The organism is Neobacillus cucumis (assembly GCF_016908975.1).
GTDB classification, from domain to species: domain Bacteria; phylum Bacillota; class Bacilli; order Bacillales; family Cytobacillaceae; genus Neobacillus; species Neobacillus cucumis.
The window spans coordinates 57,672-173,014 of the sequence record NZ_JAFBEX010000013.1 but is presented as its reverse complement, the minus strand read 5'-3'; the positions used below and the strand labels follow the sequence as shown (position 1 = coordinate 173,014).

Genomic DNA, 115,343 nt, shown 5'->3' with positions numbered 1-115,343 from the left:
CTCGTTGTGACCGCACCGTTTACAAGCGGATTTGTAAATGTACCGGAAATGCCGTCACTAATTTTCGTGAAACCAGGCAGTGCCGCAATGATTCCGCCAAATCCATACTCCGCACCTGTATTCATCGTTGCCAGTAAGGATCCGCCGATTGCTGTATTTAATCCTTCCTTCAAGTTTTTCGTCACACGTTTCCCATCATAGAGAAGCGATGAAATAATTCCGACAACTAATGCCATAATAATGGCCCAAATGGCGGCCATACCTGCTACATCCACTGTATACGTTTTCAAACCAATGGCTGCAAAGTCAAATCCATTCGGATACCATTTCGGAATTAATGTTATAAATACTTTATTCGTCACGCCCACAAGAATGAGTGGCACAAAGGCAGAAATTTGTCTGAGTACAGATTGCTGCGAGGTTAAATCCGGTAAAGTTTCTTCTTTTTCTGCTATCTTTTCAGCCGCTGCCGCATTTTCAGTACCAAACCCGTAATAACCCTCGCCGGCTTTTTCAGCCTTTCTTCTTCTAGATTCAAGATATAAGAGTCCTAGAACTAATACAAAAATAGCTCCGATAATCCCCAGGGTTGGAGCTGCATAAATATCTGTTTTGAAAAAGTTAATAGGGATAACGTTTTGAATTTGCGGTGTACCTGGCAGTGCATCCATTGTAAACGTAAAGGCACCAAGTGCAATCGTACCTGGGATAAGCCTTTTTGGGATGTCTGCTTGTTTAAACATCTGAGCGGCAAATGGATAAATGGCAAAAACCGCTACAAATAAACTCACACCGCTATACGTTAAAATTGCCCCTAGTAAAACAATGGTCAGCATCGCACGTTTTGCTCCAAGTAAACGAACAATGGTTTTAGCAATAGATTCTGCAATTCCTGACATTTCGACCACTTTTCCAAAAATGGCCCCTAATAAAAAGACAGCAAAATAAGATTTAATGAATCCGACCATTTTTTCCATGAATACCCCAGAAAAGAATGGTAAAACATGACTTGGGTCAACTAGTAATACAGCAAGAAGTGCACATAATGGCGCGAATAAAATTACAGAAAATCCGCGGTAGGCCACAAAAATCAACAGACCAAGTGCAAGTAAAATAACAAATAATTCCATGCAAATCCCCCTAAAATGTATTGGTAAGCTCCTTCCCTTTCCATCCCCCAACAGTAAGCGTTTCCATATTGAAGCTTACGTTTATATCTATGCAAGAATTATGCCAAATTCGTCTTTTGGTATTTTCTCTCTAAAGCCTTTCTTTTGCATCCCACAAAACTGGAATAATTCCGCTTTTCCGGAAAAAAGCTGTGCGTGTTTCCGGAAAAGCGGAATTTTCCGTTTTTTCGGAATTTAAACTGTGCTAAATTATGACTCTCTTAAAGAAAGATTTCTTTCAGCATTTGACCTCTAACCCAATCTTGTTATTAACAAGATATACGCAAAAAAAGACTTCTCCGCTATATTAGCGAAAAAGTCTTTTGTTAAAATGCACCTCAGTTTATTGTGGAGCTACTTTTGAATTGAATACTTGCTTACCGTCTTTATATTCTAAAACAGTTGCTGATTTGATTGGATTGTGGTTTTTATCGATTGTCACAGTACCAGTTACAAGAGAAAGATCTTTTGTTTTTTCTAGAGCTTCTTTGATTTTAGTAGTATCTGTGCTGCCGGCACGTTTGATCGCATCTGCTAATAGATAGACAGAATCATAACCAAGAGCGTTGAAAGCGTTCGGAGCAGTTCCACTGTTCTTAGCTTTAAATGCAGTTACAAATGTTTGAACCTTTTTGTCCTGGTCATCAGAAGAATAATGGTTTGTGATATATGTGTTATTCAATGCATCCTTACCTGCTAAGTCAACTAACTTTGGTGAATCCCAACCATCTGCACCCATTAGTGGAGCAGTAATACCTAATTCACGAGCCTGTTTAACAATTAAACCAACTTCTTCATAGTATCCAGGAATAAAGATAAATTCTGGATTTGCAGCTTTAATACGTGTTAACGTTGCACGGAAATCTGTATCTTTGGCAACATATGCTTCCTCAGAAACAACCTTACCGCCTGCTTTTTCAAATGTTTTCTTAAATGATGCTGCTAAACCTTTAGCATAGTCACTCGCACTGTCAGCAAAGATGGCAACTTTTTTAACCTTTAAATTATTAGCTGCAAAGTTCGCCGCTACTGTTCCTTGGAACGGGTCGATAAAAGAAGTACGGAATACAAATTCGTTTAATTTTCCTTTATCAGTAACAGTTACATTTGGAGCTGTTCCAGATGGAGTTAAAAGAATGGTTTTATTGCTGTCTGCAATTTCTGCTTGGGCAACTGTGTCACCACTTGTTGCAGCACCGATGATAGCTGTTACCTTATCTTGGCTTGTTAATTTGATGGCACCATTTGTCGCTTCGGCTGCATCTGATTTATTATCAACTTTAACAACTTCAAGCTTCTTGCCATCTACTCCGCCCTTTTTATTAATTTCATCAACCGCAAGATTGACACCTGAAGCGATGGATTCACCGTAGGAAGCAACGCCGCCTGAAAGTTCTAAGTTAACACCTAGTTTAATGGTGTCTCCACTGCTTGCATTATCCTTTGCTCCTGAACATCCGGCTAAAACACCAGCCAATAATGTTGAAGCCATAAACATCTTTGCAAAATTCTTCTTCATCATGATGATCCCCTTTTCTATTTATCTGATTTTTCTGACATAGACATCCATACATTTGTAGTTTGGTAGAATGGCATGTTCAATGGTTTGTCTAACTGATATTTAGTATTGTAATACAATTAATTTCATTCGTCTAGTATATTATTTATTAATTTTAATATTTCTGAAATATATTATTTTTCAAACTAGCCTTTCATTGGTAGATTCATTCCATACAACGATTTTTACTATTTAACTACTAAAATCCACTTTCTAAAAAGTATTCTATAATATTGATTAAGCCATTATTCAAATAACAACAATAGTTCCACTTTCAAACAAAATCAAAGAAAAGGCGGTTCTCCAAAATGATGGAGACCGCCTTTTCTTTGATTTTTATTTTTTCTTTGCATGTTTACGCATGTCGAAGGCTACTGCGACGATGATGATTAAGCCTTTTACAATGAACTGGATGTATGGGCTCACACCTAGGAAGGCTAATCCATAGTTGATAACTTGGAAGATAAGAACCCCGGTTACGATACCTGGTACAGTACCAATCCCACCAGTCAAAGACACCCCGCCGACGACGCAGGCTGCAATGGCGTCCATCTCATACATATTACCTGTATTGTTTGTTGCACTACCAACACGACCTGCTTCAAGAACACCAGTAAATCCATAAAGTAGACCTGCAATCATATAAATAATAATGATATTTTTTGCAACGTTTACGCCAGAAACTTTAGCAGCTTCGGGATTTCCGCCGATCGCATACATATTTTTACCAAGCTGTGTTTTATTCCAAATAATCCAAATAATAATGGAGACAATAATCGCGTAAAAGATTAGATATGGAAACTCATATTGACCTAGTTTGATACCACGTTGAGCAAAGGTTGTAAACTTCTCACTTAAACCACCGATTGGCTGTGCACCATATGGAGGACGGTCAAAGTAGATGGAAGACGTACCGTACACGACAATCATCATACCTAGTGTGGCTATGAAAGGTGGTACATGGAACTTCGCCACAATTACACCACTGATAGCAGAAATGAAACCAGTTGCCAGCATCGCAATGATAATAGGAACAAATAACGGTAATTCATGTAAATGTGGATACATTTTATAAGCATAGTCACTAGCTTGAAGCATGGAAGCTGATACTACCGCTGCTAATCCGACCATACGTCCCGCCGAAAGGTCCGTACCGGCTAGAATCAGAATACCCGCTACCCCAAGGGCAATGATTACACGAGATGACGCCTGACTCAGAATATTAATTAAGTTTGTCATGGATAAGAAGTCTGGAGATGCTACCACAATCCCAACGACTAATAGAATTAAAACTAAATAAATAACATTATCGACAATCCATTTTGAAAAATTCGATTTTTTGATTTCCTTAGAACCTGATTTTTTTAATGCTTCTGTACTCATTTTTTTCGCCTCCTAATACAATGCTGCTAATCGCATGATTTCTTCTTGAGAAGTCGTCTTCGTATCAACGATCCCAGCTGCTTTTCCATTACTCATCACGAGAATTCGGTCTGTCGTACCCAATAGCTCTGGCATTTCAGAAGAGATCATGATAATCCCTTTTCCTTCTGCGGCTAATTGGTTAATTAATTGATAAATCTCGAATTTGGCCCCAACATCAATTCCTCGAGTTGGCTCATCCAGTAATAAAATATTGGGCTTAGTTAAGAGCCAGCGCCCAATGATAACCTTCTGCTGATTACCACCTGATAGACTCCCAATGGCTGTTTTTTGAGTCGGTGTTTTTACCTTCATCGAATCGATTACCCATTGGGTATCGTCAGCCACCTTGCGGTTAGATAAAAAACCGCTCCTTGTTTTATACTGCTTCATGTTTGAGATAATGGAGTTAAAGCTTATGCTCAAATCCGCAAATATACCGGTTGAACGTCTTTCCTCGGTTACAAGTGCAAAGCCGTTTTTAATGGCATGCTGCGGCGAATGATTATTTACCTCCTTGCCGTTCAGCTCAATTTTTCCAGTCTTTAATGCGCGAATTCCAAAGATCGCTTCCACTACTTCCGTCCTCTTGGAACCGACTAAGCCGGCGATGCCTAAGATTTCACCTTTTTTCAGCTCAAAACTTACATTAGAAAAGGATGGCTGTGTTTCTGCTGTTAAGTCAGAGACCTTTAAAATCACATCTCCCGGCTGGTTTTCTTTAGCTGGAAAGCGCTGTGATAAGTCACGACCAACCATCAATTTGATGATTTCGTCTGTCGTTAAGTCTTTTGCACTTCTTGTGGCGATGTACTGGCCATCGCGCATGATGGTTACTTCATCTGAAATTTTTAGAATCTCTTCCATTTTGTGCGAGATATAGATGATTGCGACATTTTCACTTTGTAGTCTTTTAATGATTCTAAATAAATGATTGACTTCCGTCTCTGTTAGCGAGGATGTTGGCTCATCCATGACGATAATTTTTGAATGATAAGAAACAGCTTTGGCAATTTCAACCATTTGCATTTCAGAAACGGATAAGGAACTAACCTTGCTCCGCGGGTCAATATTTATATCTAAGTTTTTGAAAATAGCTGCCGTATCCTCGTACATTTTCTTTTCATCTACGAAAATACCTTTCTTTGGATAACGACCCAGCCATAAATTATCCATGACATTTTGCTGGCGAACCTGGTTCAATTCCTGGTGCACCATGGAAACACCATTTTCTAAGGCCTGCTTTGAGTTTGCAAATGAAACTTCATTTCCATTAAAAATGATTTTCCCCTCGTCCATTGAATAAATTCCAAATAGGCATTTCATCAAGGTGGATTTCCCAGCACCGTTTTCCCCCATTAAGGCATGAACCGAACCCGGCTTCACTTTTAAAGTAACCTTGTCTAAAGCAAGTACCCCAGGGAATCTTTTGGTAATGTTCTGCATTTCTAGTAGATAGGTAGTACTAGATCCTGACATAAGTGAACCTCCTAACTTAACCATTTAAAAATATGAGTGAACCTTCTTCTTCCAGCTCATATCTGTTTTAATGAAAAATTTTAATTTACTATTTTTACGGTGTCAGCTTTAATTATTTGGCTGTGTTAAACATGGATATTGATTTCCGCTCCAGGAGCTCACTTTCCGCGGGCGTGCCGGGGAGCCTCCTCGGCGTAGACAGCGCCTGTGGGGTCTCCCCAGCCCCGTACTCCCGCAGGATATTGAAATTCTCCCTCGAATCCGCCCACGCACGAAGAAAATGCGATAGCATTTTCAAGGAGTCGAGCGCCTTCCGCTTCAATCAACATCGTTCCAAAATCAACAATAACCTTCAACACAGCCAATTATTTAAAGCGTGATTCTCCGAACGAAGGAAAAGATCATCTTTTCCTTCGTTCGAAGAGCGCCAAGGGGCTGGCTACAGCCCCTAACACAGGTACTGGCGCAAATCGTGTTTTCGTATTTAAATCTTAATTGTTTAGCTCCAGCGTCTAAGGGCTCGGGTCATAAGCCAATCCGTCTAGAAGGCTAAAGAGCAGCCCTCTCGCCAGCTCGTCATATGCCGGTCGCCCCTGGGCAAGGCGCTTCCGCTTTTCTATTTATAAGCGTCTTTACCAACTTGGATGTTGTCTTTTGTGATTTCGATGTAAGGAACGCGAACGGCTTTCTTGTCATCAAGTTTCCAATCTGTTCCTGCTAATACGTCCTTACCATTTGCTGCATTTGCGGCTAGGTCAACTGTCGCTTTACCTTGGTTCTTCGCGTCATTCAAGACAGTACCAACCATTTTACCTTTTTCAATCATTTCAAGTGCTTCTGGAATCGCGTCAACACCTACAACTGGTACAAACTTGTCGCCAGTGAAGTAACCTGCTTTTTCAAGTGAGGCAATCGCACCTAGCGCCATTCCATCATTATTAGCGATAACAAACTCAATCTTATCGTTGTATTTGGAAACCCATGCATCCATTTTTTCAGTTGCCTTTGTTGCATCCCACATAGCGGTATCCATTGCTAATTGTTCCACTTGAATTCCTTTAGATTTCAAAGTGTCAATCACATATTTGGTACGGGCTTCGGCATCTGGGTGTCCTGGCTCGCCTTTTAAAAGGACGTATTGAATCTTGCCATCGTGATTTTTGTCCCATTTATCTTTGTTCGCTTCCCAAGCCTTAGCAATTAATTCACCTTGCAGAACACCTGATTCGGAAGAAGTTGTTCCAACATAATAAGCTTTATCGTAGCCTTTTAATACGGCTTCATCTGGCTCTTTGTTAAAGAAGATAACAGGTATATCTTTCGCTTTCGCTTTATCAACAATCGTTTGAGCTGCTTTTGGATCTACTAGGTTGATAGCTAGCGATTTTGCACCTTTAGCGATTAATGTATCCACTTGCTCAATTTGTTTGGCTTGGTCATTTTGTGAGTCATTCAGCATCAAGTTAACCTTTCCTTTAGCTGAATCTTCCATTGAACGACGCACATAAGACATGAAGTTATCATCAAATTTGTAAATCGTTGCTCCAACAGCTGGCAACTTGGCGTCGTTGCTACCGGAAGCTCCACCGCTTGTTGCACTGCTGCTGCAGCCTGTTGCTAAAAGAATACTAGATGCAACTGCTAATGATAGAACTAAACCTTTTTTCTTCAAACTCATCATTCCCCTTTTTTTAATTTTATAGAGACTTGGGTTAAGCTGTTTTTAAAGAGCTTAACGAAGTCTTGGTGTAAGCCCTTACACCTATAGTAGCATGGTGACAGCGGTTCCAATAGGGTCTACCTATAGCACATATTTGCGATTATCTAGACTTTTTTGCAATCTTTGAAACAACAATGTAATAAAACTATTTATATATGAGAAAAAGGACCCTTTTCAAAAAAGGTCCTCTGCGAACGAATCCTATTTAACTGTTGCCTTCCGAAATTCACTTGGTGACAATCCTGTTAACTTTTTAAACACCCTGCTGAAATAGTTGGGATCCCGGTAGCCGACTGAATAACAAATTTCTTTCATGCTCTTCCCCGGGTCGAGCATTTCCGCTTTCGCTTTCTTGATCCTAATTTCTGTCAAGTAATCAATGAATGTCAGCCCAAATCGATCCTTAAATAATTTGCTAAAATAAAACGGACTTAGTTCTACGTATTCGGCTGCAGATTCCAAGGTAATCGCTTCTGCGTAATGGGTTTCAATATAATCTTTTGCTTTTTGCAGCATACCCTTTGCATGATTATTCCGCCAGACCTGCACATGCTGCACAACAGCAAGTAAATGCGTTTTTCCCGATTCTAGAAGCGTCCGAATATCCCCTGAATCTTCAAGGTTAGGAATCCGTTCAGAGTTTATTCCCAAATCGTGGAGCATTCGCGAAATTAGAATAAACAACTCATCAAACGATTTTTTTATAAAAGACGTTTTGGCATCAAGGGTACCATGCTTGGAGACAAAGGAATCAAAGATCAGCATCACTTGATTGACATCACCTTGTCTGACACTGTCCAACAGCTTTTTCTCCACCTTCATAATCTCAGAATCGGAAGGCATCTCATAAGCAGTTCCCTGTTTACTGGAAAATAAAAATTTCCGATTCGGTGTCTTTAATAGTTCCTCTAGTGCCAATACCGCCTCATGATAGGATTTCGTTAACTCATGGGCATAGGTATACGGAAGCCCAATCCCAATTCTCATATCAGCCTTCATGTTTTCTTTTTTAAAAAGAAGATAGAGGTTTTCGATAATCGTTTCAGCATTTGTCCTGAATTGATTTTTCTCTGCTGATATTTTACATAAGAACAATACCGGTACTTGGGTGTCCATTATCGCTCCTACCATAATTTCATGCTTTACCACAATCGATTTAAGCGTCTTTTTAAGCCAGTTATACCATTTTTCTTTTTCGAACGATGTTAGTTCAGTCTCAGAAGTTGGCTTTAAAGTGAATAACATCATGTATCCAGACGTTATTTCTACGCCTAACAGCTGGCTCCATTCGTCAAAGGTCATATCTTGAACCTGGTTCATCAATAAGGACGAGACCCATTCTTTTTGAGCAATCGACACGGCCCGGTTCAGGTTTTTTCTTAAGTTTTGCTGTTCTTCTTGCTGCTTCCTTTCAGAGATAATTTCTTCTGCAACCCGCTGTAAACTGTCGAGAAGGTCCCTTTTACTGCTCGGCTTTAAGATATATTCCTTCACACCCTGTTGCATAACTTCCTTCGCGTATTCAAACGTGTTAAAAGCTGAAACCATGATAAAACGAATGCCCGGGTCAAACTTTTTTATCGCCTTTACTGCTTGAACACCGTCGGTACCCGGCATTTTAATATCCATAAAAATAATATCCGGTTTGAATTTCTCCGCCATTTCTATGGCGATTCTCCCGTTTGGAGCTTCTCCGATAACTGTCACGTCCAATTTAGAGCCTTTTATAATTTTAGCTACTGCTTTTCGTTCAAGTATCTCATCATCTGCTATAAGAATTTTCAACAAGTTTGTTTCCCCCTCTAGCCTTGACAGGAATCGTCAGCCGGAAAATGGTTCCTTTCTTTAATTCTGATTCAATTTCAACAATATTCTTTTGTTGGTAGAAGAGCTGAAGTCTTCGAATGACATTTTTCACTGCAATGCCATTGGAACGATCTTTTCTTTTCTCTAGCTCATTTTCTTCAGAGTCCAATCCATCGGCATACTGAATCAGCTTCCGCCTTGTTGGCTCATCCATTCCTGCCCCATTATCGATTACTTCCACATTGATTTGATCACTCTTCCTATAGATATGTAGTTGAATAACACCATTATCCTCATATTCTTCCACTCCATGGGTGAAGGCGTTTTCAACCAATGGTTGAAGAATGAGACTAGGAATTTCAATATCTAGACATTCGTCCTGAATATCCGAAATAAATTGGATGCGATCGCCGAATCTTGTTTTTTGAATAAAGAAGTACTCTTTCACAATACTGACTTCGTCTCTTAAGGTAGAAACTTTATCGAAATCACTTAGGTTGTAGCGTAATAATGCCGCAACAGCTTCAATTAACCTTGAAGTCTCCTCCGCCTCTTCTAAATAGGCCATCTTTGAAACCGTGTTCAAAGTATTAAATAGAAAATGAGGATTCATTTGGTTTTGCAAACTTCTTAATTCTAACTCTTTTAAAAGCTTATCAAGTTCTCCCTGCTGTTTGATTTCAGTGACTAGCACTTTAAGGTTGCTGCGCATTTGATTAAACGTTTCGGTTAGCAGTTTAAGTTCATCCTTAGTAGTTATTTTAATATCCTCACCCGCCAGATTCCCTTTTGAAATCTCTTTGGCTGCTCTTGATAGGTAACTAATTGGCCTGGTAATTCCGCCTGAGATCCATAAAGCCAGCAAGGTGCTTAGGAAAAAAGCAGCCGCAAACAAAAAAATCGACAAAAGCTTATAATAATGGTTTTGCTGTTCCATTTGGTCATAAAACTTTTGATAGTCTGTTAATTTATTATTTAACAAGGCAAGCGTACTTTCCTGAATATAAGAATTAATTTTCAAAACTTCATTAAAGTGATTGGAATATTCGTTAATCTGGTCCTGATGGAACGCCCCAATCGTGGCATCCCCCTCATCTAAAAAGCTATCAATCATATTTTTGTAATTTGTCAGTGTTACATCGTTGGTGGTAATCACATTGAAGAGACTCTTTTGATCCTTAATTAACTTTCGTTTTTCACTTCGGTAATCTTGTAAATATGATTTATCTTTATCTAAAATATACCCATGCAGCTTTTCTGTGAGAAAATTACTTTTTTGTGAAATATCATTTAGCAAGAGGAATTGTTCAAAACTTTGATCGTATTCTGATACGAGTTTTTCACTACAGTCATAAAAAAACATTCCGACAGAGGTTAATAATACAACCAAGACTATAAAATAAAGTAACAATTTCGATCTGATCCGAAATAGCATTAGTTGCCCTCCGCCTTTCCGGACTGTGTACTAACAGGTAAGTCCGCTTTTCTTAAAATTCGAGTCTCGGTATGGACAATAGGAGGCACTTTTTTCCCTTGAATATGATCAACCATCATTTTAACAGCCTCATATCCCATTTGATATGGTTCCTGAACAACAGTGGCCGTGATGGTCCCCTCTCGAATAAAGTTAAGCGTTTCTGGAAGTGTATCAAAGCCAATGATATAGATTTGATGTTGTTTATGAAATTTTTTAACCACATGGGCGATCTCAATTCCATCAAGAGCACTTGTCCCAAAAAATGCGTTAACCTCTGGGTGATCCTGCAAAATTTGATTAGCCTTCTCAGCTGCTTTTACTCTGCTGATCTCAGATTCTTGAACAGTAATAATGTTGATTCTTTTTTCTGATTTAACCGCATTTTCAAATCCCTTGACCCGCTGCTGCATATGATTTGCATAAAAGCTTCCCGTAATAATGGCGACATTTATTTCCCCAAATGTATCCGCTATCAAAGCTTTGCCTGCCAAATAACCCGAATAATAATTATCGGTTCCAATATAGGTGAGTCTTCTGCTATTCGCTGCATCCGTATCAACCGTGACAACAGGAATCCCACTGGCCACAATCCGGTTAATGAGCGGCGTAAATTGCTCTTCACTTAATCCTTGGGTCATGATGCCATCTACTTTAGAGGCTGCAGACATTTCAATCGTCTTGACGTGATCATCAATGTTAGCTTGCTTTGGACCTGTATATTCAAGGAGCACACCATATTTCTTCGCTGCATCTTGTGCCCCTTTTTCTACGAGTTTCCAATATTCATTGTCTAACTCTTCGGGAACAAGCACAAAATGGTAATTATATGTTTCTGCTGCTTTTTTCTCTTTTGGTAAATCATGAGTAATGACCTTGTATCCATAGAATAGGGAAAATGCCAAGCTAACAGAAAAAAACAAACCGCACACGGAATACGCTATAATCGATAACCTGCTCATCTTCAAATCTCCGATCCCTAAGCACATGATAACCCTATTATACGGAACTTTCCAAAAAGCAACAATCATAATATAAACTGGAAACTTGATACAAATCTTTTCAAAAAAGAGAGGAACAAAAAAACAACCAGCCTGCATTCTCTTACAATGTAGACTGGTTGTTTAGTACTAATTGTCTTTTATTTAGTAAGTCTCTCAAATTCAACCTTTGGAGCCAATGCTTCGTTTACTTTTTCAACGATCATATCTTGATCGACTGTAAAGGTGGCCGTATCTCGAATATCTTCTGAGGATGCCCCAACTTTTACCGTATAGGTGCCTTTCTCAAGAATCCATGCATTTTGCTTTTCATCGAAAGAGGCAAGGTCTTTGGCATTCAGTTCGAATTGAAGCAGCTGACGCTGATTTGGCTTAAGTTCTTTGGTCTTATCAAAGGCTTTGAGTTCAACAGCTGGTTTTTCAAGTTTTCCATCCGGTGCGGAAACATAGACTTGTACAACTTCTTTACCCGGTAATTTACCTGTATTCTCTACCATCGCCGATACTTTTAGCGTGTCTTTAAATTTCTTGCCCTCACTAATATTTAAATGGCTAATATCAAAGTCAGTATAGGACAATCCATAACCAAATTCATAGGCAGGCTTGACATTAAACGTCGTATTGTAACGGTATCCAACATAAATGTCTTCGTTATAAATCACTTGTGTTGGGTTATTAGCAGGTGTACCAGGGAAGCTATTGGCCGATGCCACATCCTCATATTTAACAGGGAAGGTAGTGGCTAATTTTCCGGAAGGATTGACTTTTCCGGAAATAACATCAGCAACCGCATAACCAGCTTCTTGTCCTGGCTGCCATGCTAAAAGGATTGAGTCAACCTTATCTCTCCAGCTTGCAACTTCGATTGGTCCGCCAATATTCAAAATAACCGCTACTTTTTTGCCCTGATTGTGGTATTCTGCTGATACTTTTGAAATCATGTCTTGTTCTGTATCGCTTAATAAATAATCCCCTTTTACCACTTTACGGTCTGCACCTTCACCGGAATTTCGACCAATGACAATAATTCCTATATCTGAATCCGTAGAAGCATTAGATATTTCAGTATCTGTTAAAGGCTTTTCAGGAATAGCAGGGATTGACTTGCCAAAATCTTCACCCCATGGGCTTGGTTTAATCTTATATTGATCCTGCGAGCGAAGGTTATCAATATATGATTTGTAATCACCGAATTCAGTTTGGTTTAGCTGGTATCCAGCACTCTTTAAACCATCTGCAATCGAAACCGTGTAAGCCGCATTCACATCTCCGCTTCCGGTTCCGCCTTTAACCGTTTCGATTTGGGTATTACCAAATAACGTGATCTTCTGATCCTTGCTGATTGGTAAAGGCATTTTGTCGTTCTTTAAAAGAACCATCCCTTCAGCCGCCGCTTTACGAGCTGTTACCGCGTGAGCAGCTAAATCAGGCTTGTTTGTATTTTGGTACTTTTTAAACTCAGGGGTTTGGATAAGAATCTGAAGGATGTTTTTAATATTGCGGTCTAAAACTTTTCCCTCTAATTTCCCACTACTAACGGCCGCTTTAATTAGATCGGATTGAGCTGTCGAACCTGGCATAATCATGTCATTTTGTGCTTTCATTTGTTCAACTGGATCATTCCCGCCAAACCAGTCCGTCATTACAAATCCGTTGTAGCCCCAATCTTTACGTAAAACCGTTGTTAAAAGGTCGGCACTTTGGGATGTGTAGGTTCCGTTTATTTTGTTATAAGAACTCATCACTGACCATGGATGTGATTCCTTGACAGCGATTTCAAAACCTTTTAGATAAATTTCCCTCAATGCGCGTTCTGAAACGACAGTATCAACGCTCATTCTATTCGTTTCCTGATTATTCGCCGCAAAGTGCTTGATCGTTGCGCCAATACCATTTGATTGAAGTCCATTTACCATCGCCGCAGCCATTTTTCCTGCAATTAATGGATCCTCTGAATAGTATTCAAAGTTACGGCCGTTTAATGGATTGCGTTGGATATTCAGTGCAGGTGCTAATAACATATCGACACCATATTCTTTCACTTCATTTCCTTGGGCCTTTCCAATCGCTTCTACAGTTGCTGGGTCCCAAGTAGATGCAAGTGATGTGGCGATAGGGAAAGCTGTTGCATAATAGGTTTGAGTTTCTCCTGTTCTAGTCGCTCTGATTCTAAGACCTGCCGGGCCATCGGCAAAACGCAGTTCAGGGATTCCTAACCGAGGAATTCCATATGTACCACCTACTGCTCCAACTACATCGCTAAATGGAGGTGTTCCTCCAAATCCAGGCATTCCTACCCCGACAACAAATTTTGATTTTTCCTCAAGGGTCATGGCTTGAATCACATTGTCAATCGATGAAGCATCTGTTAGATAAGGCGTGGATGTCTGAACGGCAGATGTTTGTGCATGAGTCACAGTTGTTGGATTTTGACTCTGAGCGGATGCAATATCAAAGGTAAGTCCTGAGAGAAGTAAGGTAGATGTAAGAGTAACGGCGAGTAAGTTTGCTCTTTTCTTTTTCTTTAGTTTTTTCAGCATAAGTATCCCCTTATTTTTTTGAATATTCACACTTAAAACGCTTCCATTGACAAGTTTAACTCAATTAGTGAATCAAAATTGGATTTATTTTCTGGATTATATTGCGAAAATCTTCACTATTTTGTTTTTTGATAGATAAAAGTTAATGGGCCTTTTTTAGTGCTAGAACCACCACTTTATTCGACCTATATCCTTAGTCTCATCAGAAAATGTTTAAGGTGCATGACTATATACTCTTGATTTTTTTATTGAATACTGAATTTTCCGACTTCAGCAAATTAATCTAGTAAATCACAATTTAATGCTAGAACTTGTAACTTATCGAATGACATTTTACATGCTAATCTTCCAATTGTAAGTGTTTCCATATATATAAAGGGGTTGTTAGGTGTGAAGAGTTATTACAAAGTTCTAAGTACATCAATGTTTAGTCTGATGCTGCTTTCTTCAAATTATTCAGGCGTACTTGCTGCGGAACAGCCAACTTCAGCAGCAAATTCAGCAGTTGTTTCTGGAGACAGCGGCAGCGTGCAAACTGGTACGGTCGAGGAACAAACACCAATGTTAGTTGACCAAGCTTCGATTCCAGCCGTTATTAAGGCGATGACGCTGGATGAAAAGGTAAATTTAATTGGCGGTGCAGGCGCGGCCGTCACAGGAGCGGCCGGCGGTACATATGCCATTCCACGGCTTGGCATTCCGAAACTTACATTTGCAGATGGTCCAGCCGGGCTTCGTTTTGGATCCACAGCAAATAAATCTACAACCGGTTTCCCAATTCCATCTGCTCTTTCTTCCAGCTTCAATAAAGATCTCATGTATAATGTGGCTTCGGCGATGGGAAAAGAAACCCTTGATTATGGAGTAGATGTTATTTTAGGACCTGCCTTAAATATTCATCGAGATCCTCGAGGCGGACGAAACTTTGAATATTACTCAGAAGACCCTCTGCTAAGCGGTGAAATGGCCGCTCAATTTACAAAAGGTGTTCAAGACCAAGGTGTTGGCGTCAGCATGAAGCATTTTGCCGCTAATAACCAAGAAACCAATAGACAGTCCGTAAATGAAATCATTTCAGAACGTGCCTTAAGAGAAATTTATTTAGCCGGCTTCGAACGCGTCGTTAAAGAAGCACAGCCATGGACAGTGATGAGCTCCTATAATTCGATTAACGGTCCTTTCTCTGCCCACAATTCCTGGCTGTTAAATGATGTCTTAAGAAGTGATTGGGGCTTTAATGGCATGGTTATGACTGACTGGGGCGGCTCTAAACAAAATGGCAAAGCGATGTTAAATGGCGGAAATGACTTGTCGATGCCAAGTTTAAATGACGCCGGAAAGGCAGCGGTAAAAGCAGCCATTATAGACGGTTCGCTTCCTGAGGAAAAACTCGACACAGCCATCGAAAATATCCTTACTTTAGTGGTTAAGTCACCTACCTTTAAAAAATTAAGTACGGTTGACAATACCAAACTAAGTGTTAATGCGGACCTAGCTGCTGCCGATGCACAGCTTTCACGAGAAGCAGCACCAGAAGGAATGGTTTTATTAAAAAATGAAAAGAAAGCGTTACCTTTCAATCAGAAGGTGAAAAAGGTCGGTCTTGTTGGGAACTCCTACACCATGCCTAGCTGCGGATTTGGTACTCCTACATCTGCCTGTACAACCGATAACGCCGCTTCAAAAATGTTCTTAATGGGAACTGGAAGTGCCTATGTTACCCCAACACATACCGTCCAGCTACCAGAAGGACTTAATAATGCTGGATACACCCCTGTTACGACCAATGCTAGTGGTGCAGAACTTAATCAAAATCTTAGCGTGGAAGATGCTGCTTATATGGCGAAGAACTCAGATATTGGTGTAGTCGTGATTGCTAGAGGTTCTGGCGAAGGAGCAGATGGAAATTCAACCACCTTTGAACCAACCTCAACAGAATTAGATCTTATTAATAAGGTTTCTGATGCTTTTCACGCCGTTAATAAAAAGATGGTCGTGGTCTTAAATGTGGGTGCTCCATTTAACACAGTAAGTTGGAGAGATAAGGCAGACTCTATTTTATTATCCTGGCAGCCAGGGATGGAAGCAGGGAACGCTCTTACAGATGTTCTTTCAGGAAAAGCGTATCCATCAGGAAAACTTCCAGAGACCTTCCCGGTTAAATTAGAGGATGCGCCAAGTTATGCGAACTTCCCAAGCTCGGACGGTAATGCAAACTTAGTAAAGTATAAAGAAGATATTTATGTAGGTTACCGCTACTATTCTACCTTTAAGGTAAAACCAGCTTACGAGTTTGGGTACGGACTCTCCTATACAACGTTTGATTATAGCGATTTTAAATTAAACAAAGATACGTTATCAAATAACATTAAAGTCTCGTTTAAAGTAACTAATACCGGTACCAATGTTGGTAAAGAGGCACCACAATTATATGTAAGTGCACCTGACGGCAAGTTAGAAAAACCAGCGATTGAGCTAAAAGCGTTCGGAAAAACGCGTGAGCTGAAGCCAGGACAAAAAGAAACATTCAACTTCTTTATTGATCCAAAGGATATTGCTTCCTTTGATGAATCTACTTCCTCTTGGATTGTTGAAAAAGGAACCTATCAATTCAAGATTGGGGCTTCCTCTGCCGATATTAGAGGGAAGCTGGATTTTAAAGTGGACAACGATATTGTTGCCGAAGTAGATAATGACAATGCACCAGATGTGGAATTAGATCGGTTATCAAAGTTCAATCAGCAGTAAAATGTTTACATTTTTATCATAATGGAGGTAAAGGAAATGCTTAAAAAAATGAAGAAAAAGGCCATGTTGGCCACAATGGCTGCAGCTATGACTTTATCACTCAATACAAATGTTTTTGCGAAGCAAATCAATACACAGTCAACATCCTATCAAACTGTGACAGAGATTGAAGATTGGGGTGCAGCAACAACGAAAGTAATTGTTAATGTTGGGAAACCAATACCAAAGAATTCTGTAACAACCGATACCTTCAAAGTCCATGTGGCTAGAAGCGATAAACGGTTAAGCAAACCTTTCCTAGAGGAAGGAGACCGCACCATCACTAAAGCATACGTAGCCGACAAAGACGGCAATCCTGCTGTCCAAACAGGTAAATATGTTGTCTTAGAAATGAAAATTGGTCCTGATGTATCCCTAGGTTCACCACTCAACTATGATTGGGCGACTACTGGCTTTAATGATTGGGTTGATATGAACTATACCATCACACAGCAAAAAGATATTGAAACTAGTGCAGGAACAATTTCAGGATTAGTTGTTGATCAATTTGCTGGAGAAACTAGAGAGCTAGTAGATGATTTTTCCACAGGAAAAGGAACTTATGACAATGTTAGCTTAACGTACGCCGATTTCAGTCCAAAAACGGACAATCATAAAAACCCATTAATTATCTGGCTCCATGGCGCCGGTGAAGGCGGCACAGATCCAACGATTCCAATCTCAGCCAACAAAGCTGCCAATTTTGCTTCAAAGGATATTCAATCAAAATTTGACGGAGCCTACGTTCTCGCACCTCAGACTCCAACTTTCTGGATGGACGGTTTGAAAGGATTCGGAGATGGAACCTCCAAGTATGAGAATGCTTTAATGTCTTTAATTAAGGAATATGTTGCTAATCACAAGGACGTGGATACCAGCAGAATTTACATTGGCGGTGACTCTAACGGGGGATATATGACCATGCTGATGGCACGCGATTATACTAATTACTTTGCCGCTGCCTTCCCAACATGTGAAGCCTTAAAGGATTCGTTAATTACAAATGAGCAAATTCAAAAAATGAAGGATCTCCCAATGTGGTTCATTGCCGCTAAAACAGACCCAGTTGTTAAGACAACTGATTATATTGAACCTACGTATCAACGCTTAGTCGATGCTGGAGCAAAAAATGTCCATAAATCATTATTTGATAAAGTGGTCGATACATCCGGTTTATATAAGAACGCGGATGGCACACCATATGAATATAATGGACACTGGTCATGGATTTACGTATACAATAATGCGCCAACAAACACCATCAACGGAAAAACAACTCACATCATGGAATGGCTAGCAGCTCAAACCAACCCAAATACTAAGTAAATAGTAAAAATGGTGATAGGCACCATTCAAAGACAAAAAGGCGGGATTGTCCATCGCAGATGGACAATCCCGCCTTTTATGCATTTCTCTACATTTAGATTAAAAGCTGCTGTTGCGAACGATGAGTTTGGTGGCGATGACGATTTTTTTGGCGGTCTTTCGACCTTCGATTCGTTCCATTAGGGTATCAACCGCCGTTTCACCCATCAACTCGGTATAAACTTTAACCGTGCTCAAGGTTGGGAAAACATATTTCGAGATGCTGATATCATTGACGCCAATGATGTTAACCCTCTCCGGCACGGCGATTCCTTCTTCGAGTAACGCCCTTAAGGCCCCGACAGCGATAGAGTCATTCCCCGCAAAAAAAGCCGTCGGTAAGTTTTCACCATGCTCTTGAATCGCCTGTTTCATCAAAACATGACCATCATCCGCAGAAAACTTGCCATTATACATAAAACGCTTCTCATAAATTCCCTTTTCCGTTAAATAACGTTTAACGGTTTCTTCTCTTGCATCCGCAATTGCGGATGTTTTATCTTTATATTCCTCTTTGCCGCCGATATAGCCAATCTGTTCATGCCCCTTAGCTATCAGATGATCTAATACCTTTTTCGTGGCCTTTTCGAAATCAATCACAACCGAATCAAATTGCTCTTCATCCGGAGAGGTATCAACAAATACAATATTCTTTGTAAAGGTCCGCAGTTCCTTTACTTGCTTACCGCTAAACTTGCCAACGGCAATTAAGCCTTGGATCTCATCATTTTCTCTCAACTCTTCATAGTTGTCATGAAAATACTTCACAAGCTGAAGGCCCTTATTACGGCAGCGATTCTCCACACCAAGCCGAATCGACATATAGTATAAATCTTCAAGTTCTTCCTTTTCCGTATACCACTGAAGAACGGCAATGCTTCCGGAATCCTGTTTCCGAGCTGGTTTCTTCTTATAAGAAAGCTCCTCTGCCGCCTCAAAAATTTTTTTCTTCGTTTCATCACTAACAGAAAGCGTGGTATCATAATTTAGCACCCTTGATACAGTCGCGATCGAAACACCTGCTAATTGTGCAATATCTTTGATAGTAGCCATTATCAATCCCCTATTATATTAGAAAAAAAACGGTAAATCGTCTTTGAATAGTATACTTCCTCCGGATTTAAAATAACAGATGGAAAGTTAGGCTGATTTACAGCATCAGGGTACCCTTGAGTTTCAAGACAGACACCTAAATAATTTCTAGCCTTAACTCCTGATATAGAATACGGTCCTTCTAATTGATTAGATGTATAGAGTACCACGCATGGTTGATCTGTCGTAACCAATAATGTCCGACCGCTTTCTTCATCACTTAGAAAAATCTTATGTTCATCACCCTCGGTAAAAATGAGTGGATGATCATAACCATTCCCCACCAGTACATTTTGTGGATGTTCCGATTTGATTCCTGTTAATAACCTTCGTCCATGTTGAAAATCAAATGTGGTGTTTTTAGCAGAAAGAATTTGACCTGTTGGGATTAAATCATGACCTAATTCTAAAAAACGATCATTATTTAACTGAAGGATATGGTTCGAAACGTCCCTTTTTATATTCCCGCTTAGATTAAAATAAGAATGATTCGTTAAATTGATAATGGTTGGTTGGTCCGTGTCTCCCTCATAAGTAATAGACAGTTCATTTTTGTTATTCAAGAGGTAGGTCACATGGATGTCTAAATTACCTGGATAGCCTTCATCACCATCTGGGCTAAGATAGGAAAACTTCACCCCAACTGCCTCGTTTCCCTCTATTACCTCTGATTTCCAAATAACTGAATTAAAGCCCTTTCCCCCTCCATGCAAATGGTTAGGATCTTCATTGGCAGCAAGCAGATATTCCTTCCCTCCAATTTCAAACCGGGCATCTTTTATTCTTCCGGCGACTCTTCCTACTACTGCACCGAAGTACGGAGACAAATCAAGGTAATCTTCAAACTGATTAAAACCCAGTACGACATTTTCAACCTTTCCATGCCGATCAGGGACATTGATTTCCGTAATGACGCAGCCGTAATTAAGGCAAGAAACGCTCATTCCTGTATGGTTGATAAGAGAATACTCTAACACCGTTGCCCCCTCATAACTCCCGAACACTTTACTAACTATCTTCAACAAACTCACATCCTCTTAAATAGTTCATCTTATAGAACATCAACAAATCTAGAAAATCCTGTTAACCCCTCTTCATTCCGGTTAAATACACCAGCATCCTCTAGTACACGTAAAAACTTTTTACCTACTTCTTCTCGTACCAGCATTTCTACATTAGATTCGTTAGCAATAGCTCCATAACGGGCTTTCAACTTATTAGCCCAATCGGTATGATAGTCTGCAACAGCATTCGTTTTACCAAGCAGGAATTTTTCCACCTCTTCAAGTTCTCCTTTTAGTCGCGCAGGCAGTACCGCTAATCCCATTACTTCAATAAGACCAATGTTCTCCTTCTTAATATGATGGACATCCGAATGTGGATGGAAAATACCCAGTGGATGTTCATTATTCGTCCGATTATTGCGGAGAACCAAGTCTAGTTCGAACAAATCACCATTTCGACGGGCAATCGGGGTAACCGTGTTATGAGGAGTCTCCCCTGTCCAAGCCAAAATATCAAGTTTATCATCACTGTAAGTTTTCCACTTTTCAAAAATATGTGCCCCAGCGTCCACCAATAAACTAGCCTCTCTAGAGCGTAAGCGAATTACTGACATTGGCCATTTAACAATCGAGCATTCCACATTTGGAAAGCTATTCATGGTAAAAGTCCAGTCCGCCCCAGCCTTTGCCATGGCAAATTGATAATTCCCGCCTTGATAATGCTCATGGGATAAGATTGAGCCGCCAACAATCGGAATATCTGCATTAGAACCTAAGAAATAGTGCGGAAATTGCTCAACAAATGCCAAGAGTCTTTTAAACGTCATTGGACTGATCTTCATGTCCGTATGTGATTCCGATAACACAATGCAGTGCTCGTTATAATAAACATACGGAGAATATTGTAAATACCAATTCTCATTTGTTAAATTCATTCTAATCATTCGATGATTTGAACGGGCAGGGTGACCAATACGACCGGCATATCCCTCATTCTCTACACAAAGTAGACATTTAGGGTAACTTGACTTTTTAGCAAGCTTCTCAAGTTCAATACTCTTTGGATCTTTTTCCGGCTTCGATAAATTAATCGTAATATCTAATTCCCCGAACTCGGTAGCTGCTTTGAACTCAATATTTTGCCGAATCCGTTTCATTTGGATATAGTTGCTGTTTTTACTTAAATCATAAAAGTACTCAGTTGCCTGTTCAGGACTTTGTTGATATTTTTCGTAAAATTGATTGTTCACACTAGAAGGTCGTGAGATAAAGCAATCCATAATTTTACTAGAAAAAATATCTTTTACATCAAAAATATCTTCGATGATACCTTGCTCAACTGCATAATCTACAATCTGCTCGAGGAGATCAGGGATTTCCTGGATTTCCCCCTCGATTTCAACATCCTTAAACTCATCTAATTGTAACAGTGCGAGCACTTGATTCCTTGAATATACTTCATCTTCCCGCTCCATTAACTGAGTGGCAAGCGCTTGTTGAACTAATTGTTGGACAAGTTGAAAGATCATATTTAATCGCCACCTATTTTTAAATACCATTTGGTTCATACATACACTAGTCCTGTACTAGTGATTACTATAATTCCTTTGCCCCTTCACCAATACTTGCTACATAAAAATCAGCTTCATATCCAATTTTCGCTGCATATTCCGCTCCTACATTGCTAATGAAACTTTCAACCTTATCATTTTCAACAATCGCAATTGCACACCCGCCAAATCCTGCTCCTGTCATCCGTGCTCCAAGAACACCTGGCTGTTTCCATGCTGCTTCTACTAAACTGTCAAGCTCAATCCCTGTTACTTCATAATCGTCTCGTAAAGAAATGTGTGATTGGTTAACTAATTGCCCAAAGGTTTCTAAATTTCCAGCCTTGAGCTCCTCGAGTGCCCGTAATGTTCGAATATTTTCATACACTGCATGTTTTGCCCGTTTCCGTACCGTTTCATTTGTAATGAGATGCTGATTTTCATCAAATTCAACTTCTGAAAGCTGTCCTAGTGCTTCGATTGGTAGTTTTTGCTGCAGCTGTGATAATGCTTCTTCACATTCACCTCTGCGCTCATTGTATTTAGAGTCTGCTAACTCGCGGCGCTTGTTAGTATTCATAATGATAATCTTATGATTTTCTAACTGAATAGGAGCATACTCATATTTCAATGTCTGGCAATCTAGTAATATACCTGCATCCTTCTTACCCATCCCAATTGCAAATTGGTCCATAATTCCGCTATTAACCCCGATAAACTGATTTTCAACCTGCTTACCTATTTTAATTAGATCAATACGCGGAATTTCTAAAGCAAACAGCCCTTCTATTAAAACCCCTGTTAATAATTCAATTGAAGCGGAAGAGGATAGTCCTGCACCGTTTGGGATATTCCCTTCAATGACACACTCAAATCCACTTGGGATTTGATATCCAGCCTCCATAATGTAGCGAATCATCCCTTTTGGATAATTGGCCCAATTGTGTTCTTTGTTGTAATCTAGTTGATCTAGGCTAAACTCAATAACTCCTTTTTCCGGAAAGTTAACTGAATACAAACGAACGAGTCTGTCTTCACGCTTCTTGGCAACCGCATAAGTACCGTACGTAATTGCACAAGGAAAAACATGTCCGCCGTTATAGTCGGTATGTTCCCCAATTAAATTAATCCGCCCTGGAGCAAAGAAAGATTTATCAGCTGCTGTTTTAAAAATTTCTACAAATATGTTACTAAGTGCTGTAACGGTCATTTTATCGTTCCTCCATCCATGAAATCCTTTTCATCAATCTTTAGCATTAATCTGATTCTTTACCTCTATTTTACTTTCCAAAGTAAAAATAATCAATATTTTTACTAAAATATTACTAAAAATTAAGATCAAAAAAAAGACGCATGAACTAATTCTTTCATGCGACTTTTATTTTTGTCATAGCAGCATATCCTGTACTTCCACCATTGTAAGTACTGCTACTTAAGAGTAGGAGCATTACTCCCACACTATCATTCAATTCCTTGTTTTTTCAAGGATGCTAACCTCATATTTTTCTAATGTTAAATCGCCTGTAAGCTGTTTACCAGTAACTAAATTTTTCACCTGTTCTTCAATAACAATTGGCTGCTTTTCTTCAGTAAAATTCATAACAAAAATATAATCATGTTCAGGGGCTTGTCTAACCTGTACAGATACACCCTTATTATGTTTTACTAAAGCAGCTGGCTGCAGCGATAAGTCATTGATTAATTCTTGGTAAAATTCCCGATGGAAAGAATCCTCCAAGCGGCCGCCAATATAATAGGTTTTTCCTTTTCCATAGTGATGGCTTGTTACCGCAGGAGTATTTGCATAATAGTCTTCCTCGTATTCTCCTTCTGCTTTAGCGGTATCTAGTTCAAGGACCGTTGCATAATCTTTCAGCTCGAAGGATTGATTACGATAACTAACAAAATTTCGATCCTTTGGATAGTAAGTGTCTGTTTCTACTGGTTTCATTCCGAAAATTTCTTGCAAATCTTTGTGCCATCCGCCCAAATAAGTTAAATCGTTTTCATTTACCAGTCCGCTAATATAAGTCATCACTAACGTTCCGCCGTTTGCAACAAATGATTTCAAACGCGCAATCGTTTCTTCGCTTACTAAATAAAGCATCGGAACAATTAATAGTTTATAAGAATTAAAATCTTGTTCTTTTGTAATGACATCAACAGAAATATCTTCTTCCCAGAAGGTGCGGTAATGGTCAACGAGTGTCTGTGGATAACGCTTGGTCTCCAGTCCAAACCCTTGAGCATCATTTAATGCCCAGTTGCTTTCCCAATCATAAAGAATAGCGACATCTGATGGACGATTTGTTCCAACAATATCATTCAGCTTTTCTAATGTTTGACCAACCTTCGCAACCTCTTTAAACACACGGTTTTCTGAACTATTATCATGATCAACAACTGCCCCATGGAATTTTTCAGAAGAGCCGCGTGATTTCCGCCATTGGAAATACATTACGCTATCAGATCCGTGGGCAACCATTTGCATGGAAGCAAGTAGGTGCATTCCTGGACGTTTAGCTTTATTGACATTATGCCAGTTGACAGCACTTGGAGTTGATTCCATTAATAAAAATGGCTGTTGTTTGAGACTGCGGTATAAGTCATCAATAAAACCAACCCTCATGGCTAAATCAGCGTTACTTTCCCAGTCATTATGCCATGCCGGGTAAGCATCCCAGCTAATGACATCGAGATGTTTAGCAAACTTACTATAATCAAGTGCCTGGAATGGAATAAGCTCATGCGTGTCTGCCATAAAGTTAGTCGTAATCGGAATATTTGGGGTCAATTCCCTAATAGGAACAACCTCATTTTCGAAGAATGAGATGGTTTGATCGGTAACAAACCTTCTCCAATCTAGATTTAATCCGTGAACCATACTTTCTCCGATTGGCGATGGCGATTCAATCTGTGACAAGTCAGTGAAGGTGTGGCTCCAAAACGGTCCCCACCATGCATCATTTAACGATTTTAGATCATTATTGTATTTTTCTTTCAGCCAGTTTCTAAAGGCATGCTGACATTTTTCACAGTGACATTCGCCGCCATATTCATTGGAAATATGCCACATTAACAACGCAGGGTGATTACCGTAGCGTTCTGCTAACAATCGATTAATCTTCTGCGTTTTTTCACGGTAAACTTCTGAAGTAAAACAATGATTATGTCTTCCACCATGCAGCTGTTTTACTCGAGCTCCATTCACGCGCAATACTTCTGGATATTTTTGTGACATCCAAGCAGGGCGCGCCCCGCTCGGAGTAGCTAAAATAACACGTCCGCCAATCCCATAAATATTGTTAAAAATCTCATCTAACCATTCGAAGTTGTAAACTCCTTCTTCCGGCTCCAATGCTGCCCAAGCAAAGATTCCAACTGAAAAGGTATTCGTATGTGCAAGCTTCATTAATTTAATATCATCTGCTAATATATCCGGTCGATCCAGCCATTGGTCCGGATTATAATCTCCCCCGTGAAGCATGAAGTTGGCTTTAGTAGTATATATCTTTTCATGTTTAGTCATTTTAATCTCCTTCTACCATTAGTTCATACTAACTATTCAATCAATCTTTGTTCCACCAGCTGTTAAACTTTAAGCAAGGTGCTTCTGCAATAGTAGGAAGGCAATGGCAATTGGTATACATGACTGCGTGGTCAGCCTCTTTCTTACAATTAGATCCTCTCAATCTTAAATTCAAATTCCATGTCTTGATCAGCCGGAACTAAGTGTTCTTTATGAACTGGTGCTCCCCAGCTGTCATCACCGCCAACCCCCATCTGCTTCCCTGCTACGGTTACAACAGAATAATGAACTTTTGGCAGCTCATAAACATGGTTTGCATGCTCAAGTTCAAAGGCTGTATACGGAGAAACATTACATTCAACCGGGGCGGAAACAGACGAAATCCTGATTCCCTGACCATTATCGTTAGTAACATCCAATCGGCGGATACCAGTCCGGTTTCCTGATTCTTGCGGCATTACATAGCCCGATACATTATCAGCCACTGTATTCTTAAAAGTTCCAAGCCTTGCCCCCTTAGCACGGTCTACGTAATTTTCTTCAGGTCCCATTGCATACCATTCCAATTGCTGATAATCGGCTGGCACCTTAAAGGATAGGGCAAAAATCGGAATTTGCGGCAAATTCGCTGCACCTTTGTATACTGACTTCACACGGACACTTCCATCTGGACTAACCGTATAAGTCGTTTTTACCTCAATCTGGTCATGAATCGAGAATTTATAAGTAAAAGCAACGCTAACCTGTCTCTTGTTCTCTTCCACTTCCATATGGACACATTTCCTTGCTAGGCTCGCCGCATACCATATTCCCGAATCAAAACTTTGCGAAAAGCCTCGGTCATTGTCTGTCGTCGCTCTCCAGAATAAAGGTGCTGGTGGAAGGGCTATCATTTCTTTCCCTGCAAAATTTAGGGATACCAGACTTCCTTGAGCCTTAGAGAACATGACCGTAAAATCTCTCCCATGTACGCCAATATTAACATCACCGTGTGCCACTCGCAGCTCACCATTTACTGGGGGCAACACTTTCCTGCCCTTTGCATACACATATTGTCCAAACGCAATCTCAAATCCAGCTTCTGCCCAAAGCGTACTTTTCTTCAGCTTTAATGAGGTTTGAATCGAATACTCACCAGGTGTAGAATCAATATCCAGAGGCCCAGTAAATTCAAAACGTTTCACGCTCTGTGGTTCAACTGCAGCAATGAGAGTGGTCTGGTACAATTCTTTCCCTTCAAAGGAAATGGAATATTCCAACACATAGTCTTCTGTATTAGTGAACAAGCTCTCATTCTTAACCAATACTCCATTTTGGTCCGGTTCTAACTTGAAGTTTTGATATAAAAATTTTACTTCCTGCATCTTTGGCGAAAGTTCTCGGTTAGCATAGACGATTCCGTTTGTACAGAAGCCGTAATCCGTTGGACGGTCATCAAAATCACCGCCGTAGGCAAGGTATTCGTTCCCGTAACGATCTTTCTTATAAATAGATTGATCAATATAATCCCATATAAATCCGCCTTGATACATTGGATACTTTTGCTCTAAGTCCGTATATTTGTACATGCCGCCAAGTGAATTTCCCATCGCGTGTATGTATTCACAGCTGATGTATGGTTTTTCAGGGTTTTCGGTTAAATATTTTTCAATTTCATCAGGCTTGGCGTACATGCGGCTTTCCATATCACTCGTATCATTATAGGTACGATTACGGGTAACCCCCTCATAATGCACAAGCCGGCTTGGATCTGCCTTGCGGAAATAGTTGCTGACATTGAGGATTACTTCACCCGCATATGATTCATTCCCGCAGGACCAAATCAAGATGGACGGGTGATTCTTATCCCGTTCGACCATTGAGATTGCCCGGTCCATAACAATATCCTGCCATTCTAGCTTATTGCCCGGAATGTTCCAGGACGGCTCGACTTCGCCCAGCTTTTGCCATGATCCATGAGTTTCCAGATTCATTTCATCGATCACATAGATTCCATATTCATCGCATAGTTCGTACCAATAGGTCTGGTTGGGATAATGGGACGTCCTTATCGCGTTAATGTTATGGCACTTTAGGGTTTTAATATCCCAAAGCATGTCCTCTTTTGTTATTGCACGACCGCTGCGTGGATTAAACTCATGACGGTTTACGCCTTTAAATACCACTCTCTTCCCGTTGAGGCGCATAATTTTATTGACAAGCTCAAATCTTCTAAAGCCAACTTTCTGAGGAACAACCTCTACCAAACTATCAGACTCGTTATAAACTTGAATCATGAGTTTGTACAAGTACGGGGTCTCCGCGCTCCATAACTCAGGGTTTTCAACCGGCAAAGTAATTGACCACTTATCTTCGATTTGTGTCCCATTAGCCGCTGCCACAAGATTACCATGGGTATCGAGTAATTCTGCTGTAATTTTTGCAGAAATATGACCTTGAAGTTTAAGATTGGCATGGAGGTTGCCTTTTGTAAAAGTTGCATCGAGTTCCGGCTGGACATGTAAATCGGAAACATGAATTTCCGGGACCGTATAGAGGTAAACATCACGGAAAATCCCTGAAAACCTCCAAAAATCCTGGTCTTCCAGCCAGCTTCCCGTACTTCGCTGGTAAACCTCAACCGCAAGCTTATTCTCTCCCTCAACTAAATACGGGGTAAGCTCAAACTCTGCAGGTGTAAAGGAATCTTCACTGTAGCCGACAAATTCTCCGTTCAGCCACACATAAAAAGCAGACTCCACACCTTAAAAAGAAATATAGACCGGCTTGTTATGCATATTGTCTGGCAGATTAAAATATTTTACATAGCTTCCCACTGGATTGTGATCGGTCGGGAGCTCTGGCGGTCGAATTTCATTGTGACCGTCCCATGGGTACATTGTATTAACATATTGTGGTTTCCCATAACCCTGGAGCTGAATATGCCCAGGTACGGAGATATCTCCCCAGCCAGTACAATTGAAATCTAATTTATAAAATTCTGCAGGTCGGTTTTGCGGATTTACATTGTAGCTAAACTTCCAGCTTCCATTTAAGTCATGGCGCATTTTTCTTGGAGCAAAGCGCTGTGCCTCCGCCACTGTTTCATAGTAATAGTGGTCCGAATGTGCTGGAATACGATTAACAGCAAATACATTTACATCGGATAGCCAGTCCAAGGTTGGGACAGCCTTTGTTACGTTTGAAATCGTTGTCATTTTTTATTTCACCTTCCTATTTACTATTTTCTCCTCCACTATTTCATAAACTTTCCTTAACTTCAATCAGATTTTTTCAGAATGGAAGAATCATTGGAATTTTTCTACCAAAATAGCTCCTTATATCCATTTAATCTTGCAAGACCTTCAACAAAATAGTAATCTCCGTATATCAATGGGTTATCCATGTATTTTCTTTCAGGAAAGTGACTTGTTCCATGTAGGACTAATCCTTCCTCATTTCCTGTCCAATCACCATAATTTTTATATAATGATTCAAGGATTTTTTCACCAGCTCTTTGATAAACAGGTGATTCCTCGGCTATTACTTTATCAGCCAAGAGCAGAAGACCACATGCCGCAATAGCACCAGCAGAAGAATCCTTTGGAGCATCGATATCAGCAGGCAAACGGAAATCCCAATCTGGCACAAAATCCTTCGAAAGATGAGAAATAAAGAAATGAGCCACCTTTTTGGCTGCTTCCAAATATTTTGCTTCGCCTGTATAATGAAAGCTTAATGTCAGACCATAAATCGCCCAAGCTGTTCCTCTAGACCATGCTGAATTCGGGCTATGGCCTTGCCCTCCCAACGCTTCTATTCTACTCCCGCTTTCAGGATCAAAACGGACAATATGATGAACACTACCATCACTCCGAATAAAATTTTCTAGTACCATATCGGCATGTCTTCTAGCTGTACCTTTGAATCTTGGATCACCTGTTTCTTCAGAAGCCCAATAAAGAAGCGGCAGATTCATCATGCAATCAATTATGGCTATGCCGCTATTGTCTTCACCCGCAGTCCAAGGATTCCAAGCTCTAATATAGTTTCCATTTACATTAAATCGTCCCATTAGGAGATTTGCTGCTAGAAGTGCACGACGTTTGGATTCCTGATTGCCCAAGAGCTTATAATGGGCAACACTCGTTAAGGTCCACATAAAACCCATATCATGATCTAGCCGGTAGTATTGGTGTTGGACAGCGTCCAGCTTTTCTTCACACTCTACAGCCAATTCTTTTAATGTTTCATCTTTCGTATCCCGATATACCTGCCACAGTAAACCTGGCCAAAAACCAGCAGTCCACCATTGCGGTTCCTCGAGAATATACTCCCCGTTCTCACTTGCATGAGGGAAATTCGCCCCGATTCTTTTGCTCGTTCGATTGATTTTTTGAGTAACTTGCTTCCATGCGTCATTTACCCAGTTCAGTTGTTCTGTCATCTTCTTCACCCTTCTATTCAAATTTGAAAACTAGTTTCACCCTACAAACCTTTTCTGGGTTTATTACATTAAAATCGAGGGCGATGTTATTTTCTTTTTCTCCGAAATGATTTTCAAATTCTATGGTTCTAACTTTCAGTAAAAGCTTGGTTTTGTCATATACGATTCTCATTCTTCCATGTCCTTCAAGAATGACACCTTGATCATCCTTTGTTAACGAAAGTGTGGGAATGATGAACCTTTCAATAACAGAAAAAGGTTGTTCTTTAAAAGAATAGCAATCTTCCAAAATAAGCTTCGGATGTTTCTGTTTCATCCAGGTAAACTTTCTTGAAAGTTTTTGAAGACTCTCGACTTCATACGAATTTTCAATATCGAGTTCAAAGGTTTCTACCTCTTCTCTTATTGCAATATCAAGGATCTTGGCAAACCTTAAAGGACCTTCTTTTTGAAATTGTTCATTAATAATAGGTACAGAATGTCCCTGTGAACCATTACATAAATACGAATAGCGTTTATCATTGAAGTAATCCTTAGTGTATAAACCAGATCCTAAATCCTTTAAAAATACTTCATTGTTTCCCTGCAAGATAAAATGACCGATATCGTTATGATTATGAGGCTCATCGTTATGACCTCCCTTTGCTGCGAAGGAAAAATTTCCGGCTCCCGATTGATGTCTTGAAATGAACCAAGCGGATTCTTCCGAGTAATAGGTTCCACTTTTCCATGGTTTCGGAGAAGCATTTTCATCAAACCACAGTAAATTACGGATTGCCGGAGCCCATCTGTTGCAATGATCATCTGAATACTTCGCCCGAAGCCCCTGTTCCGGTACTTCAAAATCACTGTAAATACCGCTTAAATAATGACTCAAACCTAAAAATACGGTCGCTGTAGGAAGGGCATCCGAAAAGTTTACAACCAAGCTCTGATTCAAAAAACATCTTTGTTGAAAGAGTGCAATTTGATGAACTTTTTCAAAATCAAATAGATTCAACTTTCCTGTTGTCCGTTTTTTTAGTAAATCGGCAAAATAGACAAAATAGCCAAATCCATATTGCCAGTAACCATACCCCTCAAGACAAATGCCATCCTTATTAAACCCTTTTAAATAAGAATCCATCGCTGGAAGTACCCGCTCAATTATTATGGCCAGTTCACTGGCATCTTTTATTAAGTGCAGCGCGGCTGCTCCAATCGACCCTGCACAAACAGCTGCCCAGTTATGGGTTTGGGTTTCCCACCCAAATTGTTTTTCTTGGAATGGATGGAATATCCGCCTGTATACTTCCTCGTAAATACGCTTACAAATTAGTGGACTTAAATAATCCTCAGTCAATTTTAAAATTTCGGCTAAAGTAAATGCCGTTTCTGCTGCAAACAAGTCAATTGTGTAACCTTGTGTAAATGGCTGTCTCAGAGAGTAACCTAGTTGGGCTGATGTTTCTGGGCTATTGATTAAATGTGCAGGAAGACACCAAGTATATTCATTACAAACTGACCATATTGTATTTTCCAATGCATTTAGGTACTCGATTTTTTCAGGTTCAAGAAGCACCATCATAGCAAAAGTATTTAACCTTCTTCTCTTTTGAAAATAAATCTTTTCATATTCAAGACGTGAACCAGTCTCAGCAAAAATCCTAAATAGTGAATAGGATTGGATTGGATCCCTTTCTGGCAGAAGATTGTTAGCTTCATCTCTTATTTCTTCAATAAACGTTTGATATGCAGGATTTTGAGCTGTGTTTCTCCACCATTTATTTTTTTCCTCCCCGGTTGAAAATAAAAGAGATGTTTCTGATCCTAGCAAACTCTTATAATCCGCACTAATCAAGGATTTACCCCTCCCTTACTAGGTGTAATTATTTCTTGCATTAGTTAAATTATAGAGTTTAAAAATAATCGATTAGTAGCGATTTTTTGATAACTCTTAATAAAATTTTGACTTGTTTATATTAAAAAGATCTTCTTTTTTAAAAAAAATAGTCCAGCTTTTAACTGGACTCAAATCTTAACTTACTGACTTTTTTCCGCCTCGGAACTCAATAGGAGTGACTCCAACATGGTTTTTAAATAGTTTAATAAAATAACTTTGATTATCATAGCCAAGACGTTCACAAATTTTCCCTACGGAGTCTGCTGTTTGCTCAAGCAATTCCTTAGCCCTAGAGATTTTCATCTTTGTTACGTATTCAACAAAAGTTTCACCCATCTCTTTTTTAAACAAACGGCTAAAGTAGCTTTGATTTAAAAACAGATGGCTGGCAACCTCTTCTAGGCTAATTCTCTTTTCTAGATTCTTAGAAACATAGCTGATGGCATCCAAGATTTCCTTGCGTTTTGTCTGATTATAAACTTCATTGGAGAGGTACAACATAGATTTAAAGTAATTGATTAGTAAAACTTTTAATTCACCTAGAAAATGACTCAATATAATTTCTTGGTGCAGACATTCTACATCGTGTTCTTGGCGGAATAACTGCAGAGCATGCAATTTAACCTTTAGATCTAATAATAGTTTTAATATCCACTCTTTTACCAATTCAGGAGGATACTTTGCTTCTTCAATGTGTGTAAACCAATTGCTAACAACCGGAATAATCATTCCTTCATCTTTCCTTAACAATAGATCTCTAAAGTCTGATGATGCTTCATCATATCTTGAAAAAAGATCTTTAGTGACTGGTTGAACTATCTGCCTCTTAATAATGCTTCCTGGCAGCATATAAAAACTCTGGTGTTTTGCATTGAGCAGAAGTGACAACTCCTTCCTGATGTCTGAAAGGCTTGAACAGTCACTCCCTACCATAAAGGATAATTGTATATTTAAGTAATTTTTTATAACCCTTTGAATTTTTTTCATATTTTCATTTATATCATCAAAGGCACCTGTATTGATGGATTCAGAACATGGAAAAAATACAAAGATTTCATTTGCTTCTAGAAAAAAGTGGGCTGCTTCTAATTTTGAGTCTTTAAGAAGCTCATTCATTACATTGTTAATAGAAAAAATTAAGTTATCCTCCGAGAGATAATACTCCTTAGCTAAATGAAAATCGTGAACAAATGCTAGTGTAGCTGTGTATCCTCTTTTATCTAACTGTAATCCGAGAGCACCAGCATCAATAAACCATTCTTTTTCAGAGATTTCTGATTGATAGATTGTTTGTCTGATAAATCGGCTCTTTACATTTTCTCTATTTTTATCGAGCATATGCTGTACCTGCATTTGCTCCATGGATTTCCTTTTTTGAGAATCAAGATTTTCTTTTACTTTTTTTACCACTACACATAAATCCTCGGGGTCGAACATGTCTTTGACGATATAATCCTGAACCTGGAGTTTTAAGGCTTGTTTGGCAAATTCAAATTCGGAATGGCACGACAAAATGACAACCTGTAATGCAGGATTTAACTCTTTTAAGCGTTTTGTTAATTCAATTCCATTCATTTTGGGCATACCGATATCCGTAATCAAAATATCGGGCATTTCATCCTGTGCATCTTCAAAGGCGCTTGCTCCATTTTCATATATACCTTGAAGCTTTACTCCTAATTGTTCCCACTCAATAGTTTGAGATAACAATTCTAATACTGGATAATCATCGTCAACTAGCATTACTTTGTACATTAGACCTGCCCCCCCCTTTAGGAATGGATAAAATGACTTGAGTTCCCTTGCCTATTTCACTTTTTATTTCCATTTTAAATTCCTGTCCAAAAGTCATATACATTCGTTCATACACATTTGATAATCCCAGTGATGAGAAGCCTTTTTTACTTTTGTTAATAGAATAGTCAGCGTCATTAGCTAGAGTTATCTTTCTTCGTAAATGCTTCAACGCCTCTTCATCCATACCATGACCATCATCCTCAATAACAATGATGGTCTCATTTCCTTTTACTTTCGTATTTACTTTTATTGTCCCAGCACTCTGGCTCAAGCCATGGATGATACTATTTTCTATAATTGGCTGAAGAATAAACCTTGGAATCATTACTGTATTTGCCTCTTCACTAATCGAGATTTCAACAATGACTTTTTCCTTTTGCCTCATATTCATAATATTTATAAAGTCTAGGACAATTTGAATTTCCTCATCCAAAGTAATGATTTTCTTTTCTTTGGATATGGTCATTCGCAGTAACTTTGACAAAGAACTGATCATATTGGCACTTTCTTTATCCCCTTTTACCAATACTTTCATTCTGATGGAATTAAGGACATTGAACAGAAAATGAGGATTGATTTGCGCCTGAAGCATATCAAGTTCTGCCTTTCTTTTTCTTTCCTCTGTTGCTTTAATCTCATGAATCTTTTCATTAATACGATCAAGCATTAAATCAAAAGACTTAGACAATCTTCCAACTTCATCTTTACTTCTGATATGGGAGCGAATGTTTAAATTTCCTTGTTGGACAATATCTGCAACATTGCCAAGACGGGAAATCGGCTTTGTTATCGTTCTCAAAAAATAGGTCATAAGGACAAGGAATATGGAGAAAAATATAACCTGAACGAAAATGACCTTATTAAAAATAGAGTTTACTTTATTGGTAGCTTGTTTATAAGGGACAACTGAAACTAGTTTCCAGCCTGTAAACGAAATTTTATGTTCCGCAATTAAATAGTTCTTTTTAGAAATTTGAAAAATATTGGAATAATTTTTTTCTCGAAGTTGATCTCTGTATTGAAACGATTTACCAATTTCAGAGTCATCTCTGGTTGAAATAACATGATTTGAGGAATCTAAGAGCACCATTTCTTCATGCCCCGACATATTTTTGAATATTTGGCTGACTTCATTTTCCATTGTAGTGACAATTACATAACCATAAATATGAGAATTTTCATCCCTTAATGTACGGGCAACTGAAATTTGATAGGGATTCTTGCTTTTCTCTGAACTGAACATAGTCGGCTGACTACCAATCCAGACTGACTCATATCCCTTTGTTTTATTCAATTGCTTAAACCAATCTTCATGGAATAAATCAGTTGGGTTATATTCACTACTCGAATAGTTTGTATAAGACTTACCATTTTTCAAAAGAATCGTAACGTAGGAATTACCTCCAAGTAAGGTAATATTATCAATTGTTTTGTTAATTTTACTATCATCTAAAAACATTTGATAATTCTGGTCTGGCGTTTGATCTTTAAGATTCTTTGCTTTTCTTTTTAAAAGGGTATTCATTTCAGCATCAACTTGGATAAAGTTTGTAATATACATCATATCCTCGAATTGCTTTTGAACATATTCATTTGCAATTGTCAGCTCTCTATTTGCATTCGACAACGCCTGTTCCCTGATGGTATTTTTCGTTAAATAATTATAGATAAATAGCGTCATAGTAGCAGGTATGAGCAGACAAATGAAGGATATAAAAATGACTTTAAAACGAAATGAACGAGGTGATAGTATATTATGAATCTTTTTCCTCATAATGCTCAGTCCTTTTAATCGAATTTCCTTATTATTGATTGTTATCAATAATTTCATGTATCCTTTCTTGTGATGCTTCAATCATCTGGTCAATGGTTTGTTCACCAAAGATTAATTTTTCATATTCCTCGTTAATTACCTTATAGATTTCCGCTTGATACGGAACTGGTGGAGTAAACTTCGATGATTTTGCATTCGTTAAGACATTAATAAGTGATTCTTTATCAACCAACTCGGGATTTTGGGTACCGCTAAGAATATGATCGATAATTTTTTTTAAGTCCTGATTCTTAACTTTATTCCAGGATGGAATGTTTTTCCCTTGGACAATTTGTCCTTCCGTTGTGTACCACCGAATAAAGGTGTATGCTTCTTTTTTGTGCTTGGAATTAGCAGCAACTGACATATAGTCCGTAGTTACTGGAGCATAACCGCCCTTATCAGATTTATTGTTTTTTGGGAAAGGGGCTACAGCAACATGGAAATTTAATGGAGATTGCTTTGTCCCTCCAAGCGATGTATTCATCCAGCTTCCAATAAGGATCGAACTTGCATTTTGATTTAAAAATTCATCACGGTAATTTAGCTTTTGTGAAATGACATCTGCATATGGGACAGCAGATTTATCCTCTTCCATTTTCAATCTAATTTCCAGAGACTTCTTAAATAGAGGATTATCTAAATTGGACTTCCCATCCTCTTTCAGGAATTCTGAATTATCAGACTCACTTGCAAGTGCAAGCCTCATATATTCCATCCAGCTTCCATCTTGCGGGCCATGGAAATATGTACCGTAATGACCGTCCTTTGTTAGCGCTTTCGCATACTCCATGAATTCATCCCATGTCCAGTCCTTAGGAACCTTTAGTCCAGCTGCATCCAAGTGGTCCTTATTTAATAGGACGTACCATGAATTAAATTTACCTGGGAGTGCATAATATTTACCGTTTATTTGGGTGTCTACCTTATATTCTTCCGTAACCTTATATCCATCTTCTTTGATAAATTCATCTAATGGTGCTACCATTCCCATACTTACATGCTGGGAATAACTTGCTGAATCACTGAACATGAGAACATCCATTGGTTCTCCTGAAGCAGCTGCAAGATCCAACTTCTTAATAGATTCCTGTGTGTCCCCCTTTTCACTAAGAACAACTAAGTCTATATGAATATTTGGATATTTCCTTTCAAAGGCATTGATTGTTTTCTTCCAGTTGTAGTTTGCCTCGGTTCCATGGGAATAGAATTTTAAAGTAATTTTTTTCTCCTTTATTGGTTCTGACGAAACCTTACTTCCACTACCTGAACAGCCTGTTATTAGAACCGAAAATAGTACGGTACCTATTAATAAAGACCATATATTTTTCTTCATCCTTTTCCCTCCAGGAGTTAGGCCGCCCCTAAAGAAAGCCTTTTCAAAAATACTTATCAAAATTTCCTCAACTTATAAATAATTATACTAGTTTCACAGAAAATTTGACATATTTTTTATCCTCCTAAAAAAAGGAAAAATTCAGTTCCTCGACATCCTTATAGGGCATTGTATCATTCTGCTTTTTCTATTATAAGATAAACATGAATCTTCATAATAACGTTTTTTTGATGTATCAGCTCAAATTTTTGACTTTCTTAATTACAAGACAAATAAAAAAGACGACTCATTCATTTTCTAAATATATGAGTCGCTTTCTAGTAACACAGTACTATCTCGTATTCTATTATTTATTAATCAGATCATTTGCATCGGCATTCAAAACTTTCTTAGCTTTGTCACTGCTATATTCACTTAATGCCTTATTGTTAAGTCGGTCAACAAAGTCTTGAATATGTTTAACCGCATTTTCTGGCATTTCAATATCAAGCTGGTGCTGTGCTTGATTTAGGTCATTCGTTAGCTGTGGTATCATTGGTCCGCTAATCTCTCCTTGAGAAGAAAAGCGTTCTACTAGTTGCTTCATTGAGCTGATACTAGTTGTTACAGTAAAGGTAAATGGGACCTCCGATACGATATTGCCTGCAAGATCTTCTACCGTAATCGTTGCGGTGAAGCTTCCTGGTCTCCCCGCCAAGTCTATTTCCTCGCTCTCGGTGTTAGGATCTAAAGAATAGGTTTTGCCATCGAGGTTGATTGTTGCAGTAGCAATTCCAGATAGATCATCCTGTACTTTAAAGGTAAGCGGCAAATAGTCGTCAAAGCTTTCTCCATCCTTAAGATCCTTACCATTAACGGATACTTCAAATTGTGGCTTTGATTTATCAATTATAATCGTCTGCTGCTTTACCTCTTCGATATTTCCTGCTTTGTCGATGGAACGATACTGAAGTGTAATGGTACCATCCTGATTGAGAGTAATCGGATTCCTATAAGGTGTCCAGTCCCCACTTTCACCAATTCTGTACTCAGTTCGATCGATTCCGGTCACTTTATCTTCTCCGTTCAGCGTCACAGTAACATCAGAATTGTACCAATTATTTTTTTCTTTTCCATTCACCTCTGCAGAAGTAACGGGTGCCGTATGATCTACTAATTGATCCAGCACTTCAATAGCATCAATCGTATACGAACCGCTGACTGTCTGAACCTGAATAGTATGCTTGCCATAGTCCAAACCTTCTACAAAATAAGAAGTTGCACGGTCGCCCGTTGCGGAAATACTATAATTTTTTTCCACTTCTTTTCCGTCAATAGAAACATTAATCTTAGCTGCTCCAGTGTTACCTACAAGATTGATTCCTGTTCCAGTAAATGAATAGTTCATGATGCTGCCAGCAGAACTTACGGAATTTGTTCTATTAAAGTTGCCATAGCCAGTAGAAGCATTATGACTCCAGGTTCCCTGATAATGGACACTAGAATCTAAATCATCCAGTCTGCTGACATATGATGAATATCCCTCAATTGGAACAACCTTCAGGTTATCAAATTGAGTATGGTAGTAGCCGCTAGTAATACCAACTTTCCCAGACATATACTGACTTGATGTATCGGTAAATTCGGTAATCTGTTTGCCATCAACATATGCTGTTATAGTATTATCCACAACCTTAAGTGCTTCATTATGCCATTTGGTATTATCAAAACCGGCAATGGTTCCAGCTACCTTCACCGTACCGCCTTTAAGCAATTGGTAGGAGCCATCAGTAAACACCTTGAAAATATATCCTGGATTTTCTCCACCACTAGTAATTAGGTTCCGTGCAGCTACACCTGCATAGTTAGCACTTGTACCTGCAGTGTCAGTATCCAATTTGAAATCAATACTTACCTGGTAATTTGACCAGCGATCATCACCGAGCACCGTATCATTACCTGGTTTAGGATTCCACTCTCCAGTTGCGTGAGTATCTGAGTCAATTACTGCTTTTAAGGTATTATTATCCGGATTCTGCGCAACTTCAAAAGCACCGCCAATATCCGTAGTGTAACGTGGTGTATTTCCCCGGCTGGCAAGGTATCCTTGCTCGCTTTCATTTAATACAGCGGCATCTTTATAGGATGTATATTTTTCATCTTTATACTCAAAATCATCCGTATAAGGCAATGGTAATACCTTATCATTCTTGTCTGCTTGATCATCATCACGTTGATACTCTTTCTGCCCGATGGTAGTCGTAAGAGTAAGAATAGAATAAGGCTTTACGACGTAAGTAAACGAATAGCTGCCATCACCATTTGCCGTAGGTGTAATGTCATCTACATGTTTCATCCAGTTTGCATCGTATGCTTGTCCATAATCCGGACCTTTTGTTTCCCATACTTTAAGACCGCTTCCTGCTTTGTCCAAATTTTTCACCGTTACGCTATATTTACGCGGTACTGCACTGTCATTGGTGAAAATCATGGAATAATCACCGGTGTTTGGATCGGCAAGCGTCAGGTAATTATTAGTCGTATTGCTAATTGAATTGGCACCCGTTCCATCTCCAAAAGATGCACCGAGAATATATTTCCATCCAACTTGAGCAAAGTTCATAAAGTGGCGGACCATCTGAACTCCAGAATCAGAATAAGAATAACCAGACCAAGGACTGTCTGCATGAATAAGCTCCTTAGAAGAATACTGTCCACCGTCATAGAAAGAGCCTACAGCTGGCTGAAATTCATAACGGGTCATATAGGCGCTTTGAGTACTGGTTGAATAAAACATGTTTATCAAATGGTTTGCCGTATCAAGGATACCGTTTGTCCCACCCAAGCCACCTGCAGGGTTCGAGGCATTAACCCGATATTCAGAGAATGTCATCGGACCTGTTCCCTCGCTATACCACACCTCTTTATGATAGGTCTGGTTCATTAGAATACTATCAGCCGTGCCATAAGCATTATAATGCATGCTGATAACATCCACGGCATCGCGCAAAGCTTGATCATTTTTCATTAATGTAGCGATTTTAATGGTACCATTTTCGTCGGAGGCAACAATTTTAATTTTGCTATAATCATAGCGTTCATCCGTTTCACTCTTTAGGCGCTGTGAAAAATATTTTATCCAGGCCGTATCAGGTGAACCAGTTTCATTTTTATCAGGATCAATATAGTCCATTTTTATTCCATAGGTATCATACACGGCATCGATGGTGTTTTTATACCATTTGTAACGGGCTTCGTACCCAGCAGCTGTGCTCGTTTTAAATGCATCACTAACCCATTTAGGATCCGCCCAACGAAGTGCGTCTACAGTGATGTTTGGGTTAATCTTTTTTGCATCTGCAACAAGATGCCAATCTGCTCCACGGAGTACATTGGCCTTTTCATCGGCAGTACGCATTGTAGCTGGTGTTGTTTCAGTCGAAGTATTTAAATCCGCCCCCAACTCAACTTTTATATGGTTGAGCCCTGCCCCAGTAGTTGGATTAAACAGCTCATTTAAGATTTTTTCATATTTCTTAGGGTTTTCAGCCTTGTAATCAAGAAGTAAACGCGAAGTCCCATTAGCCGATACCATCCCAAACCCCTTAAAGGTATTAGCTGGATTCTGGTCTGCTTTGCTACCGTCCACAGTGATTGGGGTAGCATTAAGAGTCGCTGTGGTTACTTTAATCGATGAAGACTTATCTGATTCCCCTGCACCATTCTTTGCAGATACTTTATAGTAGTAAGTGGTATCAGGTAATACGCTGCCATCTGTAACAGTATTTGTAGTTACTTCATTAATAAGCTTATAATTACCGTTATCACTATCAGCCCTATACACATCATAAGTATCGGCTCCCGGTACTTCATTCCAGTTAAGAACTGCTGACCCGGAGCTAGCTGTACCCACTACAAGACCAGTAGGAATAGCTGGCTTTACAAGCTTAGTTGTGATCTTTGTTTCTGAGCTTTTCGCAGATTCATCTTCATTTCCATTTACAAATGACATAGCATAATAATAAGTCTTACCTGTAACTAATGATGTATCTGTAAATGTATGATCTTTCCCTGAATATACAAGAGAATAGCCACTTCCCGATGTATTCGATCTGTACAGATTATACCCTGTCGCTCCGTTAACGGCCTCCCAGCCCAGAGTCGCAGCAGTGTCTGTTATATCGGAGGCTGAAAGTACTGCTGAATTACTTATCGCCTCTGTTGTTGTACTTTTAATTGGATCAGACAAATCAGATTGTCCACCTTGTCCACCTTGTCCAACCGCTGTTATTTTGTAGTAATACGCTGTGGATGGGGCCAATCCTTTATCTATAACAGATGTGCCCGTAACATTAGATTGTACAAGATCATATGGACCTGCTGCATTTGCTGCTCTATAGACATTATACCCAGTTGCTCCAGCTGCCTCATTCCAGCTTAAATGTGTGGTAGTAGATGAGGCTGCAGCAGTAAGACCAGAAGGGGTAGTCATTCCAGATGCTGTGATTGCTGTGACCTGAATGTCATCCACATAAACAGGCTGCCATTTATCTCTTATCCCTATTTTGCCATTTTTAAAAGTACTATCCTTTGCATCGATGACAAGTGTATCCACTCCATTATTAACGGTATAACACTTGATGGAGTCGCCTGCTAAAACCATTTTAAAAGTATACCAAGTGTTAGCATTGGTGGTAAAATTGGTGCTTTGAAGTGTAGTACTTGTCCCGTTAACCACTTTGGTAAGGACCAAACTTTTATTTTGCATTTGTAAATAGTAATAATTGCTTTTATCCTGAAAGCGTGCCAAAATTCCCGGCCAAACATTTGCCGTACTAGGCGCCCTCAAGCGCATTGATACAGAATAGTCTGTCCAATTTGGACTTCCTGCACTAATAATTCCCTCGTTTGTATCCGTTTGGTTCAATACTTTATTAGTTGAGTCAGCTGGGTCAGCAGAAATCTGCCATGCACCAGAATCCACTGTCCATGTAGGATTAGTGGTATAATCACCATCCCCAAAATCATCCTGTAGAAGAGCATTGGTGATACCTGCAGTTGTCCCCGTATCTGCATATGCTGAAATGCCAGGCGGTAGAATTAAATTGGAACTAATCATAAGCGTTGCTAGAGCCGAGTAAACTTTCTTTTTTCGCTTCATCATGAACCTCCTTTTAATTAGGCACCCTTAGGAATTAAATCATATAATCGTTAAAACTAATCACTTGGTCATCTATTAACCTTGTAGCTTTTTTCTGTGAAAAATCATAATTTAATTGCAAACTTTCACCTTGAGTCGTTATGTAAGATATGACCATCTCATCACCTCCTTTTAACGCAAAACCCGCTTTAAAACTTCCCATATAGGTTTTAAAATCAACTAAGTTTTGAATATTCAGTGATTTTGATTCATTGGTGGTCAATACTTCAATGACTACCCCATTTTTATTTCCTTTACTTTTTACTAGTAAATTTCGTTCTTGTTCAATCAGTGAAATAGGATTATATAAGTGAACGGCAAAATACACGTCACCAACCTTACCATAAAGATCTTTTTCATCCATAATCCATTCGCCTTTAGGGAGATATCCGACGATAAATGGATGACTCTCCATCGGTAAATTATAAAATAGAGCACACACTACATTTTTACGGTAAAGTACTTCACTATATGGGCTTTGATGGCGACCGTCTTCCATACTTAAATCAAATCCTTCACCTGGATGAAAGAAATAAACTTGATTAATAGTGTCGTTATTTTCCACCGGCAGCGAAATATCCCACCGGTGCTGCTCATTCAAATATTCATCTGTCCGTTCCCACATTCCCCCCATAGCATATGAAGAAGTGATATAGGCATAATGATGAAGAACCTCCCATTCTTTTTTATCCTCTTCAGTAAATAAATGGATTTGCTTTTTCACCTCAACCGGTTGTTGGTGATTTAATGCTAATTCACGTATAAAAAAGGGTACTTGATAGGATAAAAACCCTGCTCCTTCCAAACGGGATATGGAGGTTGGCAGAGGAAAATCACCGAATTGGATATAGTCAATAAGGTTATTTTCATCTTTAGGGATGTCATGTGGCAAACCCCTGGAATGCGCCCCCACCCAAGCGCCTTTTAAATAAAAAGTCGACCGTTCTTGCCAAAATAAGTTCAATAAAGCGGTTAGGGTTTGCTTAATCGGTTCATCAAGAATATATTCCTGCGCAAAAGTGATCGATTGGATTCTATGCCAAACCCAAGGCAATGCACCATATTCTCTGAGACCGTACTCAGTGAGATGGTAATATAACGCTTTCAAATGATTATAACCATTAGTTTTCATCTGATTGTCGTGAAAGAATTGCCCAAACATTAGTTGAATCACAAATATTTTTGTTTCATGATGATTAAATAATTCTGGGACTCTATCTTTTAAACTACTATGGTAAATAGTAGTGAGAGCATTATTGATTTCTACGTGCAATTCTCCGGAAAACGTCCCTTTATATTTTTCGTAAAAATATAAAAGTAAACTGCCAAAGAACTCTACTGGCAACGTGTTTTTCTCTGCCTCTAAGGGTTCCGGGTAAAGATTTAAGGGCCAATGGCCAAACATAGGACTTTGAGGATTTTGATCTTGAAGTTTGATACTGTGGAGTAGCACCTTTTCTGCTAGACTTTTTGCTGCTTCCCTATCCACAGATAATGGAATACGCTCATCTTGGCTTGCCGCAAATAGATGCATAGCATAATAAAAATTATCCCGTATATCCTCAAAAAACCAGTAATGTTGCTTTAGTAATGGTAATGATAATGCCTTTTCCGCTGCCATTGAGATTACTTCAAGTTTTCTTGTTTCAAAACTCATCTGAATCTCCCTTTTTTTAGTTTTAATATTTCAATAGATATATTAGTTAAAAAACCTTTTACAAAGAATAGATTCCGCCCTCTTTGTAAAAGGCAATATTCTTTTAATCTATCTAGCCAACCAGCCGCCATCAACCGCTAAAATATGACCATTCATATAATCAGATGCTTTACTTGCAAGGAAGACAACCACACCTTGTAAGTCTGCTGGGGTTGCCCAGCGTCCGGCAGGAATACGGGAAGTAATTTCTGCCCTGCGTCTTTCATCTTCACGGATTGGTGCTGTATTAGCCGTTTCAACATATCCCGGTGCGATCGCATTAATTTGAATATTGTATTCAGCTAACTCATTGGCAAATGCCCTTGTTAAACCTGCGACTGCATGCTTACTTGCAGTATATGGCGGGACAAACTTTCCGCCTTGGAAGGATAACATGGATGCAACATTAATAATCTTCCCGCTCTTTTGTTCGACCATCACTTTTGCTGCTTCTTGGCTTAAAAAGTAAAGAGAGTTTAAGTTAAGTTCCATTACAGCATCCCAATCCTCTTGTTTATACTCAAGAAGAGGCGCACGGCGAATGGTACCTGCATTGTTTACTAAAATATCAATTCTTCCGTAAGCTTTTAAACAAGCTGAGACAATCTCTGTAATTGAATCTCGATTTGTTAGATCGGCTTGAAAAAACTCTACACTATGGCCTTCTTTTTCTATTAACTCTCTTGTTTCCTCCCAATTACGTCCATGTGTCGTAATAAAGAGGTCAGCACCAGCTTTGGCAAGAGCAACAGCATATCCTTGACCTAGTCCTGTATTACCGCCAGTTACAATTGCAACCTTACCTGCTAGTGAAAAATAGTCTAATGAAAACTGCTGCAAATCATTTTCCATGGGTATAAACCTCCCGAAATTTATCGTAATTCTTCCATTTTAATATGGTCCATATCATCATAGGTGATGTTTTCTCCACACATACCCCAAATAAAGGTGTAGTTACTAGTTGCTGTACCTGTATGGATCGACCAGCTCGGAGAAATAGCGGCTTGCTCATTTTTCATGACTAGGTGTCTAGTTTCATCAGGTTTACCCATGAAGTGGAAGACACGTGTATCTGGTTCCATATCAAAATATAGATACACTTCCATCCGCCGTTCATGAGTATGGCAAGGCATTGTATTCCAAACACTTCTAGTCGATAACATTGTTAATCCCATTTGAAGCTGACAAGATTCACAGACATTTGGATGTACATATTGATAGATTTTTCTTTCATTTAAAGTACCAGGTTCTCCAGCTTCAAGCGGTTTAATATTTTTTATATCAATTTTTACCGTTGGATATGTATGATGGGCTGGAGTGGAGTTAATATAAAACTTGGCTGGATCTTTGGGATCTTTAGACCTGAACAATACTTGTTCTGTTCCCTTACCTACATATAGGCCATCACGACGCTCCATGTCATATTCAACACCATCAAGGACAACCTCACCTGCACCACCAATATTAATGATTCCTAGTTCACGACGTTCAAGGAAGTAATTTACCCCTAGTTCTTTATCTAATTTAATCGTTAATTCTTTTTCAGCGGGTGTTACTCCACCGAAGATCATACGGTCTACATGAGTGTAGGTTAAATGAACTTTTCCTGGTTCAAAAATAGTTTCAACTAGGAAATGGTTCCTTAATTCTTCTGTTGTATATCTTTTAATTTCTTCCGGATGATTGGCATAACGTGTTTCCATTCCATTAATCTCCTTTGTCTTTTATTATTTAGTCGGTTAAATTTGATTGTTGATTTCCGCTCCAGGCGCTCAGCAAACCCGCGAGCGTGCCGGGGAGCCTCCTCGGCGCTAAAGCGTCTGTGGGGTCTCCCCAGCCCCGTACTCCCGCAGGACATTGAAATTACTTCTTTGAATCCGCCCACGCACGAAGAAAATGCGATAGCATTTTCGAGGAGTCGAGCGCCTTCCGCTCCAATCAACAGGGTATAAAAACACAATGTCGCTTAACAATGCAATATTAATAGAGCAATTGATTTACTCTAGCGAACAATTTTACCCGATTCATTTTCAGCCATGGCGATAATCTCCTCTAATGAAAAAGCATTACAGTCCCCATGAATGGTATGCTTAAGCGCGGCAGCAGCTGTTGCAAAGGAAACTATTTGTTGTGGGGCTGCTTTTTCTAGGATTCCATGCAGTATTCCCGAGGCAAAAGCATCGCCTGCACCCACACGATCCACAATGTGATTAATGTCATAGACTTTTGATTGATATAAATCTCCATCTCTATAAAAAATACCTTGTAATCGATTAGAAGAAGCTGATAGAACTTCTCGAATGGTAGAACTGAAGCATTGGATATTCGGATATTTTTCTTGTATGTTTTTATAATAATAGTGTAATCTTTCCAATTTGTTGGTTGAATCACTCGGTTCTTCCATCCCTAGTAAATAAACCGCATCTAGTTCACCGCATGAACAAATATCAACATAGGGCAGCAATTCTTGAATCGTTTCTGAAGCCTCTTTATGGGACCATAATTTGGCCCGATAATTAAAATCAAAGCTTGTCATGACACCATGTTCACGAGTCTTTTTTAGAGCATATAGTGTCATTTCCTTTAATCTTTCTGATAACGCAGGGGTAATTCCACTAATATGAAAAAGATCTGCATTAGAGAAAACCTCATCAAAATCTAACTCTAACTCTTCGAGTGTAAGCTTAGAGAAACTTGAATACTTCCGATCATAGGTTACTTGGGCACTTCTTCCCCCGACACCCGTTTCTAAATAATAGGTACCCAGGCGCTCTCCACCTTTTAATAAATAGTCAGTATGAACATTAAAGGATCGCAAATGTCTTTCCACTGCCAATCCAAGTGGATTATCCGGAACCTTACTCATGAAATAAACATCATGTCCAAAGTTGGAAAGGGCGACTGCTACATTGGATTCCGCACCGCCATAATGCATATTTAAATGATTTGTTTGGGAAAGCCTTTCTCCTAAACTAGTTGAAAACCGAAGCATTATTTCTCCAAGAGTCACAATTTTTTTCATAGACATGCCTCTCTCGCTTCTTGCACTTTTTGTACATATTGCCTAGCGTACACTGTAATCTTTTCATAATCACCCGTCTTGGCAGGAGCCGTTAAGTTACCTCCAACTCCTACAGCAATACAGCCATTTTTAATCCATCGGTGTACATTCTCGAGGTTAACTCCGCCTGTAGGCATAATATTTACTTGTGGAAGAGGTGCTTTAATCGCACAAATAATGTCTGGACCAAAGGCATTCCCTGGGAACAACTTAATAATATCGACACCAAATGTAAGTGCATGTTTCATTTCTGTAATGGTCATACATCCAGGCAAATAAGGAACCTGATATAAATTGCATAGTCTTGCCGTTTCCACATCAAAGGATGGGCTTACAATAAACTCGGCACCAGCAAGAATGGCAATCCTAGCCGTTACTGCATCAAGAACCGTTCCCGCACCAATTACGACTTTGTCATCATTACTGTATTCAGCAGCCAACTCTCGAATTACATCATCCGCACCCTGTACAGTGAATGTAACTTCTATTCCATATAATCCGCCTTTTACGCAAGCTTCTGATATATTAATCGCTTCTTCCTTTGAATCAGCTCGAACTACAGCGACTACGCCACAATCGGAAATTTTTGTTAATACAGTTACCCGATTCATCAATTCCACTCCTTTCTAACAAACATTCTTATCGACGAAAGCGTCAGTTGTTTAAATCTAATAAACTCTTAGGAATGGACACTTCATCTTGGCCAACTGATAAGATAATTTTATTTTCATCTATCGTACAGTTTGGTTCTGGAATCGTATCATCAATAAGCGTTCCATAAAATCCGTGGATTAATAAATGCTTACCTTTTTCCACTTTATCCTTTGCCGTTGGGATATACGTTTGGTCCTTCATGATATTAGAGTTTGGCTCACCGAATACAAATTCCAATTCAGATTGATGACTAAAATCAATCAAACCAACCTGATGTTCATCGTTCATCACCTTAATTTGATTGGATTCAGTCATCATTTTTTTCTGCATATGAACACCATCAATATCAAAACCAAGGGCAAAACTTCCATCTGCAAGATAAATCGTCTTATCTGATTCAATCATATGAATCCGGAAGTGGAAGGGAGTAAATGGAACAATAATACTTCTAATCCTCACGCCTTCGTATGGATTCCAATTTGTGAGTAAATACTCTTCTGTCACTTGATAGTTCGATTTTTCATAGCGCATTTTGTAGTATCTTTCCGGCTCCAAGCTGACCGCAAGAGTATTATCAAACGCACCCTGTCTTAAATTCAATTGGCCTTTTGAAACACTAAAGCCAAACACACTTGAATAAACAAACTTTTCATATTTTGCATCACAATGGGTATGTGGCTCACAATGTAACCCAGCGGTATACAATTGGACTTGTGTGTTCTTCTGATCACGTGTCACTAGAAATCTTGCCTGAGCAATTAGTTTTTTGCTAGGAAGCTCTGGTGCTTTTTCTGGAATCAACCAAAATGGATGCTCTTCAGGTAATCCTAGCAACAAAAATGACTTCAATGCCCAATATGGTGAACCGAAAGCATTGTATCCTTCAGCAAACACCTGGTTCCGATAGTAGTAACCAACCGTAAGTAAACCATCATGACTAAAAATGGATTGCTTCAGCCAATGGTTTAAGTGTTTAAGAACCAGCCATTTCATTTCGGAATACGGCAGGACTTCAATTTCGGCAAATATAGCTGCACTAAAAAACGCTACCTGTGCAAAACGATAAGTCATACTCCTACCAAATGGGACTGCTGCCCCATTGCCATCAAAGAAGCAAGCAAAGGATTGAGCAAACTCTTTTGATCGTTCCACAAAAATTCTTGCATGCTGATCCTCTTCATCCGCTGTTTTGGCGTAAACTAACCCATAAAAATGAAGGGCGAAAGGAACATAATAGTCGATTTGATCAAGATATCCGTCTACATACCATCCTTCAGAACGATAATAGGAGTGAACCAACTCCAAATCCTTCTTTAACTGTACCTCATTATAGGTAAAGCCATTTAGACGAAAACCATGATTGACCAAGATGCGGAAGAAAATCCAGTTATTCTCTGGAACCTCCCGATCATTAATTTGATTTAACCAAGCATGCAGTTGGTTTTGTTCCTTTTCATTAAAGTAACTTAGCCATTTTTCTCCACAAATGCATAAAGCTAAACCAATAACAGCCATTTCAACAAGTCGTTGATCATAATCATGGGTTTCCCCAAAATAATGTGGATGATCAGGATTGATACCTTCTTTAAGTCTTGCAATATATCTCTCAAGACCTTTATATTCTGTTCCCCCGGCAAGCAATGGAACTATCCCCCAGAGCGGACGCAACAATGCCTCAATTTGACGAGTCTTTTGGCTGTAATGCGTACCACCAGTATCAAACTTCAGACCTGGTCCCTCACCATCAAATTGGCTAATAAGTGGATCCACTAATTTTTCCAACATATCAACAAGGTCTTTTCTGCTTGTTACCTTTACTGCTTCAACATTATTCATGTTTTTCACCATCCAATAGTTACCTAAGGAAACTTCTTTTATACAACTGATTCATTGCGAATAAACAATGAACTATTACGCACAATCAAGAAAAAAATTAAACTTGGTAATACCATAAAAGCAAACACGGGCTTAACTAATAAAATAAAGATAAAAAAGCAAGCTAAAACCATATTTAAAAAGGTAAGATAGAATTTTTTTATTGAATAATAGAATGACAGGATGATAAGTGTTTTTAATTTATGCTTTGTCTTTGTCAAAATAACCAGGCCACATATCGCGATATTTAATAGTAAAATGGATAAGATGATAAAGAAGGGAGAAACAATCGCAAATAAAGATTTATCCATGAACACCACAATATCCATCATCAAAATAAATAACAGTGCTAAGGTGATTGTCCATAAAAGGATGGATGTCGGGAAACTCCCTTTATAAAACTTCCAAAAATCTTTTGTTACGCTAATATCTTTTTCTACCACTATTTTATTTAGGGATGCGATTAATGCCGCCAATGCAGGTCCCATTGGTATAAGAGTGATAAAATAATAGATCATATTTGATGGTACAAATTGTAAGGTAGACAGTGCCAAAATAAAGGGTATATTAGCAATGGAAAAATACAAATTTAGTATCAAAAACCAATAACCATAATTAAAAATGGCAGCATATTGAAAATGTGACAGGTTCATTCGAAACATAAGAATCAGCCTTTCATACCAGTCGTTGCTATTCCTTCAATAATATATTTCTGTGCAAAAATGAAAATAATCGTAATTGGGATAATCGATATTAAGGATGCCGCCATGATCAATGCATATTGTGCATCATACAATGTGACAAACATACGTAATCCTAACTGAATTGTTTTTACTTCTGTTGAATTTAAGTAAATAAACGGTCCCATATAATCGTTCCAAGTATTGACGAAAGTTAAAACAATCAGGGTTGTAAGTGCTGGTTTGGATAATGGCAAAATGATTTTAAAGTAGATTCCATATTCATTTAATCCATCTACGCGGGCTGCTTCACTTAATTCTTCAGGGATACTCATATAAAATTGTCTCATCAAAAAGACACCAAATGCACTAAATGCTTGTAATAGTACTAATGACCACAATGTATCGGTTAAATGTACATCTCTCATCATAATAAATTGTGGAATCATATATGCTTGCCATGGAACCGCAATCGTACCAATATAAGCTAAGAAAAGGGTATCTCTCCCCTTAAATCTCATTTTTGAAAATCCATAGGCAGCAAAACTACTAGTCAGAACTTGAATAAAGGTAACGACAACACTTAAGAAAATAGTATTTTTAAAGAATGTTAATAGCGGGATTTGATGCCATATGGTCACAAAGTTATTCCATTGTGGTTTATCAGGTATCCATTGGATTGGTATACTAAATACTTGGTTATCTTGTTTCAATGCGGAAGAAATCATCCAGAAAAAGGGAATTAAGACTAAAAAAGATAAACCAACTAAAAAGATATACGTAATTGTATTTCCGATTATTTTCTTTTTCTTTTGTGACTTGAAAGAGCTTTTGACAGTTGCATCTAATGTTTTTGTTGCTGCTTCCAATGGTTTCACCTCCTAAAAGTCTGTATTCTTTTCTTGGACTTTGAATTGAAGAATCGTGATTCCCAAGACAACGATGAATAATACTAATGAGATCGCAGAAGCATAGCCAAAATTATAATTGACAAACGCTTCATTATAAATGAGGTAAACCAATACATTGGTAGCACGTCCTGGTCCACCCTGGGTCATGACTTGAATCAAGTCAAATACTTTAAAACTGGATATTGTCAATAAAATTAAAACTAAAAAAGTGGTAGGAGCAAGCATTGGTAAGGTAACATGTCTAAATTCATGCCAAGTATTCGCACCGTCCATTTTAGCCGCTTCATATAATTCTTTCGGTATACTTTGCAAACCTGCTAAATAGAGAACCATATAATAGCCCATCCCACGCCAAACACTTACAATAATAATGGCCGGCATAGCCCATTTTGAAGAAGACGTCCATCCTGGAGGATTGTCTATTCCAATCCATCGTAAAAATTCATTAATAAGTCCCATATCTGGATGAAATAACATATTCCATACCACTGCTATAGCTACTAATGAAGTGACATACGGGAAAAAGATTGCCGCACGAAAGGTACTGATTCCGGGGATTTTTTTATTCAGTAAAATCGCCAAAAGCAAGGCACAGACTAGCGTTAATGGCACAGTACCAACTGTATAATAGACCGTATTCCAAAGGGATATCCAAAACGTTTGATCATTAATCATCGATTTAAAGTTTTCTAGTCCAACAAATTCGGGAGATGAAAAGGCATCCCACTTCATAAAAGCAATAACAAAGGAAGCTATTACAGGGATTAAGGTAAAAATAGCGAAGCCAAGGAAATTTGGGGTAATAAAGGACCATGCAATTAAGTTATTTCTTCTTCTTCGTTTCTTTTCTGTTACAATTTTAGGAGTATTAAGCATCAAATTTGTATTACTCATATTGTCCCACCCTATTGATTTGGCGGTTCTCTCCTTTCAGTAAAGGGGTTAAATGGGGACAATAGCTAGACAGTTAAATCTATCCGCTTTTGTCCCAATGATTTTACTTCTTCAGAACTTCCGATTTAACACGTTGATCCATTTCTTTGATTCCTTTATCAATACTGTTTTCGCCAATCATGATTAAGTCATGTTCTTCACCTAAAATTTTGTCAATAGCAGCAGAGTTTTTATCCATTGGCATTTCAATATTTACAGAATCAGGGCTAAATGCTTTCTTAGAAAGTTCATCGTTTGGCATTCCAGCAACATTAAAGTAAATATTATTAATGTCAGCTGTACGATAAGCTGGTACTACACCCACTCCAGCAACCACTTTTGCACCTTCTTCACCAGAAGCCCACTTAACAAATTTCTCAGCTTCTTTGCTATGTGCAGCATTCTTATTTACTGCGAATGCGGTTGGAGAGCCCCATGATTTAACTTTGCCTTTTTCTGTTTGAGGTAGTGGAGCAATCCCCCAATCTACATTTGTTTTACCTGCATTTTTCGAACTAAGTACACCGGCCATATACCAAGTACCCATTGGAAGCATAGCAGCTTTTTCTGTTTCAAATTGTGATGCATATGTTGTATTAGTTGATTTGGCAGTTCCATAATCTAGTACACTCTTATCTGCCTGCATACCTAGGAATACTTTATACATGTTGCTTAGGAAACTGTAGTCTCCTTTGATAATTGCATTTGGTGTTCCTACTTCTTGAGCTGCAGCAGTCGCATTGGTAATTGATCTCCATACATGGTTATAAGCACCATATACTTTAGAATCGCCTGAGCCGGAAGTTAATTTTTTCGCAGTTTCGCGATACTCTTCCCAAGTTAGGTTTTCAGGATATTTAACGCCTGCTTTATCGAATAACTTCTTATTGTAGTAAAGCACCCAGAAATCGTTACGATATGGTAAGGCATAAATTTTCCCTTTATCATCTTTCATATAATCTAATGTACCCATATATTTATCTGCATCTAAAGTGTTTGCATATGAAGTTAGATCCTTTAATTGACCGCGGTATGCATAGTTTGAATAGCCAATCAGGTTTTTCATTGTTAAAACATCGGAATCATCGTTACCGGCCAGCATTGTGGTTAATTTTTGATCATACTGTGCTGCTTCAATATCAACTGGTTCAATTTTTACATTTGGATTTTGTTTCTCATAGGCGTCAAATAAAGCTTTAAATTCAGGGGTTGTATCATAGTTCCATACAGTTACTTTCAAGGTAACTTTTCCATCTTTATCTGTTGCGGTTGAAGCTGTATCTTTAGAACTGCAACCCGTCATTACACTACCTATAATTAGTAGAAGCACAAATATTAACGCGAAATGCTTTTTCATAGTTTTCCCCCATTTTTCATAATTTCTTTTAACAAACTACTGTCTTAAATGATAGATTCCTTGTTTTGACATACGTCCGATGTTCCATCTCCCCTCAGCTTGATTACTAAATATTGAAAGCCTTTACAAGTAAAAGATTATCAAATTTCTATTTCCAACCAATAAGAATAATTTTACTTAGTAAGTGAAAATTTTGACTTTTATATACTGGTCCAAAAAAACATCAAAAAAGGAACATTGTTAATCCTTTAGGGAAAACAATGTTCCTATATTCATGTTATTATCCCACTTCTAAAGACTGATGCTGTGATTGATGCAGCTTCCAATAGTAACTCTTTTGGTTTAATAATTCATTATGCGATCCTTCTTCTATGATTCTGCCTTTATCGATGACAAAGATACGATTGGCATTTTGAATCGTAGAAAGGCGATGGGCAATGATAAAAGAGGTTCTTCCCGCAAGTAACGTTTCAAGCCCCTTTTGCAAAGCCAGCTCGGTTTCCGTATCAATCGATGATGTAGCCTCGTCTAAAATTAAAATTTTAGGATCAGCTAAGAGTGCACGGGCAAAAGAAATCAACTGTCTTTGCCCTGTGGAAAGCCTTGTGCCTCTTTCGTTGACCTCCGTATGATACCCATCAGCGAGCCCGCTAATAAACGAATGTGCCTGCACGGCTTTCGCCGCCGCAATTACTTCTTCATCTGAGGCATCAAGCCGGCCATAACGGATATTATCCAAAATCGTTCCTGAAAAGATAAATGGATCTTGAAGCATGACGCCCATTTGCTTTCGTAGGGATGGGATAGTAACCGAACTAATATCCACACCGTCCATTTCAATTTTTCCACTGCTAACATCATAGAAACGGCTAAGCAGACTGACAATGGTTGTTTTTCCCGATCCGGTGGCCCCGACAAGGGCAATGGTTTCACCGGGATTTACGCAAAAATGTATATTCTTGAGAATTCTTTCCCCTTCTTCATATTGAAATTCCACATCTTTAAATTCCACCTTCCCCTTGATCGTCGTAAGCTCTACGGCATTCGGGGGATCCTGTACGGTTGGGCGTTCATCGATCATTTCAAAAATTCTTTCCAAATAGGCCGTTGCGTTTATAATTGCATTGTAGAAGTTTCCGATATTGGCAATAGGAGTCCAAAACATCCCTATATATCCAACAAAAGCAACTAATGCACCGACCGATACACCCTCACCCATTTGAGATATACCAAATACATAGATTACTGAGGTAGTGAGAATCGATATATTTTCAATCGATGGCCATAGCAGGAACTGGATTTTAACCGCTTTCATCCAGGAACTCCGATAGCTTTCCGATACTTCTCTAAAAATCCGTTTATTTTCTTCTTCCCTTGTAAAAGCTTGAGTGACCTTAATTCCGTTGATACTTTCATGAATGTAAGCATTCATATTGGACTGCTTATTACTTAATACCTGCCATGCTTTGCGCTGTGCATTTTTAATTAGGAGAACTACTACCGCAAGGATTGGAAATCCAAGCATTGCCATAAGCGTTAGCTTTACATCAATTGCTAACATAAATCCTACTATTACAAAAAGACTAAACAGGTCCGTTATCAAATTAATTAAGCCATTTGATAATAAATCGCTTAAGGAGTTAACATAGTTAACCACTCTCACTAATATCTTCCCGTGCGGCCTGCTGTCATAAAAAGAAAAGGATAATTTTTGTAAATGGGTAAATAAATCCTTTCTGATATTCAAGATGACGCTCTGCCCGATCTCGGACATCATTCGTATTCTATATTTCATACAGATGCCGGTAATCACAAGAGCACCAAGATAAATACAAGAAAGGACCACTAAATTTCCGACATCCTTGTTCGGAATACTCTCATCAATAGCTTTTTTAATTAAATAAGGTCCAATTAAATTGGCTCCGCTGGCAATCAGCATGATCAATACGGTCAAAATTATCTTTTTTTTGTAAGGTTTTAAATACGTAAACAATCTTTTCAGATGAACAAAGCTGAATGGTGAATCCAATTCCTCATCTACATCAAATTTATTGCGCGCCATTAAGATAGATCACTTCCTTACCATTGTAATGACCATCAAAATTGCCATTTTGATTCATGAACACTTTGTAGTAATACCCTTTTTTCGCAAGCAGCTCTTTATGTCTTCCTCTTTCAATAATAGTGCCATTGTCCATGACAAGAATGAGATCTGCCTCTTTCACGGAGGAAATTCGATGAGCAATTATAAAACAGGTCTTCCCATTTAAATATGTCTTTAATGTTCGTTGGATTCGGAGTTCTGTTTCCATATCGACAGCTGATGTGGTGTCATCGAGAATTAGGACGGATGGGTTTTTTAGAATCGCGCGAGCTAACGCAATCCTTTGCCTTTGTCCTCCTGAGAGTCCTACGCCCCGTTCCCCAATAATGGTATCGTAACCTTCTGGAAGGTTGGTAATGAAACCATGTGCCTCTGCCATTTTTGCAGCAGATTGAACCATTTCTAACGAGGCATCCGGATTCCCATACGCAATATTGCCCTCAATGGTATCAGAAAAAAGAAATATATCCTGCATCACCATTGCCATACGATCTCTCAATCTAGAAATATCCCAATCTTTCACGTTCATCCCATCCACTTTAACTTCTCCACCAGTTGTATCATAAAAACGACTGAGGAGGTTCACCAGTGTCGATTTACCAGACCCTGTTGGACCGATGATTCCAACTGTTTGCCCAGGCTGTGCTTTAAAGCTGATATCGTTCAAAACCTGTTCGTCCCCATAACTAAAGGACACATGGTTGAATTCTACTCCCCCATTAATAGGTTTGATAATAGCTCTTTTTGCCTCGTTTGTAATCTCTGGGTGGGTATTTAACAGGTCTTCTATTTTTTCTGCAGAAGCTATAAACCTTTGAACATCATTGATTAACCACCCTGCCATCCGCATTGGATTATTTAATGCCCATATCAAAGAATTAAAGGTTACTAATTCACCAAAAGTCAGCGAACCGTTAATGACCATAAATCCTCCAACTAAAATCATCACAACGGTTAATACACCGGCAAGTGAATCAAGAACAGGCAAATACTTTTCCCAAACTTTTGCCGAGTCAAGACTTCTTGCCTTGAAGGCTTCATTTTCGACTGAGAACTTTTCAATTTCATAGTCTTCCTTCGCAAATGCCTTTATTACCCGATTGCCGCTGATGTTTTCCTGTACCACAGAATTTAACCTGGCAAACTGTCCTCGAATCGCTGAAAAGGTAGGTTTGACCGTAAAGGATAATCGAGTAGCAAAGAAACCAATGATGGGTGTAACAGCTATCATGGCTATCGCCAAAAGCGGGTTAATATAGAACATAAACACAATGGCCATGATTAAGATGGTTAGATTTTCAAAGATCATATAAATCCCCCAGGCGGTAAAATGCCTGACTGCTTCTAAATCTCCTGTCATTCGCGCCATAATATCTCCTGTTTTAGTCCGATCGAAGAAGCTAAAATCTAATTGTTGAAGCCGGTCATACAACTGTTCTCTGATTGTGAATATGACATTTTGCGAAACCCTTTCGAACATTAATTGGTAATTATAACGAACAACTGTTTTAAGCAAAGTAACCCCTATCATGGTCCCTAAAAAGGACCATAGTAAACCATTCTGGTGACCATAAATAACCTTATCGACTATTTTTCCTGCAAAATATGGATTTAGCATATTTAACATAGAAACGGTTAATGTCAGAAAAAGTCCGCTGAATAATCGAATCCGGAAGTTCCTTATATATCCCCACACCCAGCGTATGCTCTGCATGCTTCACATCCCCCTTCCACCGAATCTCTAACATATATACATGAAAATAAAAACTTTTATGAACCTATTATAGTGTTATAATCAGAGAATAAAATGTAAAATCATAACAAAAAATTGCACAATCCTAACATTAGAGGAGAAATCAAATGCTTCAATTATTTGCCCCTCCTTTACCCACACTTCTTGCAGCGGGCAAGGGAACTTTTAATATCGGTCAATCCCATATAAACCGAAACAAGATTGGTGTTTTTGATTTATTAGTTGTCACAAAGGGTCAATTGTTCATGGGTGAAGACAATCATAAATTTAAGGTTGGAAGAGGAAATACGCTTATCCTCTATCCAGATCGGTACCACTTTTCTGTTTCACCCTGTGATCAAGTGACCAAATTTTTTTGGTTTCATTTCATTGCCTCAAAAGGCTGGCAGGATCTTACTACTTCTAAGCCTTTTCATTCCGAAGAGAGAGCTAGTGAAGATGGTGGGAATTTTTTTTCAGAGAATCCATTTGGGATTACACTGCCCAAATACTGCAATCTATCAAATCCTGAGGCTGTTGAACTCCTATGTTCAAAAATAACTTCATCTGAGACCGAGTCCATTTACTCTAGGGAATGGCAGCGTCAAATCCTATTTCAACAATTACTCCAAGAACTTTCGAATCATATGCACTTAGCCAATTCTCTGCCTGCATTTGCGGTTGCAGAAAAAGCAGCCATTTTTTTACGAAAAAATTATGCCAAGAAAGTAACCTACGAAGACCTTGGCCGAGCTCTTAGGTTCCATCCAAATCATATTGCCAGATGTATGATCCAGTCATTTGGCTGTACACCAATTGAATATGTAAATAAAATTCGGATTGACCAAGCCAAAATTTTACTCATTTCAACAGATTGGAGTATTGATCGCATTTCAGAAAGCAGCGGCTTTACACAATCCGCCTATTTCAGCAGACTCTTCAAAAAGTTGGAACATCTTACGCCACACCAATTTCGTAAACAATATGTGGGAAAGATACCCATTAACAAATTAGATAGTCTGGAGACACCTTAGTATGGAATGAAATCTTCTCAAAATTGGCGATTTTGTATAAATTCCTTATGAAAATCAGATACTATTCTTTTAGAAGGGGTGTGTGATAGTGAATTTAAATTCATTATGCTATCTCGGACTAGGATTCATTAGTATCATTCTTCTGATTTATGTATGTATAAAAACGGGTGCCAAACATGCCTTATTAACATTTATGGCCATGGTCGGATTGGGATATATGATTGAGGGAGTTATCTATAACTTCTTAAGCAGCTATCAATATTATCCTAACTTCATTAAACATGATCCTATATATGACAGTGCATTTGGTGCGATTGCCTCAAATGCCTTAACATTACCTGTATCAGCCGTTTTTCTAGCAGCGTTCCGTAAAAGTTGGCTTTGGATTTTCATGATGATCGGTTTGTTTGCAGTTATTGAATGGTTGTTTTTAGAACTACATATCTATAAGCATAATTGGTGGAAGATAGGCTATACATCGTTTGGTCTTTTCTTTTATTTTCTATTTGTCAAATTTCTTTATCGCAAATTGAGTTTCCCATTAAAAGGATTTTTGCATACTTTTTGTTTATATTTAATTATTAGCCCATTCGCAGGTACCCTTCATATTGTTCCAATTACGCTTTTTAATAACCGATATTATGAGTTTGGTTTATTTGCTAACCAATCCAAAGATACAATCGCATTTGCCACTCTTTGTTATTTGTGTGCGAGCCTCGTTTATGTGTTTATGGGAAAACTCCGAATTCTACCAAGATGGGTGAAATATCTCGCTACTGGATTAAGTATGTACAGCGCAAACCTTATACTAAAAGGAGCCGGCATCCTGCATAGTTTGGTTTGGTGGGACTCTTGGTATTACATTGTACTATCGTTACTCTCACTCCTTTTTACAGAATACATTAGCAAATGTCTTTATAAAGGCACTGTACAAGCCAAAACTTAAATTAAAAAAGCGGCTCAACCCAAAGGGTTGAACCGTTTTTTTCAAGAGATAACTTTGAGAATGGTCCAGCTTCAGCGCCCAACGGCTAGTGTCCTTCGCGCTTCTTCCTACGATAAGTCAACACGAAAAAGCTTCGCTCTTCGTGTTGACTTTATCTCAGTCGAAGCACTCCAGGCCATACGCCGCTAAACGGGCGCTTACGCTTTTCTTTCAGGCACCAATATGCTTGAATTGTCCTTTGGATAAGACAGTTTTTTGGAGTCTGTGGGCCATGATACCAGCTAGGACGGATAAGATAAGGTCCTTTGGCAGTGGAGCCACCATCCATAACCATGCCATTTTGTATGAGAAACCTTCGGGAGCTCCTGCCCAGAGTTTGTAAGCAAAATACATCCAGTTGGTTCCGAAAAGATAGTTAACCGCCATTCCAATGAACGAAGCAATGATAAATACTGGTAGACTTTTATTCTTTTCAACCAATTTACCGATGATATACGCTGCTAAAATATACGAAACAATAAAGCCAAATGTCGGTTTAATGACGGTGGTAAGCCCGCCAGTAAAATCTGCAAATACCGGAACCCCTACTAAGCCTACTAACATATAAACAACCATGGCAATTGATCCTACTCGACTTCCTAAAATTGCGCCTGCTAAAATAGCAAAAAAAGTTTGTAAAGTAATCGGTACTCCGCCCACATGTAAGAACGGTGCAATCGTTGATATGTTTGCTCCGATAGCCATTAAAGCCACAAACATTGCCGCTAATGTTAAATCCAATGTCCTTAACTTTCTCATCATAAACTCCCACCCTTATCATTTATCTTATCTTTAAAATAAACGGTAAGGATATTTATTGTCAACTAAAATTCGCAATTAGTTAACATTATAAAAACAGTAATCTCTCTTATTTTTTCCGGCAGTTTTTGCAAACATTAATGGTTTGGCCGGATTCTGTTTTATGCGAATATAGCAATTTTATCCCTGTTCTTCCGCATAAAGGGCAAGTCCCCCTTCCATTTGAAGGCAGGTTTTGAATTGTCTTTCCTCTGTTTCTTTTCGCCATTTCCATCACTCTTTTCAATTAATCTCGTTTCTTTATCTAATGATGGACTGGCATAAATATTGTTAGGCAAATAATGGTTTTTGGACAAAATTTAAACCTCATAAATTCCCCTTCAGATGACAGAAGGACTAACATCCAATAATCAACTCCTACTCGTCTTTCTTTCTAATTTGCAACAACTCCACATACATATTAATTAATCTGATTGTTTTCTTTGTCCGCACGTCAATGATTCTCCAGCCATAAGATAGAAGTAAGAGTTAGTCTAAATTCTATAATTGAAGGGAAAGATGTGGTGTTTTAATATGAAAAATAATTCAGATTACTACCATTCATTTAAAAATCTTCAGGAGAATGGACTCTCCTTCGAGCAGGTTTTCGAACGGATTGTTACATTCATGACATCAAATCCAAAAGCAAACTATCGCCTGATGGTGGGAACAGATTCACAGGTACACAAATCTCAAACTGTTTTTATTACAGGAATTGTGATTCAAAATGAAGGAAATGGTGTGTGGGCCTGTATAAGAAAGTACATTGTTCCAAGGAAAATGACACAGCTGCATGAAAGGATTTCACTCGAACTCTCGTTAACCGAGGAAATTGTTTCCATGTTTACAGAAGAAAGAAAAAATCAATTAATCGCAATTGTCCTCCCTTATCTTTACGAAGGTGCTACCTTCACGATGGAGGGGCATATCGACATTGGCGCTGGCAAACGAAATAAGACAAGGGAATTTGTGACAGAAATGGTGACACGAATGGAGTCAATGGGTGTAGAACCTAAAATCAAACCAGATGCTTTTGTTGCCTCCAGTTATGCAAATCGATATACGAAATAAGCGTCAGGCACTGAAAAACATGTGTCTGACGCTTTTTTATACTTCCGTAAATTTTTCCGTTCCCATTGTGGTGCCAGGCACCCCAAACACATAGCTCGTCTTGTGACCACCCGTCCTTTTTTCCAGCGTAAAACATAATGGACTTCCAGCACTTCATAAATTGGTGATAGGGGGTGATTGTATGAAAAAAGGACTTTTAGCGATTGTTTTTCCGTTCATACTTCTATTGTCAGGCTGCTTTAGCGACCCTGTACAAGATGATCTGCTCAATTATGTGAATAAGGAAATGAAACAGCCAGGGAAATTAGAAGCTGCAGCTATAACTGCTTATGAGAGTGAGACAGGGGCAAACTATCAGGACGACCAAAAACTGTATGATGTGTTAACGAAAAAAGTGATTCCAACCTATAATGAATTTATCCAAGAATTGAATTCTGTCAAAATAGAAACCGATGAGTTAAAGGAGATTCACAAGATTTATGTTGAGGGGGCCAACATACAATATAAAGCATTTGTGAAAATCAAACAGGCCTTAGAGGCACAAGACCCTGCAATGATTCAGGAAGCCAATAATATGCTTGCAGATGCGAAAGCGCATATCCTAGAATATAAGACTAAATTAAACCAACTAGCTAAGGAACATAAGGTGAAATTCAATTGATCATAAATAATTTGAAAATAACAAAGTGCCAGTCCCATTCTAATTAAATGGAACTGGCACTGCACTTTTAACCTTAGTGGACCTTTACTAGAGCGGTATTTCTTTTTTTCTTTTTTGCATTGGCGGTAACTCCCCATAGGTCAATGCCCGCCAAATCCACTCAAATGGACCATATCGGAAATAATGTAACCAAATGGTACTAAATAGTAATTGAATAACATATATAGCCAAGCAGACATATAGGGTTTGAAGGTAAAAAATATGATTTTTAAGCTGCAGCAATGTTCCAGCTATTAAAATGAAAACCGTTTGCATTAAATAATTGGTAAAGGCCATTCTGCCATAGCTTTTTATGGGTGCTAGAACTTTTCGACAAATGGGCGATTGTAACACCCCTATCATTGCCCCTATATAAAAAGCAGATATGACTGGACCAATCGTAATGCCCATGTTGAGAAAGTGTTGCGTTTGAACAGTGTTGGCGGATTCAGTGCCACCAGGTATCATATGCAATTGTAAGATGATCCCCGTTATACTTAGAACAAACATAATCACGGTGAACCCGGTAACCGTCTTTTTGTAAAGCGAGATTTTTTCAAATACATGATATTGACCAGCAGCAATCCCCAACAACATCAATGGAACCACCATTAAGATTTTGAACGCAAACAGGCTTAATACAATTAGCATCATGATGCCAAATATAAGATTAATCCTTCTATTTACACTGTAAAACGGCAAGAGGATTAGTCCGGCGATTGAATAAATCGTTAAGGCTTCTCCAGGATGGAACTGCATGTGCACTAACCCAAAGATAAATAGCACCACCAATCGCCTAACAAACAATACCCTTCCATTTTTGCCTCTTATCTTGGCCCGGGTGATAAAGAGATGCATACCAACACCAAACAAAAAGGTAAAAATCGGATAAAAACGGCCTTCTATAAATAAATACAAAAAACGCCAATAGGCATAATCTACGGTATCAGCTTCCGGAGGATATGCAGATAACAGCGACCCGCTATTAACCAAAACAATCCCAAGCATTGCAACCCCCCGCAAATAATCCAACAAATCAATCCTGGTGCCTGTCACCCTTTCCACTATTACCACCATCGATTCCTATTATTTCAGTCGTTGTCCTAGTCGTCTTCTTCGCCTAGGAGATTTTGTGATTCTTTGTAGACCTTTTTGGCTTGGTGTCTGTCTGTGACTTGCAGTTTGTTGAGGATATTGGATATATGATTGGCGACCGTCTTTGTGCTTAGCTGTAGTTTGGCCCCAATTTGTGTATTCGTGTATCCCTCTGCAATCAGTTCTAACACCTCCAGCTCACGGCTTGTAAGCTCTCTGAGAGCCAGGTTTACGAGATCCTTTTTCTGCGGTATTGTAAAGTAATTCACCATCCGGACGGCAATATCAGAGCTAAATACAGCACCACCGTTACCCACCATTCGAATTGAATGAAGCAATTCCATTTCTCCCGCATCCTTTAGGACATAACCCCTTGCCCCCATTTGCATGGCTGTAAACACCGACTTATCATTCTTTAACATTGTAACAATCAAGATTTTCATTTCCGGGAGCTTCTCACGAATAACCCGAGTAGCTTCAATCCCGTTTAACCCAGGCATACGAATATCCATCACGATCACGTCTGGCTGAAGCTGAAGGGCCAGCTCAACCGCCTCTTCACCTGAAGCCCCCTCACCTATCACTTCTAGATCTTCCGTTGTCTGAATCAAATTACGGACCCCGCTCCGAAATAATGGATGATCATCAATTAATACTATTTTCATAGCCCTCTTCTCCCCCTGCAAAAGGCAAAACCGCTCTTACCTTTGTTCCCCCTGCATCCGATTTCTCAAAAAAACAGTGCCCTCCAAGTTCTACCGTCCGCTCTCGAATCGACTTCATGCCGATGCCTCCCATTTTGGATGGTTTTATAACTAACGGCAGACCCTTTCCATCATCATTCACTTCAATTTCTAATCTGGATCCAGACCTTACAGCAATCCTTACCGTACACTCAGTTGCCTCAGCATGTTTGACGACATTGACGAGTGCCTCTGTAATGATTCGATAGGCTGCCACCTCCACAGCTGCTGGTAATTCTGGAAGCTGGGGAGGGGCAGACAAGCAAATCTTTAAAGGGGCAGTAACAGATACAGCTCCCCCTTGCTCCTTCTTTTCTCCTGCTGTTTTCCTAATTTCATTTATCCTCGCATCAATCGCACCTAGCAGTCCAAATTCATCCAATGTCGGAGGCCGTAAATCATGCACCATCGTACGGATTTCATTTACAGTTGTCCGAATAACACCGCGCAGTTCACCAAGCAGCTCGACGGCTTTATCAGGCTGTTTATTAACATACTGTTCCGCCGCTGCCACATTAAAGGCTAATGATAACAACTTAGGTGCCAGGTCGTCGTGGAGATTCCTCCGAATTTGCAATCGTTCTTCTTCACGGGCATAAATGATCCTTTCTCTTGACTCTTGCAAATCTTGGGCTAAGAGTTGCATGCCCCACGTCATTTTTACATTCTGTAGAATGACTCCAGTCTGCCTTAAGCAAACATCCATCAACCGTAAATCTTCTTGGGAAAAAACTTCATCGTATGAGCGACTTGAAACCATCATTGTTCCAAGTTCCTCCCCGCCATGAATAATCGGAAAGGAATGAACATCAAAGCCTTTTGCTGAATCCCCCGCTATTGCTGCCATTTTTTCTTCATCATTTACCCTTATAAATATCTCGACAAATGGAAGCCGCAGTGCACTTTTTATCGTTCTAGCTACCTCCTGCAGGGCCTCTTCAGGTGACAATGGTTGGACCAAATGATCACCAAGTTCTCTTAATACCGAATATGGATCATCATGCCTCCCTTTCATCAGACGATTCAATAACCTCTGCAGTCTTTCTTTTAACGGTGAAAAAAGCACTGCAACTACCCCCGTGGAGAAAAGCGAGATCATAAAATTATCTTTTGTCTTAAATATACTTCCAAGATACAACACAATTCCTATATATAGTAAAATAATCGCTAACGACAAAGCCCCATATAGTATGGTCCTGTTTACGAGCGGGTCGATATCCCATAGCCTGCGTCTTAAAATCGCTAAAACTAAGGTTAAGGGGATAATCGCCACAACCGCATACAGCAAGGCACTTAAATAAAGATAGGAAACAGGATTATTAGCAAATACCGGATACACAAAAAAGCCGCTTATCATCACTGAACCGAGGAGAGAAATGATCGCCCCATAGACCACCCATTTCGTTTGCTGTTTCTCAAGCGAACTTGATACTTTCTTATAACGGAACACCTGGGATAAAATTGTTACCCCAATCATCGTTAAATAATAGAAAAGCCTGGACGTGTTTGACCAATTCAGCAAATCAAAGGATGTTCCAGGCAACATAAAGCTAACAAATTGGATCATACAAAAAGGGATATACACAAACATCGTCCATTTCGGTACTAATTGCCCTTTAGGAAAAAGCAGCAAAAATAAAAAGAATGCCATCCTTCCTAGACCAGCTATCGCCTCAGGAAAACGAGCAAGTGTTGAATGGTTCTCCGATCCGAGATAGACAAGCGAAGTAAACGTCGTTCCGTAAGCTACGAGGGCAACCATCGCCAAAAGTCCTAGCAAATCCCGTTTACTTTTTATAAAAATAATAAAAGCCGCCAGATAAAAAAGAAAAGAAAAAGTACATTCCATGATGACAAACCAAAGTGAGTAAATATCCGGGGTTAAAGAATATACACTTAAAGCCTCTATTGTCGTAGGAGGAGCTGGTGCTAAGGTGCTGCACGGATTAAGGGTACAATCGGTTCGAAGTATTTCATAATAACTTGAAATATTATTGATATAAAAACCAATCATGAGGGCGCAAACTGCCACGACTACTATTTGTAGAATCAACACGTTCTTTCTCACTAGCATCATCCTCTCGCCCCTATTTATAGGAAAATTATAACAACGAAAATATCACTATGTATACCTTCATTTATTCAACAAATTATCCTTAAGTTATCCCGAATATCCCCATAAAAGTTCCCGATTTCATTAGGTATGGGGTTCTCTCGTAAATAGGAATAATCGTTTGTTACGATTAGTTTGTAAATAACAACAATTCTTAAGGGAGATGGATAGAATGACAGTAGAAAGAACGATTAAATGGCTTGGGGTGGTTTGTATTTTGGCCGGTATTGCTCGAATGGGGATGACTCCAGCGGGACTCATTTTTGGATCTGATAGCAAACAGGAACTAGCTTTTGCTTTAACAGCCAGTATCTTAATGGGATTAAGTTCAATCAACCTCTTTTTAGCACAGGCAAAGAAAGCTGGATTCTTTGGATTTTTAGCAACCTTGCTCCTTTCAGTTGGTAATATCATTTTGGCTGGAGGGTTTTATGGATTTTTTGCCTTTGGCGAATTGCCAAAGCCAGGCACCTTTGTCAATATCACGGAATCATTAGCGTATCCGGGGTTACTGCTAGGAACACTTCTCTTAATGATTGTCACATATCGCGCCAACCTTTTTCCACGCTGGTATATCGGCATCTTTGCACTCATGCTGCTTTCATTAGGAATTCCTTTCCTCGGTGACTATTTCGCCTTTTTCTGGGGGTTAACTTATGTGGTGATGGGTTATACCATCTTTACCGAAAAATATGTCAGCGCTTCTGAAAAAATGAATCGTAAAAAATCAAATGCAGCTCTTAAATTATAGAAGAAAAGCCCCTTTCTGATGGATTGGGGCTTCCTAATATCTCAAAATGCTTTTACGTTGCAGTTATCAGCACTTTTCTACATTTTATCGGCACTTAATAATGATTTATCAGCACTTTTAGCATTTTATCGGCACTTCCTGAGTCAACATCGACATAAAGTACTTTCTTAAAAACTTACAGCGCCAAATCGATAAATTAAAAAGCGTTCATTCGGGTTATTTTCATAGACATACGGTAAGGTGACTTCCATCTTCCGTTCAAAGGCCGTGTCCTGCTCTAAAAAATAAATATAATCCTCAGAAGGATAATATAACACCAGCTCCACTTCCCGTGGCGCCTCCTCCAAAGAGCGCAGGATATTGTTCACCACTTTACGGAACACTTGAATCGAGAACGGATTAAAAAAATAAAAACGATTATCTAAGCTGGTGATTTCATACGCTTCTGCTAAACAGCAAATAAATCGGATTTTGTCCTTTCCATTCTTTTTCACATAACGCTTTTGATTTAACAGCGCCTCTTGATAAAGTTCTTCGTTCATTTCTACCCCTACAACCGTTACATCATAAAAATAATGAAGGAAAAAATTTAACCGCCCCTTCCCCGAGCCAAAGTCCACTATATGGTCATCTCTGTTAATGTCATAATAACGGAAAAGTTCCTCTAGTCCGCTGTATGGTGTAGGCTCATAACGGTGATAATGCAAACTCTTGTTAAATCCCTGCTGGTCGCCTCGGGTTTTAATATTCAATAATTTATCAAAATAATATTCTCTCATCGGAAACTCCTATAAACACTTTTTCCCCTTTATTTTAACAAAGTGAACCTAAAAAAGCCGCTTAGGTTATGAATCTAAGCGGCACTTCTTTATATCTTCAGCATCTTTACACTAAATGACTGTCTAATTTTACCAGTATTTCCTCACAGATTTTATGCGTCTCTAGGGAGTCTGCTCCTGAAATAGCAGGCTTTGAATTGGTTGTAACCGCGTGTACGAAATCTGCAACCATTTGCTCGAAACCACGTTTTTTAAGAGTCGGCTCCCAGTCACTGCCTCGTACTTCAATGGTTTCCATTCCCTTTGAAACCACTAATTTTGAGATATTATGTACACTACGCTTCTCCAAAGGTCCCATTACCTCAGCGATTTCTTCATTTGTACCATTGTCCCTATTCATGATGCCAATCGCGGTTGCTCCATTTGAAATAAACTGAACGACAACATGGTAAAGAGTCCCGTCAACGATTCTGCCATTAACCACTAAATCTTCAACTGGGTTCGGAAATAGGTATCTCATCGTATCGACCACATGAATGAAATCATCATAGATAAAATTTCTTGGTTCACCTGGCAATGCCTTCCGATGCTTCTGAACCAAAACCATATTGGGATCAGTAACTCCCTTTAGCTGCTGGTAAAAGTTCGCATATCTTCGATTGAACCCTGTCATTAAGATTAAGCCCTTTCGTTCGGCTAATTCAACTAGCCGTTTAGCGCCTTCATAATGATCTGTGATGGGCTTATCCACAAACACATGGATATTATGTTGTAAAAGCTGTTCAATTACCTCTTCATGTGAGGCCGTCGAGGAATGAACAAACGCTCCTGATATACCACTGCTCAGCAAAGACTCTAAAGTAGAGTGGAGATGTTCAAACCTGTATTTACTGCCAATCGACTTCAGTTTTTCCTGGTTACGTGTAAAAAAGTGAAATTCTACATCCTTCAAACTACTATAAACCGGCAAATATGCCTTTTGCGCTATATCCCCGAGCCCAATGACACCGAATTTAATCACTGTAATCTCCCCTTAAAAGTTAGTCAGTCCCATTAAGTATATCAATTCATGCGTAAAGAAAAATCATTTTTAAGAATTAATTAAGTTTCATTCGTTAAAGTAGGGTCAGATAACTCACGGTAACATTCTCACCCATTTATTTGAAAGGAGAATTAAACAGTGAAAAATATAAAATATTCGATTATTGTACCTGTTTTTAATGAAGAAGAGGTCATAAAAAAAACGTATCAGCGATTAACCTCTGTGATGAACTCTACGAATGCCCCTTATGAACTGCTTTTTATTAATGATGGCAGTAAGGACACAACAGAGGAAATCCTTGTTGAACTCGGACGAAATGATAAAAAAGTCAAACTCATTAACTTTTCACGGAATTTTGGACATCAAGTAGCGATTTCTGCCGGGATGGATTATGCACAAGGGGAAGCAGTTGTCATTATTGACGCTGATTTGCAGGACCCTCCTGAATTGATTTTGGACATGATTGACAAATGGATGGAAGGCTATGATGTTATCTATGCGAAGCGTCTGTCCCGAAAAGGCGAAAGCTTTTTTAAAAAGCAATCTGCCTCCCTCTTCTATCGAACACTCCGCTTCATGACCGATATTGATATTCCGCTTGATACCGGGGACTTCCGTCTCATGGATCGAAAGGTCGTAGGGGAAATGAAAGGCCTCCGCGAAAAAAACCGATTTGTCCGCGGGATGGCTAGCTGGGTAGGTTTCCGGCAGATCGCCATTGAATACGAGAGAGACGCGCGGGCGGCTGGTGAAACGAAGTACCCATTAAAGCGGATGTTAAAACTGTCAATGGACGGAATCACATCGTTTTCCTACAAACCTTTGAAATTGGCGAGTTATGCGGGAGCATTCCTCGCAATTGCTGGTTTGATTTATATGTTTTATGTTTGCTATTTAAAAATTTTCACCGATGCAACAGTCCCCGGATGGTCTTCACTAATTATCATTCAATTGTTTTTTAGTTCGTTTGTGCTTGTTTTACTTGGAATTATGGGTGAATATATCGGACGAATTTATGATGAAACCAAAAATCGTCCATTGTATATTGTCCGTGATTACTACGGGCTGGAAGAAAGAAATAACTTGAGAAGAAACAACCCAGTACCAATTACGCTTAAAAAATAACCATATGGAAGGTAATGAAATGAAAGCATTCATGAAAAGAGTGGATTATCTCTTAGTTGGGATACTCCTATTCTCGTTAGGGTTAAATTTTTATAATTTGAATAATGCTGGAACAAACACCTACTATACAGCCGCAGTCAAAAGTATGATGCAAAATTTCCATGCTTTTTTCTATGCATCATTTGATCCTGAAGGCTTCATCACAGTGGATAAACCCCCTGTGGCGCTGTGGATTCAAACATTAAGTGCCAAAATTTTTGGACTTAGTGATTTTAGTGTCTTACTGCCGGAAGCTCTAGCAGGTGTTATTTCAGTTTTTCTTATGTATATACTTGTTAAGCCAAAATTCAGTCGCACAGCGGGACTATTATCCAGTTTGGTTCTTGCCTGCTCACCCATTTTTGTGGCTGTTGTTCGGACAAATAATGTGGACAGTATTTTAATACTCACCCTATTAATAGCTGCCTGGGCCGTGATGAAAGCCGTCGATCAGAAAAAGCTAGGCTGGCTAATTCTAAGTGTTACCTTAATCGGTGTTGGCTTTAATATTAAAATGCTGCAAGCCTATATGGTTGTACCAGCGATTTTCTTGTTTTATTGGATGGCTGTGAAATTAACCTGGAAGAAACGGCTGCTGCATTTAATCGCTGCAACCGTGGTTATGGCCGGAATTTCTTTATCCTGGGCGGTAGCGGTGGATTCTGTTCCGGCTAGTGAGAGACCATATATCGGAAGCAGTCAGACCAATTCTGTCCTGGAGCTGGCGTTTGGCTATAATGGGATCCAGCGTTTGCTAGGACAAAATAAAGGGACCAAAAGTATGGGTAGTGCATCTACTGCGGTTCAAAACAAAGATAATAGTTCCACAACCAATACTAGCAATGGGCAGACTCCATCTAATCAGTCAGCAGCTGCTTCTGGGCAAGCCCAAGGAACCCAGGGAACAGCCGCATCTAGTAACCAAGGAACTGCTGTGACGGATAGTTCCTCTAACACCCAAGCTCCAATGGGTAACGGCGCTCCGCCAAACCTCCAAGTCGGCATGGGCGGTAAAATGGGCGGCGGTACAGGCGGGATGTTTGGCACTGGTACTGCCGGTCCATTACGTTTATTCTCATCTGAACTTTCCGGACAAATAAGCTGGTTATTACCATTTATTCTTTTTGCTGTCATTGGTTTATTCGCGGAATTTAGGAAAACAAAGAAATTTGACATGCGCATCAAATTTGCTGCCTTTTGGCTTACCTGGTTGATTCCCATGATGATTTTCTTCAGCATGGCTCAGTTCTTCCATCAATATTATTTAAGTATGATGGGACCAGCGATTGCGGCATTAGTGGGAATTGGGTGGACAATGCTCTGGAATTACTTTACAACCAATGACGGATGGAAATCTGGGCTTCTGCCTTGTGGCATTTTGACTACATTCCTTTTTGAGGCATTAATTCTTAACCAAAATTCACAATCCAAATTTTTGGTAGTTGGAACGGTTCTTGTCGGGGTTATCCTGTTTATTCTTATGGTTCAGCGCATGAAAAAAGAAACGTATTCCCCTGCCTTACCAATGGCAGCCTTGCTAGCCTTATTGATTTTGCCGTTATACTGGACGGGTATAACGATTAATAAAACCAATAATGCAAGCACTCCCATCGCAGGACCAGGTTCGGGTATGGGCGGAATGGGCGGAGGTGCTCGAATGGCAGCTAATATGGGCTTCCCAGGAGGGGCTGGTAATATTGCACCAGAGGGCGCACAAGATACGAGTGGCAATTCTGCATCTGGCTCACAAACTCAAGATGGCAGCATGACACCACCTACAAATCAAGATTCTGCCAGCATTCCGGCAAGTGCTCCAGCAAATGCCGGTAAAACGATGGATAATCGAAATCAATTAAACACTGCATTACTTTCGTATTTAGAAAAAAATTATGACGGTGAAAAATATTTCTTAGCAACCGACAGCACGCAGACTGCAGCTCCTTATATCCTTAATACGGATTATTCCGTTATGGCCATGGGCGGTTTTTCTGGCAGTGACCCGGCTCTAACGCCTGCAAAATTGGAAAAAATGGCGAAGGCCGGATATGTGAAGTTCTTCTTAATCTCAGGCCGTGGAGGTATGGGCGGTAATCAAAGTGAATCGGTGACACAGTGGATTAAGGATAATTGTGAAGAAGTTCCGAGTAGCGAATGGCAATCAGCTACTAGCTCACAAATTCAAACATCGTTTGGTCGTTTCGGCGGGGAGACGTTGTATGTTTATAAAGACTAGGTATTTTACCTAATAAAAACAGGACTAAGGCGATTTGATCTTAGTCCTGTTTTTTGTTAGATTAATAATCTTATTGCAGATAAAGCAGTAACTACTAGAATAAGAATCCGAAACGGCTTTTCATTGATTCTTTTAATTAAAAATGCTCCCAAAACGGCACCAACAGCAATCGCTGGAATCATCATAAGGCTAAACAACAGCGTTTTTAAATGAATATTATGCCATGCCAAAGCTTGCATAGGTACCTTCGAAATATTAACCAAAAAGAAAAACCAAGCAGTTGTGCCTAAAAATTTATCTTTCTTAAATCCTTTTGCTAATAAAAAAACACTAAAGATTGGTCCTGCAGCATTTCCGATCATCGAGGTAAATCCACTAAGGGCGCCTGTTAAGGCATAAAACCACTTACCCTTAGGCACTTTTACTCCTTCTCCCTTTCGCTCCATATACAATAAAATGATTAAGCATAAAATAACACAAATAGAGATAATCATCTTAAATTGGGCATCATTTGTATACTCACCCACCAGCAGTCCTAAAATCAGACCAGCTACCACCCATGGCAACAGAGCTTTTATGTCTTTCCAGTCAGCGTGGCGATTATAATAATATATCGCAAAAATATCCCCAATAATTAATAAAGGCAAGATCATTCCCGTTGACTCTTTACCTCCAAAGATTAAAGCAATAATCGGGATGACCGGCATCGAAAAAGCACTAATTCCCGTTTTCGAAAAACCTATCAAAACCGCCGCCACTATGATCCAAACCCACTCAGAGGCATTTAAATGAAATAAATTAAACATACGTATCCCCTATTTATCTAGTAATTATCTGAATTAAGGCAAAAAAAAGCAGAAGAACCATTGATGTATTCCTCTGCTTTTATATCCATATTGAGTTTTCTTAACCTTAATGTCAATAGCAGCCAAGCATTTTAATTGGATAATCTTTCTGTCCTATTTTTCCGAATGCCATGAACAATAAACGTAATCACAAAGGCGACCACCAACACGACAATAAACATTTCATTTGGTATCTCGAAATTGAGCAGAGTCAGCCCCATTTTAACTGCAATAAACAGGATTAAGAAATACGCAGTTGTTTCGAGCTCTGGGACCCTGTTCATTAAACTGATAAAGAAGGTCGCCACTCCTCGCATCAAGAGAATCCCAATCATACCACCTAATAAAACAACCCAAACTTCATCGGAAACAGCCAATGCTGTTAAAATACTATCAACGGAAAAGGCCAAATCCATTAGCTCTACACTAATAACGGTTGCCCAGAAAACACCAAAAGTTTGAGTCAGCCAGCCCTTAGGTTCACGCACATCTTCCTCTTCTCCGTCTTCTTTACTTTTAAACTTGTCTATAAAAAACTTGACGGATAGCCAAAGTAAATAAGCTGCACCAATCAACTTAATAAACCAAAGCCTAATTAAAAACGTTCCTAGTCCGATAAAGATAAACCGGAATAAATACGCCCCCCAAAGTCCATAAACTAGAGCCTTCTTTTGCTGCTTCTTTGGCAATGGTTTCACAAATGCTGATAAAACCAAAGCATTATCTGCAGATAAGATACATTCTAGCACCGCTAACGATACAATTAATCCCCACGCCTTCGGTGAGGTTAACACATCTGCCCACATATGCCAATTCAGCATGGAGGTAAAGTTTGAAACAATTTCTTCCCACATCGTTCATTTCTCCTTTTTTTAAAAACAAAACATATTACCTAGATTATTTTAGCTTAAAAATGGCAGAACCCACTAGTTTTTCGTATTATATAAACACCTTCAATTCATTTTACCCTAAAAAAGGAACAAATACCCAATAATAAAAGCGAAAGGGGCTAGGCGCTTAAGCTGGATAATAAAAAAGGGTCAGCCTCGGTATTTGAGACTAACCCTTCCATTTACTTTTGATATTTAGTTATTTTTGATGCAATATTTGCAGTTGGTTTCTTCTCCTGCGGTCGCGCTTTTAGGTTAGACGCCCAAGTAACTTGTGACTCATAATGCTGAGAATACTCCTTTTTAGCCAGTTGCTGGAGGCGTTCTTTATTTTTCTCAAGCAGATCTTCAAGTGCCTTCAAGCGGCGGGATGGAAAAGCGAGACCCGCTAGGACGGTGGTAATGGTAGGATCTGACTCGGTAATATAGGTTCCTTCGAATAATTCGAGCGGTTCCCCAACTCCTTCAAAAATGGATGGGACATTAATCAGTTTCGCCATATTTTCCGGACCTTCATAGATTAACCCTGCTCTGATGACACCCGTTGATTCAACTGGGCAAAAAATAGAATTTACCCACGATTGTTGAATTTTACTTGTGACATCAGCAGTCGACTTTGCATCCGTAATCGTAGTGGTGGAGATGATCGTGACTCCTCTTGTGTTAAGTATATTCATTAAATCCGTTCCGTCAAAATTCCCAAAAAAGGAGCTTTTCTTCGTCACTTGCAGAACATGATTGATGGCATCCATGACTTGATGATTGGAAGAAAGATAGACTTGATGTTTACTGGACTGCGGATTTAACTTCCGCAACTGATCATTATCGACAAGGAAGACGGATGATAGAGCCTCAATCCTAGAAATCTCTGCGATGCAGGTCGCCGCATTGATGCGGTTTCCAGCTAGAACATTCCGATCCGGGACGACTGCGATTGCTCCAATACTGACACCTGGCAGCTGGTCCAGTAATATGTCCATAAGGAGCGGACTCATCCCTGACCCTGTTCCACCATCTGTCGAAAAGGCTACTAATAACAGTTTAATATTCTTAAAAGAATTTTTGACAAAATCAATTAACTCCCGGTAATTCTCATTGACGGCTTTTAACCCAATCGACCTATCCTGACCTGCCCCACTGTAACCTGGAACAAAGTATTTGTTTTCGACCCTCGCATTCACTGTGCCATCGCGTTTATTTGTATTAATGAGCGCGGCTTGAAAGCCCATCGAGGCAGCAATTTCCGCAATATTTCCGCCGGCCTGGCCGACACCTAATATACCAATTGATTTCGCCATTTTCCCTATCCCCTCCCTTTCTTTTAAAATCATACTCATCTTTTAGAAATTTAGACTTTTCCAATGAAAAAAGAACCTTTCTTTGTTGAAAGGTTCAGTTTAAAGCCTGTACCGGTTTCCCTGATACAGAAGATAGCTTGAGCGATAACGGAAAGGCGAGTAAGAGTAAACAAATGATAAAACCGATTACTCCTTTCCAAGCAAAATGTGACCAGAAAAAGCCGCCGGCAGTACCCGCGATGCTAGAACCGGAGTAATAAAAGAATAAATAAAGCGATGATGCTTGCGCTTTAGCCTCTCGCGCCCTTCTCCCCACCCAGCTCGAAGCAATCGAATGGGAACCAAAAAAGCCAAACGTAAAGACCGCAATCCCAATAATTTTTAGCACTAGTGATGCCGCTAAGGTTAAGACGGCCCCCGCAGCCATAATGGATAGACCAATCCATAAGACCTTTTTCCGTCCCAAGCTATCGGAAAGACGTCCCATCCAAGTGGAACTAAACGTACCGGTCAGATAAACAATAAAAATCCAGCCCACTAGGGTTTGACTTAAGTGATAGGGCGGTGCGAGCAGTTCAAAGCCAATATAGTTGTATAAAGTAACAAAGCTGCCCATTAGGATAAAGGCGATGCAAAACAAACACAAAAGGGCTGGATCTTTTAAATGACCAACCAGGGAGTTGCTAAGTGCTTTTAGCTTTAATGGCTTAGGTTTAAAATAACGGGAATTTGGCAGATGAAACCAAAACCAGATGCTTAGGATGAAACTGATGATCCCTATACTCCCCATCGCAATCCGCCAAGAGAATAAGTCTGTAAGCGATCCAGTTATAATTCTGCCCGCCATTCCGCCAATGGAATTTCCACTAATGTAAATTCCCATTGCGATTCCAAGGCTTTTGGGATCTACTTCTTCACCAAGATAAGCCATTGCGATTGCAGGAAGTCCCGAGAGCACTACCCCTTGGAGTACGCGAAAGCCGAGTAAAGAGCTAAAGGTCGGGCTAAAAGCCGTGAATATGACAATTAGTGACGATAAGAGCAGAGAAGCCGACATAATCGTTTTTCTCCCCCACGCTTCAGATAAAGAACTAATCAATATCATTGAAAGCGCAAGAGTAAAGGTCGTGACTGATAATGTCAGACTCCCAGTTGCTGCCGTGACATCAAATTCTTTTGTAAAGATAGGTAATAAAGGCTGGACATCATAAAGAATCGAAAAGGTAATAAATCCTCCTGCAAAGAGAGCAAAATTAGCCTTTCGAAATCCAGTCGTTCCATGTTGCAACTTCTCCAACGATAAAACCTTCTTCCTTTCTTATTTCCCTTTTCACTTTACACCTTTTTGGTGTCAGGCACCATCGAAATACACTTGTCCACTGCATTTGGACAGGTTAAAAGCAAATTTAAAAGAAAAAAATTAAAAATTAATTTCCTTTTCATTAAATCTTAATGCAAAGAATTACAATGAGAATTATGATAGTTACGTAAAAATACAAAATTATAGTCATATTTGACTATCTTTTGTGGGGGATCATTATAATGCTGGAAAAATTAAAGGGTTTCATTTATCAGGAGAAAGTTAGGTGGGTCAGTAGATTTCTGTATTACTTGCTTATTCTGCTTTTACTGTTTTTTATGTATGGTTTCAATAATGCGAGTGCAGGTTCGTATATTTACAATGATTTCTAATTATGGAGGGATTACATCATGCAATTATTAAAAGCCATTCAAAATAATGCCAGGTTACATCCAGAAAGATTGGTTTTTATCTCTCCTGCTAAACAGATGACTTACGGTGAGCTTTGGCAAAAATCAGAACAATGGGCAGCTTTTATTTTGGCACTAAACCTTAAAAAGCACTCACCTATTTTGGTTTATGGACATATGGAACCAGAAATGTTGATTTCCTTCCTTGGCAGTGTAAAGGCCGGTCATCCATATATTCCTGTTGATACCTCCATTCCATTAGAAAGAGTGGAGAAAATGATTCATAATTCTCAAACCGAGTTCTTCATTAATGTATCTGGTCTCGAACTTACGATTGAGTCTTCTGTAAGAACAGTAACCTTTGAAGAAATGGATAAACAATTGGCTGCCTCCATTGATTCTTTCAACTGGGTGAAGGAAAACGAGAACTTTTATATTATTTACACATCAGGAAGTACAGGAAATCCTAAGGGTGTTCAAATATCTGCTAACAATCTGCAAAGCTTTGTGGATTGGATGCTGGAAGATTTTCCGATTGAAGGCGGACTTCGCTTCTTAAACCAAGCTCCCTTCTCCTTTGATCTTTCCGTAATGGATCTCTATCCAGCTTTAGCAAGCGGTGGGACCCTATTTGCGATTACAAAAGAAATAATCGCTAAACCAAAAATCTTATTTGAAGCATTAAAAAAATCTAAGACACAGGTATGGACCTCCACACCATCCTTTGTACAAATGTGCCTAATGGATCCTTCGTTTAACAGCGAACTCCTTCCGGAATTATCAGTCTTTCTTTTCTGCGGTGAAATTCTTCCTGTTTCAGTTTGCCAGCAGCTGAGGGAACGATTTCCAATGGCGAGGATTTTTAATACCTATGGTCCGACTGAGGCAACCGTTGCTGTTACCTTTTCAGAAATAACAGATAAAGTGCTAAAGGAATATCAAACTCTTCCAGTAGGGGTCGCAAAATCTGATACACAAATCATTCTATTAAATGAAGAAAATATGCCTGTATCTGAGGAAGAAAAGGGCGAAATTATTATCGTTGGGCCGAGTGTCAGCAAAGGCTATTTCGGACAACCAGAACTCACCACTAAAGCCTTCTTTAATTACAATGGACAGCAAGCTTATAGAACCGGTGATGCCGGTTTTATCAAAGAAGGGTTACTTTATTATAAAGGGAGATTAGATTTTCAAATCAAATTACATGGGTATCGAATGGAACTTGAGGAAATCGAATATCATATTGGAAAATCGAAATTTGTGAATTCAGCGGTGGTTGTGCCCATTTATCAAGATGAACGAATAGAATACCTATCGGTGTTAATTATTCCGGCGGAACACCCTTTTGAAAAAGAATATCAGCTTACCAGTGCGATTAAAAAAGAACTAGGATTAATATTACCTGCTTATATGATTCCAAGAAAGTTTTCATACCATAAGGAACTACCAATGACTCCGAATGGAAAAGTAGACCGAAAACAAATTAGCGAAAAGGTATTCGTATGATTCCATATGGTTCCTTTACATTCTTTTTCATCCTAGTTGTTCTATTGGCACCGACTGTGATTCTTGGCTTAAAGGGTAAGAAATTTCACACATACAACATGATTGTCTCAGTAATGGTCTTGGCCATTATTTTTTCATCTAAACCGTCAACTGCGATTGCTTTAATTCTGTTTACAGTATGGCAGGTTCTATTAATCGAAGGATATATAGCCTATAGAAAAAAAGCCAACAGCGGCTGGATTTTTTCTTTTGCGGTGATTGCTTCTATTCTTCCATTGACAGTTTATAAGTTGCTTCCGTATTTTTCAGATACCAACTGGATGTCCTTTTTGGGAATTTCCTATTTAACATTTAAGGGAACACAATTAATTATGGAGACAAGGGATGGACTAATCAAGCAACGGCTGCCCCTTGCTAGTTTGCTGTATTTTATTTTATTTTTTCCGACCATCTCATCTGGCCCAATTGACCGTTACCGTCGGTTTGACAAGGATTTAAAGGCCGAAATAACAGGTGAACAGTATAAGCAGCTTTTATACGACGGGATCAACAAACTTTTCCGAGGCTTTTTATATAAATATATTATTGGATATTCTATTAATCATTTTTTCCTTATTAACTTAAGATTTATCGCGACAAATCATTTTCAAAGCCAGCTCTTTTATATGTATGGCTATAGTTTTTATTTATTTTTCGATTTTGCTGGCTATAGTGCGTTTGCGATTGGTATCAGCTATATCATGGGAATCAAATCACCGGAAAACTTTAATCTGCCGTTTATCAGCAGAAATATAAAAGACTTCTGGAATCGCTGGCATATGAGCCTTTCCTTCTGGTTTCGAGACTACGTGTACATGCGATTCGTTTTTTGGATAACGAAAAAGAAGTGGATAAAAAACCGAAACATCACTTCTAATCTCGGTTATATTTTATTATTTCTGTTAATGGGTGTCTGGCATGGACTTGAGATACAATATATCCTTTATGGCATCTACCATGCCTTGTTAATGGTTTGCTACAACACATTCGAACAGTTTAATAAAAAGCATAAATGGTGGCCGCAGACAAGGTTTACTCGAATCGTTAGTATTGTGATTACCTTCCATTTCGTATGCTTTGGATTTTATATATTCTCAGGACATTTTATTCAAAAAGGAGTATGATTTCGATGGAATTTAAAGATCAAGTGATAGAATTATTAGCAGAAATTTGCCAAGATGAGGTTGTTAAAGAAAATCCAGATATCGATTTGTTTGATGAGGCACTATTAGACTCATTTGGAACAGTCGAGTTATTGGTTCAAATAGAAGAACGTTTTGGCATCCTTGTCCCAATTACTGAATTTGACCGTGATACTTGGAATACACCAAATCAAATCGCCATTCAGTTGGCTGATTTGAGATGAAGAGGCCTGTATTTATCCCGCTTTTTCTAGCGTTTTTTGTTTTATTTATCCTAGTAATCATTCCCGATCGCTGGATTGAAAGTCTGATTCCCAAAAATCGAATCAGCCAAGAAGCAACCGAATTAAATCCTTTTATGTTTCAAGGTAAATATATACAGCAAAAAATGCTCGATGATAGCCGTTATCTGCCCATTTATGGTTCATCAGAACTGGCGAGGCTTGATCGTTTTCATCCTTCTGATTACTTTCAAGAGGTCCATGAAGACTTCACACCTTTTCTGATAGGCCGTGGCGGAACCGAGTCATTGATTCACTTTTTAAATTTTTCCGAGCATATTAATCAATTAAAGGATAAGAAAATCGTATTTGTGTTGTCTCCGCAATGGTTTAATCCACAAGGAGCCGATGAATCACATTTTGTACCCAATTATTCTTCCCTGCAGGGATATGATTTTGCTTTTAATCAACAGATTGATCCAAAGGTGAAGAAACAGGCCATTAAGCGCCTCTTAACCTATTCATCTGTTAAAAATGATCCAATTCTGTCTACACTTTATAAGGCTGAAGTTACAAATGATCCATTGACTAAATGGGAAGCAAGGGTCCTTCGCCCTGTTGCGCTTGCCTATCGGCATGTGCTAGAGAAAAAGGATTTATATTACTCCTTGGCTGGCGGTTTATCTCGTCACCGGGACCTTTCCCCGAAAGTTAGAAAGAAATCGTGGAACCAATTAGAAAAGGAAGCAGATCAATACGGTGCGAAGCGGGCAACGAACAATCACTTCTATATCGTAAACTCTCAATATAATAAAATTAAAGCTTTCATGCCGTCTTTAAAAAATAAAGACATAAACCGTTCCTACGGTGTGTCGAAAGAATACGGAGACTTCCAGCTTGTTCTTGATGTATTGAAGCAAGCCGGAGCAAAGCCTCTGTTTATCTCTGTACCGGTCAATGGACAATATTATGATTATACCGGGTTTCCTAAGGAAGGGCGTACTGCTTATTATGAACGGATTAAGAAGCAAATAGAAGCGGAAGGGTTTCAAGTTGCTGATTTCTCGGGCCATGAATATGATCCGTATTTCATGAAAGATACGATTCACATTGGCTGGAAGGGCTGGGTGTATACGGACCAGGCTATCAAGCAATTTTATGAGGGGAACGATAGACAGCTCGCGATGAATCAGTAAAGCAGAACATTAAAAATTTTCTATATAAAACAGGTAAAAGGCAACTTCCCAAAACCGGGATTAGTTGCCTTTTTCTACTTCTATCTACACAACCTATTATTTAATAAAAAGATTGATAATTAACACCCCTGCCAGCCCGACAAGAGAAGCAATCGTAACCATAACTGACCAGGTTTTAATCGTTTTACCAATGGAAAGGTTAAAGAATTCCTTATAAATCCAAAAGCCTGCATCATTTACGTGGGAGAACGTCATACTTCCAGCACCAGTAGCTAAAACCATAAGTTCTGGACTTACATGTGTTGCTGCAACCAGTGGTGCCGCAATTCCAGCAGCAGTCATACCTGCAACAGTTGCAGAACCCAAAACAACACGTAATATTGCGGCAATTAACCATGCTAGGATTAATGGAGAAATGGATGATCCCTCCATTAGATGGGCAACGTATTTATCCACATGGCTGTCAATCAAAACTTGTTTGAATGCGCCACCGCCGGCGATAATTAATAGAATAACGGCAATACTGCTGATGGATTCCGTAAGTGAATTCATCAGTTCCGGCATTTTTCTGCCACGGTTAAGACCAAATGTAAAAATGGCAACGATTACAGAGATAAGCAACGCAACGCCTGGATTTCCTAAAAATTGAGCTGCTGGTAATAGACCTGATTTTGGAGCTACAATTTCAACAATAGCTTGGAAAGCAATAAGAATTACTGGAATAAGAGCTGTAAACATACTAATGCCAAATCCGGGCATTTCTTCTTCTTTAAAGTGTTTTGGTGTAAAAAGCCCTTTTGGAATCTCTACTTCCAAATCCTCTTTTTTAAATAGCTTCGTATATAATGGTCCACTAATAATAACAGCAGGAATAGCAATGATAATTCCATATAATAATGTCTTCCCTAAATTTGCTTGATAAATACCTGCAACCGCTGTTGGCCCTGGATGCGGCGGAACAAAACCGTGCATGGTAATCAACGCCGCTATAACCGGCATTCCAATGTAAAGAATAGGAACACCCGCTTCTGCAGCAATCGTGAATACTAATGGGATTAAAACAACAACGCCTGTTTCAAAAAATAGAGCGATTCCAACCACAAACGCAGTAAGAACGGCAGCTAACTGCACTCTTTTCTTGCCGAATGCCCGGATCAAAGTAACAGAGATTCGCTGTGCACCTCCGGAATCAGCCATCAGTTTCCCAATCATACCCCCAAATACAATCACTAAAGCTAGACTTCCCAAGGTACCGCCCAGGCCAGTTGTAATGGATGTCATTGCTTCGACTGGTGACATTCCTTCCATTATACCTACGAGCAATCCAACTACAATCAACGAGATGAATGCGTTTAACTTAAAGACCACCATCAATAATAGTAATAATGCTACCCCTATGCAGATATATACTATTGGCATTTTCTCCATCTTCTCCTTTGTTTAAGGAGATGCCAACCAATCATGATTGGCATCCTTTTAGACATACTAGTTACCGCTTAATATTTCAGCAACCTCTTTTAAATCGGTTTTGGATCCTACGTTCCCTGGAAAAATGACATAAGCCATGCCAGGATATTTACTTTCATCCCCTGTTCTCCAAACTGGAATACCAGGACGAATCTGGCCAGCCACTGTAGCTCTTTTCACCTTCAAGCCTTTTGTCCCGACATCACTTGAGGTAATCCCGCCTTTTGCAATGAGAAAGTTCGGTCTAACTTGTAATCTAGTGACGATACTTGTGACCGCATCTGAAATCGAAACGGAGAGTTTTAATTCTTCTTCTTTTTTACCTTCCCCAAGGTCAAGACGCTCTCTGCTGGTATAAACAGCAACGGTTTTACCGGAACTAATCAGAGCTTCAGTTGTTTCAATTACCCGGTCACATTCTTTCTGAAATGCTTCAGGCTGTAAAACTAAATGGCTATTAAATTCAATAAATTCAATGGCACTTAACTTTTTAAGCTCTTCCAGCTGTTCGGTCGTTTTTTTCACATGGGAACCAATAATAATTAATCCGCCATTCCCTGTTTCTTCTCCCACTAATTCTGCTCTAGTAAGCAGCGGTTTATTGCTCACTCCTCCGATAACTTTTGGAAGAGCTGCCGCACTCCTAAATAAGAAGTTCTTGCCGCTGTTGATAGCTTGTGCTAAAGCAATGGTGAAAATTTTCACATCCACCTCATCAACCGCATTAACTACTACTTTATTAAAGTAGTTTACTTGAAGAAGCTTTTCGGCTATTTTTTCAATTTGTAATGAGCGAAGCTCTTCAAGTGAAATATATAAGGTATTTTCAGCTAAAAATTCTCCATTCGACTTCTCTTCGATCCATTCACCTAGATCTGATTTTGTGTAACCAAAGGTACGATCCTTGGCAAATTCTGTTTCACCGGCAGGTACGAGCTCTTCACCATACTGGACATAATGAATATTATTGATGGTAAGTCGTCCTCCCTCTTTAAAAAATGGAAGAATGACTTCACCATCTATTTTTATATCAGAAGCTGTTTCGATGGTTTCCTTTAAGACATTTGTTTCTAAAGGATAGTGTCCTCTTAAGGTTGAATCCCCGCGGCTGATAATCATGAATTCCCTGTTTAGTTTCGTAGCAACGGTAAGAATATTTTCCGCAATTTCCCGGTGTGCACTTTCTGTTTCGTCAGCCGTAAATCCTCGTGAGTTTGTCAAGATAAAGAACATGGACTGTTCTTCATTAAATCCCTGTTCAATGCTTTCCACAGACCAATCTGTAAAAACAGAGATGTCATGGACTGTTTGAACACCCGTGGGATCATCATCGAGAACAATTATTTTTTTATTTAAATTCTTTAACGCTTCGGCATGCAATTGATCAACTGACGCACGGTTTACTTCAGGAAGAGTTTCAAGAATTTCTACGGATACTCTTTTTGTCTCATTCATGGTTTAAACCCTCTTTACTTCAACATTTGCAAGTTTTTCATAATATCTAACAATGCTGCCATGATCGTCTTTTATTTTTCCATCGACCTTTAACGCATGGAAAATCTCTAATAATTGGCTTGATAGCGGTAATGGAACACCGATTTCATGAGCTGTATCCATTACATTCGTAATATCTTTCATATTGATAGCAATGCTTCCGCCTGCAACAAAGTTTCGATCTAATATCATGGGTACCTTTGCATCGAGCACGGTACTTCCTGCTAGTCCTCCTCTGATGGCCTGATACATTTTTTCAATATTAATGCCTGCTTTTGCTGCTAATACAAGTGCCTCAGACATAGCGGCAATGTTAAGGTTTACAATAATTTGATTGGCCAATTTTGCTGTTACCCCACAGCCATTGTCACCCACTAAAGTTACGTCTTTACCCATGCCATAAAGTACGGATTGAACGCTTTCAAAGACATCTTCATTACCGCCTACCATGATTGCTAAAGTACCGTCAATAGCTTTAGGTTCTCCGCCGCTTACAGGTGCATCAAGCATACCTACTCCTTTTTTCGCTGCTTCAGCTGCAAGTTCTTTAGATACTTCTGGAGTAATCGAACTCATATCAATGATGACTGATCCTTCTTTTGCTCCTTCAAGGACGCCATTCTCACCTAATACAACTTCTTGTACATGTTTAGAAGCTGGCAACATAGTAATAATGACATCACTGTTTTCTGCCACTTTTTTAGGTGATGCAGCTGCAGTCGCTCCAGCCTCAACTAGACTACTTACCGCCTCTTGATTAAGATCAAAAACAGTGAGTGTATGCCCTGCCTTCATTAGATTTAGTGTCATTGGTTTTCCCATAATTCCAAGTCCAATAAAACCGACTTTTCGTTCCATTTTTATTCCTCCTCGATGACTATTCATTCAATATACATTAAGCAAATTGCATTTTTGAAATTAAGGCAATCGCTTTCATTAGTTGATTACATTTGCTATTGTATACTAACATTTTAATTTTGTATACAATTTTTATTTATTTTGTATACAAAATTTTATTTAGTGTATAATTATTTGTAGAGATAACCAATGACTCTGTATTTTTTTGTCTCTATATTTGGTAAGATAATTTTAATTAGTGAATTCATATTGAGGTGAAAACTTTGTTAGGAAGTGATCGTTCTCGTCCGGCTTTCCATCAATCCTATGAAATTATTCGTGATAAAATCTTAAATGGCGAGCTTCCCGGTGGAACCAAGATTGTCGAAGAAAAGGTTGCCGCTGAATTAGGTGTGAGCAGAACGCCGATACGGGAGTCCATTCGCAAATTGGAACAAGAAGGGCTTATAGTGAATAAGAGGGTTGTCAAACCGACCGAAAAGGATTTGAGAAATATGTTTCAAGTTCGAATACTTTTGGAAGGCTTTTCAGCAAAATGTGCAGCATCCTATCTGAAGGAAGACGAACTGGAATCTCTATATAACTGTGTTGAGATTGGAAGGAAAGGTACTGTCGAAGAGATCATGCGTGCTAATGAACGCTTTCATGAAATTATTGTTAATGCCAGCAATAATCCCGTTATGATTGATATTATTGACCGGATGCAATCTACGATTTATCTTTTCCGTAAAACCGTTGTATTTTACAACCGTCCCCATCTAATTGATGAACACGAGGAAATCTACAAGGCTATTAAGGCAAGAGACGGAGAAAGGGCAGAAATGGTGATGAAAAACCATTTACAAGCCGATTTAGACTTTTGTCTGCATCTAATTGGTAAATAGGCTTAAATAAATAACACATCTTTCTGCAATTTGGGGAAGTGTGTTTTTATAGCGTAAAAAAGCACCTGCATAATTAACGGGTTCTGTTACCTGTCACAAAAATCCAAAATGTATATTAAAATGACCATCAATTTTTATGTTAATTTGATGGTCATTTTTTTATTGATATAACTCGAATAATTATAAAAATAGGCGTGAAACTGTAGTCCAATTTGTATATCAAAATGTAAGGTTACAGAGATTTCTGTTACCTCGTAAATTGGACTGCAAAACTGCGTTTTTCTTTGGCCTTGGCTCTGTTATTTTTTATTATTGATTTTCGTGTAGGTAAGAGAATTAATAAGCGGAAAAGCTCCGCTTATTTTTAAGGAAATATGGGTATTTCCCAATTTAAACGGAATTTTTCCGGTTATTTTTCAAAAGCAATGAAATCAACATTTAGTTTTATAAGAGTGCCTTGGCCATAAAATGCTTAGGTGGCACTTTGGAAACCCTGAATTTTGCAGGACAAAATTGATCACAAATATAAGGACATTTTTATAAAAAGTGACAGATATCGGAACCCGTTACTGCATAATGCAGATGCTTTTTTTGTAATTGGAGTGCTAATGCAAATTCACAAGAAGTTTTCGACTAAACAGTCATTTTCCAATTTGATACTGCCAGCCATTTTTCCTTTTCCTTATAATCAGGCATAATCTTTCCAACAAGGCGCCAGAAGGAGCGGTCGTGATTCAGATGGACCATATGGCACATTTCATGCACAACGACATAATCGACTACCTCAAGTGGTGCCATTGCCAGCCTCCAATTAAAGGTTAGCTGTAGTCTTGAATCACAGGTTCCCCAGGTCGTTTTACTATCGGTAATTCGTATCGAACGCGGTTTTGTTTTAAAGTGGCTTTGATAATATTTGATCCTACCCTCCACTAATGCCTTACACTGTTGATAATAAAAGCGTTTTAGAGCCTGTTTTATCTTCTCATCCTCCAGCTGCTTCACATGAATTCGTAACCTTTCTTCCTCAAACACGACATAGTCTTGATCAATATTTTGATTTTGAACGATTTCGATAGGATAGGTGTTTCCTAAATAAAGAAAGTTCTCGCCATGTTCATAGACTTTTTGCTGCGGTCCATTTAGCCTGTCTTTCATTTCCTCCAATTTTTGCTGGATACGATCCCAATTTTCCTCTAATACTTTCAGCACTCTTTCATTAGGTGTCCCTTTCGGCGCCTGAACTTCTACATGTCCATAGCTATCAATCGTCATTCCGATGGAGGTCCGGTTTTTATATTTTATTTCAAAAAGTATCGTTTTACCTAAATAGGTATGTATCATCTCATCACCTAAATTGCGTTATCCCCTGTACTTAATGGCTAGCCCTTTTAAGAAATTCCTAGCGAATTTGTCTCCACATTCTTTATAGTTCTTATGTCCTTCTTTTCTTAATAAGGCACTCAGTTCTCCTTTTGACACTCTGATGCCGGCCAAATCAAAGATATCCAGCATATCCTCAGTCGTTAGGGCTAAGGCTATTTTGACTTTCTTTAACAGGAGATTATTCACGTTTGCGCTCTTCGGTGAAATCGGTTCTGGTGTGTTTGACTGTCCTGGTTTTGGCTCCTGTTTTCCCCTTTTAGAAATAATAAAACCATTTAAAAAGGAATCAAACATACTGTTATTACATTTTATCTGATCATTATCTTCATACTCGTCATCTGATTTTGTGAGGATTTGAATCACTTCTGGTACGGTTACTTCAACCCCGCCAAGTTTAAAAATCTCAGCCATTTCTTTATTTTTTATTTCTAGCGCATATCTCAAACGAATTAATATATCGTTATTGTCCATTGATGGACCTCCTAACTAAAAAAATTAATGTATTCTCAAACAGCATTCAATCTTAACAACTGCCTTGAAGTGACCGGATTGCTGATCGTAGAACTTTATAAAGGATGTAGCTTTGTTCAACATATTCAATTACTCTAGATTACATTATGGTCTAAAAAAAGTCCATTGCATGCTAGTTAGAAAAGCGCAAGCGCCTTGGTCAGCCCCGACAAGCATAAGACGCTCTCAAAAAGATGGCGCTTTTTTCCTTCATTCCTGAGTGGCTGTAGACCATCGAGGGGCTAAAAAGTATGGAATTCCAAACAATTGTAAAGTGTCTAGAAGGTAAACCTTATATACTCCTTAAAATGGAAAGTATTTTGGTTATAAATTAAACGTGAGGTGAATCGTTCGGCGCAAGGAAATGATTTGTATAGATATACTTCTGTGCGCTAACCATTGGTTTGTTGGGAAGAATATTATAGAAAAAAGTGTAAGCCGTTTGTTTTTTCGTCCCGATTAATTCTGTGATTAAAAATGTTTGCTTAAATAAGTTGCTCTTATATGATTGCATTTTCTGTTTTATTTTTTGCCTTTTTGGTGCTAGTGGTCGTTTTTCGAATTTCATCGACCCTTTTCTCAACGATTCCGCACGTTCGATCCGATCCTCTCCTCCGATCTCCAGTAAGTCTTCATAGTAGCTCTTGATAAAAAGAATCTTCACTTTCTTATTGCCGATGGGGAATTCTCTTCCGTTGTCGATAGCATCGAGGCAAAGAAGCCATAACTCCTTACAGTCATCCCGGTTTGTATAATTCTCGATTTGTTCCTTCTCAGAAAAATAGGCAACGTTTGAAAGTTTCGCGTCGATCCAAAGACCGGTTTCCCCTATACAAAGATCAGGTCTTTTACGGGAACCCAGGGAGGTTTTTATTATAGATAACGTCATCAAAAAAGATTTCGACCACTTCCTTCTCCAATTCCTCGTATTTTATCCCGTAGTGTTTACAATTTAGTTAAAGAAATATGAACAATTCGGTAATATTCTTTCCAGATTAGTTAATGAATAATAACTGTTTAACAGTGCCTAATAGGTGTAAGTTTTGTACACTACGAAAATATAAGTTTTTTTCTTTTTTTCTTCCTTGTTTTCCATCTAAAAGTTAGTCTATAACAGTCGTACAGGAAGTTATATATCTTTTAGATGGGAATGGTCAAAAATGAGTGAACTTGGGATATGCAAGGGTAAGTAGCTTGGATCAGGATTATTCCTTACAAGATGAACAATTAGAAAAGTTGGATGCACTAAGATTTTTCACGAAAAGAAAAGTGGTAAGAACACTGGTAGGCCCGAACTGAACAAAACCATGGAGTATTTAAGAGCAGGAGACAAATTAGTGGTATATAAGATTGACCGTTTGGCCAGATCAACAAGAGACTTACATAATATTGTTCATGAATTACAAGAGAAGAACATCGGTGTTGTATTCATTAAGAAACAGATTGACTTTCAACTCCGGCTGGAAAGCTCATGTTTACCATGTTGGGAGCTATTGCTGAATTCGAGCGCGATTTCATCAATGAACGGACCTAAGAAGGGCGAGAACGGGCGAAAGCACAAGGGAAACACTTAGGAAGAAAAGGACAGGACACAAAGGAAATCAAAAGGGCATTAAAGCTGTTTGCAGATAGGGAACAAAATGGATTAAGTGTCAATGACATTTCTAAACAAACAGGTGTGCCACGTTAAACCCTATATGCAAAAGCGAAGGGGGCAAAATAATGGCAGTTGACGATTACGCAATAAACAGTTTAAGGGTTGTTTGGTTTGATATTGCATATGAGGACCTAAAAAAGGAATGGAAGAGCAATGAATACGAAAAGCTTTCTGATTGTCCATCCTTTAACACAGCCTATACTTATCGAGAAGCTTTAAATGTTTTAATTAAAGGTCCTAAATATGTGGATGAAACACAGTTGAAAAGAATGATTGAAGAGGATTTTGAGATTGAAGAGCATTGGGAGAATCGCAAGTAAAACAAATGCTTACTGCGCAAAGTAATTTCCACAAACGGGAATGCAGCAGCTCCCAGGAGTCGGGTATGGTGATTAGTATTGCAAAAAGTGTTTTTCCAGTACCGAAAGCCAATTTTTCTTACGTTTAGCCGGCACTATGGAGGAATACTGCCCCTTTAATGATTAAAGAGCAAGAAAATGGACTGTTTTAAACAGTCCATTTTTGTTCAATTCTAATGGTCTATAGTGAAATAACATAATAGAAGAGAGGTATTACCTATTTAACAGAAAGTAAAGAATCAACCACAATACTGTTTAAAGCACTGATAAAAGCAATTGCACTTGCTTTCAAAATATCGGTATCTGTTGCTTTGGCAACATATTTTTCCCCTCGATATTCCACTTGAATCCTAACTTTCCCAAATGCTTCCTTACCTCTTGATACACTGCTAATTTTGTATTCATTCAATTTAATATCTAAATCACAAATTTCTGTAATAGCTGAATACAAAGCATCAATCGGTCCAGAACCAACTGCACTGCTTTTTAATATTTGGCCACCCTTTTTAATCTTCACAATTGCAGACGGGAAACTCGTATTACTAATCACTTGCAAGTCCATTAGTTCATAAAAATTATCACTATAGTGCTTAAAATTACTATTAATATCATTTTTTGCATAATAGTTTTCAACAATGACATACAAATCATGATTATATATTTCTTTTTTCACATCTGCCAATTCAAGGAAAGCTTCAAATATCTCCTCAAATTGTTTGTTGGTCATCTCATTAAAACCTAATTTTTCAAGCGCATTTTTCACCGCATGACGACCAGAACGAGCGGTTAAAACAAGTTCCATATCCTCTAAACCAACTTCAGTCGGACTCATAATTTCGTAAACATCTCTTGCTTTTAATAAACCGTCTTGGTGTATACCTGAAGAATGAGCAAAGGCATTATCTCCTGTAATGGCTTTATTAACTTGAACATCAAGACCCATTAGACTACTTACCAACCTAGACGTTTTTATGATTTCTTTTGTATTAATATTTGTGAAAGCATTATAGACTGATGAGCGCGTTTTAATTGCCATTACAACCTCTTCAAGCGCAGCATTACCTGCACGCTCACCAATGCCATTAATAGTACATTCAACTTTATCCGCACCATTTTTAATTGCAGCTAACGTATTAGCAGTTGCCATACCTAGATCATTATGACAATGGACACTTAAAAGCACTTTATCATTCAAATTTTTCAAGCGATCATTTATTTTAAAAATTAATTCACCATACTCATCCGGCTCGGCATATCCGACTGTATCGGGCACATTAATAATGGTAGCCCCTGCCTTTACAACAGCTTCAATCGTTGCCCATAAATATTCAAATTCAGAGCGAGTCGCATCCTCTAATGAATACTGTACATCTGGTAGAAATCTTTTTGCATACTTTACTGCATCAACACCGATATCTAAAATTTGACTTTTCGATTTCCCAAATTTCTTATCCACATGAATGTCTGAAGAGCCTAAAACTATATGGATTAACGGCTTCTTAGCATATTTTATACTATTAAAAACTGCATCGATATCAGCCTCTACTGCTCTTGCTAACGCAGTGATGATAATATCGTCTGTATTTCCTACTTTCATGGCTATTTCTTTCACAGCATTAAAATCACCAACTGAAGACGATGGAAAACCAGCTTCGATTATATCAACTTGCAGCTTCTTTAATTGCTGTGCAACTTCTAGTTTTTCATACAGATTCAACTTAGCCCCTGGAACTTGCTCGCCATCTCTTAAAGTTGTATCAAACATCCAAATTTTTCTAGCCATTTCAGAAACACTCCTTTTTTTAATATATAAAAAAGCCCCGTCTCTATAAAAAAATAGAGACGAGGCATGCTCGCGGTACCACTCTAATTGATTAATCATCACATAATTAATCCACTCATTTTCGGCAGCTAACACCACCTATCCACATAACGGTAGAAAACCGACAACCCCTACTTAATGTTCAGGACGTAGCTCTTGGATGAGTTCAAAGGCAATAACTACCGATTCCCACCAACCATCGGCTCTCTGAATAACTTATACATCCTTCTACTATTTCCAATCATTGCTTATTATTTAATTATATATCATTTTAAACCTATCAACTCGATTTGCCAACCGAATTTTTTAAAAATAAATATTATTCTGAATTTAATATTGCACTCTCAAATTAAAAAGTTAAAATAGCCTTGAAGGCTATAAAGCAGGCTTAAGCCTGGGTAATGTTTAAACAAATGCTCTAGCGCTCCCTTTATCCATTCATTCTATCTTAATTTACATATTTTTTGCAGGGAATTGTATGCAACATATAGAATTAATCATGAACATTATGTTGTAAAGGAGAAGTGTGATTACTTAAGCCCCCGTTAGCCATCCATGAATCGCTAAAAACAGCTCTTCACCACAAAGAATGAAAATGTATTGAATCCGTCCATACTTGTTCTAAGGCTGGGAGAGGAAGGTCGATACACTATGGTGCCATTGAGCCCATCCGTTAGTCTGACTCCAACGACCACGGTGCATCACAAACTGTCGCTCCCTTACGGGAAGCACTCATGGTAGATTAATCCTAATTCTGATTTTTGCACCTGCCTCCGATTTTCAAGCCTAGAAAGGAAGATTTCAATGGAAAACCGTATAATAAGTACGACAATATATCCTCAATTTTATCTAAAAAAAACTGATGCTTTCATCCTTCTTTATTATTTACACTATTGGATTCAGTTTATAATTATTTATTTGACCTACTAGTTAATGGTGGTTCATTAAACCAACCTTTTTTAACCAATAGTTTAAACCCTTTTTCTGAAAAACTTTGGACCTGTTCTATTAATTCACTTAGTATTTTGATATGATTCTTCTTATAACTAGATACAGCAGCGTTTTGTAAATTTATTATTCCAATAGGATTTAAAAACATTATTAGGTTCGTCATTAACTTATCTGAAAATGGAGATTCATGGACCCTATGAACGAAGCTCTCTAGTCCAGTTGTAGTACTAACTCCGTTTTCCCTGTAAATATCCGATAAAGTAGCAGCTTGATGAAATGCTAATTTCTTGCCTTCATTAAATAATTGCTTTGACTCTTCATCTTTTACAACATCAGCAAAAGCAGCGCATAGAGCAACACCAACATTATTGCATTGAAGTGCACTGTACATATGTCCCAATTCAACCGCATTGAGTGGTCTCAATTGTGTAGATACAACCTTAAACAGGTTACTCTCTCTTTCATGTGCTTTCATGTATAAAAATGGACTGTTTTGTAACAAGTTCTTTTCTTTTAATAAACCTAAAAGAGATCCATCAATTTGAATAAGCTTAGTGAGGACTTCACTAAAGAATTTCTTTACATTCATATCCGCTAGTTCTGAATATTGCGAAGCGAGGACCCGCATCCCATTTCCGGTAATATGCTTAAGAATTTCAATGATTAATTGATCGGTAAAAAGCTTTACTGAGGAGTTATATAAATCCACTTCACTGAAAAATGGCGTTTCAGTATAACCGCTGTCATTTAATATCTTTGTAGCCTCTTTTTCTTGAAATGTAGATAATGAATTGATTTCATCTAGAACACTTCTCAAATCTTTATCCTCAGCAGTGTCAATAAGATTTTTTAAAATAATATTAACCATATTCGAACTTGATTGAAGATACCAAAGAAAGCCGAACTCATTTACGTTCATACAAAAGGCTCCTTCATTATTTATTTTCTCTTATAGAATGACAAAAATATTGGTAATTATTCAGGGGATATTTCTAATTAATACATTTAGTCACAATCTCAAACTTTATTAATTATTGCAATTTATATAATTTAATTAGAGTTTTTGTTAAAAGAATACTAATTAAATTCACACTGGCTCTTAGGTTCCTCAATAGCTTTTTTTCATTAGTAAAAGACCTATCCAAATTCCTGGTATCACGCACAAAATTGGTAACCATATTGGGCCAAATAAAAATCCGAATATCTTGAATGTTGATGAATATATACACCCCACTGTTACAAAGAAAGCACAAAAAACGAATGGTAAATAAGAATATTTTCTATTTCCTCCACCAGCATCTTTATAAGCATCCCACATAGCAAAAAAGTATAAACAAGGGTAAAACATTAGCCATAAGTAATCAGTTTGAGCAATGGCTTTTTCGATTTCTCCATGAAAACTAGAAATTATAACAACATTAAAATTTGCATTTACATTTATAAGGAATTCTAAGAATACAAAAACAATACCTTTTATTAGTTTGCCATTTAAAAATTGACCAAAGCCAGGAAGAGCAATACTCCATAGTAATACTTCTTTTGATTTAGCCACCTAATTCAAGCTCCTTACCAAGTTTCGTATAGTGTGATTATGTCAATTATAAAAAAGGCAATCGCATTAATCATTATTCATTAAAAACTTAATTAGTTTTTTATTGTGGAAATAAAATTTAACATTACACCAAAGTAACCTTAGAATGTCCTGCTTAACGTAAAAAATGTGATGAAAAGTGTGATGGCATTTCATTTCTAAATATTAATAAACAGAGATATCCAATAAAAAGACGTGCTTCTATCAACATGGTCCTATAAAAAGCATAGAAAACTTATGATATAACACATCCATTATGTGAAGGCCTTATACATTAGAATATGAATATACTGGTTCCTAACTTTAGGTAAATCTCAAATAACGGATTTGACTACAGTATGCTTTCATTATTTTGATGGATACTATACAAAGCACTGTGATTTAATTTAACGTTTAAGATGAAAAAGGGATGGTGTAAGATGAAAAAGCAGCTTCCACCTGGCCAATTCGAAACAGAAAAATGGCCAATACTGCACACAGGGGAAGTTCCCGAGTTTAATGAAACCACATGGAAATTAAGACTTTTTGGTGAGGTGAAGGAAGAAAAGTCCTTATCCTATAAGGAAATCATGGAGCTTCCAAAGACCATATCAAGCGTTAACATGCATTGTGTTACCACCTGGTCTAAATTTGATACAACTTTTGAAGGAATTGCACTTAGAGAGCTATTGAAATTTGTTGAAATTAATGAAGGTGTAAAATACATTAAAATTTACGGTTACTACAATGGGGACAGATTTGGTTATTCTGCAAACCTGCCGCTAGAGCCTTTATTAGGGGACGATTCTTTGTTTGTATACCGTTGGAAGGATAAAAATCATGATTGGCAAAATATTGATCCAAAACATGGTTATCCACTAAGGTTTATTCCACCAGAAGTATTTTATCTATGGAAAGGTTCAAAGTGGGTTTCAGGGATTGAGTTTATGAAAGTAGACGAGGCTGGTTTTTGGGAAGAGCTTGGCTATTCGATGACAGCAAATCCATTTAAAGAAGAGCGGTACCGTTAACACAGATTCGTCTAGGAAGCAAAAAGGAGGGTGGGAAGTACTTAAACTTTTGATACTTTGCTTCCAATAAAAAAGAAAGGCCATTTTTTGTAACGTGGCAAGTTAATGAAAGGAGAATGAATTCCAGCTATTCCGAATGGAAGAACGACAAAAACGAAAACAGAGAAAAACCGTAGTATTTTTCTCATTTGGATCGCTTTTACATGTTGGTACAGGCTAATAGAAATTCAAAGTCAACAGTGGACAGAATTTGAAAGAAAACAATTCATTTTGTTCACAAACGGGTGCAATAATGTAAAATATGCGATACCTAGAGGATCGCTTTTTTTATTTGCTATTGATACAGTCTATTTGAATAAATTAAATGGGATAAAAGATACACAAGTTTTCGAAAAAAGGTTGAGTAAGGAAGATTTGGCAAATCATAAGTAGACGGAGGATTTGAAAAATGAAATTTACTATTCGTATTTTCTTTAGCGAAAACTATAATAATTCAATATTTGAAAGAGAGCTAAAAAAATCTTTAGAGGAAATTAGTGTATCTGTTACAAGTATTAATTTTAATCAATTTGAAGAAAAATACATACATAATAAAAGGAATATGATTGAGATTAATGTTGAAGTTAAAGGGGATTTTATCGATTACAGAACCGTTTTCGGTTGTGTATTTTTAGTATTAGATGATCTTTCTTTAAATTTATCTGGATTAGATATAAATGAATAATAGGCTTCCTTAAGTGCTTTTATATGTCTAAATTTCCCCTTATTCTAAGGTCAAGGACCATTGGGCGCTTATTTCCTATCGTCTGGAATCCTCTTAGTAGTTTCAAAGACAGTTTCAGTTCAAGTGACTTTAATAAGAGATGGTGAGGTTTTATGGGATGAAATTAATGATTTGGGATCTAACGAAACGTGGTTAAAATCTGAATTACACACTCAAAATATTACAGATTATAAAGATGTTTTTTTGCAGAATGGCTTGAAGGAGACGGACTTTTTGTACAGACTTTGATTGATACACTTTTTGTTCCTTTATTACAGACTGAAGGGCTCCTAGAGGTGAAGTTTTAGCTGCCAAATTGGTGGCTTCCTTTTTGAACGGGGGTTAGTTAATAATAGGAAGCATTTGATGAAAAGGGCGACATAAAAAAGTATGGAATTTTCCATACTTTAAAAAATCGTTTTATTTATCTCTCCCAATATTGCTAATATTGCTAAAAAGAATATTGATATCACTGATTATAAAATGATTAAAATAGAAAAATTTTTGGAATCGACTTAAAAAAATTTTCCTCCTATTCAAGTACCCATTTTATTGAAACGCACCCGTTTGTGGAAGATAAATAAATTTAAAATAACTTCAAAAAATGATTTTTAGTTATTGCGCTAACGTGCAGTTATCTATAGTAACGGCTCAAAAAGTTGAAAGAAAGCACTTTTTATCGTTGATTACATGTAGTCATAGATAAACGTATTAAGAGCTTGACTTTATCCCCCTGTGGGTATAATTGATTGATCCTGCTGTTGCAGTTTTCTATCAGGCAACGAGCCTATCTATTACACCTACCGCGCTGTCGCTTACTGTCCTTGAAGTTTAGTATGGAAGAAGTACACTTCCACACTAAACTTCAAGGTTGTTTCTTTCTCCTATTACCCAAGTCCATTTTTCCATACCCTTGAATACGTTGAATACTATAATAACATAAAGTTAAGTTCTTTTAACCTAACTTCTCAATTAAAGTTCCGAAGCACCTTTATGTCATTGGGATCGAAAAAAGCATATAAAACAACAGTAAGCGACCTCGTCAATCCGTACTGGAACGACAAGGTCGCTTACATTATTTCTTCATCCAATTATAACAAACCCTTTCATTTATTTTATTAAGTATTCTCGGAACAGCGAAAGATTAGTAGAAAAAGCGCCTCCTTAAGCAGTATTATGACTCTTGGATACCTAACGTATCAATGGTCTGCTTACGCCTTACCTACTTCATTGGAATCACCTTTTCCTTAGCTAGATTAAACTCGTCCCATGTACATTTCTGTACACTTCGCCTTTCAATATCGCACTGGACTCACCCTTTTTTGTATAGATTTTAGTTATATTCCCTGTACGACTTGTACATTCGCCTTTCGCTATTTCACTGGATTCACCTTCTTATTTGATGTGTATGTTTTACTTGTCCTTATCATACACGAGTGATCGAATTTTGTAAATACAAAAAATTATAAATTTTCAAAAATTTCAGATTGTTAGTAAATAAATAGTAATAAATTGGGTCGCCAGCCCAAGGGGCATCCCGATTAGAGCAGCAACTTTGTGATCAAGCCAAATAGTTACCATATTATTTTATTAATCCCTAAAATAGGGAATTGTGGCAATTTATTTAATATTGTCAGAAAATATTTTGATTATAAATAAGCTAAAAATATGCAAAAGGTGAATAAAAACTTGCATATCTTCAGCTTATTTATAATTTGGGATATTAAACAAGTCGAGTAGAAGGGAGCCTTTCTACCTTGCGGTAAATTGTACTCCTCCCCCCTCACAGAACCGTGCTTGCGCTATTGTCTGGATAGAATTCAGGTGCGCGCACTAGTTAAAGCCACGTTTCCTGAAGCCCCCCTGCGATCCCGGACGGTCGGATTTCCCGAGTCCGGTTCTGACCTTGGATATATCATATATGAGCCTTCCCTTATTATTCTAGGATTAAATGGCGACACCCATGTTCCCCAATTAATAATAAGGTTTACTACATAATTAGCCATATTGGAAATTATTATTATTATTATTAAGGCTCTGTGTCCTTTTATCCCAATAACCTGGCATCCAAGTGCCCAGAGGTCCTTTGCTCAACTTTGGTGTTACCTTAGTTGAAATATGTTTTCTACATATTTAGAAAAGCATTACCTTTTCCTCTTAGCTACTACGACCTCATCCGTCAGTCCTAAATCCTCCTGTCAATTTCGGTGGTACCTTATATAACGGGTCTTTGCTGGTTGTTGTCGTCCCAGCTGGAAGTAGGACCTTCCCGTCGTTATCTCTGAAAATCTTTCCCTAGATGCTAGAGCCCATATCCCGGCATCCTCTATAGTGCATATAACCGTTTCTTCCTATAGAGCTTCGGCCTTCCCCAATGCGTCAATGGGTCGGCGAATCGCAACAATCCCTTCAACAGTTTCTGAAGGGGGAGCCATTTCGAGACTGCAGTATTCGTTAAATCCTTCTGGCCTCTAGGTTTGCTTGCCACACTGACTGTTCCTACCTTATATTCTCTGAGTAATATAGGCAGCTATGGCTTTTACGTCCGAGCAGAACGTGATTTGTTACCTCCTCACGCATCGGATATGCTAGTTGTCTGAATCGGTCAATTGACAACAGGAGACTTTCACTCCATTAGATTTTCAGCCTTGACGGCTGCTCCAACGCACACGGCTCCTCCTAGTTATCATTTACAAAATGTAGCTAATTTCTTTTCTTAGATTGTATATATTAACCTTAACTCTTGCGTAAGGTAATGGATATTTATTAAGAAAGAGTCTGAATTTATCCCAAGTAAATGATTTTCTTTGACTTCTTCGATTGAGCCATTTAAACAGTAAGTACCCGATTTTGTCTCTAAATTTGTTTACACTTTGGGTGTTATCTGTGATGCAATAATAGTTGTAGTAACCAATCAGTGAGCGTTTAAATCTATCCATAATCATATGAATGTCTTTATTTCTGTTAATTTTCAGCCATTCTTTAGTTTCTTTTAGTTTAGCTTGGACTTTCTTCCTGCTTGTTTTCCGTTTAACTCGGAATTTCCCTTGTTTACTTTTACCGCAATAGTGTGTAAATCCAAGGAAATCAAAAGTTGCTGGTTTACTTCTTCCCTGCTGATTTGCATTTTGCTCCGCAAACCGCCCGAAGGGAATGATTTTGGTTTTATCCTCAGCTATTTCTAGATTAAATTTCTTTAATCTCAACTTTAATGAATGGAAGAATAGCTCGGCTTCACTTTTATATTGAAAACAACAAACAAAATCATCTGCATATCTCACTATGTATGCTTGTCCCTTGCACTGTTTCCTAACCCTTTTCTCAAACCACAGGTCGAGGACATAATGGAGATAAATATTGGCTAATATCGGAGATATTACTCCACCTTGCGGTGTGCCATTGTCTGTCTTGTATTTCTTACCTTCCTCCATGTATCCACCTTTAAGAAACCTACCAATGATTCTTAGTAAGTTAGGGTCAGCGATTCGCAGTTTTAAGAACTCCATCATCCATGTGTGGTCAACGTTGTCAAAGAACCCGCGAATGTCTACATCTACTACATAATTTACTGATCTCTTTTCAATATAGTGATTCAGTATTTTCAAAGCATCGTGGCAGTTGCGATTTGGACGGAATCCAAATGAACAATCTAGAAAATCATTTTCATAGATGCTATTTAGTATTTTCGTAATGCCTCTTTGAACAATCTTATCCTCATGTTCCGGAATTCCCAATGGTCTTTTCTTGTTTGAATTGAGCTTTGGAATATACATTCTCCTTACTGGAACAGGACGATAACTTTTACTTTTAAGCCTATTTACTAAATCCTCGATGTTTTCTTTTAGATTTTTACAGTATTGCTCTTTAGTTGTACCATTAACCCCAGTTGCCTTTTTGCTAGGTAGCTCCTGGTGGCATTGAACTAGTGATTGCTCATTTAATAAATGTGTAAGAGATGTAAATTTCATTTTAGGATCAGATTTTGCTAATTCTACTATCCTTAGTAGTTTTGTTTCCATTTATTATCCCTACCTCTGAGTGTAGTAAATGTGTCCCCTAGTAAGGGTGATAACTGGTAGCTAGCCTTTCCTCCATCGGCATTACCCAACTTCATTGGTACTACGCTGCTATCCGACTCCCTACACGGCATTTGGTTTCCTTGCTTATTATCGCTTGTACACCATACTCTTCTAAAAAAAATAGAAAAGACCGGTAGGGTCTCCCGAGTTGCCGTATCATATCAATGTATAACGTGCCAAGGTCTCTGACTCCAGAGAGGTTCTACCCTTCTTGCCTTAACGAAAGATAAAATGTAGCTTTCTGCTGTGCTTAAGGCATCAGCCCTCTCAATTTACTAACATTATGGAGCTCAATCCCTTCAGCCATTTGGCTTTCGGCCCGCCACCTCACTGTCTACGCTTAAAGACTAAAGTTACCTTTAGCCCTCCAAGACTCGCTACGAGCGAATGGCTAGTTCTTACTCGACGGGAATCCCACCCGCTATATGATACGACCTATGCTCGGCCGCACAAGCACCCGTTATTTAGGTGCAATAACTCACAAACTATTGATGAAGACTATAAATTGATATATCTTCTAATCAACTACGTTTACTAATTATTATTTTTCTGTACATTCCATTCATCATTACATTTTTATCTTCATTTATCGTTAAATTTTTATTATTTCTACAGTACAGCTCTTCAAAATCTAATCCAATATCTGTTCCTAATACCTTAATAAGTGGTCTAAGAAGTTTTTTTGGTAAAGATAATTTATGTTCTTTAGATACGAATTTGTCAAAAATAATTATTTTTCCTTCTTTTTTTAGAATCCTTGTCATTTCTGTTAAACACTTATCTGCATCAGGTACAACGGAAAGAATAAGACTGGCAACCACATAATCAAATGTTTCATTTTTAAACTCCATATTTTGAGCATCCATTTCTATGAACTTAATAGAGGAATTCTTGAATTTTTCCCTAGCCCGATTTAGCATATCAGGTGAAAAGTCAATTGCTGTTATAATCAAATCCGATGGATTAATTAACTCCAAATCAGCACCTGTTCCTACGCCAACAAATAAAACTTTTTGACCACTATTAAAAGGTATCTGCTGAAATATTTGTCTTCGAGCTTTTAAGAAAACACCTGAATTAAAAATTCTATCATATATTGGAGACCAGATTCTATATATTACTCTATTCCAAGAATTATTCATTACTTTCCTCTCCTGAAGGTTTCTAATTGCGTTTAATTACTATTTCTTTACTAATTATTTGAATTCCTCTAATTGAACTCCCTCAGTTAAATACGGTTTTCTCTCGAATGCTCGCTTATTCGCAGAATTTCATACCCCTTCATATAGGGTTAACAATAAAATGATATGAGTTCAGATTAATAAGGCTCCGTGAAGGCATAGTTAAATAGAGGAGTATAGTGTAACCCCACAATTTACCATATAATGTACATGCTCCACGCCGCCCCTGGAGGCTTTCCCTCCCATGTCTCAACGGGTCAGTGCCCTTATGTGCAATAAATCTGGTACTCCGTACATATTTGAAATTCTACGAATAAGCCAACATTCGGTCAATATATTGTGCTATTTATTTCAAGGGACGAATACTCTTCAATTCTGCAATTTATTAGGCTACCAACGGTGAAAATGCTTTGAACTTATCAGGACAATAGGATTCATTTCGTTTAGATATACCTACAAAAATCCTTGCCAACTTGCCAATTAACTTCATAATCGATTTCATTTTCTTCATCTTTTTTACCTTAACATTATGAGAATGTAATGCTTGAAATTCTGGGTTATTCATCACAAGACTCATCGTTGCTAAGTAAAGGAACCGTCGCAGTCTTGATCTTCCTCGTTTAGAAATGACAATTTGGCCTTTCCACTTTCCTGAACTTGCCTCAGCTAGATGCAATCCTGCATGCCTTAGTAGAGAATTACCGTGGGCGAAACCACTTAAATCTCCTGCCTCACCTAATATGCCAGCCAAAGATATTTCACTAATTCCTTTGATGGTAAGCAGTTTCTTAGCGAAAAGAATTTTGTTTAATGCTTCGGTAACTTGTTGTTCAACTCTTTCGAGTTGTGTTACAGCTAAATCATATTCCTCTAATAACTGTTCTAAATGAAATTTATAAGCATCAAGAGCTTGTCTAGTACCGACAGATTTCTTAGCTAATTGAAGGAGTAATAGAGCCTTTTTTAACCCAGGTTGCCTCTTCATTATTGATTTCCAACCTGTGATGACATCATGAGGCTGCATTGTTTCTAATTCCATTGGGGTTGGGAATAATCGAAGGGTTGCGATTGCCCCTTTACCTTTAATATCTTTGAATACCTGTCGTAGTTCTGGGAAAACAATATCTACCCAACGATTCAATTGATTAATAGAACTGACGAGGCGTTTAACAACTACATCACGGTTAGACATAAGAACCCTAAGTTTTTCGAATGTTTCCGATGTGTACCTAACTTCAGAATAATAACCGTTCTTTACCATATCAGCGATAACTAATGCCTCTTTTTTATCACATTTTGATTGAGTATTATCACGATTTTCTTTATTCTTTTTTACTAAATGTGGATTTACGGTTACTACTTCAATATCTTGATTAGAAAGCCATTTAGAAAGATTGATCCAGTAGTGTCCTGTTGGTTCCATCCCAACAATAACTTCATCTAAGTTGTTTAATCTTTGAAGATTTTTAATCCATTTTAGAAAACTTGAAAATCCTTCTTCATTATTATTGAATGTAAGTGGTTCTCCGACTATAATTCCACGGAAATTTACAGCTCTGGCAACATGAAATTGTTGGGCTATATCCACCCCAACAACAAGATGTTTAACGGAAATTCTTTCTATCAGTTGATTTTGTTTGGTTTGCATTTTAAACTTCATAGTAGGGTTCCTCCTAAAGTTGTGAGTTAGAGTGGTGTCTATACTCATATCTTACTGAGGGACCCTATTTTTTTCAAAGTTGAAAAATAACGATCTACAGGAATGCTAACCTGCCAGTTACTTTAAGTGAAAATATTCACAATTTCTTTATTAAAAAACCCCTTTTCATTTTGATTCTTAATATTTGAACAAATAACCCTGAAGGCTATAAAGCAGGCTTAAGCCTTCAAAAGTTGCTTAAGCAAGAGTGCCCCTTTCCATTCCATCTCAATTTTCAACTAGGTGCTTAACTTCAAAAGGTTTGAATTAAATTAAGGAAAAACAACTAAAGACAGTGAATGTTCAAATAAAATAGCCCTCACACATCAATGTTGAGGACTCTGTGTTTCTTCGTATTCCTTTACTATCCGGTAAAATGTACTCCTAGGCACGTTAACCTTCTTCATAGTCTCAACTGCTGTTATCTCATTTTCTTTCCATTGTTTGTATGCTTGTTCAAACTCTTGAGTAATTTCAGTTTTTGGTCTGCCAAGATGTTTCCCTTTAGCTTTTGCTACCGCAATCCCCTCAGCCTGCCTTGTCTTGATTTCCTCACGTTCTTTTTCGGCGAATGCAGTAAGAAGAGTCAAAATGATTGTTTGTATTGCTCGCTTCATAACATCGTCATGTTCATTGCTGGTGTTAATCATAGGCTCCTTTATGAAACGCAGCTGCACTCCATTTTTTACAAACCATTTATATTCCTTCATTGTGTGATCCATATTCCGTCCCATCCGAGTAATGGAATCAAATACAACCGTATCCCCTTCACGCACCATTTGTTTTAATAATTGATACTGAGGACGTTCAAAGTTTTTACCACTGGCCTATCAGTGAATATATCCCGTTCTTCAATTCCTTCCTCATGGTCTCCATTTGCCTCGCCTCGTTTTGTTCTTTTGATGATACACGGATATAACCGAATAGTTCATATGACCAAATCTCCCTTTCTATGAAATATTTATTATTAGTTGTCTTAACAATATATCAATCTATCCCAAAAGATAAATCATAATTTCAGGATATCCCAAAAATGTTTTTATAACCTTTTAAGACTACATGAACGTTGATTTTATAGGGAGCATGTAACCATCCCGAAAGGTGTACCTTTTGAAACAACTAAAAATTTATAAAGGTCAATGTAAATTTATTAACCCTTGTAAATGATTTTTGTCACCTTTATAGACTAAAAAGAAGGAAAAGTGCACTCTTATAAATAAGCTCTATTTGTACGGTCGTCGTGGGTGGAATCTCCTAAAGCTCCATGAATAATCGCTACTTTATCCCCTTTTTTAAGTTTGCTAGCAATGAACTTTCCCGCTTGTTTACACGCCGCTAAGTTTCCCAGCTAGCCGCCAAAGCACCCAGTAGTAAAACTGGAATCAGTACTTTCATATATTTTTTCATATTTTTTGCCCCTTTTATTTCTTTGATTATGATAATAGATAGTTCAATCAGAAATAAGGAATCGTATTTGTTAAAATATTGTTTTACTTTGAGAAAACACTATATTATCGGCTTTGTTAAATTATTTATACTTTCTTACTATAGTAAGAAAACCGGGACACCAAATAGAGTGTCCCGGTCGTTTTTTATTTTGCTTTATCAACGAATTCGTTTGTGTAAGTTTGGCTAAGATCGACATTTTGAACTGGTTTAAACGCAGAAAGTATTTTTTTCACATTTTCAGGAGTGCCATCCGGCATTTTTCCGTCTGTTGTAAACATTGGAAGTTGCCCCTTTAGAGCTTGTACATATACGGCTTTGTCACCTGCATAATATTCCTCAGGCATTTTATCAGCAATTTCTTCTGGTGTATGAGAGCTCATCCATTTCAATGTTTTTACATAAGCATTAGCTAATTTTTGAACCACATCAGGATGTGCCTTTACATAATCGTTGTTCATATATAGGCTTGTAGCAGCATATCCTCCGCCCAAAGCTTCCTTCGTTCCTTCTTTAGAGTTCATGTCAACAAACGTGTATGCCAAATTTTTATTTTTAAGAAGCGTAGCAGTCGGTTCACTCGTTACAGCGGCATCAATACGTTTATTTTGCATCGCAGCAATTAACGTTTGACCGGCTCCTACAGGGAGTGGCTTATAATCGCTCTCTTTATTTCCACCTTTTACTACATTATAGCTGGCAAGCATATTGGTAGAGGAGCCAAGTCCTGTTACCCCAATGGTCAGTCCTTTTAAATCCGCCAGTGTTTTTATTTTGTCTTTTAATCTAGTCGCAACCATCAGTTGTTCCCCTGGAACATCAGCCATGGTAACAACCGCTTCAACCTTTTTACCTTTTGATTGTAAATCCAGAGTATGATCGTAGAATCCACCTGCGCCATCAACCTGACCTGCTAAAAGTGCAGTTTCCGCATTTTGTCCTGCACTTTCCGAAATAAGAGTGACGTTGAGTCCTTCCTCCTTGTAAAGATCGAGCTTTTCAGCCAGCATAAAAGGCAGATAAATAATTTTTTCCAACCCTCCAACCATAATCGATACCTTAGGAGTTGTTGTAGACACACTGCTTTTAGCCTTGTCCTTGCTTGGCGCAGATGTAGACGTGTTCGAGGAACAGCCTGTTAACAGCATAGCTGCTACTGCCATACCTGAAACTCCTACACTTAATCTTTTCATCGTCTTATTCATTCAAAATCCCCCTTATTTTTTTTATTGACGGATGTTCCGCCAAGCGATAAACCGTTTTTCTAATTTCGATACACCCCAATCAGCTATGAGGGCGGTTATAGATAAAATGACCATCCCTGCAAAAACCCCTGTCGTATCGAACGCACCCTGAGCTTGTGCAATTAAGTATCCTAACCCCTCTGTCGCGCCGATGAATTCCCCTACAACAGCCCCAATTAGAGCAAAACCAAAGCTAGAATGTAAGCTTGATAGAATCCAGGTAAGAGCGGATGGAATAATGACATGCTTTGCTAACTGACGCTTACTTGCACCTAACAACCGGGCATTGTTTACAAGATTCCGGTCCACTTCCCTGACCCCTTGAAAAGCATTAAAGAACACGATGAAAAATGTTAGGACAAGTCCTGAAGCGACCTTTGATGACATCCCAAGTCCAAACCATAAAATAAAAATCGGCACGAGTACGACACGTGGAATGGCATTGATCATCTTAATATAAGGTCCTAAAATAACGGACAGCAGTTCGTTTACCCCTAAGGCATAGCCGAAAATAATACCTGCGATTCCCCCCAATATAAAAGAAAGAATGGTCTCTTCAAAGGTAGCCAAAAACTGAACATAAAGCGGACCAGCAGTTGTTCCATCAACAGCCCATGTCCAAATATGCTTCACAATATCGAATGGACTGGAAAAAAAGAATGGATCAATGATTTTATTGCTAGATAAAATTTGCCAGGTTCCCATGAGAATAATAAATACTGACCATTGCAAACTTAGATTGCGAATTCGAAGCTTTATGGCCTTCTTTCTTATCTCTGCTTTTCGTGAGACAACCTCAACATTAACTTGATTGGGAATGGAGTTTGTTTGCGCTTTCATAACTGATCATCACCTCATCTTTCAGATCTTCCCAAATTTGCTTATGGATTCTCATAAACGCAGGGTCAAAGCTTATTTCTGCTACATTTCGTGGTCTTGGCAAATCAATCCTGTAATCTCCTTTGACTGTTGCACCCGGACCCGCTGTAAGAACAATGACACGGTCACTTAACGCAATAGCCTCTTCTAGATCATGAGTAATAAAAAAGACGGAAGCGGACGTTTCTTCCCAAATCCTCAGTAGTTCATCTTCCATTAAATGTCTTGTGTGTACATCAAGGGCCGAAAACGACTCGTCCATAAGAAGAATCTCTGGTTGGACAATCAGGCATTGCGCTAAGGCAACCCTCTTTCTCATTCCCCCTGAAAGCTGAGAAGGATAATGCCCCTCAAATCCTTTAAGTCCGACGCGGGCTATCCATTTCTTTGCCTCTTCATAGGCATCCGCCTTGTTCATTCCACGTAATCGCAGCCCGAGAGAGACATTGTCAATGACAGTTTTCCACGGAAAGGCATTTTCCGTTTGGAAGACACATGCAGCCCTTTGGTTAATGCCTTCTAATTTTTCACCAGAAATAAGGACCTCACCTGCCGAAGGTGATTCAAACCCCGCAATCAAGCTTAATGTGGTAGATTTTCCACAACCTGTCGGTCCTACAATGGAAACAAATTCCCCTTTTGGGATTTTCAAATTTATATTTCTTAGAACGGTATGAACTTCTCCGGATGGCTTGACAAACTCTTTTGTTACTCCCTTTAATTCCATCATAGCTGGAGTTAATGGTGTCATAGCTCGATACACCTGTTTCTCAAATACACTCACTTGATTCCCCCATTTCTATATTTTGATAGCGCTTGCAAATTGATTATAGAAAATTCCAAACATTAAGAAAATATTTCCCCAATAACTTTAATAAAAACAATAAACACAATTTAAACGATTTCCCCAACGCAAAAAAACGATATTTTAATATAGACTGCTATTTAGTTTTTATTTTAAAATTAAGTATAGTTTCTATTTTTCAGAAAATTAAATGCCTACTATTTTAAATGGCAAGGATGTGAAGCAACTTGAAGAAAAAAAAAAGACAAGTGAAGTTACGAACCAAAATCAACGGTCTTATTCTTTTAAATCTCCTATTTGTCCTGTTACTTGTTACCGTCTCTCTTTCATTTATAATGGTTCACCGGGAGTATGATGAAGCGGGACAAAATGCTTTAACTGTTGCTAAAACGGTAGCGGGGCTTCCTGAAGTGATTCAAGCCTTTAAAGAGCCTAATCCCTCTTCCATCATTCAACCAATTGCTGAAGATATTCAAGAAAAATCGGGTGCACAATTTGTTGTGGTATCCAATATGAACTTAATTCGTTACAGCCATCCGGACACATCTCTAATTGGCAAGCATATGGTTGGAGATGATGACAAACAAGTTTTGCTAGGGCATGGGAGTATTACACGTGCTACTGGCACTCTCGGTCTTTCCATCCGAGGCAAATATCCTGTTTTTGACGAACAGAATCATCAAATAGGGGTTGTTTCAGTAGGTTTTTTAATGCAGAATATATGGAAAAAGATTACTTCTCTCATTTTGAAAATAATCGGAACAGGCATCATTGCCTTAATCGCAGGGCTTATCGGAGCCTTCATCCTTTCAGGCCATATAAAAAAACAAATTCTTAATCTTGAGCCTCATGAGATTGCCTTTCTGAGCCAACAGCAAGCGGCCATTTTAGAATCGATTCGCGAGGGAATTGTAGCAATTGACACGAACGGTAAAATAATGACCTTCAATCGAGAAGCTAAAAGCTTATTAGAGAAGGAAACAGGAGATTTAAAAGGGAAAGCGATTACATCGGTTCTACCGAATTCACGGCTGACTGAAGTAATTAAGGAGGGTGCTTCTCACTATGACCAACCCATGATTATTGGAAATTCCTTAGTCGTAGTAAACCGAATTCCTGTCAAAATTGATGGAAAAGTAATTGGAGCTGTAGCCAGCTTTCGTGATAAATTGCATTTAGATCAGCTGGACCAGCGATTGGTTGATATTGGTCAATACGTGGATACACTAAGGAGCCAGCGTCATGAATTTATGAATAAACTACACCTCATTTCAGGCCTTATTCAAATGAAGGAATATGATCTGGTGAAGGATCTCATTGAAGAAGTCCATGTCGAGCAGCAGAATGTTCTTAACTTTTTTCTCGCAAAAGTACGTGATCCTGCTATTGTGGGGGTGCTTATCGGGAAAATGCATCGGGCAAAAGAGCTGGGGATTCAGCTAGCTATCACTGATGACTCAAGTGTATCGGAAATATGTCCACATCGAGAAACAGTCTTAACAATCCTTGGCAATGCTATAGAAAACTCAATGGAAGCGATAACAAAAACAAAGAATGATAGAGATGCGGTAATTTCTGTACATATAAAGGAAAATCTTGACCTGCTCTCTTTACAAGTCAGCGACAATGGACCAGGCGTTGATCCAGAACTAGGTGATCATATTTTTGACGATGGAGGTACCACCAAAGGGGAAGGTCGTGGATTCGGTCTAGCATTAGTGACACGATTGGTTTCACGGTTAAACGGAAAGATGGTAATGAATTCTTCATCGGAGGGAGCAACATTACAAGTTAGATTACCTGTTAGGGGGGATAAAAATGACTCATCAAGAATTGCGAGTTCTAGTGGTTGATGATGATTTCATGATCGCAAAGCTACATGGGAAATTTATTTCTAAGCAAAAAGGTTATCAATTGGTCGGGTCTGCTTATAGCTATGATGAAGCATTAAAGATGGTGGAAAAATTGGAGCCGGATTTAGTTTTATTGGATGTCTATCTACCTGATGGTTCTGGTATTGAGCTTCTTCGAACGATTCGGTTACAAAATAAACGCTGTGATGTGATCTTAATAACGGCTGCCAAGGAACTTGAAATCGTGGAAGATGGATTCCGATTTGGGATCATTGATTATTTGATCAAGCCTTTTGACCTAACCCAACTACAAACCTCCTTGATTAAATATTTAAATTTTAAATCACGTCTTTCTAGTTTCACCCAGCTTGATCAAAGCACAGTGAATGATTTAAAAAAGCTGCGAGTTTCTGAATCTTCGTCCTCCCCACTCAATCAAAAAGGGATTGATTTACGTACTTTAGAAAAAATAAGGAATTGCTTGATTCACTCACCTGATTCTTTAAGTGCCGATCAAATTGCAAAACTAGCTGGCGTTAGTCTATCAACAACCAGAACATATTTATCCTATATGGTCGAAGAACAAGAAGTGAAAGAAGAACAACAATATGGAACCGTTGGGCGACCACTTCGGTTGTATCGGATTACACCTCTTGCATCTTCCAATTGATAAAGGTAGGGCTTAGAAAATTTCTAAGCCTTTTTAATATGTTCTGGAGCAATGGTTTAATACTCTCCTTTAATGACAAAAAACGAGCCCCGAATGGTTCCAGCTAGTTTTGACTTCTGCCTAGCAAACTTAAACTTGCCTTCTAACTCCTTTGGTACCTCCATCCCTTCAGAAAGCTTAAAACCAACAGCTCGCTTCGGCTTAGGGCCATCAACCGTATACATGACGTTGACCTCAAGACCATCCTCATAAAAGACGTAAGCCATTTTGATATTTTCCACCTGAAAACGTGACGTTTCTAATGGTTTGGCTGCAAACTCAATATCACGTTCTTCTTTCAAAATTCGGTTCACATAAACAAGTGTTTCCTGGCTTTCGCTAACCGGTACAACTGTAAATTCATGCTTGTATTTGTTCATAAAGTAGCGGGCTTCATTCGCACGTAAACCAGCAAGCGTTTCTACTACAGGTGAAGACTCTAAACCAACCGTGGACACATTTTTAAAATCAACGATATAAGACATTTCCATCCCTCTCAATCTCTTTATTTCTATTGAAAATCTAATGATAATTATCCGACACCTATCAGTGTCTAGTCAATTTTCATTATTAACATAATGGTCTTAGTTTTATTCTTCTATCGACTAGTATAGGCTCCTTCGGGGAAATTCATAAGATTGTCTGGAAATGGAATGCAAATGGTTACGTATGAAGGCAATTGCTACTAGAGAGTTATATATGGATACGCAGAGGAATTGAGGAATTTATCAAACAGTCTTAAAACCTTAGCCAAAATACACTCTTACACTCCCTTCTATTTTGGCTGTTAATAAACAATTTTGTATAAAATTCAGGATTTGTTTTTTATCCCAAGTTAAGATATCACTTTCTGACAGCGAATCACCATTTTTATACAATTGATTATAGCCATTCAAAGCCTTTTCAATTTGTTGTATCGAGAAGGTAGAACTGTCGCCCGATCCACTAACTCCTGCATAGTAATTATTTGCTCCAAGTAAATGATACAGTATCGTCGCATTATAATTCCCCATGCTAAAACGAGCATAAGCAATTTCTTTTCCTGCTTTATTGTATCCTGATATATCGTGGCCCATTAATTATTCTCCTCCAGATATAAATTTACTTACCAAAAAATAATAGACTTAGGAAACTTATACTGATCATAAGTTACATGGTTTATCTATCCTTTCAGTTCTATTTTTTTATTAAACAATTTTTTTGAAATAACATGGAAGAAGTGGGTGTGAAAGCATAAAAATGTGAAGATTCAATAAGGAGCTTGTTCAAAAGCGATGGCATAATTTAAAAGTTGTATTTATTCTTTAAGGTTTTCATAACATAATTGTTTTGATGGGGAAAATGCTAGGGAAAAAAACCAAAAATTTTAAAAATATGTTTATTGTCATGTTTCCATTTTGCTACCTCCTAACAGATAAAATAATATCATATTAGAATTCATATAAATTTAGTCTTTTCAACAGCTTTTCTACAATTATGTGAACAAGTTAAAAGGCAACACCCAAAGGGTTAGTTGCCTTCTTTTAAAATGAGTTGCGCGACACACTCAACATTCTATAAAAACTCCCCATTGTATACTGAAGTCTTGTTCAAGATACCCCGTGATATTGGAATAAGGAAAAGCGATCCTTCGTTATTAAATTTCATTCAAAAATGATTGAATAAATGGTATAGCGGCGCCTAAAGGTACTCCTTTTACCGGTGAATGGCTGATATATATAAATGGGGCATTGCTAGGAAATGCCGTTTTTTCATTTACTTTTTCATGAAGAGTTTCGATATCCTCCTCCGTTAAGTATGGAGATAGATAGCCTCCTAAAATAAATTCTCTATTCAAGACAAGATGGATATTGTTGATCGAAATGGCTAAATGATCTAAAAAGGAATTCCACCTCTTCACATAAGAAGGGATTTTAGAACGTACCTTTTGGAAAAAGAATTCTAATGTTTCATCTTCATCTAGCAGCGCATTAACAGAGCTAAACGTTTCCATGCATCCTTTCTTCCCGCAGTAACAAGCTGGACCATCAGGATCAATCGTCATATGTTCAACCGTTCCACTATGCCCTTCTTTTCCCATATAAATTTGACTATTTATGATAATCGCACCCCCAAGGTGCGGACCAATTGATAGATAGACCGCATCGCCAATATCATTTCTTACCCACAACTCTGTTGTCGCCGCACACTTGGCATCATGTAAAAACATACATGGATATGGGAGATATTTTGAAAACACTTGTATATCTAATCCTGTAGAGATTAATATTTTTCCGTAAGTGATTTTTTTTCCATCATTGGAAGTTAAACCTTGAACAGCAAAACCGATACCTAGAACCTGCTCTTGTGCCACATCAAGAGAAGTGATGAAAGACTTTACAGCTTGGCTTACCTCTTTGTAATAACGGTCTTCATTGGCATAGTCCCTCGTAAGTCTCTCTTGCTGAATTGCCTGTCCAAGTAAATCTATCGCTAGAATTTGGACAGTCTTTTTCTGAATCTCTACCCCAATGCTAATACGAGCCTTAGGACAGATGGCATAAGCTGTTGCTCTCCTGCCAACAGAAGATTCAAGCTGCCCTCTCTTCTCGATCAGTTTTTCTTTTTCTAAGCGAACGAGATTCTGAGTAACTGTCGGTAAACTCAAATGAAGTTGATTGGCAATTTCTTGTTTCGAAAGCTTCTCATTTTGATAAATGAGATGGTAGATCGATGAGTAATTGCCTTTTTTTATATCTTTAAACGTAATGCTATTTTCCATGGGAAAATTACCTCATTTTACAAACTAATTTTATAAAAAGATTTACTTTAACTCTTTAAATATATCACAAGAGCAGTTTCAATCACAGCTTTGTCAAAAAGTATTTGCCAATTTTAACTTTTATATTTATTGACTATCAGAAAAAATAGCTATATTATATAAATGTATTTTATAAAAGTATTTTACAAAATAAATTAACAAAAGGGAGAATGGTATATATGGGGATTATTGAAAAAATGAGATTGGACGGAAAGAAAATTTTTGTAACCGGTGGAGCAAGGGGTATTGGTAAGAGTGTTGCAACCGCTTTTGCAGAAGCAGGAGCAGATATTGCCATTGTAGACTTAGATATTGAGGAAGCTACAAAGACAGCTAAAGAACTTGAAGAAAATAATGGGATCAAGTCGATTGCCATCAAAGCAGATGTCACCAACCCAGCAGATGTAGATGCCATGATCGAAACAATCCTAGAATCATTTGGCCGTTTAGATGTTGCCTTCTGTAATGCTGGAATCTGCATGAATATACCCGCAGAGGAAATGACCTTTGATCAGTGGAAAAAAGTCATTGATATTAATCTTACCGGTGTATTTTTAACAGCTCAAGCAGCTGGAAAAGTCATGTTAAAACAAGGCGGCGGTTCCATTATTAATACCGCTTCAATGTCAGGACATATTGTCAATGTACCGCAGCCGCAGTGCTCGTACAATGCCTCTAAAGCAGGAGTCATCCAGTTAACCAAATCGCTGGCAGTGGAATGGGCAACCAGAAATGTGCGCGTAAATTGTATCAGCCCAGGATATATCGGAACAGAACTTACCTTAAATTCACCAAGCTTACAGCCATTGATCGAACAGTGGAATGAAATGGCACCGCTTCACCGAATGGGCAGACCAGAAGAACTTCAGTCCATTTGTGTGTATCTTGCAGGAGATACTAGCAGCTTTACAACAGGATCCGATTTTGTCATCGATGGCGCTTTCACTTGCATTTAATAGATTCCTAGGAGGACATATCTATGAATTACTTACTCGGTACAGATATCGGGACGTCCGGTACCAAAACGATCCTAATGGACACTGAGGGCAATCTGATTGCTCAAGATCTACAGGAATACGATGTGTTAACACCAAGGCCATTATGGGCAGAGCAGTGGCCAGATATATGGCTTAATGCTACAAAAACATCGATTAAAAACACGGTACAAAAATCAGGTATACCTGCAGAAAACATCCGTGGAATCGCTATTAGCGGACTATATGGGGGTTCCGGAATTCCATTGGACGAAAATATGGAACCTGTCAGGCCGTGTATGATTTGGATGGACCGCAGAGCAGAAGAGGAAACAAAGTGGGTCTTGGAGCAGATTGGAGAAGAAAGCCTTCTCAAAATTACCCATAATGGCGCTGATCCCTATTACGGTTATACAAAAATGTTATGGATGAAAAATCATGAACCGGAAAACTGGAAGAAAACCAAGCTCTTCCTACCGCCAAACGATTATGTCATTTATAAACTGACCGGAGAAATTGCAATTGATTATTCCTCTGCAGGTAATATCGGCGGAATTTTTGATATGAATAACCGGACCTGGTCAAAAGAAATGATGGATGCGATGGGAATTCCTCTTTCGATGATGCCAGAAAAAATCGTAGAATCTACTGATATTGTCGGTAGATTGACAAAAGAGGCCGCAGCGGAGTTAGGAGTTTCTGAAGGAATGCCAGTGATCGCCAGTGGGATTGACTGCGGCGCAGCTAATATCGGTCTCGGTGTATTTGAATCGGGGATTTATGCAGCAGCCATTGGTACTTCGATGTGTGCAGCCTTAATTTCCGATCAACCAGTAAAAGGAAAAGATCTGATTGTTTGGCCGTATTTATATGATGCGAAAAGACTTTCCTATTATTTTGCTGGCGGAGCTACAGCTGGAGCGATTGTGAAATGGTTCCGTCAAACAATGTGTCAATATGAATTGGAAGCAGAAAAAGCGGGTGGAGAAAATGCATATGAAGTATTAAATGAACTGGCCGCAGACATTCCAGTTGGAAGCAACGGGTTGGTTGTCCTTCCTTACTTTATGGGAGAAAGAAGTCCGGTTTGGGATTCCGATGCAAAAGGAACCATTGTAGGACTTTCATTAGCACACACAAAAGCGCATATTTATCGTGCCTTTTTAGAAGCGGTTGCCTTTTCATTACGGAATGCTATGGAAGCGACGGGTGAAAATCTCGGAGAATATATCCTGCTTGCTGGTGGCGTCGCCAAGTCAAAATTGTGGAGACAAATCTTTGCCGATGTCACAGGCTACCCAGTTGTCTGTCCAATTCATGATGTAGAAGCGAATATGGGGGATGTAATGCTTGCTGGAATTGGAACAGGTCTTCTATCTTATGAAGATGTGAAGAAGTGGCAAGTGCTAGATCAAAAGATTTTGCCAAATCAACAGAATCATGAAAAATATAATGACTATTACCAAGTTTATAAATCTATCTATCAAAATTTAAAGTCTGATATGAAAACGTTGACAAGACTCTCTACAATATAGTTTGAGCATTTGCTTTAAACCAATATTCCAATATTAAAAAAGGATATGTGATGCAGATGAATATATGGAAAAAAAGAATTGGATACGGGGCTGGCGATTTCGCCTGCAACCTCGTATTTAGTACAATGGCGTCTTACCTGCTGTTTTTTTATACGGATGTCTTTGGAATCACCGCAACCGTTGCCGGTACTTTAATGTTAGTGACCAAAGTCATAGATGCTTTTGCCGATACAGGTATGGGATTATTGGTTGATAGAACTCATACTAGGTGGGGGCAAGGAAGGCCCTATATCCTGATTGGAGCAATTCCATTTGCTGTCTTTACAATCATGACCTTTATTGTTCCTGATTTCAGTATGTCAGGAAAAATTCTATGGGCTTATATCACTTATTGCTTATTGAATATCGCTTATTCGGTAGTAAATATACCATTAAATACACTTGTTCCAAGGCTAACCTCAGATAACCATGAACGCAACTGGTTAGTATCGACTAGAATGATTTGTGCGTTAATTGGAACCGCCTTAGTCATGTCGATTACTACACCGCTAGTTAATTTCTTTGGTCATGGAGATAACCATAAAGGTTATTTGGTTACGATGACCGTTTACGGCATCGCAGCTGTGTTTGTATTTTTGTTTACTTTTATGAATACAAAAGAAGTGGTTCCGCCGTCCGTCCAAACCGGGAAATCCTCTTTTAAAAAGGATTTTAAAGGATTGACTGGCCATGCCCTAATTTTCTTTGTCTTAAATTTTCTCTATTTTGCTCTTTTTGTAATTAGAAATTCAACTGTTATCTACTATTTCACTTATAATCTAGGACATACGGATTGGCTCACGTTTGTAGGGCTATTTGGAATTCTCTCCGGTCTGCCAATGCTGCTGATTTTACCTTGGCTTCAAAAGAAAATGCCGAAGAAAAATGTATTGCTTCTAAGTACGCTCATTTATATTGCTGGAGATTTAGTGATTTATTTCGGAAAGACATCACCAGTCTTACTGATTACAGGTTTAGCAATAACCGGGCTCGGAATTTATGGTATTTTCGGCACAACCTTTGCAATTCAACCAGATATCATTGATTATTCAGAGTACAAAAAT

87 protein-coding genes, 3 pseudogenes and 1 other annotated feature (2 of these 91 cut by a window edge) are annotated in these 115,343 nt (G+C 38.5%); of the genes and pseudogenes, 26 read left to right on the top strand and 64 right to left on the bottom strand.

Annotation, left to right across the window (positions count from 1 at the left end; translation table 11 throughout):
* The 9 genes from JOC76_RS18385 to JOC76_RS18345 all read right to left on the bottom strand — a co-directional run.
* A protein-coding gene (locus JOC76_RS18385) for a GntP family permease (protein WP_205179959.1) crosses the window boundary here: on the bottom strand, positions 1-1,130 show its 5' portion. 304 nt of this gene lie to the left of the window's left edge; 1,130 of the gene's 1,434 nt are visible here — the first part of the coding sequence; the start codon lies at positions 1,128-1,130; the stop codon falls past the left edge of the window.
* Positions 1,131-1,512: 382 nt separating this feature from the next.
* Positions 1,513-2,691 (bottom strand): ABC transporter substrate-binding protein, encoded by a 1,179-nt coding sequence (locus JOC76_RS18380; RefSeq protein WP_205179958.1) that lies wholly within the window; start codon positions 2,689-2,691, stop codon positions 1,513-1,515.
* A gap of 372 nt (positions 2,692-3,063) precedes the next feature.
* Complete coding sequence (gene mglC, locus JOC76_RS18375) at positions 3,064-4,110, bottom strand: galactose/methyl galactoside ABC transporter permease MglC (protein WP_205179957.1); 1,047 nt, start codon at positions 4,108-4,110, stop codon at positions 3,064-3,066.
* 12 nt (positions 4,111-4,122) lie between these two features.
* Entirely contained in the window at positions 4,123-5,628 is a 1,506-nt protein-coding gene (gene mglA, locus JOC76_RS18370) for a galactose/methyl galactoside ABC transporter ATP-binding protein MglA (protein WP_205179956.1), read from the bottom strand.
* A 616-nt stretch (positions 5,629-6,244) separates the two neighbouring features.
* Positions 6,245-7,306 (bottom strand): galactose/glucose ABC transporter substrate-binding protein MglB, encoded by a 1,062-nt coding sequence (gene mglB, locus JOC76_RS18365; protein ID WP_205179954.1) that lies wholly within the window; start codon positions 7,304-7,306, stop codon positions 6,245-6,247.
* Between the two features lie 243 nt (positions 7,307-7,549).
* Positions 7,550-9,136: a response regulator gene (locus JOC76_RS18360; protein ID WP_205179950.1), complete on the bottom strand. Its 1,587-nt coding sequence runs from the start codon at positions 9,134-9,136 to the stop codon at positions 7,550-7,552.
* On the bottom strand, positions 9,111-10,589 hold the full coding sequence (locus tag JOC76_RS18355; protein WP_205179949.1) for a sensor histidine kinase: 1,479 nt from the start codon (positions 10,587-10,589) through the stop codon (positions 9,111-9,113). The genes JOC76_RS18360 and JOC76_RS18355 overlap by 26 nt, the downstream gene beginning before the upstream one ends.
* Positions 10,589-11,590: a sugar-binding protein gene (locus JOC76_RS18350; RefSeq protein WP_205180025.1), complete on the bottom strand. Its 1,002-nt coding sequence runs from the start codon at positions 11,588-11,590 to the stop codon at positions 10,589-10,591. The genes JOC76_RS18355 and JOC76_RS18350 overlap by 1 nt, the downstream gene beginning before the upstream one ends.
* A 179-nt stretch (positions 11,591-11,769) precedes the next feature.
* A complete protein-coding gene (locus JOC76_RS18345; RefSeq protein ID WP_239557807.1) occupies positions 11,770-14,169 on the bottom strand; it encodes a beta-glucosidase in 2,400 nt (799 codons plus the stop codon).
* A 390-nt stretch (positions 14,170-14,559) separates the two neighbouring features.
* Here JOC76_RS18345 and JOC76_RS18340 point away from each other — a divergent pair, with 390 nt between their 5' ends.
* A complete protein-coding gene (locus JOC76_RS18340; RefSeq protein WP_205179948.1) occupies positions 14,560-16,917 on the top strand; it encodes a glycoside hydrolase family 3 C-terminal domain-containing protein in 2,358 nt (785 codons plus the stop codon).
* A gap of 36 nt (positions 16,918-16,953) precedes the next feature.
* A complete protein-coding gene (locus JOC76_RS18335; protein WP_205179947.1) occupies positions 16,954-18,282 on the top strand; it encodes a prolyl oligopeptidase family serine peptidase in 1,329 nt (442 codons plus the stop codon).
* Between the two features lie 99 nt (positions 18,283-18,381).
* On the opposite strand, the gene JOC76_RS18330 is transcribed toward JOC76_RS18335, so the two are convergent.
* The 24 genes and pseudogenes from JOC76_RS18330 to JOC76_RS18215 form a co-directional block, all read right to left on the bottom strand.
* A complete protein-coding gene (locus JOC76_RS18330) occupies positions 18,382-19,374 on the bottom strand; it encodes a LacI family DNA-binding transcriptional regulator (protein WP_205179946.1) in 993 nt (330 codons plus the stop codon).
* A gap of 2 nt (positions 19,375-19,376) precedes the next feature.
* Positions 19,377-20,435, bottom strand: a complete 1,059-nt coding sequence (locus JOC76_RS18325) for an aldose epimerase family protein (RefSeq protein WP_205180022.1) — start codon at positions 20,433-20,435, stop codon at positions 19,377-19,379.
* 29 nt (positions 20,436-20,464) lie between these two features.
* Positions 20,465-21,946 (bottom strand): UDP-glucose--hexose-1-phosphate uridylyltransferase, encoded by a 1,482-nt coding sequence (gene galT / locus JOC76_RS18320; RefSeq protein ID WP_205179945.1) that lies wholly within the window; start codon positions 21,944-21,946, stop codon positions 20,465-20,467.
* A 67-nt stretch (positions 21,947-22,013) separates the two neighbouring features.
* Complete coding sequence (locus JOC76_RS18315) at positions 22,014-23,177, bottom strand: galactokinase (protein ID WP_205179944.1); 1,164 nt, start codon at positions 23,175-23,177, stop codon at positions 22,014-22,016.
* Positions 23,178-23,432: 255 nt separating this feature from the next.
* Positions 23,433-25,496, bottom strand: a complete 2,064-nt coding sequence (gene ganA, locus JOC76_RS18310; RefSeq protein WP_239557806.1) for a beta-galactosidase GanA — start codon at positions 25,494-25,496, stop codon at positions 23,433-23,435.
* Between the two features lie 149 nt (positions 25,497-25,645).
* Positions 25,646-28,693 (bottom strand): annotated as a pseudogene (gene lacZ, locus JOC76_RS18305) (beta-galactosidase, LacZ type).
* 104 nt (positions 28,694-28,797) lie between these two features.
* Positions 28,798-29,922 carry a glycoside hydrolase family 88 protein gene (locus JOC76_RS18300; protein WP_205179943.1) on the bottom strand — a complete coding sequence of 375 codons (1,125 nt, stop codon included), beginning with the start codon at positions 29,920-29,922 and terminating at the stop codon, positions 28,798-28,800.
* A gap of 13 nt (positions 29,923-29,935) precedes the next feature.
* Entirely contained in the window at positions 29,936-31,762 is a 1,827-nt protein-coding gene (locus tag JOC76_RS18295; RefSeq protein ID WP_205179941.1) for a heparinase II/III family protein, read from the bottom strand.
* A 177-nt stretch (positions 31,763-31,939) separates the two neighbouring features.
* The gene (locus JOC76_RS18290; protein ID WP_205179934.1) at positions 31,940-33,559 is read right to left on the bottom strand and encodes a response regulator; all 1,620 of its coding nucleotides are present in this window, start codon (positions 33,557-33,559) and stop codon (positions 31,940-31,942) included.
* The gene (locus JOC76_RS18285) at positions 33,537-35,375 is read right to left on the bottom strand and encodes a cache domain-containing sensor histidine kinase (RefSeq protein WP_205179932.1); all 1,839 of its coding nucleotides are present in this window, start codon (positions 35,373-35,375) and stop codon (positions 33,537-33,539) included. The genes JOC76_RS18290 and JOC76_RS18285 overlap by 23 nt, the downstream gene beginning before the upstream one ends.
* Before the next feature lie 31 nt (positions 35,376-35,406).
* Positions 35,407-36,750 carry an ABC transporter substrate-binding protein gene (locus JOC76_RS18280; RefSeq protein WP_205179931.1) on the bottom strand — a complete coding sequence of 448 codons (1,344 nt, stop codon included), beginning with the start codon at positions 36,748-36,750 and terminating at the stop codon, positions 35,407-35,409.
* Between the two features lie 346 nt (positions 36,751-37,096).
* Entirely contained in the window at positions 37,097-41,890 is a 4,794-nt protein-coding gene (locus JOC76_RS18275; protein WP_205179929.1) for an OmpL47-type beta-barrel domain-containing protein, read from the bottom strand.
* A gap of 34 nt (positions 41,891-41,924) precedes the next feature.
* The gene (locus JOC76_RS18270; protein ID WP_205179927.1) at positions 41,925-43,586 is read right to left on the bottom strand and encodes a hypothetical protein; all 1,662 of its coding nucleotides are present in this window, start codon (positions 43,584-43,586) and stop codon (positions 41,925-41,927) included.
* Positions 43,587-43,694: 108 nt separating this feature from the next.
* Positions 43,695-44,477: a 2-dehydro-3-deoxy-D-gluconate 5-dehydrogenase KduD gene (gene kduD / locus JOC76_RS18265; RefSeq protein WP_205179925.1), complete on the bottom strand. Its 783-nt coding sequence runs from the start codon at positions 44,475-44,477 to the stop codon at positions 43,695-43,697.
* A gap of 20 nt (positions 44,478-44,497) precedes the next feature.
* Positions 44,498-45,328, bottom strand: coding sequence for a 5-dehydro-4-deoxy-D-glucuronate isomerase (kduI, locus tag JOC76_RS18260; protein ID WP_239557805.1), 831 nt, complete (start codon positions 45,326-45,328; stop codon positions 44,498-44,500).
* Between the two features lie 299 nt (positions 45,329-45,627).
* Positions 45,628-46,647 carry a sugar kinase gene (locus tag JOC76_RS18255; protein ID WP_205179920.1) on the bottom strand — a complete coding sequence of 340 codons (1,020 nt, stop codon included), beginning with the start codon at positions 46,645-46,647 and terminating at the stop codon, positions 45,628-45,630.
* Positions 46,644-47,297, bottom strand: a complete 654-nt coding sequence (locus JOC76_RS18250) for a bifunctional 4-hydroxy-2-oxoglutarate aldolase/2-dehydro-3-deoxy-phosphogluconate aldolase (RefSeq protein WP_205179919.1) — start codon at positions 47,295-47,297, stop codon at positions 46,644-46,646. Before JOC76_RS18250 ends, JOC76_RS18255 begins: the two co-directional genes overlap by 4 nt.
* A 43-nt stretch (positions 47,298-47,340) precedes the next feature.
* Positions 47,341-49,176 carry a DUF2264 domain-containing protein gene (locus tag JOC76_RS18245; RefSeq protein WP_205179918.1) on the bottom strand — a complete coding sequence of 612 codons (1,836 nt, stop codon included), beginning with the start codon at positions 49,174-49,176 and terminating at the stop codon, positions 47,341-47,343.
* A 38-nt stretch (positions 49,177-49,214) separates the two neighbouring features.
* Entirely contained in the window at positions 49,215-49,877 is a 663-nt protein-coding gene (locus JOC76_RS18240; protein WP_205179916.1) for a DUF624 domain-containing protein, read from the bottom strand.
* A gap of 5 nt (positions 49,878-49,882) precedes the next feature.
* A complete protein-coding gene (locus tag JOC76_RS18235) occupies positions 49,883-50,764 on the bottom strand; it encodes a carbohydrate ABC transporter permease (protein WP_239557804.1) in 882 nt (293 codons plus the stop codon).
* A 12-nt stretch (positions 50,765-50,776) separates the two neighbouring features.
* A complete protein-coding gene (locus tag JOC76_RS18230; protein ID WP_239557803.1) occupies positions 50,777-51,700 on the bottom strand; it encodes a carbohydrate ABC transporter permease in 924 nt (307 codons plus the stop codon).
* 103 nt (positions 51,701-51,803) lie between these two features.
* Positions 51,804-53,096 carry an ABC transporter substrate-binding protein gene (locus JOC76_RS18225; protein ID WP_205179914.1) on the bottom strand — a complete coding sequence of 431 codons (1,293 nt, stop codon included), beginning with the start codon at positions 53,094-53,096 and terminating at the stop codon, positions 51,804-51,806.
* 280 nt (positions 53,097-53,376) lie between these two features.
* Positions 53,377-55,158 carry an ABC transporter ATP-binding protein gene (locus tag JOC76_RS18220; RefSeq protein ID WP_205179912.1) on the bottom strand — a complete coding sequence of 594 codons (1,782 nt, stop codon included), beginning with the start codon at positions 55,156-55,158 and terminating at the stop codon, positions 53,377-53,379.
* The gene (locus JOC76_RS18215) at positions 55,145-56,914 is read right to left on the bottom strand and encodes an ABC transporter ATP-binding protein (protein ID WP_205179910.1); all 1,770 of its coding nucleotides are present in this window, start codon (positions 56,912-56,914) and stop codon (positions 55,145-55,147) included. Before JOC76_RS18215 ends, JOC76_RS18220 begins: the two co-directional genes overlap by 14 nt.
* A gap of 146 nt (positions 56,915-57,060) precedes the next feature.
* Between JOC76_RS18215 and JOC76_RS18210 the strand changes: the two genes are divergently transcribed.
* The 3 genes from JOC76_RS18210 (at position 57,061) to JOC76_RS30535 (ending at position 59,101) form a co-directional block, all read left to right on the top strand.
* On the top strand, positions 57,061-57,966 hold the full coding sequence (locus JOC76_RS18210; protein WP_205179908.1) for a helix-turn-helix transcriptional regulator: 906 nt from the start codon (positions 57,061-57,063) through the stop codon (positions 57,964-57,966).
* 88 nt (positions 57,967-58,054) lie between these two features.
* The gene (locus JOC76_RS18205; RefSeq protein WP_205179906.1) at positions 58,055-58,912 is read left to right on the top strand and encodes a hypothetical protein; all 858 of its coding nucleotides are present in this window, start codon (positions 58,055-58,057) and stop codon (positions 58,910-58,912) included.
* Positions 58,913-58,972: 60 nt separating this feature from the next.
* Positions 58,973-59,101: a hypothetical protein gene (locus JOC76_RS30535; protein WP_275591374.1), complete on the top strand. Its 129-nt coding sequence runs from the start codon at positions 58,973-58,975 to the stop codon at positions 59,099-59,101.
* A 21-nt stretch (positions 59,102-59,122) separates the two neighbouring features.
* Here JOC76_RS30535 and JOC76_RS18200 read toward each other — a convergent pair whose 3' ends face one another.
* The 3 genes from JOC76_RS18200 to JOC76_RS18195 all read right to left on the bottom strand — a co-directional run bounded on the left by JOC76_RS18200 (position 59,123) and on the right by JOC76_RS18195 (position 60,066).
* Positions 59,123-59,713 carry a biotin transporter BioY gene (locus tag JOC76_RS18200; protein ID WP_205179904.1) on the bottom strand — a complete coding sequence of 197 codons (591 nt, stop codon included), beginning with the start codon at positions 59,711-59,713 and terminating at the stop codon, positions 59,123-59,125.
* A 106-nt stretch (positions 59,714-59,819) separates the two neighbouring features.
* A complete protein-coding gene (locus JOC76_RS31090) occupies positions 59,820-59,888 on the bottom strand; it encodes a hypothetical protein (RefSeq protein WP_504739421.1) in 69 nt (22 codons plus the stop codon).
* The gene (locus JOC76_RS18195) at positions 59,872-60,066 is read right to left on the bottom strand and encodes a hypothetical protein (protein WP_205179903.1); all 195 of its coding nucleotides are present in this window, start codon (positions 60,064-60,066) and stop codon (positions 59,872-59,874) included. The genes JOC76_RS31090 and JOC76_RS18195 overlap by 17 nt, the downstream gene beginning before the upstream one ends.
* A gap of 217 nt (positions 60,067-60,283) precedes the next feature.
* On the opposite strand from JOC76_RS18195, the gene JOC76_RS18190 reads away from it, so the two are divergent.
* Positions 60,284-60,820 (top strand): ribonuclease H-like YkuK family protein, encoded by a 537-nt coding sequence (locus tag JOC76_RS18190; protein ID WP_205179901.1) that lies wholly within the window; start codon positions 60,284-60,286, stop codon positions 60,818-60,820.
* A gap of 181 nt (positions 60,821-61,001) precedes the next feature.
* Positions 61,002-61,481, top strand: coding sequence for a hypothetical protein (locus tag JOC76_RS18185; protein ID WP_205179899.1), 480 nt, complete (start codon positions 61,002-61,004; stop codon positions 61,479-61,481).
* Between the two features lie 87 nt (positions 61,482-61,568).
* Here JOC76_RS18185 and JOC76_RS18180 read toward each other — a convergent pair whose 3' ends face one another.
* From JOC76_RS18180 to JOC76_RS30745, 3 genes are read right to left on the bottom strand one after another with little or no spacing between them, the layout of a single operon-like run.
* Positions 61,569-62,588, bottom strand: coding sequence for a DUF418 domain-containing protein (locus tag JOC76_RS18180; RefSeq protein ID WP_205180014.1), 1,020 nt, complete (start codon positions 62,586-62,588; stop codon positions 61,569-61,571).
* Positions 62,589-62,623: 35 nt separating this feature from the next.
* Positions 62,624-63,280 (bottom strand): response regulator transcription factor, encoded by a 657-nt coding sequence (locus JOC76_RS18175; RefSeq protein WP_205179897.1) that lies wholly within the window; start codon positions 63,278-63,280, stop codon positions 62,624-62,626.
* Positions 63,261-65,426, bottom strand: coding sequence for a GAF domain-containing sensor histidine kinase (locus tag JOC76_RS30745; RefSeq protein WP_205179896.1), 2,166 nt, complete (start codon positions 65,424-65,426; stop codon positions 63,261-63,263). The genes JOC76_RS18175 and JOC76_RS30745 overlap by 20 nt, the downstream gene beginning before the upstream one ends.
* A 217-nt stretch (positions 65,427-65,643) precedes the next feature.
* On the opposite strand from JOC76_RS30745, the gene JOC76_RS18165 reads away from it, so the two are divergent.
* On the top strand, positions 65,644-66,222 hold the full coding sequence (locus JOC76_RS18165) for a hypothetical protein (protein ID WP_205179895.1): 579 nt from the start codon (positions 65,644-65,646) through the stop codon (positions 66,220-66,222).
* Positions 66,223-66,389: 167 nt separating this feature from the next.
* Here the strand turns inward: JOC76_RS18165 and JOC76_RS18160 are convergent, their stop codons facing one another.
* Together JOC76_RS18160 and JOC76_RS18155 are read right to left on the bottom strand one after the other, a co-directional pair.
* Positions 66,390-67,001, bottom strand: coding sequence for a class I SAM-dependent methyltransferase (locus JOC76_RS18160; RefSeq protein WP_205179894.1), 612 nt, complete (start codon positions 66,999-67,001; stop codon positions 66,390-66,392).
* A gap of 106 nt (positions 67,002-67,107) precedes the next feature.
* Positions 67,108-68,022 carry a Gfo/Idh/MocA family protein gene (locus JOC76_RS18155; RefSeq protein ID WP_205179893.1) on the bottom strand — a complete coding sequence of 305 codons (915 nt, stop codon included), beginning with the start codon at positions 68,020-68,022 and terminating at the stop codon, positions 67,108-67,110.
* A 159-nt stretch (positions 68,023-68,181) separates the two neighbouring features.
* Here JOC76_RS18155 and JOC76_RS18150 point away from each other — a divergent pair, with 159 nt between their 5' ends.
* Both JOC76_RS18150 and JOC76_RS18145 read left to right on the top strand, forming a co-directional pair.
* Positions 68,182-69,168: a glycosyltransferase family 2 protein gene (locus tag JOC76_RS18150; protein ID WP_205179892.1), complete on the top strand. Its 987-nt coding sequence runs from the start codon at positions 68,182-68,184 to the stop codon at positions 69,166-69,168.
* Positions 69,169-69,187: 19 nt separating this feature from the next.
* Positions 69,188-71,440: a glycosyltransferase family 39 protein gene (locus tag JOC76_RS18145; protein ID WP_205179891.1), complete on the top strand. Its 2,253-nt coding sequence runs from the start codon at positions 69,188-69,190 to the stop codon at positions 71,438-71,440.
* A gap of 56 nt (positions 71,441-71,496) precedes the next feature.
* Here the strand turns inward: JOC76_RS18145 and JOC76_RS18140 are convergent, their stop codons facing one another.
* From JOC76_RS18140 to JOC76_RS18125, 4 genes are all read right to left on the bottom strand, one after another.
* Positions 71,497-72,246, bottom strand: coding sequence for a sulfite exporter TauE/SafE family protein (locus JOC76_RS18140; protein WP_205179890.1), 750 nt, complete (start codon positions 72,244-72,246; stop codon positions 71,497-71,499).
* Between the two features lie 131 nt (positions 72,247-72,377).
* The gene (locus JOC76_RS18135) at positions 72,378-73,139 is read right to left on the bottom strand and encodes a TerC family protein (protein ID WP_205179889.1); all 762 of its coding nucleotides are present in this window, start codon (positions 73,137-73,139) and stop codon (positions 72,378-72,380) included.
* Positions 73,140-73,357: 218 nt separating this feature from the next.
* On the bottom strand, positions 73,358-74,473 hold the full coding sequence (locus tag JOC76_RS18130) for an FtsZ/tubulin family protein (protein ID WP_205179888.1): 1,116 nt from the start codon (positions 74,471-74,473) through the stop codon (positions 73,358-73,360).
* Between the two features lie 94 nt (positions 74,474-74,567).
* Positions 74,568-75,770 carry an MFS transporter gene (locus tag JOC76_RS18125; protein WP_205179886.1) on the bottom strand — a complete coding sequence of 401 codons (1,203 nt, stop codon included), beginning with the start codon at positions 75,768-75,770 and terminating at the stop codon, positions 74,568-74,570.
* 245 nt (positions 75,771-76,015) lie between these two features.
* Here JOC76_RS18125 and dltX point away from each other — a divergent pair, with 245 nt between their 5' ends.
* The 5 genes from dltX to dltD are packed head-to-tail and all read left to right on the top strand — an operon-like array spanning position 76,016 to position 80,287.
* Positions 76,016-76,165 (top strand): teichoic acid D-Ala incorporation-associated protein DltX, encoded by a 150-nt coding sequence (dltX, locus tag JOC76_RS18120; RefSeq protein WP_205179876.1) that lies wholly within the window; start codon positions 76,016-76,018, stop codon positions 76,163-76,165.
* Between the two features lie 18 nt (positions 76,166-76,183).
* Positions 76,184-77,689 (top strand): D-alanine--poly(phosphoribitol) ligase subunit DltA, encoded by a 1,506-nt coding sequence (gene dltA, locus JOC76_RS18115; protein ID WP_205179874.1) that lies wholly within the window; start codon positions 76,184-76,186, stop codon positions 77,687-77,689.
* A complete protein-coding gene (dltB, locus tag JOC76_RS18110) occupies positions 77,686-78,852 on the top strand; it encodes a D-alanyl-lipoteichoic acid biosynthesis protein DltB (protein ID WP_205179872.1) in 1,167 nt (388 codons plus the stop codon). The genes dltA and dltB overlap by 4 nt, the downstream gene beginning before the upstream one ends.
* 5 nt (positions 78,853-78,857) lie before the next feature.
* On the top strand, positions 78,858-79,094 hold the full coding sequence (gene dltC, locus JOC76_RS18105) for a D-alanine--poly(phosphoribitol) ligase subunit 2 (protein ID WP_205179870.1): 237 nt from the start codon (positions 78,858-78,860) through the stop codon (positions 79,092-79,094).
* The gene (gene dltD, locus JOC76_RS18100) at positions 79,091-80,287 is read left to right on the top strand and encodes a D-alanyl-lipoteichoic acid biosynthesis protein DltD (RefSeq protein WP_205179868.1); all 1,197 of its coding nucleotides are present in this window, start codon (positions 79,091-79,093) and stop codon (positions 80,285-80,287) included. The genes dltC and dltD overlap by 4 nt, the downstream gene beginning before the upstream one ends.
* A gap of 96 nt (positions 80,288-80,383) precedes the next feature.
* Here the strand turns inward: dltD and JOC76_RS18095 are convergent, their stop codons facing one another.
* The 3 genes from JOC76_RS18095 to garR all read right to left on the bottom strand — a co-directional run bounded on the left by JOC76_RS18095 (position 80,384) and on the right by garR (position 84,106).
* Positions 80,384-81,706 (bottom strand): gluconate:H+ symporter, encoded by a 1,323-nt coding sequence (locus JOC76_RS18095; protein WP_205179866.1) that lies wholly within the window; start codon positions 81,704-81,706, stop codon positions 80,384-80,386.
* 66 nt (positions 81,707-81,772) lie between these two features.
* Complete coding sequence (locus JOC76_RS18090) at positions 81,773-83,209, bottom strand: four-carbon acid sugar kinase family protein (protein WP_205179864.1); 1,437 nt, start codon at positions 83,207-83,209, stop codon at positions 81,773-81,775.
* A gap of 3 nt (positions 83,210-83,212) precedes the next feature.
* The gene (gene garR / locus JOC76_RS18085) at positions 83,213-84,106 is read right to left on the bottom strand and encodes a 2-hydroxy-3-oxopropionate reductase (protein ID WP_205179862.1); all 894 of its coding nucleotides are present in this window, start codon (positions 84,104-84,106) and stop codon (positions 83,213-83,215) included.
* A 254-nt stretch (positions 84,107-84,360) separates the two neighbouring features.
* On the opposite strand from garR, the gene JOC76_RS18080 reads away from it, so the two are divergent.
* Positions 84,361-84,990, top strand: a complete 630-nt coding sequence (locus tag JOC76_RS18080; RefSeq protein WP_205179861.1) for a GntR family transcriptional regulator — start codon at positions 84,361-84,363, stop codon at positions 84,988-84,990.
* Positions 84,991-85,623: 633 nt separating this feature from the next.
* On the opposite strand, the gene JOC76_RS18075 is transcribed toward JOC76_RS18080, so the two are convergent.
* From JOC76_RS18075 to JOC76_RS18065, 3 genes are all read right to left on the bottom strand, one after another.
* Positions 85,624-86,331, bottom strand: a complete 708-nt coding sequence (locus tag JOC76_RS18075) for a M48 family metallopeptidase (protein WP_205179860.1) — start codon at positions 86,329-86,331, stop codon at positions 85,624-85,626.
* A gap of 18 nt (positions 86,332-86,349) precedes the next feature.
* On the bottom strand, positions 86,350-86,844 hold the full coding sequence (locus JOC76_RS18070) for a YehS family protein (RefSeq protein WP_205179859.1): 495 nt from the start codon (positions 86,842-86,844) through the stop codon (positions 86,350-86,352).
* A 370-nt stretch (positions 86,845-87,214) separates the two neighbouring features.
* A complete protein-coding gene (locus JOC76_RS18065) occupies positions 87,215-87,772 on the bottom strand; it encodes a hypothetical protein (protein ID WP_205179858.1) in 558 nt (185 codons plus the stop codon).
* A 275-nt stretch (positions 87,773-88,047) separates the two neighbouring features.
* Between JOC76_RS18065 and JOC76_RS18060 the strand changes: the two are divergent.
* Together JOC76_RS18060 and JOC76_RS18055 are read left to right on the top strand one after the other, a co-directional pair.
* Positions 88,048-88,573: pseudogene (locus tag JOC76_RS18060) on the top strand (recombinase family protein).
* Positions 88,574-88,605: 32 nt separating this feature from the next.
* Entirely contained in the window at positions 88,606-88,860 is a 255-nt protein-coding gene (locus JOC76_RS18055; RefSeq protein WP_205179857.1) for a hypothetical protein, read from the top strand.
* A 256-nt stretch (positions 88,861-89,116) separates the two neighbouring features.
* On the opposite strand, the gene JOC76_RS18050 is transcribed toward JOC76_RS18055, so the two are convergent.
* The 3 genes from JOC76_RS18050 to JOC76_RS18040 form a co-directional block, all read right to left on the bottom strand.
* On the bottom strand, positions 89,117-90,682 hold the full coding sequence (locus JOC76_RS18050; RefSeq protein ID WP_205179856.1) for a 2-isopropylmalate synthase: 1,566 nt from the start codon (positions 90,680-90,682) through the stop codon (positions 89,117-89,119).
* Positions 90,683-90,734: 52 nt separating this feature from the next.
* Positions 90,735-90,975: a binding site (T-box leader), on the bottom strand.
* 656 nt (positions 90,976-91,631) lie between these two features.
* Positions 91,632-92,591, bottom strand: a complete 960-nt coding sequence (locus JOC76_RS18045; RefSeq protein WP_205179855.1) for a DUF3231 family protein — start codon at positions 92,589-92,591, stop codon at positions 91,632-91,634.
* A gap of 189 nt (positions 92,592-92,780) precedes the next feature.
* On the bottom strand, positions 92,781-93,224 hold the full coding sequence (locus JOC76_RS18040; RefSeq protein WP_205179853.1) for a hypothetical protein: 444 nt from the start codon (positions 93,222-93,224) through the stop codon (positions 92,781-92,783).
* Between the two features lie 458 nt (positions 93,225-93,682).
* Here JOC76_RS18040 and JOC76_RS18035 point away from each other — a divergent pair, with 458 nt between their 5' ends.
* From JOC76_RS18035 to JOC76_RS30895, 3 genes are all read left to right on the top strand, one after another.
* A complete protein-coding gene (locus JOC76_RS18035) occupies positions 93,683-94,273 on the top strand; it encodes a molybdopterin-dependent oxidoreductase (protein ID WP_205179851.1) in 591 nt (196 codons plus the stop codon).
* A gap of 448 nt (positions 94,274-94,721) precedes the next feature.
* On the top strand, positions 94,722-94,997 hold the full coding sequence (locus tag JOC76_RS18030) for a hypothetical protein (protein WP_205179848.1): 276 nt from the start codon (positions 94,722-94,724) through the stop codon (positions 94,995-94,997).
* A gap of 123 nt (positions 94,998-95,120) precedes the next feature.
* Positions 95,121-95,285, top strand: coding sequence for a YetF domain-containing protein (locus JOC76_RS30895; protein ID WP_372441972.1), 165 nt, complete (start codon positions 95,121-95,123; stop codon positions 95,283-95,285).
* Between the two features lie 2,441 nt (positions 95,286-97,726).
* On the opposite strand, the gene ltrA is transcribed toward JOC76_RS30895, so the two are convergent.
* The 7 genes and pseudogenes from ltrA to JOC76_RS17995 all read right to left on the bottom strand — a co-directional run bounded on the left by ltrA (position 97,727) and on the right by JOC76_RS17995 (position 106,348).
* Positions 97,727-99,055 carry a group II intron reverse transcriptase/maturase gene (gene ltrA, locus JOC76_RS18025; protein ID WP_205179846.1) on the bottom strand — a complete coding sequence of 443 codons (1,329 nt, stop codon included), beginning with the start codon at positions 99,053-99,055 and terminating at the stop codon, positions 97,727-97,729.
* A 581-nt stretch (positions 99,056-99,636) separates the two neighbouring features.
* On the bottom strand, positions 99,637-100,257 hold the full coding sequence (locus JOC76_RS18020; RefSeq protein WP_205179844.1) for a class I SAM-dependent methyltransferase: 621 nt from the start codon (positions 100,255-100,257) through the stop codon (positions 99,637-99,639).
* Between the two features lie 424 nt (positions 100,258-100,681).
* Positions 100,682-101,956 carry an IS110 family RNA-guided transposase gene (locus JOC76_RS18015; protein WP_205179842.1) on the bottom strand — a complete coding sequence of 425 codons (1,275 nt, stop codon included), beginning with the start codon at positions 101,954-101,956 and terminating at the stop codon, positions 100,682-100,684.
* Positions 101,957-102,321: 365 nt separating this feature from the next.
* Positions 102,322-102,871: pseudogene (locus JOC76_RS18010) on the bottom strand (recombinase family protein).
* Between the two features lie 716 nt (positions 102,872-103,587).
* Positions 103,588-104,646 (bottom strand): ABC transporter substrate-binding protein, encoded by a 1,059-nt coding sequence (locus JOC76_RS18005; protein WP_205179840.1) that lies wholly within the window; start codon positions 104,644-104,646, stop codon positions 103,588-103,590.
* Positions 104,647-104,667: 21 nt separating this feature from the next.
* On the bottom strand, positions 104,668-105,525 hold the full coding sequence (locus JOC76_RS18000; protein WP_205179831.1) for an ABC transporter permease: 858 nt from the start codon (positions 105,523-105,525) through the stop codon (positions 104,668-104,670).
* Complete coding sequence (locus tag JOC76_RS17995; protein WP_205179829.1) at positions 105,488-106,348, bottom strand: ABC transporter ATP-binding protein; 861 nt, start codon at positions 106,346-106,348, stop codon at positions 105,488-105,490. Before JOC76_RS17995 ends, JOC76_RS18000 begins: the two co-directional genes overlap by 38 nt.
* 248 nt (positions 106,349-106,596) lie before the next feature.
* On the opposite strand from JOC76_RS17995, the gene JOC76_RS17990 reads away from it, so the two are divergent.
* Both JOC76_RS17990 and JOC76_RS17985 read left to right on the top strand, forming a co-directional pair.
* Entirely contained in the window at positions 106,597-108,222 is a 1,626-nt protein-coding gene (locus tag JOC76_RS17990) for an ATP-binding protein (RefSeq protein WP_205179828.1), read from the top strand.
* Positions 108,188-108,892, top strand: a complete 705-nt coding sequence (locus JOC76_RS17985; RefSeq protein ID WP_205179827.1) for a response regulator — start codon at positions 108,188-108,190, stop codon at positions 108,890-108,892. Before JOC76_RS17990 ends, JOC76_RS17985 begins: the two co-directional genes overlap by 35 nt.
* A gap of 56 nt (positions 108,893-108,948) precedes the next feature.
* On the opposite strand, the gene JOC76_RS17980 is transcribed toward JOC76_RS17985, so the two are convergent.
* The 3 genes from JOC76_RS17980 to JOC76_RS17970 form a co-directional block, all read right to left on the bottom strand.
* The gene (locus tag JOC76_RS17980; protein ID WP_205179822.1) at positions 108,949-109,416 is read right to left on the bottom strand and encodes a DUF8821 family protein; all 468 of its coding nucleotides are present in this window, start codon (positions 109,414-109,416) and stop codon (positions 108,949-108,951) included.
* A 261-nt stretch (positions 109,417-109,677) separates the two neighbouring features.
* Positions 109,678-110,007, bottom strand: a complete 330-nt coding sequence (locus tag JOC76_RS17975; RefSeq protein WP_205179820.1) for a hypothetical protein — start codon at positions 110,005-110,007, stop codon at positions 109,678-109,680.
* Between the two features lie 560 nt (positions 110,008-110,567).
* Positions 110,568-111,692, bottom strand: a complete 1,125-nt coding sequence (locus tag JOC76_RS17970) for an ROK family transcriptional regulator (RefSeq protein ID WP_205179818.1) — start codon at positions 111,690-111,692, stop codon at positions 110,568-110,570.
* A 218-nt stretch (positions 111,693-111,910) separates the two neighbouring features.
* Here JOC76_RS17970 and JOC76_RS17965 point away from each other — a divergent pair, with 218 nt between their 5' ends.
* The 3 genes in view from JOC76_RS17965 to JOC76_RS17955 are tightly spaced (at most 56 nt apart) and all read left to right on the top strand, a layout consistent with a single transcriptional unit that may run on beyond the window.
* Positions 111,911-112,687 carry an SDR family oxidoreductase gene (locus JOC76_RS17965; RefSeq protein WP_205179816.1) on the top strand — a complete coding sequence of 259 codons (777 nt, stop codon included), beginning with the start codon at positions 111,911-111,913 and terminating at the stop codon, positions 112,685-112,687.
* A gap of 23 nt (positions 112,688-112,710) precedes the next feature.
* Positions 112,711-114,240, top strand: a complete 1,530-nt coding sequence (locus tag JOC76_RS17960) for an FGGY-family carbohydrate kinase (protein ID WP_205179814.1) — start codon at positions 112,711-112,713, stop codon at positions 114,238-114,240.
* Between the two features lie 56 nt (positions 114,241-114,296).
* Positions 114,297-115,343 carry the 5' portion of an MFS transporter gene (locus tag JOC76_RS17955; RefSeq protein ID WP_205179812.1) on the top strand. 300 nt of this gene lie beyond the right edge of the window, so 1,047 of the gene's 1,347 nt are visible here — the first part of the coding sequence; the start codon lies at positions 114,297-114,299; the stop codon falls past the right edge of the window.

What these genes read in the sequence shown, in the direction of transcription:
- JOC76_RS18190 (WP_205179901.1), top strand. Translation starts at nt 60,284, where the DNA reads ATGAAAAATAATTCAGATTACTACCATTCATTTAAAAATCTTCAGGAG.
- JOC76_RS18135 (WP_205179889.1), bottom strand. Translation starts at nt 73,139, where the DNA reads ATGTGGGAAGAAATTGTTTCAAACTTTACCTCCATGCTGAATTGGCAT.
- JOC76_RS18245 (WP_205179918.1), bottom strand. Translation starts at nt 49,176, where the DNA reads ATGAATAATGTTGAAGCAGTAAAGGTAACAAGCAGAAAAGACCTTGTT.
- JOC76_RS18225 (WP_205179914.1), bottom strand. Translation starts at nt 53,096, where the DNA reads ATGAAAAAGCATTTCGCGTTAATATTTGTGCTTCTACTAATTATAGGT.
- galT (WP_205179945.1), bottom strand. Translation starts at nt 21,946, where the DNA reads ATGATCTTTCAACTTGTCCAACAATTAGTTCAACAAGCGCTTGCCACT.
- JOC76_RS18065 (WP_205179858.1), bottom strand. Translation starts at nt 87,772, where the DNA reads ATGACGTTATCTATAATAAAAACCTCCCTGGGTTCCCGTAAAAGACCT.
- JOC76_RS18250 (WP_205179919.1), bottom strand. Translation starts at nt 47,297, where the DNA reads ATGAATCGGGTAACTGTATTAACAAAAATTTCCGATTGTGGCGTAGTC.
- JOC76_RS18285 (WP_205179932.1), bottom strand. Translation starts at nt 35,375, where the DNA reads ATGAGGAAAAAGATTCATAATATACTATCACCTCGTTCATTTCGTTTT.
- JOC76_RS18200 (WP_205179904.1), bottom strand. Translation starts at nt 59,713, where the DNA reads ATGATGAGAAAGTTAAGGACATTGGATTTAACATTAGCGGCAATGTTT.
- JOC76_RS18230 (WP_239557803.1), bottom strand. Translation starts at nt 51,700, where the DNA reads ATGAGTAATACAAATTTGATGCTTAATACTCCTAAAATTGTAACAGAA.
- JOC76_RS18270 (WP_205179927.1), bottom strand. Translation starts at nt 43,586, where the DNA reads ATGAGTTTTGAAACAAGAAAACTTGAAGTAATCTCAATGGCAGCGGAA.
- mglC (WP_205179957.1), bottom strand. Translation starts at nt 4,110, where the DNA reads ATGAGTACAGAAGCATTAAAAAAATCAGGTTCTAAGGAAATCAAAAAA.
- JOC76_RS18160 (WP_205179894.1), bottom strand. Translation starts at nt 67,001, where the DNA reads ATGAGAGAATATTATTTTGATAAATTATTGAATATTAAAACCCGAGGC.
- JOC76_RS18130 (WP_205179888.1), bottom strand. Translation starts at nt 74,473, where the DNA reads ATGGCGAAATCAATTGGTATATTAGGTGTCGGCCAGGCCGGCGGAAAT.
- JOC76_RS18345 (WP_239557807.1), bottom strand. Translation starts at nt 14,169, where the DNA reads ATGCTGAAAAAACTAAAGAAAAAGAAAAGAGCAAACTTACTCGCCGTT.
- JOC76_RS17980 (WP_205179822.1), bottom strand. Translation starts at nt 109,416, where the DNA reads ATGTCTTATATCGTTGATTTTAAAAATGTGTCCACGGTTGGTTTAGAG.
- JOC76_RS18280 (WP_205179931.1), bottom strand. Translation starts at nt 36,750, where the DNA reads ATGAAGAAAAATATATGGTCTTTATTAATAGGTACCGTACTATTTTCG.
- JOC76_RS18140 (WP_205179890.1), bottom strand. Translation starts at nt 72,246, where the DNA reads ATGTTTAATTTATTTCATTTAAATGCCTCTGAGTGGGTTTGGATCATA.
- JOC76_RS18330 (WP_205179946.1), bottom strand. Translation starts at nt 19,374, where the DNA reads ATGGCTACTATCAAAGATATTGCACAATTAGCAGGTGTTTCGATCGCG.
- JOC76_RS18015 (WP_205179842.1), bottom strand. Translation starts at nt 101,956, where the DNA reads ATGAAGTTTAAAATGCAAACCAAACAAAATCAACTGATAGAAAGAATT.
- JOC76_RS18355 (WP_205179949.1), bottom strand. Translation starts at nt 10,589, where the DNA reads ATGCTATTTCGGATCAGATCGAAATTGTTACTTTATTTTATAGTCTTG.
- JOC76_RS18090 (WP_205179864.1), bottom strand. Translation starts at nt 83,209, where the DNA reads ATGAATGAGACAAAAAGAGTATCCGTAGAAATTCTTGAAACTCTTCCT.
- JOC76_RS18020 (WP_205179844.1), bottom strand. Translation starts at nt 100,257, where the DNA reads ATGAATAATTCTTGGAATAGAGTAATATATAGAATCTGGTCTCCAATA.
- JOC76_RS18275 (WP_205179929.1), bottom strand. Translation starts at nt 41,890, where the DNA reads ATGAAGCGAAAAAAGAAAGTTTACTCGGCTCTAGCAACGCTTATGATT.
- dltA (WP_205179874.1), top strand. Translation starts at nt 76,184, where the DNA reads ATGCAATTATTAAAAGCCATTCAAAATAATGCCAGGTTACATCCAGAA.
- JOC76_RS18070 (WP_205179859.1), bottom strand. Translation starts at nt 86,844, where the DNA reads ATGGACAATAACGATATATTAATTCGTTTGAGATATGCGCTAGAAATA.
- JOC76_RS18050 (WP_205179856.1), bottom strand. Translation starts at nt 90,682, where the DNA reads ATGGCTAGAAAAATTTGGATGTTTGATACAACTTTAAGAGATGGCGAG.
- JOC76_RS17975 (WP_205179820.1), bottom strand. Translation starts at nt 110,007, where the DNA reads ATGGGCCACGATATATCAGGATACAATAAAGCAGGAAAAGAAATTGCT.
- JOC76_RS18165 (WP_205179895.1), top strand. Translation starts at nt 65,644, where the DNA reads ATGACAGTAGAAAGAACGATTAAATGGCTTGGGGTGGTTTGTATTTTG.
- JOC76_RS17960 (WP_205179814.1), top strand. Translation starts at nt 112,711, where the DNA reads ATGAATTACTTACTCGGTACAGATATCGGGACGTCCGGTACCAAAACG.
- JOC76_RS18240 (WP_205179916.1), bottom strand. Translation starts at nt 49,877, where the DNA reads ATGTTTCGAATGAACCTGTCACATTTTCAATATGCTGCCATTTTTAAT.
- JOC76_RS17965 (WP_205179816.1), top strand. Translation starts at nt 111,911, where the DNA reads ATGGGGATTATTGAAAAAATGAGATTGGACGGAAAGAAAATTTTTGTA.
- ganA (WP_239557806.1), bottom strand. Translation starts at nt 25,496, where the DNA reads ATGACTAAACATGAAAAGATATATACTACTAAAGCCAACTTCATGCTT.
- mglB (WP_205179954.1), bottom strand. Translation starts at nt 7,306, where the DNA reads ATGAGTTTGAAGAAAAAAGGTTTAGTTCTATCATTAGCAGTTGCATCT.
- JOC76_RS18005 (WP_205179840.1), bottom strand. Translation starts at nt 104,646, where the DNA reads ATGAATAAGACGATGAAAAGATTAAGTGTAGGAGTTTCAGGTATGGCA.
- ltrA (WP_205179846.1), bottom strand. Translation starts at nt 99,055, where the DNA reads ATGGAAACAAAACTACTAAGGATAGTAGAATTAGCAAAATCTGATCCT.
- dltX (WP_205179876.1), top strand. Translation starts at nt 76,016, where the DNA reads ATGCTGGAAAAATTAAAGGGTTTCATTTATCAGGAGAAAGTTAGGTGG.
- JOC76_RS18035 (WP_205179851.1), top strand. Translation starts at nt 93,683, where the DNA reads ATGAAAAAGCAGCTTCCACCTGGCCAATTCGAAACAGAAAAATGGCCA.
- dltC (WP_205179870.1), top strand. Translation starts at nt 78,858, where the DNA reads ATGGAATTTAAAGATCAAGTGATAGAATTATTAGCAGAAATTTGCCAA.
- JOC76_RS18335 (WP_205179947.1), top strand. Translation starts at nt 16,954, where the DNA reads ATGCTTAAAAAAATGAAGAAAAAGGCCATGTTGGCCACAATGGCTGCA.
- JOC76_RS18030 (WP_205179848.1), top strand. Translation starts at nt 94,722, where the DNA reads ATGAAATTTACTATTCGTATTTTCTTTAGCGAAAACTATAATAATTCA.
- JOC76_RS18175 (WP_205179897.1), bottom strand. Translation starts at nt 63,280, where the DNA reads ATGAAAATAGTATTAATTGATGATCATCCATTATTTCGGAGCGGGGTC.
- JOC76_RS18075 (WP_205179860.1), bottom strand. Translation starts at nt 86,331, where the DNA reads ATGATACATACCTATTTAGGTAAAACGATACTTTTTGAAATAAAATAT.
- JOC76_RS18145 (WP_205179891.1), top strand. Translation starts at nt 69,188, where the DNA reads ATGAAAGCATTCATGAAAAGAGTGGATTATCTCTTAGTTGGGATACTC.
- dltD (WP_205179868.1), top strand. Translation starts at nt 79,091, where the DNA reads ATGAAGAGGCCTGTATTTATCCCGCTTTTTCTAGCGTTTTTTGTTTTA.
- JOC76_RS30535 (WP_275591374.1), top strand. Translation starts at nt 58,973, where the DNA reads ATGGTCCAGCTTCAGCGCCCAACGGCTAGTGTCCTTCGCGCTTCTTCC.
- JOC76_RS18220 (WP_205179912.1), bottom strand. Translation starts at nt 55,158, where the DNA reads ATGGCGCGCAATAAATTTGATGTAGATGAGGAATTGGATTCACCATTC.
- JOC76_RS18095 (WP_205179866.1), bottom strand. Translation starts at nt 81,706, where the DNA reads ATGCCAATAGTATATATCTGCATAGGGGTAGCATTATTACTATTATTG.
- JOC76_RS18210 (WP_205179908.1), top strand. Translation starts at nt 57,061, where the DNA reads ATGCTTCAATTATTTGCCCCTCCTTTACCCACACTTCTTGCAGCGGGC.
- JOC76_RS18000 (WP_205179831.1), bottom strand. Translation starts at nt 105,525, where the DNA reads ATGAAAGCGCAAACAAACTCCATTCCCAATCAAGTTAATGTTGAGGTT.
- JOC76_RS17970 (WP_205179818.1), bottom strand. Translation starts at nt 111,692, where the DNA reads ATGGAAAATAGCATTACGTTTAAAGATATAAAAAAAGGCAATTACTCA.
- JOC76_RS18255 (WP_205179920.1), bottom strand. Translation starts at nt 46,647, where the DNA reads ATGAAAAAAATTGTGACTCTTGGAGAAATAATGCTTCGGTTTTCAACT.
- dltB (WP_205179872.1), top strand. Translation starts at nt 77,686, where the DNA reads ATGATTCCATATGGTTCCTTTACATTCTTTTTCATCCTAGTTGTTCTA.
- JOC76_RS18185 (WP_205179899.1), top strand. Translation starts at nt 61,002, where the DNA reads ATGAAAAAAGGACTTTTAGCGATTGTTTTTCCGTTCATACTTCTATTG.
- mglA (WP_205179956.1), bottom strand. Translation starts at nt 5,628, where the DNA reads ATGTCAGGATCTAGTACTACCTATCTACTAGAAATGCAGAACATTACC.
- JOC76_RS18300 (WP_205179943.1), bottom strand. Translation starts at nt 29,922, where the DNA reads ATGACAGAACAACTGAACTGGGTAAATGACGCATGGAAGCAAGTTACT.
- JOC76_RS18215 (WP_205179910.1), bottom strand. Translation starts at nt 56,914, where the DNA reads ATGCAGAGCATACGCTGGGTGTGGGGATATATAAGGAACTTCCGGATT.
- JOC76_RS18315 (WP_205179944.1), bottom strand. Translation starts at nt 23,177, where the DNA reads ATGACCGTTACAGCACTTAGTAACATATTTGTAGAAATTTTTAAAACA.
- JOC76_RS18350 (WP_205180025.1), bottom strand. Translation starts at nt 11,590, where the DNA reads ATGAGCAGGTTATCGATTATAGCGTATTCCGTGTGCGGTTTGTTTTTT.
- JOC76_RS18055 (WP_205179857.1), top strand. Translation starts at nt 88,606, where the DNA reads ATGGCAGTTGACGATTACGCAATAAACAGTTTAAGGGTTGTTTGGTTT.
- kduD (WP_205179925.1), bottom strand. Translation starts at nt 44,477, where the DNA reads ATGGAAAATGATTTGCAGCAGTTTTCATTAGACTATTTTTCACTAGCA.
- JOC76_RS18045 (WP_205179855.1), bottom strand. Translation starts at nt 92,591, where the DNA reads ATGAACGTAAATGAGTTCGGCTTTCTTTGGTATCTTCAATCAAGTTCG.
- JOC76_RS18380 (WP_205179958.1), bottom strand. Translation starts at nt 2,691, where the DNA reads ATGATGAAGAAGAATTTTGCAAAGATGTTTATGGCTTCAACATTATTG.
- garR (WP_205179862.1), bottom strand. Translation starts at nt 84,106, where the DNA reads ATGGAACGAAAAGTCGGTTTTATTGGACTTGGAATTATGGGAAAACCA.
- JOC76_RS18290 (WP_205179934.1), bottom strand. Translation starts at nt 33,559, where the DNA reads ATGTACAAAGTAATGCTAGTTGACGATGATTATCCAGTATTAGAATTG.
- kduI (WP_239557805.1), bottom strand. Translation starts at nt 45,328, where the DNA reads ATGGAAACACGTTATGCCAATCATCCGGAAGAAATTAAAAGATATACA.
- JOC76_RS17985 (WP_205179827.1), top strand. Translation starts at nt 108,188, where the DNA reads ATGACTCATCAAGAATTGCGAGTTCTAGTGGTTGATGATGATTTCATG.